This window comes from Streptomyces sp. NBC_00620 (assembly GCF_026341825.1).
Classification (GTDB): Bacteria; Actinomycetota; Actinomycetes; order Streptomycetales; family Streptomycetaceae; genus Streptomyces.
Map to the genome: position 1 here is coordinate 2,070,037 of NZ_JAPENY010000002.1, position 112,609 is coordinate 2,182,645.

Sequence of the window (112,609 nt, forward strand, 5' to 3'; positions counted from 1 at the left end):
GTTGTTCAACGTCGACGGTGTGGGCGTACCGCTGAAGACCGTGCTGGAACAGCTCGACATGCTCGGCGAAGAGGTGGTCCCGGTCCTGCGCAAGGAGTTTGCCAGGAACCGGCCCGCGAACGTTCCCGACGGCCCCACCCATGTCGCACTGCGGGATGCGCGCGACGACCGGGCCGAGTCCGCGGGTTCGGCGGCCTGAAACGGCAGCGCGCCGATACGAGTGAAAGGCTTAGCGGCGGTTGTCGTCCTGAGGTTCCGGAACCGCTGCCCCTTCCTCAGCGGCGGCTTTCTCTTCGTGGGACAGGCGGTACGCCACGGCGAGTCCCCAGGGGACACCCAAGAGGATGACGAGGGTGAGGCCGAGGACGAGGGGAGCCGGGCGGGCGGCTCCGACTCCCACACACACGACGGCCACGGCGACGCAGGTGCGGGCCAGCGGCCGGTAGAGGCCGCGGTCCAGGTGCCAGACCCGCAGGGAGCTCGCGAGCACCATCGTCGTGCAGAGCACGACGGCCGCGCCCCCGCAGAGCACCCAAGCCGTGGCGGCGGGGGTACGGCCGTCGTGGGCGTGTTCGACGAGGCCGACCATCGCGGCGCCCATGGCGGCCACCGTGGCAGTGAGCGGCAGGTGAACCAGCATCCACTGCACGGTGCTCACGCGTGTGGGCCTCGGTAGCCGGTGGCCGGCGAAGTCGAAGTACGTCCACCAGGCACCGAAGCCGACGACGACGGCGACGAGCCCGACGGCGAGGGTGAGCGCGTTGGTCGGTTCATGGGCCAGCCCGTCGACCACCGCGGTCACTGTCTCGCCGAGCACGATGATGATGAACAGGCCGAACCGTTCGGTGAGCGCGTGGGTCACGCTGAGCGCGACCGACTGCACCGGGGTGGCCGTACCGATCACGACCGCGAACCCCGCCAGATAGACGACGGCCAACAGACCCCACGTCAGCACGCGGACACCGGCGGGCAGGGCGGCACTCGCGGCCAGGACGATCGCGCAGACCGCCGTCCCGCTCACGAACAGCCTGCTGGGACGGCGGAATTCGGGACTGTCACCACGCGCGGCGAGCAGCCACAGCACCGCTAGGACCGCGAACAGCACCCCCGCGTCCACGGCGAACGCGACTCCGCGTGCGCCGCCCGCCTCGGGGATGAACGCACCCAGCGGCACGAGCACCAGGATCTGCAGCAGGAACAGGCTCCGGCCGCGGGCATCGTCGTGTCCGTGCAGTTCGTGGTGGAGGCTGCCGTTGAGCCAGGCGATCCACACCAGCGCGAACACCGCGGCGAACTCGCCGAGCCCGCGCCAGGTCAGGTGTGCGGCCAAGTGGTGAGCGGCCTGGGCGACCAGGACGACCACGACCAGGTCGTAGAAGAGTTCGAGCGGGCCGACCACCCGTTCGCGCGGCTGCTCACCATGGGCGCGCGGCGGCCGCCAGAGCTGGCTGCGCAGCCGGGCCCACTGCTCGTGTCGCGGAGTCATGTCCGGAGCCCGGATCGCTAGTTGACGAGAGCCTTGGACACGGCCCACAGGCGTGCCGCGTTCTCCCGGTCCAGGGCGTACGGCGCGACGCCGGCGACGGCACCGGCTCGCTCGGCGACGGGCTTGGCCTCGGCACAGTCCTCGAAATAGCGGCCGGTGACGCCCTCCACCGTCGGTGAGGCGGCCAGCAGCACCGAGGTCGCGGCGCCCTGCTCCACCGTCTTCCCCGGCGGCAGCGCCAGTTCGCCCGAGGCGAGGAAGGCGGCCACCTGCTCCATGTCCATGTGCCGGGCCAGGGAGGTGTCCGCGATGTTGCCCGGCATCAGAGCGTTGGCGGTGATGCCGTCGTCGGCCCAGCGTTCGGCGGCACCGACGGCGAACAGGGCGTTGGCCGTCTTCGACTGTCCGTAGGAGGTCCACGGGTCGTAGGGCCGGAAGCGGTAGTCCAGGTCGTCGAAGACGACCGGTGAGAAGAGGTGGCCGATCGAGCTCACCGAGACGACCCGTGCGCCGTCCGCCGCCGCGAGTGCCGGGTGCAGGCCGGTGGCGAGGGCGAAGTGGCCCAGGTGATTGACGCCGAACTGCCATTCCCGGCCGTCGGATGTGCGGGTGAGCTCCGGCGTGGCCATCACACCGGCGTTGTTGACCAGGATGTGCAGCGGGCCCTGCCAGGCCGCCACGAACTCCGCGACCGTCGACCGGTCGGCCAGGTCGAGCCGTCCCACGGTCAACTGTCCTGACTCAGGCGGCAGTTCCTTCTCCAGGCGCGCCACCACTCCGGCACCTGCGTCGGTGTCCCGTACGGCCAGGGTGACGTCGGCGCCCGCGGCGGCGAGCGCCCGGACGGTCTCCACTCCGATCCCGGAACTGGCTCCGGTCACCACGGCCCTGCGGCCGTGCAGGTCGACGCCGTCGGTTACCTCGGCGGCGGTTGTGCTCGCCCCGAAGGTGTGGGGAGTCTGAGGTGTGGACATGAGGTGAGTCTCCTGACGTGGATGTGGCCCCGCGAGGGGATCTTGTGAGGCGCCGGTCGGCTGTCAGCCGTTGAGCGTGCCCATGAACTCGGGTGCGTAGCGGTCGCCGGTGACCACGCCGTGCGGGGCGACCGCCTCGATGGCGGCGATGTCGTCGGCGGTCAGGGTGACCTCGGTCGCGGCGACGTTCTCCTCGAGGTAGCGGCGGCGCTTTGTACCGGGGATGGCGACCGCGCCCTGGTACTGGACCCAGGCGAGCGCCAGCTGGGAGGGCGTGACGTTCTTGTCGTCGGCGAGGCGGCGGACCTCGCGTACGACGTCGAGATTGCGGTCGAAGTTCTTGCCCTGGAACCGGGGGTCGGTCCGGCGCCAGTCGTCCTCGGTGAAGTCGTCTGGGCTGGTGATGGCGCCGGACAGGAAGCCGCGCCCCAGCGGGGAGTAGGCGACCAGTCCGATCCCCAGCTCCCGCAGAGTGTCGAGGACTCCGTCGTGCTCGATGCCGCGCTCGAAGAGCGAGTACTCCGTCTGGACGGCGGCGAGCGGGTGGACGGCGTGGGCCCGTCGGATCGTCTCCGCAGACGCCTCGCTCAGGCCGATGCCGCGGATCTTGCCCTGCGCGACCAGCTCGGCCAGGGTGCCGACGGTCTCCTCGATGGGCACCTTGGGGTCGATGCGGTGCAGGTAGTAGAGGTCGACGTGGTCGGTGCCCAGGTGCCGCAGCGAGCGTTCGAGGGCGTGCCGGACGTACTCGGGCCGGCCGTTGAGATCGCGCACCTGGCCGTCGTCGGTGATCTCGACACCGGTCTTGGTCGCGACCACGGCGGATTCCCGGCGCCCTGCCAGCGCCTTGCCGAGAAGCTGCTCATTGACGAAGGGGCCGTAGCTCTCGGCAGTGTCCAGCAGGGTGACGCCGAGTTCCAGCGCGCGATCGATGGTGGCCAGCGACTCCGTCTCGTCGGCGGCGCCGTAGAACGCGCTCATACCCATGCAGCCGAGTCCTTGGACGCCGACGGTCAGGCCCTGGCCGCCGAGTGTGCGCTGTTCCATGAGGGTTCCTCGTTCCGTAACTAACTGGATAGATACGTTACCGTAGACCTGTGCACCGCCTATGTCAATAACTAGATAGTTACTTGCTAAGGTGACCCGCATGCCACGGGACTCAAGCGCCACAAAGGCCCGGCTGCTCGACGCGGCCTTCAACGAATTCGCCGCCTACGGCATCGCCGGTGCCCGAGTGGACCGGATCGCGGAGGCCGCGGAGGCGAACAAGCGGCTGATCTACGCGTACTTCGGCAACAAGGAGCAGTTGTTCGACGAGGTACTGCAACGCGCGATGACGGCCGGCGCCGAGTCGGTGCCGTTCGATGTCGATGACCTGCCCGGATATGCCGCCGCGATCTTCGACCATCTCGTCGCCCGGCCGGCCCTGATGCGCCTACGCCTATGGAAACTGCTGGAGCGCCCTGCCGCAACCGGACTCGAACCGGACGCCTTCCGCCGCAAAGCCGCCGAAGTGGCCGCCGCACAGCAGCGTGGAGAGGTCGCCCGGGAGATGGTGCCTGCCGACCTCCTGACCATGGTTCTCGCCGCGGCTCAGGCGTGGTTCTGGGCCGCCGAGGGTGTCGACCCCGAAGAGGTCAGCCGGTCCTGGTCGTCGGAGCGGCTGGCCCAGCACCGTGCGGCGGTCGTCGAGGCCGCTCGCCGGATGAGCGAGCCGCAGGCCGCCGGCGAGTAGCAGTCTGATGGGCATGCACGGGGTACGGCGGGTCCGTCTCCTTCGTGGCCCTGACCTGCGAAAACACAGTGGCATCCACCTGGGTGACTGTGACGCCATGTGATGTCGAAAAGGGGACGACCTGCCCCCGCCGCAGGCTCCTCAAGCGCCGGTCACAGCCAAGTCGTGGCCAGCCAGACGGTCAGGGCCGCGGCGAGGGTGAGCGCGATGTTCAGGGCGATCCGGCGGTCTCCCCGGTTCAGGTGGACTCCGGTCGCGCCGAACTGCAGGAGCACGAAGCCGATGGCCGCGGCCAGGGCCAGGCCGGGTGCGATGCCGGTCAGCGGCGGCAGGATCAGCCCGATCGCGCCGAGCACTTCGAGCACCCCGATGGTCCTGACGGCCGGCATCGGTGTGCGGTCCACCCACGCCATCATCGGCTGGAGCTGCTCGCGGGTCCGGATCACCTTTATCCCGCCCCCGTAGAGGTAGAAGAGAGCGAGCATGGCGGCGACGATCCAGTACGCGACGTGCATGATTCCCATCCAGGGTTGGCAGTTGGGCGGGGTGCCCGGCCGAACAGCTCGTCGCTGTCCGAGCCGACCGCGGGTACGGCGGACTCGGCCGTCGCCCCGCTGGTCATCGGTTCGTCGGCCACGCTCCGATTCCACCGTCCGAGTACCGCGGCCGTCCAAGACCGGTTGGGTGGGGCCGATACCGCACGGGTATCGTCGCCGGTCATGGAGCTGCGCACACTGCGCTATTTCGTGGCCGTCGCCGAGGAACTGCACTTCGGCCGGGCCGCCACCCGGCTGCACATGAGCCAGCCGCCGCTGAGCCGCGCAATCAAGCAGTTGGAGACCGACGTCGGTGCCACTCTGCTGCACCGCTCTGCCGCGGGCGTCACGCTCACCCCGGCCGGGGCGGCGCTGCTGGACGAGGCGCGCACCCTGCTCGACCAGGCCGAACAGGCACGCGTACGGGTGGCCGCGGCGGCCGGCGCATCGGCCATCACCGTCGGCATCCTGGGCGACAGCACCGACCCGGGCGCGACGCGGCTGGCCGCCGCCTACCGTCGGCGGCATCCGGGCGTCGAGGTCCGCATCCGGGACACCGACCTGACCGATCCGACCTGCGGGCTGCGCGCCGGACTTGTCGATGTCGCCCTCACCCGGGGGCCGTTCGACGAAACCGGCCTGACGGTGCACGAGTTGCGCGCTGACCCGGTGGGCGCGGTGCTGCGCGCCGACGATCCGCTGGCCGGCCGTGACCGCCTGAAGCTGGCTGACCTGGCCGACCGCCGCTGGTTCCAGTTCCCGGAGGGCACCGACCCGGTCTGGCGGTCGTACTGGAACGGCGGCGAGCCGCGCGAGGGCCCGGTGGTGCGTGCCGTACAGGAGTGCCTGCAAGCCGTGCTCTGGAACGGCACGGTCGGGATGACCCCGCTCGGGCACGAGCCGTTCGAGCAGCTGGCGGTGGTCCCGCTGACCGACATGGCGCCGAGCCGCGTGGTGGTGGCGTGGAACGAGGGCGACGTGAACCCGCTGATCCGCTCGTTCGTGCAGATCGCCACGGCCGCTTACCGGGACTGAGCGCCGCGGCTGCGCACGCGCGGCCGCGGCGTCAGGGCCAGGACGGGGGAGTGCAGGATGGGCTCAGCGGCCGGTGCCCTTCCGGTTACTGACGACCGGCAGGGCGTCTCGACCGGGTCGAAGCGGCCCATCCACGATCACGGGCCGATCGCATTGAGCGCGTCGAGCAGACGAGGACTCGCGGGCGAGCCCTCGTCCGGGTCACCCGGAGTGCGGTGGAGTTCGCCGTCGATGATCTCGTAGTGGCCGATGGCCTGGATGGGCGGCGAGTAGACGTGGATGGTGATGGCGCCGGCGTCGTGATCCATGCGGTGGACGCCTGATCCGGGGAACGAGAAGGACTCGCCGGGCCCGTACCGGTGGGCGCGGCGCGGCCCGCCCACCGGCAACCCCTCCTGCCAGGCGACGCCTTCGATCACGTGTACGCCGACACAGGAACCCTGGTGGTCGTGGTAGCCGGTGTCGCGCGACTCCCACCAAGTGTTCAGCCATGCCTCGGAGTTGTCGTTCCGCCACAGCAGCAGGTACGAACCGGGCCCGGAGCGGTCGAGCGCGGCGGTGTCGACGAACGCCGCCGCGCGGCGGGCGCGGTCCGCGCACTCCTCGGGCCTGAACGGGCGGTCGGACACGCCGAGTTCGGTGAGGGCGGTGGTGTCGATCGGGGTCGGGTTCATGGTCATCCCCTTGTGCCGGGTGCGTGTGTACGGAAGTGGTGGGCTTGCTAGGGGAGTTCGTCGCCGGCGAGCCAGTCCTCCAGCGCGTCGATGTCGCCGTCCGGGGCCTCGCCCGCGCCGACGAAGGGGACGGACCGGCGAATTGCCGCGTAGGCGCGTCGCGTTCCTTCGCCGAGGTCACCGGCGTGCCCGCGCAGGTCGACCGCCTGGGCGCCGCACATGAGCTCGACGGTGGCCAACCGCAGTGCCAGGCCGGCCATTTCATGGAGTCGGCGGGCCGCGGTGGGCGCCATCGTGATCCGGTCCTCGATGCCGGCCGCGATTCCGCTCGTGGGCTGTTCCAGCGTGACGGGTTGCGCGAGCAGGCGGGCCTCTCCGGCCAGGCTCGCCGCGCCGTTGGCGAGGATCGCCAGGCCGTCGTCGGGCGCGGCGGGATCGGCCCGGAGACCGTTCGGCAGACCGGTGAAGGCCGAGTCCAGCAGCTTCTGCACCCGCTCGCCCGCGATCGTGACCGCCTGGGCGAGCCCGAGCCGCGCGTAGTCGAGCGCGATGGCGACGGGGGCGATGTCGTGGTTGCCGGTCGAGATGGCGCGGTCCTCGTCGACGAGCATGATCGGGCTGTCGCCGGAGGAGGAGAGCTCGATCCCGACGGCGTGGTCGCAGTGCGCCAGCGCCTGACGGGCCGCCCCGTGGGTCTGCGGCACCACCTTGAACGCCAGCGGATCCTGGATGGCGCGGGCCGGCCGGGCGCCGGTCAGCAGGGCGCCGCCCGACAGCAGTGCACGCAGTCGGCCGATCGTCTCGTGGGCGCCCGTGTACGGGCGTACTCCGGCGACGGCCGGGTGGATGGCGTCGACGTTCCCTGTCAGTCCCTCCAGCGACAGTGCCGCCGACACGTCGAGCGCCCGGATGGCGCGGGTCGCCCGTTCCAGGGCCAGGCAGGCGATACCGACCGAGAACGCGTTGCTGTTGACGACGGCCCCTGCCTCGCGCGGGCCGAGTTCGATCGGGGTGTAGCCGTGGGCGATCAGGGCGGCGCCGTCGGCACCGTGGCCGATGAGGGCCAGGCCGATTTCGGCGAGTTGGCTCAGATCGGCCTGCCCGATCGAGCCGAGCAGGTGGACGCGCGGCGTCACGCCGGTGTCGAGGGCCCGGCAGTACGCGTCGGCGACCTCGGCCCGGACACCTGCGACACCGACGGCGAGGCCCGCAGCCCGTATGACCATGGCCGCCCTGACGAACTCCCGGGGAGCCGACTGCCCGTGCCCCACGCGGTGCGCGCGCAGCAGCAGGGTCTGGAAGGCGGCCTGCCGGTCGGCCGTGATCGCCTGGGTCTTGATCGCGCCGACGCCGGTGTTGAGTCCGTACACGGTGTCGCCACGGGCCAGTACGCCCTCAAGTGCGAGGCGTGAGGCGCCCATCCGCGTCCGGGCGGCATGTCCGAGGAGCACGCGCCTGCCACGTGCCACCGCCACCACGTCGGCCGGGCGCAGCGGCTGGTCGCCCAGGACGACCGCGCCGTCGAACGATTCCTCCCCGGCGGCCACAGGTTCCGCGATGGACGTCATAGCTCGGCCTCCCGCCGGTCTTCTGCCAGCAGGGCGAGCACTGTGTCGCGTCGCGCGGCGATCTCGCGCCCGGAGCCGGGCGGGTAGTCGCCCAGCAGGCCCCGGCCGCCCTTCATGCCGGTGGCGCCGCTGCGGCGCGCCTCGCGCAGCAGGGCCGGTACCTCGGTCGAGCGGGAGAGCTGCGGGAACAACTGCTCGGCGACCGCTTCGTGGACATCGAGTCCCGCCGCGTCCATCGACGCGAACGGGCCGATCGCCGCCCAGCGCGCACCGAGGCCGGCGACGACGGCGCGATCCACGTCAGCCACCGCGCAGACGCCCTCCTCGACCAGCGCGTAGGCCTCCCGCAACAACGCGTACTGCAGCCGGTTGGCCACGAAACCCGCATGGTCGCGCAGCAGAGTGATCGGCTCCTTGCCGACGGCCCGCGAGAGCGCGGCGAGCCGCTCCAAGGTCTCCGGCGCCGTGCGGGGGCCGCCCGTCACCTCCACGAGCGGGACGAGCTCGGCCGGGTTGAACCAGTGCCAGCCGGCGAAGAGTTCGGGACGCTTCAGGCCGTTGGCGAGATCCGCAAGCCGGAGCGAGGAGGTGTTGGTGGCCACGATTCCGTCGTCCAGGACGAGCGACTCGGCCAATGCCAGGGCGACACGCTTCGCGGCCATGTCCTCGGCGATCGATTCGACGGCCAGCGCGAACGGCCCGGGCGCCTCACCGACCAGGACCGTCGCCGCCCGGACGGATTCGGGCGGCGCCGTGCCGAGTTCGACGAGGTGCTCGACCCGCCGGGAGATCTCGTCCCGGGTGGTCGCGGCGGCCTCGGGGCGGCGGACGAGCACGACCGTCTCGATGCCCGCGGCGGAGAGGCGGGCGGCGATACCGGTGCCCATGGCGCCGCCGCCGATGACCAGCACCCGGCCGGAGTGCGCGCTCATCCCCAGAATCTCTGGTCGTCGAGGTGGGCGAGCAGGATCTCACCGGCGGCGTGCACATGGTCGCGCATCACCTTGCGAGCGGTCTCCGGTGTCCGGGCGCGGAGCGCGGCGGAGATCGCCTGGTGCTCGATCACGTTCATGGTCGTCATCGCCGTCTCGTCATGGGCGATGACCCGCCAGACCGAGTCGCGGGGAAAGACGCTCTGCAGCGCCTGGATGGACTCGGTCAGGCGCCGGTTGGCGGCGGCCCGGTGGATCAGATCGTGGAAGGCGGTGTTCGCCTCCGTCACGGCCGCGTCGAGTTCCGCGTCGTCGACGCGCCCGGCCGAGGTGACGGCCGCGGTGAGGCGTTCCTGAGTCCGCTCCAGATGGTCCAAGTCCTTGGTGGAGGCACGGTCGCAGGCCAGCGCGCACGCGAAACCCTCCATCTCCGCACGGAGTTCGTAGACCTCGACGAGTTCCGCCCGGGACGGCGTGCGCACCGTCGCGCCGCGATTGGGCGCCAGTTCCACGAGATTGAGCGCCTGCAACTGGCGCAGGGCCTCACGGATCGGCGTACGGCTGACGCCGAAACGCGCTGCCAGTTCCTCGTGTTGGAGTCGGGCACCGAACGGCAGCCGCCCGTCGAGGATGTCGGCGCGCAGCCGGTAGGCGATCTCGTCGGCGAGGCTCGCGACGGCGAGCGTCTCACCTTGAGCGGAGGGTGGTGGCGGGCACATGCCCGGATACTAGATTGGATCCATGGATCCAATCAATGCCCAACTCGACGGAAGACTCGGCGTTCCGGCGCCGACAGGTGCCCAACTCCGCTGCCGGGGCTGGGAGCAGGAGGGCGTACTGCGCTGCCTCCTCAACACGCTCGATCCTGCCGTCGCCGAGGACTCGGCCCGGCTCGTCGTCTACGGCGGCCGCGGCCGGGCCGCCCGCTCCTGGGAGGCGTACGACGCGATCGTCGCCGCCCTCGAACGGCTGGGCCCCGACGAGACGTTGATGGTGCAGTCGGGCAAACCCGTGGCGGTGCTGCCGAGCCACCCCGACGCGCCGCGCGTGCTGATCTCGACGGCGATGGTCGTGCCCGCCTGGTCGGGCGAGGCGGAGTTCCGTCGCTTGGAGGACGCCGGACTCACCATGTACGGGCAGATGACGGCAGCGTCCTGGTTCTACATCGGCACCCAGGGGGTCCTGGGCTTCACCCACGAGACCCTCTCCGCCATCGCCCACCGCCACTTCGGCGGCACGCTCGACGGAAGGCGGGTGGTCACGGCCGGGCTCGGCGGCATGGGCGGCGCGCAGGGTCTCGCCATCGCGAACCTGGGCGGCCGCGGCCTGATCGTCGAGGTGGACCCCGAGCGCGCGCGGCGCAGGCTCGAAGCGGGCTGGGTCGACCGCATCGCGCCGGACTACGAAACGGCGGTCGCCGACCTCACCGGTTCGTCCGACCCCGCGGCCATCGCGCTCGTCGGCAACGTCGCCGAGATCCTGCCCCGCCTGGTGGCCGACGGCGTCGCCATCGACATAGCGACCGACCAGACGGCCGCGCACGACCTCGACCACGGGTACGTGCCCGTCGGATACACGCCGGACCAGGCACGCGTGGCCGATCCCGCCTACCGTGCCGCCGTACAGGCCTCGTTGCGTGCGCACGCGGGCGCCCTGCTGGCACTTCGCGAGCGCGGGACGGTCGTCTTCGAGTACGGCAACAACCTGCGCGCCCAGGCGGTGGCGGCCGGAGCTCCCCGTGCGGGCGAACTCCCGGGATTCGTGGCCGAGTACGTACGCCCGATCTTCGCGCGCGGAGTGGGGCCGTACCGCTGGATCTGCCTCAGCGGTGACCCCGAGGACCTGCGCCGCAGTGAGGAAGCCGTACTGGAGGTGGTCAACTCCCCTTCTCTGGAGCGGTGGTTCACACTGGCCCGGGCCCGCGTCGCACCGCAGGGGCTGCCGGCTCGCATCTGCTGGCTCGGCCTCGGCGAACGGCACGAGGTCGGCCTGCGCCTCAACGACCTTGTCAGGCGCGGCGAGATCGGCCCGCTGGCCCTGGGCCGGGACCACATGGACCCCGCCGCCGTCGCCTCGCCGTCCCGGGAGACCGAGGGGATGCTCGACGGCAGCGACGCGATCGCCGACTGGCCCGTCCTTGCCGCGCTGCTCAACGCCGCACAGGGCGCGACCTGGGTGTCCGTCGGCAACGGCGGCGGCGTCGGGGTCGGCCGGAGCATCCACACCGGCCTCACCGTGGTCGCGGACGGCAGCGAACTCGCGGAACGCAAGATCCGCCGGGTGTTCTGGACCGATCCGGCGCTGGGCGTGGCCCGTTACGCGGACGCCGGATACGAAGAGGCCATCCGGAAGGCCCGGGAGAGCGGCCTCGATCTGGGCACGGTCAGTTCCTTCCGGTGAGCAGCCGCCGAGGATTGGCGACCCGGAAGGCGTGTTCCGAGCCTTCGCCCAGTCCGAACCCGGGACGCCGCGGCGGCTCCGCGTAGGGCCGGTCCGTGCCCTGGACGACGACATCGGCACCGAGGGCACGGACGACCGCGTCGACGGCGCGTGGCCCGTACGAGGACGTCTCCACGAAGACGTCCCGGTCCACCTCGTCCAGGCCGCCGCCCCGGGCGGCGAAGCGCTCCCCGTGCAGCGGAGCGAGCCCGGCCAGCAGCGCGAAGCACACGCGAAGCCGCGGATGGCGGGGCCTGCCGAAGGCCCGGAAGGCGAACCAGGCGGCGTGCATCTGTTGGACGTACGGGACCAGCGCGGGCCACCAGCCGGGTGTCAGGGACTCGCCGGCCGCCGGCCCCGGGTGGACGAACAGCGGGAGGCCGCGCGCCTCGAGCAGGTCGAGCAACGGGGCGCACCGCGCGTAACCGGCCGCGTCGGCAAGGGCGTTCGCCGGCAGCTGGAGTCCGGCGAATCCCCGGTCGAGTACGGCGGCCGTCGCACCGGCGTCGACATCCCGGACGCAGGCGGCGGCCCAGGCCCCGAACGGCTCGGGCAGCCCGGCCGCGTCCTCGTGGTAGCCGTCGAGCAGAGGCCGTGCCTCCTCGGTGGGCAGCCACTCCACGCCGAGCGGTGCGGACAGGGAGACGAGCGCCAGACCGAGGCCGTCGGCGGCGGCGATTTCCGTACGCCGGGCCAAGTCGTGGTCGGCGGGAGGGACTTCGTAGGGCGGCTCGCCGTCGACGTACAGGGTCCATCCGTCGAGGAACGGTGGTTTGTCGCGGGCCCGCAGTGCCGCCACGAACGCGGCACCCCACAGGTGCTGGTGCACGTCGATGTTGGTCACGACGCTCCTTCCACGATGGCGCGCAGGGCGTTTTGTACGTCGTCGGACTCCAGCACGTCGCAGCGCACCCGTTCCACGTCCGCTCCGCAGGGCCGGTCGTCGTCCAGCGGGGGTACGAGCTCGCGGATCGCGCGGTGCAGGAGAGCGGGGCCCCGTCCCAGGGCGGACGGTGCGGCCAGGTCCACAGCCTGGGCGGCCACCAGGGCCTCCACGGCGAGCAGTTGGCGCAGCCGGACGAGCATCGTCGTCAACCGCCGTGCGCCGAGCGCCGCGTTGGTCGAGTCGTCCTCGACGGCGTCCGCGCCGTGCCGGGGGTCGGTGCACACCGGTGCGGACAGCATGCGGATCTCGGCGACGAGCGCCTGCGCCGTCTTCGCCAGCGGTGCGAAACCCGAGCGCTCCGGACCGTACGGCGAGAGGTTCGCGGACAGTCCGCTGACGGCCGGGTTGAGCAGCCGCCGCATGCGTTCGGCGGAGATGGCAGCGGTCTGCGTCAGAGCCAGCGCGAGGGTGTCGAAGGCGAGGGCCAGGGCCGGGGTGTGGAAATTGCCGGACGAGAGGATCTCGCCGGTGTCGGCCAGCACCACCGGGTTGTCGCCGCAGCCGTTGAGCTCCGGTTCCAGTGCGGCGGTGGCGAAGTCCAGCGCGGCGTGCAGCGCGCCGTGCACCTGGGCCGCGCAGCGCAGGCTGACCGGGTCCTGGACCCGCCGCGCGTGCCGGGGATCGTCCAACTCGCCGCCGTCGAGCAGTGCGAGCAGCTCGCGCGCCGCCCGGGACTGTCCCGGCGCCGGACGCAGATCCAGCACGCGGGCGTCCAACGGGCTGGTGTTCGCCCGGAATCCCTCGAAGGTCAGCGCCGTGACCGTCTGGGCCAGCATGAGGACGGCGCCCGCCTCGTGCAGGGCGAGGGCGCCCTGGCCTGCCGCCAACGGGCTCGCGCTGCACAGCACATGGCCGTCCTTCGGACCCAGCTCGGCCGGGGTGAGACCGGCCCGCCGCAGCGCCGTGGCGCCGTCGAGCACCTCACCGCCGAATTCGGCGCGGCCTTCGCCGATGACGACCAGGCCGACATGGGCCATCTGGCACAGATCGGAGGCGCCGATCGACCCGATCTCGGGTACCACCGGGTGCACACGGGAGTTGAGCAGGGCGACGAGCCGGCTCAGGATCTCCGGCCGCACTCCACTGCCGCCGCTCGCAATGCCGTTCACCCGGGCGAGGACGGCGGCGCGTACGACGGGGACCGGCAGCGGATCGCCGACCGCGTTGGCCCGGCCCCGGACCGTACGGACGCTGAACTCCGCGAGCTCGTCGCGCGGCAGTGCGTACGACGACCGGCTGCCCAGCCCCGTGGTCAGGCCGTACGTCGGCACCTGGCGGTCGACGACATCGTCGACGACGGCACGGTCGCGGGCCAGCCGGGGCAACACGTCGGGGGCCAGGGTGACTTGGGCGCCGTGGTGGGCCACGGCGACGACGTCGTCGCAGGAGAGCGACCGCCCGTCGACGACGACGGGGTGACGGGAGGGCGTACGTCCGTCGGTGATGGCGGAGTCACTGGAGGCTGTCTGGCCGTCGACGCCCGAGTCGCCGAAGGGCGTCTGCCTGTCGACGACCGGGTCACGGGAGGGCGTACGTCCGTCGGCGACGCCCGAGTCACCGGAGGCTGTCTGCCTGTCGACGGCCGAGTCGCCGAAGGGCGTCTGCCCGTCAACGGCCGGGTCACCGGAAGGCGTCCGCCCGTCGACGACGGCCGGGCTGCCGTGGGCCGTTCGCGCGCCGGCGGCCGAGTCACCGTGGGGCGATCGCGCATCGGCAACCGAGTCGCCGGGAGGCATCCGCCCGTCGATGCCTGAGCCACCTGAGGTCGTCCCCCCGTCGACGCCCGAGTCACCGGAGAGTCCGCTCGTCATGAGAACCGCAGCTTCTGGCCGAGGCCGCGCTCCTCGGCCTTCGCCAGCATGGCGGCGCCCAGTGCGATGTCGGAGAGTGAGAGTCCGCGATGCCAGAAGAGCGTCGTCTCGTCGGCGCGTTCACGGCCGGGCTTGTCGCCGACGACGATCTCGCACAGTTCGGCGTGCAGGGTCGCCTCGCTGAGCCTGCCGGACTCGACGTGGGCGCGCAGCGCACCGAAGGGCCCGGACCGGCACTGGCCCCAGTCGTCAACGACGATCTTGTCCATGACGTCCGTGAGGGAGAGTTCGACCGCGCTCATCGTTCCGTACGGTACGACAAGGGCTCCCGGGGTGATCCACTCGGTCTTCAGCAGCGGCTCCGGGCGCTCGAGCCGGGACGCCTCCACCACGATGTCCGCGCCTTCGACACAGGACCGCCAGTCCTCGGTCACGATGACGGGCTTGCCGAGGTCGCGCTCCAGTCGCTCGGCGAAGGCCTTGCGGCTCTCGGGACGGCGCGAATGGACTCGTATCTCGGTGAGGTCGAAGATCCGGTCCAGCAGGCGGACGTTCCAGTACGAGGTGGCGCGGGCCCCGATGTGACCGAGCACCTTGGCGTCCGGGCGGGCCAGATGGCGTGCTCCCAGCGCGGTGACGGCGCCGGTGCGCATCTCGGTGATGGCGGTGGCGTCAAGTATGGCCACCGGCATGCCGGTGCGCGGGTCGAAGAGGTTGAGCAGCGCCATCTCGGAGGGCAGCCCAGCCTTGTAGTTGTCGACGTAGTCGCCCACGATCTTGACTCCGGCCAGCCCGAGCGGGGCGACATAGCCGCGCAGGACGTTGAAGTGGCCGTTGAACGCCGGATCGGGCATGAGGTGGACGCGCGGTTCGATGACCGTCTCGCCGCGGCCCTGGGCGCGAAGCCCCTGCTCGACGGCGTCGAGCACCTCGGCGTCGGACAGCTCGAGCTGTTCGATGTCCGAGCCGTTCAGGAAAGTGAACCGGACCGGTTCCATGGCGGTGGCTCCCTGCGTGTGGGGTGGCGGGTGGTGCGACGCCGGCGGCGTGGCCGAAACGTGACCATCGAGGACAACTGTCAGGCGTCTGGGGTTTACATGGAAAGGCGCATTGCGTAGCAAATGCGCAGATAACCGGCGCATCGGCCTCGCCTTCGCAGGAACGTAACGCGCCGTTTACGAAAGGGCATTGACTGCCATTCAGTCACCGGCAACTCTGCATGACCATATGCAGTCGGGGTAAGGGGCAGCCTTGATCAGGTTCGACGCGGTAAGCAAAAACTATCCAAACGGCACGACAGCCGTGGACGAGCTGTCCCTGGAACTGGCCGAGGGCGGCATCACGGTCCTGGTGGGTCCCTCCGGCTGCGGCAAGACCACGACCCTGCGCATGGTCAACCGCATGGTGGAGCCGACGGCCGGGACGGTGCGGCTGCGGGGCCAGGACATCCGGGAGATCCACGCCCCCGAACTGCGCCGCGGCATCGGCTATGTGATCCAGCATGCCGGGCTGTTCCCGCACCGCACCATCCTCGACAACATAGCCACGGTGCCGCTGCTGCTCGGCTGGAGCCGGAAGAAGGCGCGGGCACGGGCATCCGAGCTGCTGGAACTCGTCGGGCTGCCGGGCGAGATGGGCAAGCGCTACCCGTACCAGCTCTCCGGCGGGCAGCAGCAGCGTGTCGGGGTGGCCAGAGCGCTGGGCGCCGACCCGCCGGTGCTGCTGATGGACGAGCCGTTCAGCGCGGTCGACCCGATCGTCCGCGGTGAGCTGCAGGCGGAGTTCATCCGGCTGCAGAAGGAACTGCACAAGACGATCGTCTTCGTCACCCATGACATCGACGAGGCGATCAAACTCGGCGACAACATCGCGGTGTTCCGAACCGGCGGCAAGCTCGCCCAGTTCGACACCCCCGAGCGGCTGCTTGCCCACCCCGCCGACGATTTCGTGGCCGACTTCGTGGGCCAGGACCGCGGTATCCGCCGACTGTCCTTCGTCAAGGCGGCCGACCTGCCGCTGCGCGACGGGCCGGTGCTGCCGGCGACCTCTTCCGTGGCGCTGGCCAGGGCGGCGAAGGATCCGTGGGTGCTAGTCGTCGACGGTGACCGCCGACCGCTCGGCTGGACCGAGGTCGCCGAGCTGCCCACGGGCGGCACACTCGCGGACGCGGCGCTGACACCGCTCGGCCACACGTTCAGCCTCGTCGGCGACTCCGCGCGGGCCGCCCTCGACGCGGCGCTTCTGTCACCCTCCCGGCTCGCGGTGGGCGTGGACGGGGAAGGCGCGGTCATCGGTGTCGCGGACGCGTACGAGCTGTCCGCCGCGATGGCCCGTGACGAGGCGCCCGAAGACGAGGTGTCCGACGGCGAGGCGTCCGACGGCGAAGCGCTCGTGGCCGAGACCGCCAAGCCCGAGACCGCCAAGGACGAAGCCACGGCCGAGAAGGGCGCCGACGGCGCGGTCGGGGGTGGACGATGAACGACGGAGAGCCACTCGTCCGCTGGGACTGGGTCGGAGACCATCTCGGCGAGCTGGGCCACTACACCGGCGTCCATCTGCAACTGGGCCTGCTGCCAGTGCTGTTCGGCCTGATCATCTCGGTGCCGCTCGGCATCCTCTGCCATCGTTGGCGATGGCTGTACCCACCGGTTCTGACCGTGACCAACGTGCTGTACGCCATCCCGTCACTGGCCATGTTCATGATCTTCGTCCGCTATACCGGGCTCACCCAGCAGACCGTGATGATCCCGCTCACGCTCTACACCCTGTCGGTCCTGGTGCCCAATGTCGTGGACGGCCTGGCTTCGGTCCCGGAACCGGTCCGGCAGGCGGCCACCGCGATGGGCTTCGGCACGGTGCGCCGTGTCGTCCAGGTCGAACTGCCGATCGCCGTACCCGTCGTCGTGGCCGGCGTACGCGTCGCCGCCGTCTCCTCCATCAGCCTCGTCGCCGTGGGACAGCTGATCGGGCAGGGCGGTCTCGGCTTCTACATCACCCGGGGCCTCCAGCTCGACTTCCCGACCCCGATCATCACCGCGATCGTGCTGATCATGCTGCTCGCGCTCGCCACCGACGCGGTGCTGGTCCTCGCGCAGCGACTCCTCACACCGTGGGCCCGGGGCAAGGGGGCGAGGACATGAACGACCTGCTGAACCAACTCGAGCTGGTAGGGGACTGGTTGACGTCCTCGCAGCAGTGGCACGGCGACGAGGGGATCCCCCAGCGGCTCCTGGAGCACCTCACCTACAGCGGCATCTCGCTGCTGTTCGCCACCCTGATCGGGCTCACCTTCGGGCTGCTGGTCGGACACACCGGCCGCGGGGCCTTCGCCGTCGCCAGCGTGGCCAACCTTGCGCGGGCGATCCCCACCTTCGGCCTGGTGGTGCTCGTCGTCACGCTCGCCGGGCTCAGCACCACGCCCGTCCTGGTCGCCCTGGTCGCGCTCGCGGTCCCGCCGATCCTCATCAACACCTTCGAAGGCGTCCGAGGTGTGGACGCCGACACCCGGGATGCCGCACGCGGGGTCGGCATGACGGAGTGGGAGGTGCTGGTGCGGGTGGAGGTGCCGATGGCGCTGCCGCTGATCCTTCTCGGGCTGCGGGTCGCTGCGATCCAGGTCGTGGCCACCGCGACCATCGCCGCCTATCCCGGTCTCGGGGGCCTCGGCCGCTTCATCGTCGACGGGCTCGCCCGCAACGACTACGAACTGGTCATCGGCGGCTCCACCGTCGTCGTCGTGCTGGCCCTCGCAGTCCAGGTTCTCTTCACCGCGCTGCGGCGCGTCATCGTCTCGCCGGGACTTCAGGGCCCGGCAGCAAAGTCATGAGTTTCTGAGCTCCAGGGCTCTTGAGAGAGGAAAGACCCATGAGAAGCATGATCCGTGGCGCCGCTTTCGGCCTGATCGCCGCACTGTCGCTGAGCGCCTGCGGCGGCAGCGACAGCAGCGACGACAATCCGCTGACGGGGAGCAGCGGCGACAGCGACGGCAAGGCCCTCGTCGTCGGCTCGGCGAACTTCCCGGAGAACCAGCTGCTCGCCGAGATCTACGCGCAGGCCCTGGAGGCCAAGGACCTGAAGGTGACCCGCAAGTTCGACATCGGGGCCCGTGAGGTCTACTACGACCAGATCGTCAAGGGCGGCATCAGCGTCTTCCCGGAGTACAACGGCGCCCTGTTGGCGGTCGCGGTCGACGAGAAGAGCACCGCGACCAGCAGCGAGGACATCAACGCCGAGCTGAAGGCGAAGCTCCCGTCGTCGGTGGAGATACTCGACTCCGCCGCAGCCGAGGACAAGGACTCGGTCACGGTCACCGCCGAGACCGCCGCCAAGTACAACCTCAAGACCCTCGCCGACCTCAAGCCGGTCGCGGGCGACATGTCGATCGGCGCCGGCTCGGAGTTCAAGACCCGTACGCAGGGCCTGGTCGGTCTGAAGACCATCTACGGCGTGGAGTTCGGGAAGTTCCAGCCGCTCGACGCGGGCGCCCAGAGCACCCTGCTCGAACTGCTGAAGAAGAACACGGTCCAGGCCGCGAACCTCTACACCACCGACCCCGCCATTGTCGAGGACAAGCTGGTGGTCCTCGAGGACCCGAAGAACCTCTTCTCCTCGCAGAACGTGACGCCCCTGGTCTACAAGTCCGCGGTCAACGACACGGCCAAGGCGGCGCTCAACGGCGTCTCGGCCAAGCTCACCACCGAGGACCTGCTGGACATGATGAAGAGGCTTGTCAACGACAAGGAGGACGCCAGCACCGTGGCCAAGGACTGGCTGACGGAGGCCGGCCTCGTCAGCTGACCGGGTGTCACCGGATCATTCCCGGGTCGTCCGATCCGGGGCGGGCGGTGCCGGCGGTGGGTTCGGCCACGCCGTCACCGCCCGCCGGGCCGTGAGTCTCACCAGGCAGGAGCGAGGGGATGAGTGCGACCGGCTGGGGGATCGAGATGAGCGAGAGCGACGAAGCCGATGCCGGCACCCGGGACGCCGGTACGCGCGACGGAGGCGCGCCTGAGACGGGCGCACGCGGGACCGGCGTACCGGGCGCAAGCGCCCCCGACGCCGGCACCCCCGGCGCGTCCGCACGGCTGCACCAGCTCTTCGAGGGGCGCCGGCTGACCCCGACGCAGCGCCGCATCGCGCACTGCCTGGTCCGGCAATCCGCGGCTGTGCCGTTCCTGTCGAGCGTGGAGCTGGCCCAGCTGGCCGGGGTGAGCCAGCCGTCGGTGACCCGCTTCGCGGTCGCCCTCGGCTTCGACGGATACCCGGCGCTGCGCAGACATCTGCGGGATGTCGCACCCGCCGCCGGCGCCGAGGACGGGCGGCCCAACAACCAGTACCAGCAAGCGGTACAGGCCGAGATCGACAACCTGCGGCACCTGGCGTCGCTGCTCGCCGACGCCGGGCCCGTGGAACGCGCGGGCCGGCTGCTCGCCGCCTCCCGACCGCTGCCGGTGCTCGGCCTGCGCGCCTCCGCCGCCCAGGCACGCGGCTTCGCCTACTTCGCCGCGAAGGTACATCCCGACGTACGCCTGCTCGACGAGGGCGGCTCGCTGCTCGCCGACCGCATCGACGCCGCCCGGCACGCCGGGGCGAGCGCACTCCTGTGCTTCGCGCTGCCGCGTCACCCGCGCGAGCTCCTCGACGCGCTCGGCCACGCCCGTGACACGGGGCTGACCGTGGTGACGATCGCCGACGGCACGTTCGCCCCGGTGGCCGCCCACAGCGATCTGCTCCTCCCGGCCGCCGTGGGCACCGGCCTGGTCTTCGACACGGTGAGCGCCCCCATGCTGCTGGGACAGGTTCTCCTGGAGGTGATGTGCGACGGCCTGCCGGACGCGCAGGTCCGCTTGGAGGAGTTCGACGCGCGGGCGGCGGCGCGAGGGCTGTTCGTCGACTGAGCGGCCCACCTGCCGATGAGACCGTCCCCTGACAGCCGAATGCCGCCGAGGGATGGACAGCCGGGTCATGTGGGCGGAAGGTGCAGGTCAGCGCCGTATCGGCGAAGCGTGGGGCCGTAGAGCGGGCGCGTGATCGGTTGCGGCGAGGGGCGGTGGTTCTCACGGTGGCCCCAAGAACTGCAATTCTCGAAAGGACTGTGCATGCGTGCCCTTGTTTCCCGCGGACTCCTCCTGTCACCCCTGGTCTGCGCCGCTCTGGTCTTCGGTCCGCTCGGCACCGCCGCTGCCGCCGTCGACGTACCCCGGGTGGCCTCGGGCAGTGCCGCCGCGGCATGGTCCTCCGCCGATACCGACGCGGTACTGGAACAACTCGGCGTACTGGAGAGGGCGGACCACGACGACCTCGCGCTCGACCCCCTGCTGGACGAGCTGTCCACCCTCGCCGAGCGCGAGTCCGGCACCCTCGACGCGGTCGAGGCGGCAGAACTCACGAGGGCGGTGGAGACGGCGAACGCCTCTCTCCAGCAGCAGCTGAAGGAGCGGGCCGGCGTCACGGCGGACCGCGCCGGTGTCGCCGCCGCCGACCCGGTCTCCGATCTGGTGGCCCAGCTCCAGTCGGCGGTCGACGGACTGCTCAAGGCGCTGACCTCGCTCGACCTCGGCGCGGTCATCGGTGCGGTCACGGGCCTGCTGTCGCCGGTGCTCGGTCTGATCACGGGGGTCCTCGGCGGCGTGACCTCGGCGCTTCCGCCGATTCCGGTGCTTCCGGCACTGCCCGCCGCGGGCAGCCCGGTGGCCGTTTCGTAGCCGCGACCGGAAGTACGTGGTGGGGTGCGGAAGTTGCTCTTCCGCACCCCACCGTTTTCGTCCGACGTCGAGAACCAGTCCGGTCCTTCGCCGGGTCAACGTCCGCGTCTCTCCCGCCGGTTCACGTTCCCCTCTTCTGGCACAGCCGAGAGTTAATGGGGCATTGGGGAATCCGAGGTGTAAAGACCTCGCGGTGATGGCGATCCTCTTGTCATGAACCTGCTGTCCGATGGACGGGCCGCAGCCTCATGGAGGTGTGGGATGCACCGCAGACTCGCCGCCGGCCTTGCCGCCTCAACTCTGGCCCTGATCGCCGTCGTCGGTACCGCCACAGCGGCCGACGCGGCTCCCGCCGACAAGCCCCAGGTCCTCTCGAACTGGACCCAGACCAGCGCGTCGAGCTACAACACCTGGAACGCCGCCCGCGCGAACCAGGCCGCGTGGTCCGCGTACGCGTTCGACTGGTCCACCGACTACTGCTCCTCCTCGCCGGACAACCCGTTCGGCTTCCCCTTCGCCACTTCCTGCGCCCGCCACGACTTCGGCTACCGCAACTACAAGGCCGCGGGCACCTTCAGCACCAACAAGTCGCGCCTCGACAGCGCCTTCTACGAGGACCTCAAGCGCGTCTGCCTCAACTACAGTGGCGCGACGAAGACGTCCTGCGACGGTACGGCGTGGACCTACTACCAGGCGGTCAAGGTGTTCGGCTGAGACCGTCCGCCGAGGAGAACGGGGGCGCCGCCCACGCGGCGTCCCGCACCCGGCGAAGAGACCTGCTCAGCCGGCCACAGGCTCACCAGGGCTGTCCTGGAAGGCCGTTCGTGGTACCGGGCGGATGACGCCGGACAGGTCGTGGGCGGTGACACTGTTGCGGTCGGCGACCGAGCGGCCGAGTGCATGGTGCGGCCACAGTCCCGCCGCCACCCGGCGACTGCGCTCGCCCCATTCACGGGCCGGGGCACTGCTGGACTTGTAATGGTTGAGAGCGAATCCGCCGGAGTGGATCCGGAGCAGACAGAAACCGCCGGGATAGTCCTTGACGGCGCTGACCTCCTGCAAGGTGACGTGCGGGGCCTGCGGCAGGACGGTCCGCTTGTTGCGGTGGGTGTGGCCCGCGTGGTGGAGGAAGACGCCCGGGGCGTCGGCGTAGGCGTCGAGAATGGCGCGTGCCTGGCGGCGGCCGAGCTGCTGCCCCCTGGACACGGGGAAGACCGAATCCCGTACGGTCAGCGGATGGTGGCCGAACACCACGGTGGGCTGGTCCCTGTTCTCGTTCAACCGCGCCCGGAACCAGGCCAGTTGCTCCGCGCCGAGCCCGCCCGCGTCGGCGCCGTGGCCATGCTTCTCGTACGTGTCGAGCCCGACGATCCGCAGCCCGCCGAGGTCGCGCGCGAAGTACGAGGGACCCCCGCCGCCGAGGAACCCGTCGCGGAAGGCGTCTCCGTCCGCATGGCCGTGCCGGGGCCTGTCGTGGTTCCCCCGTACGACGAAGTAGTCCCGCCCGTGGTCACCGAACCCGTCCAGGATCCGCTTGGCCTCGGCCAGATCGCGCGGCCCGCCGCCGGCCGAGATGTCCCCCGCGGCCAGCAGCACGTCCGCCCCGCGCCGCCGGGCCTCCTCCACCACCGCCCGGCTCATGATCTCCGGGTACGGCGACAGCCCCGCCTCCTGCGACACCCCGCGGAACAGCGGCACGCCTCCGACCAGGCCGGCGGTGGTCTCCCCGACATGCAGGTCGTTGCAGAGGGCGATGGACAGCAGATGGCGCCCCGGGGGCGGCTGCGGGGTGGTGAAGGAGTACGGGCCTCCGCGCGTCCCGAATCCGTAGCGGTTGGTGCCGACGGCGTTGCCGCGGACGAGGTGCAGCGAGGTGGGAGCGGCGGTCACACCCCGTGAGCGGGCCTGGTAGTAGTACGTCTGGCCCGGTTCCAGGCCCGTGAGCTCCACGTGGTGGTGCGCCGTGGGCCGGGTTTCCCCCGCGCTGCGGTTCAGGCGCGTGGGGTGGGTGCCGTAGACCACCTCGCCCTCCGTGACCGCGGGGAGCATGTGGCCCGTGCCGTCATCGGTGCCGGGTATTCCGGTGTGCCAGGTGATGACGGCGCTGTCCTCGGTCAGGGTGACCAGTTCCAGGTGGACGGCCTTGATGGTGTCGGGGTGGAGGAGACGGCTGGTGCGTGCGGTGTCGTGCACGGCACCGGCCAAGGCCCTCAGCAGTGCGGGGGCGAGGAGGGCGCCGGATCGCAGGACTTCGGAGGGAGCGGGCAGGGCCGCCAGGGCGGACAGGGCCGCGAGGGGAGCGGAGAGGCAGCAGCGCATGCCGGATGCGTGCCCGCGCGCAGTGAACGGCGGCAGTGTTGCCGACGGCGGCACCAGGTATGGCACGCGACATCTCCGTCCGGGCGCGGCTCGACGTGTGTGGATCCGGCCGGTTGGGTGACCGGCGGTCAGCTCGTCGACAACGTTTTGCTGAACGGAGTGACGGGGCGCTCCACGCGCTCTCCGTCCACGGTAATGTCCACCGCCTCGTTGTAGAAAGCGATGAGTCCTGTGACAGTGGCCACCGCGGGCAGCGGGTCCGGGTAGCTCCAGACGAGGTTCGCCGGGACATCGGCCTCGCCTCGCCACGACCAGTACTCGGCGGTTCCCTTGTAGGGGCACCCGGTGCTGTGGTCGGTAGGAACGAGGAGATCGAGGCGGACGTCCTCGCGTGGCACGTAGTACCGCACCGGAAGGCCGGTCTCGAAGAGCAGCACGGGACGCCGGGTGTCCGCGACGACCGTGCCGTCGATCTCGACCTGGACATGTCGACTGCTCGGCAGGGCGTCCACCCGCTTGTGCGGGTCCCGGGGGTGGATGAAGATCTCTTCCTCCTCCTCGTACCAGTGGTCGAGCCCCCGGCCGCTGCGCAGGAACCACTCGAAGGCGATGTGGCCGGCCAGGTCGTCGGCGAGGAATGTCCAGGCCGCGTTCTCCACCACCTCGCCGTCGACCTCGAGGTCGTAGAAGATCCGCGATCCCGTGTGGGTGCCCGTCCGGGGGTTCCGCGCCGGACGGAGTAGGTCCTCGCGGACCTCCTCGCGGGGGAAGGCGTACGTCGGGACGGGCAGCGCGGGCTCCCACACGAGGAGGGGGTGCCGACTGTCGACGACGGTGACGTCGCCTTTCCGTCCCCGCACCCAGCGGTCGCTGGGCTCCCACAGGAGGCCCTCCGGGGTGGTCCGTACCGATCGCGCGTGGGGGAGTGCACTCATGGTCCGGTCTCCTTCGGTTAGTCGGACACCCTGACATTGGACACCGGCGGCCGTGGCCCTGCCCGTGTCAGACGACGACGACTCCGACCCCCGCCTCCTCGAACTCCCGCACGGTCTCCTCGCTCACCGCCGCGTCCGTCACCAGAGTGTCCACCGACTCGGCAGCGCAGATCCGGGCGAAGGCGCGCCGGCCGAGCTTGCTGGAGTCGGCGGCGACGATCACGCGCTCGGCGCGCTCGCAGAGCAGCCGGTTGATCGCGGCCTCCGCCTCGTCGTGGGCGGCCGCGCCGTGGGTGGCGTCGAAGGCGACCACGCCGAGCACGGCCACGTCGACGGTGATCTGGCCGAGGACGCCGTCGGCGAGCGGTCCGACGAGTTCGTACGACTGCGGGCGGGCGACCCCGCCGGTCACCACGATCTTGAACTGGGGGCGCACGGCCAGCTCGTTGGCGATGTTGAGCGCGTTGGTGACCACGGTCAGCGCGGGCGAACCGGACGCGAGGTCGGGGCGCACGGCCAGGGCGCGCGCCACCTCCGTGGTGGTCGTGCCACCGGTCAGACCGACCGCCTCGCCGGGCGTGACGAGAGCGGCCACCGCCTTCGCGATGCGCTGCTTCTCGGTGACATGGCGGGCGGTCTTGTAGCGCAGCGGCAGTTCATAGGAGACGCCGTGCACGACCGCGCCGCCCCGGGTGCGCACGAGCATCTGCTGCTCGGCGAGCTGGTCGAAGTCACGCCGGATCGTCGCGGCCGACACCTCCAGCTCGGTCGCGACCTCCTCGACGTCCAGCCGGCCACGCTCCACGAGCAGTTCCAGCAGCGCCTTCCAGCGGGCGTCGCGCGACATCCGCACTCTCCAATCCTCGATCTTCCGCGACCTTAGCGCACCTTTCTGGCACCTGAATGCTTGAATTTGCTCGAAACCTCGCTATATCTTGCACGAACAATCATCTGTGGGAGGGGTACGGCATGACCCATGTCGAGAACGAGCTCAACAGCCAGCCCGAGTGCTGGATACGCGCCGCCGAGCAGGCCGCGGCGCACGGTGCCGCACTGCCGACGGCGGGGGAGCGGGTGGCGATCGTGGGGTGCGGAACCTCGTACTTCATGGCGCAGGCCGTCGCCGTGCTGCGCGAACGGTCGGGCCAGGGCGAGACGGACGCCTTCGCCGCGTCGGAGTTCCCGGACACCCGCTCGTACGACCGCGTGATCGCCCTCACCCGGTCCGGCACCACCACCGAGGTGCTCGAACTCCTGGGCAACCTCAAGGGCCGTACGCGCACCACGGCCATCACCGCCGACCCGCACACGCCCGTCATGGACTCGGCGGACGACGTCGTGGTCCTGGACTTCGCGGACGAACAGTCCGTCGTGCAGACCCGGTTCGCGACCACCGCGCTCACACTGCTGCGTGCCCACCTCGGTCTGCACGCCGACGCCGTCGTCGCCGACGCGCGTACCGCACTCGAAACACCCCTGCCCGAAGGGCTCGTCGACTGCGCGCAGTTCACCTTCCTCGGCCGCGGCTGGACCGTCGGACTCGCCAACGAGGCCGGCCTCAAGATGCGCGAGGCCGCGCTGGCCTGGACTGAGGCCTACCCGGCGATGGAGTACCGGCACGGCCCCATCAGCGTCACCACGCACGGGACCGCCACCTGGATGCTCGGCGAGGCGCCCGAAGGCCTGGCCGAACAGGTGCGGGCCACCGGCGGGTTGTGGGTGGCCGGCGGTCTCGACCCGCTTGCCGAACTCGTCCGCGCCCAGCGCCTCGCCGTCGCGGTCGCCGCGTCCCGCGGACTGGACCCGGACCAGCCGCGTCACCTCACCCGCTCCGTGATCCTCGCCCGGACATCCCGCTGAGTCGGCTCAACCACCCACTGAGAAGGAGGAGTTGTGCCACTCGCAGCAACCGGTGAACTGGTTCACGCGGCCGTCGGGGCCCGGACCGCGGTCGCCGCGTTCAACGTCATCACCCTGGAACACGTCGAAGCGGTCATCGCGGGCGCCGAGTCCATGGACGCGCCGGTCGTCCTCCAAGTCAGCGAGAACGCGGTCAGGTTCCGCTACGGACGGCTGCTCCCGCTGGCCCGCGCCGCGACCGCCGCGGCCGAACGCGCCTCCGTACCCGTCGCGTTGCACCTCGACCACGTCCAGAACGACGGTCTGCTGCGGCAGGCGGCCGACGCCGGCTTCAGCTCCGTGATGTACGACGCCGCCCGGCTGTCGTACGAGGAGAACCTCGCCGCCACCCGGGCCGCCGCCGACTGGGCGCATGCCCAAGGGCTGTGGATCGAGGCCGAGTTGGGGCAGGTCGGCGGCAAGAACGGCGCGCCCCCGCTCGACGCGCACGCGCCCGGCGCCCGTACCGACCCCGCCGAGGCCCGCGCCTTCGTGGCCGACTCGGGCGTGGACGCCCTGGCCGTCGCGATCGGCAGCTCGCACGCGATGACCACCCGCACTGCCGCCCTCGATCACGGCCTGCTCAAGCGCCTGGCCGCGGCGCTCGACGTACCGATCGTCCTGCACGGCTCCTCCGGAGTCCCGGACGACGAACTGGCGGCGGCCGTCGCGGGCGGCATCGCCAAGGTCAACATCGGTACGGCGCTGAACCTCGCGATGACGGGCGCCATAAGGGAGTTCCTCACCGCCCATCCCGAGGCCGTGGACTCGCGCAAGTACCTCGGCGAAGGACGGGAGGCGATGGCGCGGACGGTGGCGCGGCTCATCGGCGTACTGCGCGGGTGACCTGAGCGCGAGCTCAGGAAGCGTCGATCTGCACCAACTTCTCGAAGAAGAACTCGTGCTTGAGGAACGACACGTCGTACTCGCGCCCTGGATACGGCGGGATCAGCTGCGCCGCCTGGAACAGCCGCCAGCCGTCCTCCAGGGCGTGCACGCCCGACGTGTACGGCGGTTCGTCACTGTCCCCGGTCGTCGGGGACGTACGGCCGGTACCGTCGTAGACCGACCAGCCCACCACGTCCGCGTCCAGCGCGGAGGTCGCCAGGTAGAGCACCAGAACCTGCTGACGGATGGTCATGCGGCGGCTCCCTGGGGGCGGTTGGAGACCCTGGTCACCCAGTGGTCCAGGTCGAAGGAGTCGTCCCCGGTGAGCGCACGCCACCACAGGACCCGGTTGTAGACCTCGAGGCGGCCGGTGGCGGGCTCGTACCACGGGAACGTCATGGCGAGTTCCTCGGAGACCCGCGGATCCCCGAGGTCCGAGGTGTCCCACAGCCGCCGCTGCCGCACGGCCGGATTGAAGCGGATCTTGAACATGTAGCGCACCGCGTCGCTGTCGTTGCGCCGCCCGCCGTGCCACAGGCCATGGTGCAGAAACACCACGGTGCCGGCCGGACAGACAAGGCGGTTCTGCCCGCGCAGGTTCTGGTAGCGCCCGGTGTCCGACTCGTTCGTGCGCCGCAGATGACTGCCCGGCACGCTGAGGGTGCCGCCCATGTCGAGCGTGACGTCCTGCGGGTAGTACATCAACTGGACGTCGAAGGCATCGGTCCGCACATCGATGATCGCGTCACCGTGCAACGGCTGCGCCTGCCCCTGGTGGGGCTCGCGGACATGCACGGCGTGATGGTCCACGGTCGGCCCGGGCCCCACAAGGCTGCGCAACGCACCTGCCACAACAGGGAGTTCCACGAGTCGGCGGACGAAGGAACCCTCCGGATAGGCGTCCGCGACAGTACTGCCGTAGGGCACGCCGGGCACGCCCTCGCGCAGGACCCCGATCCCCTCGGCGTTCATCTCCGGCGGCACCACCGCGTCGAGGCGCAGTGAGCCGTGGGCGACGAAGTGCGCCATCCGCACCGAACTCAGGAGCTTGGTGTTGGTCATGCCCTCCAACGTAGGAGGGGTGTCCTCGCGGGCGCGTGGGTCCCACTCACCACTACTGGTACTTTTTCACCATGCGGGAGACGGTGATCCACCTCGGCGAGCCGCCCGCCGTCGTCAACATCGGCGTCGGCGTGCACGGTGTCGCGAGCCCCACGGACGTCTTCCGGCTGCCCGAGCTGTGGCAGCTGCACCTCTACCAGTACGACGCCGAACTCATCGTCGACGGCACCGCCCACGTCATCCGCCCCGGCCGCGTGAGCCTCGTACCCCCCGGCACCACGGTCCGCTACCGCTACCAGGGCCGCTCCGAGCACCTCTACGCCCACCTGCGCATCACCCCGGCCGGCCCGCCGCACACCGTCCCCGTCATGCAGGACGCGGGCCCCGAACTCCCCACACTCTCCGGGCTGTTGCTCCACGCGATGACAGCGGCACCCGGCGCACCCGCGCACACCCGGGCCGAGATCTGGACCGCGCTCTGGCGCATCGCCCACCTGACCCCGGCCACCACCACGAGCCCCGGACCCCACCCCGCGGTGAGCACGGCGATCGCCCACATCGAAGCGCACCTGGCGGCCCCGCTGACCATCCCGGAGATCGCCCGCGCCGCAGGGATCTCCCACAACCACCTCACCCGGCTCTTCCGTACCGAGACGGGCACCACAGTGGTCGCCTACATCCGCCGCCGCAGACTGGAGCGCGCCCACCACCTGCTGCGCGCCTCGACCCTCTCCATCCCGGCGGTAGCGGCGTCCGTCGGCATCCCGGACCTGCAGGCCTTCAACAAGGCATGCCGCAGAGAGCTCGGGGCATCGCCCCGCACCCTGCGGGGAGCTACTTCCTGACCGCCCTGAGCACCACGAACTTCGCGTCACTGGCCATGAGTTCACTGTTGCCGAAGAGTCGGCGCAGCTTCAGGTGATACCCGAGGTGCCGGTTGCCGATCACCCACAGCTCGCCGCCCGGCCGCAGCGCACGGCGCGCTTCCGTGAACATCCGCCAGGCCGTGGCGTCCGTCGTCGCCTGGTGCGAGTGGAACGGCGGATTGTTGAGTACGAGGTCGACGCTGCCGTCGTCGATGCCCGCCAGTCCGTCACCGACGCGGAACTCCGCCTTCGTGCCCTCGACGTTCGCCGCGTACGTCGCCCGTGCCGAGGCCACCGCCTGGTACGACTCGTCGACGAACAGCACCTCGGCCTCGGGATTGGCCAGCGCGGCCGCCGTACCGACGACCCCGTTGCCGCAGCCCAGATCCGCGATGCGCTCGGGACCGCGGCTGCGCGGCAGGTGCTGGAGGAGGAACCGGGTGCCGATGTCGAGACGGTCGGCGCAGAAGACGCCCGCGTGATTGACGACGGTCCGGCCGGAGACCGTACCGACGCCGTCCGGGAGTTCGTAGCTGTACGGCCACGGGTTGGAGTTCCGGGCGATCCCCGGGAACGGTGTGCAGAAGATCAGCCGGGCCTTCTTGTCGGCCAGCGAGGTGCGGGTCGGGCCGAGGATCCGCTCGAAGAGGTGCAGCGTCGAGGTGTGGATCTCCTTGACCATGCCCGTGCCGATGACGACCGTCCCCTCGTGCACGCCGGGCGCCAGCCGGTGCAGCTGGTCCTCAAGGAGCCCGAGGCTCCTCGGCACCCTTACGAGCAGCACGTCGATACGGTCCGGAGGCGCGTCCTGCGTGGTGAGCAGACCTATCGCGGCCTCCTCCACACCGGCCCGCGCCAGATTCGCCCGCGTCGCCTCACGGGCGAGGAACGAATCGGTGATCTGCGTCGGCCGGTGCGCGGACAGCGCCGTGGCCAGGGCGCCCCACCGGTCACCGACCACCACCACCGACCCCGACAGCGGGGTCCCGCTCTCCGCGAGATGCCGCAGCAGATACGTGTCGGCGGCGTCCCATGCACGCAGCTGGTCGCGGGCGGCCTCGGGGAAACGGGCGAGTGCGTACTCGCCGAAGGGTGTAGCCATAGAGTCGGTCATCGTGGGTCAAGGCTAACGGAGCCGCAGCTCAGCGAGGTGCGCGAGGACAGGGCGATGTCGATGTTGTTCCCCCGGGACCGGACGGAGATCGCGCCGGACGCGGTCCATGTGCCCGACTGGCTGGACGCCGACCAGCAACGGCGCCTCCTTGAGGCGTGCCGCACATGGGCCCTCCCGCCGTCCGGCCTGCGCACGGTCCACACACCCGGCGGCGGCACGATGACCGCCCGGCAGGTCTGCCTCGGCTGGCACTGGTATCCGTACGGGTACGCCCGCACGGTCGTCGACGGCGACGGCACCCCCGTGAAGCCGTTCCCCGGGTGGCTGGACGACCTGGGCCGTGACGCGGTCACGGAGGCCCTCGGCGCCGGGGCCGCGACAGCCCCGTACGACATCGCACTGATCAACTTCTACGACGCCGACGCCCGCATGGGCATGCACCGCGACAGCGACGAGAAGTCGGACGCACCGGTGGTGTCGCTGAGCCTCGGCGACACCTGCGTCTTCCGGTTCGGGAACACCGGGACGCGGACACGGCCGTACACGGATGTCGAACTGCGCAGCGGCGACCTGTTCGTGTTCGGCGGGGCGTCCCGGCTCGCGTACCACGGGGTGCCGCGGGTGTACGCGGGCACGGCGCCGCCCGAGTTGGGGCTCACCGGGCGGCTGAACATCACGCTGCGGGTGAGCGGCCTCCAGGACCTGTCCGGCGGATAGGCCCTGGACGACAGGTGGGGCCACCGCACGAGCGGATCATGGGAGACTCGGCCTCATGAACGGCAAGGCGGGCCCCCGGGCGGCGGGGGAAGGGAACACGCGTGCGCGGCTGGACCGGGGGCGCGGGGCGCTCGGTCCCGCGCTGGAACTCGTGCACACCGGACGTGCGCCGACGCGTGCCGTGCTCACCGCCGAGCTGGGGGTCACCAGGGCGACCGCGGGCGCCGTGGCCGCGGAGCTGGAGGCGCTGGGGCTGATCCGGGTCGACGCACGGCCCGGCGCGGCAGCAGGTTCGCAGGGGCGGCCCTCGCACCGCCTGGAGGTCGCCGAGGACGGGCCCGTCGCGCTCGCCGCGCAGGTGCACGCCGACGGGTTCCGCGCCGCGCTGGTAGGCCTCGGCGGGCGTCTGGTCGCGACCGCGCCCGGCTGCGAGACGGTCGACGCCGATCCCGCGAAGGTGCTCGGCTCCGTCGTCGAGGCCGGCGCCGCACTGCTCCGCGAGACCGGGCTGCGCTGCGTGGGCGCCGGACTCGCCGTCCCGTCCGCCGTCGCCGAACCCGAAGGGCTCGCCCTCAATCCACTGCACCTGGCCTGGCCCGCGGGCTCCCCGGTACGCCAGATCTTCGCCGAGAAGGTGCGCGCGGCCGGAATCCAGGGTCCCGCGTTCGCCGCCAACGACGTCAACCTCGCCGCCCTCGCCGAACACCGCCACGGCGCGGGCCGCGGCGCCCGCGACCTGCTGTGCGTGGCCACCGGACACCGGGGCGTCGGCGGCGCCCTCGTCCTCGACGGCCGCCTCCACACGGGCAGTTCGGGGCTCGCCCTCGAAGTCGGCCACCTCACCGTCAACCCCGAGGGCCGCCCCTGCTACTGCGGCAGCCGCGGCTGCCTCGACGTGGAAGCGGACCCGCTGGCCTTCCTCACCGCGGCCGGCCTCGACCCCGGCCCCGAGGTCTCGCTGCTCCAGCAGGCCAACGACCTGATCCGCGACCAGTACGCCGACCCGGCCGTCCGCATGGCCACCGAAGCGCTGATCGACCGCCTCGGCCTCGGCCTCGCCGGCCTGGTCAACATCCTCAACCCGGACCGCATCATCCTCGGCGGCCTGCACCGCACCCTGCTCGACGCCGACCCGGACCGCCTCCGCGCCGTCGTCGCCGACCGCAGCCTGTGGGGCCAGAGCGGCGGCGTACCGATCCTCCCCTGCACGCTGGACCACAACAGCCTGGTGGGCGCCGCCGAATTGGCTTGGCAGCCGGTGCTGGACGATCCGCTGGGGGCGCTGGCCGCCTAGACGGCGGTGAGCGCACTCCGTGACCTAACGCCAGTCCGCGGCGAAGGCGCGCCCGGGGTTGGCCGTGAGCATCTGCTCCACCAAGCCCTCACCCAGGGCGAGTTCGAGCCTTGGTCGCACCCGGCGCAGCAGATACGGCATTCCCGGACCGCCGTTGGCCGAGCGTGCCGCGGCGGTCGTCGTGTCGCCGCCGACGAGCAGGAGGTCGCCGTGACCGGCGTCGGCGAGGGCGTGTACGGCGTCGGGCATGCGCCAGTCGGTGACGTGGTTGGCGCGGGAGGGGCCGTCGAAGGCCAGGTAGGCGCCCGACTCGGCGGCCTGACGCTGGGTCACGAAGTCCGGTGAGCGGTTGAGGTGACCCAGGATCACCCGGTGCGGTGGCACGTCCAACTCCCCGCACAGCAGGTCGAGTACGTCGAGCGCGCCGGTGCCCAGCTCCAGATGCACGCCGATGGGCGCACCCGTGGCGTGGTGGGCCTCGGCCGCGGCGGCCATCGTCCAGCGGGCGTGTGCGTCGAGGGCGTGAAAGCCGCCCGCGACCTTGATCAGTCCGGCCCGGACACCCGACGCGCCGATGCCTGACGTCAGCTCGGAGACGAAGACCTCGGCCAGTCTGCCGCGCAGCTCGGTGAGCAACTCCGGTGCGTAGTGCGCCGCTTGGTGCAGTCCGGTCGCGGCGATCACGTGGACGCCGGTGTCGCGGGAGAGCAGCGGCAGATCGGCGGCGCGTCGGCCCATGCCGTACGGCGTCCACTGCGCGACGCTCCCGCCGCCCGCCTCGCGGAACGCGGTCAGCTCGGCCCGCACCGCGGAGGTGTCGTCGAGTTCCTGGCCTGAGAGTAGGGGGCTGCTCAGGAAGAGGTGGTCGTGCGCGTCGCACACCCCCAAGTCCTCGGGGAGCGTGTCCCCGAGAACCGTACGGACCGTGCTCACCACTGCCGGCCACGCGGAATCTGGTCGCGCTCCGGCGTGTTGACGTACAGCACTTGGAACACCTCACCCGGGACCCTCGGCGCGTCGTGGTCCCAGAGCGAGAAGTGCACGAGCTCCCAGTGACGCGGATCGACGACGGCGGCCGCGCAGACCGCACCGTCGAGCGAGGCCAGCCGCTCGGCCTCCCGCACGGCCCCCGCCATCACCTCGGAGAGCCGCACCCCCTCGGGCACGCTCTGCCGCCCACGCACGGCGACCCTGGCCGGGGAACCGGCTGCGACCCCCTCCTCGTACGAGAGGCAGGTCCAGTGCCGCACCTCCGGCCGCCCGAAGTCGTCGACGAGCCCTTGGAAACCCGGCCCCCAGAGAAAGGAGTTCATGCCTTCGGGGGTGTTCCACAGATAGAACGGGCCGTACTGGTTGACCGGCGACCCGTCGACCCCGCGCTCGCGCATCAGATACGCCTTGAGGCCGAGGCCGGGGAAGTCGTCGAGCAGCGGCCCCTTGCCCGTCGCCCGGGCGCGGATGATGTCCATGTCGTAGTCGGCGGGCAGGGTGAGTTCGTACTGCATGGCGTGCATCGGGTGTCTCCTGAGGGCTCAGCGGGGCGTCGAATCGGCGGTGCCTGCCGACCCGAGCAGGGAGAGCAGACCGCGAACTCCCGTGTCGAACGCGGCCGGTGAACCGGAGGCACGCGCCAGCACATAACCGCCCTGCACGGTCGCGACGATCGTGGCGGCGATCTCCTCCGCATCGAGCGAGGGCGCGAACTGGCCCTGCTCCTGGCCCTCTTCGACGATTCCCGCCAGCCGCTCACGCAGCCAGTCGATCGTCTCGTCGACCGGGGCACGCAGCTCGTCGCTGGCGATCACGTCCGGGTCCATCGTCAGCCGCCCGACCGGGCAGCCGCGCAGGACGTCACGTTCGCGGCGCAGATACGCCTCGATGCGCTCGTACGGCGATCCGGGCGCGCTCAGTACGCCCTCGGCAGTAGCGCGCAGCACCTCGGCTGTGCGGCGGATCGCCGCGAGTGCCAGATCGGGCTTGCCCTTGAAGTGGTGGTACATGCTGCCCTGCCCCGCGCCTGCGCGTTCCAGGATCGCCTTGGGGCTGGTCCCCACGTAACCGCGCTCCCACAACAGCTCGCGCGTGGACTCGATCAGCCGCTCCGGAGTGCTCATCACAGCACTGTACATACTAGTAGGTACAGAAGTCTAAGGGTTGAGGAAGCAGCCGAGGCGAGCGCTCGTACTCCCGCGGAGGTACGCACACAGCCGCTGGCCGTACGACGACTGGGACCCCTTCCCGGAGCGAGTCTCAAGGCATCGGAAAAAGATCCCGCAGCGGATCGGAAACGATCCCGCAGAGGAGATGACTTGAGATGCACACCCTGGCGAACTGGGACGGTGGCCCCGGCCCGTGGATCCTCTTCTTCCCGCTCATCTGGGCGGCCGTCGTGATCGGCGTCGTGACCGTCCTGCGCCGCACCGCCTGGCGCGGCCGTCGCGGCCCGTGGAACGCGATGGCCGACTCCCGCCCGACGGGTGACTCGCCGATCGCGGTGCTCGGCCGCCGCTTCGCCTCCGGCGAGATCGACGAGGACGAGTACTGGCGCCGGATCTCCGTCCTGGACGAGCAGTTCGGGCGTACGGGCAAGGGTGGTGCGGCATGACCACCGCGACGGTCACGAAGGCGGCGGCCGGTGTCACCGACGCCGTCAAGGTCTACGGCAGCGGAGACACCGCCGTGCGGGCCCTGGACGGGGTGAGCGTCGGCTTTCCCGCCGGACGCTTCACCGCGATCATGGGGCCCTCGGGCTCCGGCAAGTCCACCCTGATGCACTGCGCGGCCGGCCTGGACACCCTCACCTCCGGCGCGGCCTTCATCGGCGACACCGAGTTGAGCACGCTCGACGACCGCCGGCTCACCCTCCTGCGCCGCGACCGCGTCGGCTTCGTCTTCCAGGCGTTCAACCTGGTCCCGACGCTGACCGTCGCGGAGAACATCACCCTGCCCCTGGACCTCGCGGGGGCGAAGGGTTCCCGTGAGTGGATCGACGCCCTCGTCGACGTCGTCGGCCTGCGCGACCGGCTCCACCACCGCCCGAGCGAGCTATCCGGCGGGCAGCAGCAACGCGTTGCCGTGGCAAGGGCGTTCGCCGGTCGGCCCGACGTAGTCTTTGCCGACGAACCGACCGGCAACCTCGACTCCCGCTCCGGCGAGGAGGTGCTCGGCCTGCTCGGCCGCGCGGTGCGCCAGATGGACCGCACGGTCGTCATGGTCACGCACGACCCGGTCGCCGCCGCACACGCCGACGAGGTCGTCTTCCTCGCCGACGGCCGCCTCGTGGACCGGATGGAATCCCCGACGGCGGACAAGGTCCTCGACCGCCTGAAGGCCTTCGACAGCAAGGGGGCTCCGTCATGAACGCCTCAGCGCGCATCAGTGTCTCCTCCCTGCGCGCCCACAAGCGACGGTTCGCCGGTACCTTCCTCGCGGTGCTCCTCGGTGTCGCCTTCCTGGCCGGCACGCTCGTCATGGGCGACACCCTGCGCGCCAGCTTCGACACGATGTTCGGCAACGCGACCAGCGGCACCGACGCCGTCGTCCGCAGCGCCGACACCATCACGACCCCCGATGAGAGCGAGGGTGTGCGCCAGCCCGTCGACACCGACCTGGTGGAGACGATCGAGAAGATCCCGGGTGTCGCGGCAGCCGTGCCCGACATCCAGGGCGCGGGCCAGCTCGTCGGCGCGAACGGCAAGCCCATCGGCGGCCAGGGCCCGCCCACCCTCGCGGGCAACTGGATCGACGACCCCGAGCTCAATGCCTACCAACTCGCCGAAGGCCGCGCCCCGTCGAAGTCCGGCGAGGTCGTCGTCAACCGGGGCACCGCCGACAAGGGCGACCTGAAGATCGGTGACACGACCACGCTGCGCACGCCCGATCCCGTCGAGGTGACGATCGTGGGCCTCGCGACCTTCGGCGGCGAGGACGGCATGGCTCAGGTGACGTTCACCGGTATGACGCAGGCCGACGCCGAGAAGTACCTCACCGCCAGGCCCGGCGAGGCCGCGAGCATCCGCGTGCGGGCCGGCCCCGGTGTGAGCCAGGAGGAACTGGTCTCGGCCCTGACTCCCGTACTGCCGAAGGGAGTCGAGGCGATCACCGGCCAGGAGTCGGCCCAGGAGAACACCGACATGATCTCCAGCCAGTTCCTGAGCATCTTCACCACCCTCCTCCTGGTGTTCTCCGGCATCGCGCTGCTCGTGGCGACCTTCTCCATCCACAACACCTTCGCGATCGTCGTCGCCCAACGCACCCGCGAGAACGCCCTGTTGCGTGCCCTCGGCGCGTCCCGCCGCCAGGTGACCGTCTCGACGCTCATCGAGGCGAGCGTGGTCGCCGTGGCCGCGTCGGCCGCGGGTCTCGTCGCCGGTATCGGCATCGCGGCCGGACTGCAAGCGCTGTTCCCGGCCATCGGATTCCCGTTCCCCGAGGGCGACTTGGTGATCAGCGGGCTGTCCATGGCGCTGCCGCTCGCGGTCGGCATCGTCGTCTGCCTCGGCTCCGCGCTGCTGCCCGCCGTGCGTGCGGGACGCACCGCACCGCTGGCCGCGCTGCGCGAGACGGCCGTCGACCAGTCCGGGGCCTCCCGCACCCGCGCCGTGGCCGGCGGCGGTCTGGCCGCGCTCGCGATCGGCATCACCCTGCTCGGCGTACTGGCCAGTCCGTCCCTGTGGCTCGCGGGCCTGGGCGCCGTCCTGGCCCTCGCCGCCTTCGTGGTCCTCGGCCCCGTCGCCTCTTCGACGGCCGTACGTGTCCTCGGTATGCCCCTCGACAGGCTGCGCGGTGTCACGGGCGGACTTGCCCGGCGCAACGCCCTGCGCAGCCCGAAGCGGACCGCCGCAACCGCGAGCGCCCTGATGATCGGCGTCGCCGTCGTCTCGCTGTTCACGGTCTTCGGCGCCTCGCTCAAGGCCACCATGGACCAGACGGTCTCCCGGTCCTTCGCGGGCGATGTCGCCGTCAGCACCCCGTCATTCGGCGCGGGCGGCAGCGGCCTGAGCCCCAAGCTGGCTCCCGCGATCGCCGAGCAGCCCACGGTCGAGAACGCCGTCGGCCTGGGGCGCGGAGTGGCCGAAGTCAACGGCAAGGGACGCGCGTTGACCGTCACCGACCCGGTCACCCTCGGCAAGGTCTTCGACCTCGGCGACGTGCGCGGTTCACTCGACGGCCTGGGCACCGACGGCATCGCCATCACCGAGGGCGAGGCCGACAAGCAGCACCTCGAGGTCGGCGACACCACCCAACTCGCCTTCACCGACGGCGAGAAGGAGACGTTCACCGTCCGCGCGGTCTACGGCCGGTCGGAACTCGCGGGCGAGTACGTCATCACCCGCGCCGCCTGGAACCCGCACCGCACCCAGGACTCCGACACGCTCGTCGCCGTCTCTTTCAAGGACGGCGTGAGCACGGCCGACGGCAAGGCCGCGGTGCAGAAGGTGGCGGACCAGTACGGCAATCCCGAGGTGCAGACCCGTGACGAGTACGCGCAGTCCTCGGCCGGCGGCATCGACATGATGCTGACCCTGGTCTACGCGCTGCTCGCCCTGGCGGTGCTCATCGCACTGCTCGGCATCGCCAACACGCTGACGCTCGCGATCCACGAGCGCACCCGCGAACTCGGCCTGCTGCGTGCCGTCGGACAGACCCGGGCGCAACTGCGCGCCATGGTCCGCTGGGAGTCAATCCTGGTCGCCGCCTTCGGCACGGCGGGCGGACTCGCCCTCGGCGCCTTCCTCGGCTGGGTGCTCGTCAAGGCCTCCGACGGCGCGAGCGACAGTGCCTTCGCCTTCGCGATGCCACCCGTACAACTCGTCGTGGTGGCCCTGGTCGGCATCGCCGCAGGAGCGCTCGCGGGCCTGCGTCCTGCACGTCGGGCGGCACGCCTGGACGTGTTGCGCGCCATCGCCACCGAATGACGTACGAGGAGGGTGTCACCGCCCGGTCAGCCGGCAACGGCGGACCGGGCGGGAGCGTGTTCGGGCCTGCGACCGTCGACACTGTGCCAGCGCGTGGTCTCGCGGGCCGTGTCGTACGGAGGCCGGACGGGCACCGCCACGGCGGGCGCGGGTGCCGGCAGCGTGAACCACACGACCTTGCCCGACTCGCCGTCGGGACGCACTCCCCAGCTCTCGCTGACCGCGGCGACCATGGCGAGGCCGCGTCCGCAGGTGGCGGTGAGGTCCGCTTCCCGCACCTCGGGAAGGCGGGGGTCGTGGTCGTGCACCGAGACCGTGAGCCGGTCGAGCAGCAGCTCGATCTCCACGGTGCACAGCTTGTCGGGCTGGGCATGCCGGTGCACGTTGGTCAGCAGCTCGGTCACACCGAGCGCGGCCGGGTCTATCAAGGGATCCAGATGCCAGTAGCGCAACTGCGCAGATACGATTCTGCGGACCTGGCCGATCCGCGACGGCAGGGCTTGGAGCTCCACCGTGCAATGCCTGCTTGGCTGGCTGATCACGGCTGCGACTCCCCGAATTGAGGTCCGGAAGAAGACGGAGTTCGGGCCGGCAGAGTGGCTTAGTGGAACGGCCGCCTGCTGACGTGGCCGGCGGGCTGGTTCGCAGCGTTATCGCCGGTAAACCCAGAGTAGTGATGTGAGAACAGAGTGACTCAGGGGGTGCGGTCGTGCAACTCGCGGCGCTTTCGCCCCTACGGACGCCGTCGCCGTCGGGTCAGCGGTTGCGCCCCGCGGCCTTGCGTACGGCCTCGATGAACCGGCGTGCCGACGGCGGCCCCGGCTTGCCCGGCGCGGGGTCGTGCTCGCCCAGCTTGAGGGAGTACCGCGTGCCGTTGACGTCCGCCAACGCCCGGTCCTCGTGCGCGAACCACGGCTTCGACGCGCGCACCGCCTGCACGGGCGCGCTGTCGATCTCGCTCCCGTAACTGGTGAGCAACTCCAGCCTGCCGTCGCTGATCCGGACCTGTCCGGCCCGGGTGAGCGAACGAAGCCTCTTCCCGATCCGCACGCCCGTGGCCGTGAACTCCGGCTCCGCCATGATGCCCCGCCCCCTTGTGCGCTTCGGCTGTGCCTGTGCCGCGATCCAGTGTGCATCCCGCAGGGAGAGTCCGGGTCGTCCTCGAGGAGCGCCGTCCTGCCGGACCCCGGTCCCGCGGTGCAGTCTGCCCGCACCCGGCGTCGAGCACCAGTGCGCACGACGAGGTCACGGCGGGGGCGGGAGCACTCGCGGGGATGCGCCCCCACCGTTGTGCGCACTCTTGCTCCAGGGGTGTCTTTGAGGTGCTCAAAGGTATGTTTATGCAGGTGAGAAGCGTGCGGAAGGTGCCTATGATCGAGGTGTCCGACCTCGCGATCCGGCGTCGGCACGATCCGAAGGAGCCCCGCCGTGAGCACCCCGCAGCAGACCAGGACCGGCGAAACCCTCGACGTGGACCACAGCGACGCGGAGTACCGGAGCTGGCTCAAAGAAGCCGTACGCAAGGTCCAGGCCGACGCCAACCGCTCGGCCGACACACACCTGCTGCGCTTTCCGCTCCCCGAGCACTGGGGCATCGATCTGTATCTGAAGGACGAGTCGACGCACCCCACCGGCAGCCTCAAGCACCGCCTCGCCCGCTCACTGTTCCTCTACGGCCTGTGCAATGGCTGGATCCGGCCCGGCCGCCCGGTCATCGAGGCGTCCAGCGGCTCGACAGCCGTCTCCGAGGCCTACTTCGCCAAGCTCATCGGAGTGCCCTTCATCGCGGTCATGCCCCGCACGACGAGCCCGGAGAAGTGCCGCCTCATCGAGTTCCACGGCGGCCAGTGCCACTTCGTGGACGACTCCCGCAAGCTGTACGAGGAGTCCGCCGCCCTCGCGGTAGAGAGCGGCGGCCACTACATGGACCAGTTCACCTACGCGGAACGGGCCACGGACTGGCGAGGCAACAACAACATCGCCGAATCCATCTTCCGCCAGCTGGAGTTGGAGCGGTTCCCGGAACCCGCGTGGATCGTCGCCACGGCCGGCACCGGCGGCACCTCGGCGACCCTCGCGCGCTACGTCCACTACATGCAGCACGACACCCGCATCTGTGTCGCCGATCCGGAGAACTCGTGCTTCTTCGAGGGCTGGACCACCGGCGATCCGGACGTCACCTGCGACTGCGGCTCGCGCATCGAGGGCATCGGCAGACCGCGCATGGAGCCGAGCTTCGTGCCCGGGGCCATCGACCGGATGATGAAGGTTCCGGACGCCGCGAGCGTCGCCGCAGTACGAGCCCTGGAACAGGCCATCGGCCGCAAGGCGGGCGGCTCGACGGGCACCGGACTGTGGAGCGCGCTGAAGATCATTGCCGAGATGGTGGCGGAGGGGCGTACGGGGAGTGTGGTGACGCTCCTGTGCGACCCGGGGGACCGCTATCTGGACAAGTACTACTCGGACGCGTGGCTGGCCGAACAGGGGCTGGACATCGCGCCGTACACGGCGGCGATCGCCTCGCTGCTGGAGACGGGCATCTGGCCCGACTGAACGCGTTGAGAACTCCGTTGAGAACTCGGTGAGGTGGCGGTCAGACTTTTGTCGACGTCAGCCGCCGGTCCAGCGCCGTGACCGCGTCGCGGAACGTTCGCCCCAGGCCCGCCCGGGCCAGCTTCAGGGCCAGCCGGAAGGGGGCCGGGCCGTCCGTGGCGAAGGTCCACTGCACCCGCGTGCCCGTTCCGGAGGGCGTGAGCCGCCACTCCTCGACCAGGGCGCGGGCCCCGGGGGCGTTCGTGACGTCCACCCGATACGCGTACACCTCAGGGGCCGTGGCCACGAGGACCGTCTCCTGGAAGCGAATGCCGCCCCTGAGCCGGATCTCGCGCCCGCCGCCGTCCTCGGTCGGCCGGGCCCGCGTCACCGCCGAGAACCACTCGGTCCAGCCCGGGACGTCCTCGGCGAGCGCGCGGAAGACAGCCTCTGGGGAAGCCGTCACGTCTCTGGCGAACACCAGGCGCACCGGAGCGGTCTCGATGAAGTCGGGTCCTACCGGGCGCAGTCGGCGTGCCATGTGCGAAACCCCCTGTGGGGACACGGTCGATGACAGAGAGCGCCCGCACCGCAGGGCGCGGCCCGGGGGCAGCGTCACCCTAACTGGCGGACCGTCAGATGTCTGTACCGTCTCCGGGTTCACCGGCCACCACCAGGCGCCTGAGGTGTTCCGAGATCTCCGCGCGGGCCTCGGCAGGCAGCCCCGCGTCGGTGACCAGCGTGTCGACCTGCTCCAGCGCGGCGAACGAACTCAGGCCCACGGTGCCCCACTTGGTGTGGTCGGCGACCACGACGACACGCCGAGCGGACTGCACCAGCCGCCTGTTCGTCTCGGCCTCCGCCAGGTTCGGCGTCGACAGGCCCGCTTCGACCGATATCCCGTGCACCCCGAGGAACAGCACGTCGAAGTGGAGCGCCGCGATGGCCTGGTCGGCCACCGGTCCCACGAGGGAGTCGGACGGTGTGCGCACCCCGCCGGTCAGGACGACAGTGGCGGCGCCCTGCCGCTGACCGGAGACGCGCTGCGCCGAGTGGAACACGTCCGCCACACGCACCGAGTTGGTGACCACGGTCAGGTCCGGGACGTCCAGGAGATGCTGGGCCAGCGCGTACGTCGTCGTACCGCCCGAGAGTGCGATCGCCGTGCCCGGCGCGACGAACTCGGCCGCGGCGCGCGCGATGTCCTCCTTGGCGGTCAGCTCCAGACCCGACTTGGCCTCGAAGCCCGGCTCGTGCGTGCTCGCCTCGGCCACCGGCACCGCGCCGCCGTGCACCTTCTCCAGCACACCCTGGCGGGCGAGGGCGTCCAGGTCGCGGCGGACCGTCATGTCGGAGACGCCGAGCCTGCGGGTCAGTTCGTTCACACGGACGCCACCGCGCCGTCGTACTTCGTCGATGATCAGGGCGCGACGCTGCTCTGCGAGGAGGTTCTGATTCTCACTCACGTCCGCTCCGGTCCTTTCGCCTCAGCCTGCCCGACACTGCGTCCGAACCCACTCCCACGTGGACATTCTCCCTGTCCTAGGTCTGGAGGACGCCTCATCCTCGCACGGGTCACAGACAGGCGCGCCACTGCCCGTACGGACTCCCGTCGAGGAGCTGTCACACGAATCGGGGAGATTCCGTGACTACAGGTGTGCGTACGGCCCTTGGGCGAGATCCTTGTGCCTGCACATGACACAGGGGAAAGACGTGGCACGGGGGAAGTGCGGAACAGTGGAACGTGCACGGGAAAACGGTTCGACGGGGGAGCTCGGCAGCCCCGCACAGCGGCCCGAAGCGGCTGCGACAGCCCTTGAACTCCTGGTTCACGGAGTCGGCGGCGCCTCACCGGAGGAGATGCTCGACGACCCCCGGACAGTCCGTGTCACCGGCGACGACACGGCGGCCGTCTACCGGCGCATCGCGGACGCCGACGCGGAGCAGCGTCCAGACGCCGACCGCGGCCAACCGGTGCCCGAGGCCTACGTGTGGTGCAACCTCACGTCCGGCAACGGCTCCCGCGCCCTGTGGCTGTTGCTGCTGCCCTTCATGGTGGTCAACCTCGCGCACTGGATGCGCCCCACCACCCGCGGCCGCAAGCGCACGGTCCGCCTGTACGGCCTGCTCGTCCGCCTGGCCGGACTCACCCTCACGGTGCTCCTGGTCGCCGCCGCCTGCGAGGTCGCCCTAGACCTGGCCGCCTGGCAGTGCGCGGGCACGCGCGCGTGCGCCGAGGAGCACTCCTGGCTGGCGTTCCTCTCACCGGACGCGTCCGCCGACGGCTGGTGGAGCCAACCGGGCCGCCGCCTCGCCCTGGCCTGCCTGGTGCCCACCGCGCTGACCGGCCTCCTCTGGTACCTGTCCCACCGCACCTGGAGCGCGTACGAGTCGCAGCAGCCGATGTCCCGCAAGGCCGAGCCCGACGAGGAGACCGGCCGGACGGGGCTCGGCCGGCCCGGGTTCTGGTACGGGCGCCGCCTGGTGGCCCGGCTGCGCGCCGCACACACCGCCGCGGGGCTGCTGACGGTCGCGGCGGCGGTCGGCACCTCCGCGGCGCGCTACGACCAGGCGTCGGGCGGCCCCGCTGTGCTGGAGGCCCTGGGCCGGCTCCTGGAAGTGACCCTCGTCGTGGGCTTCGCCGTCGTGCTGTGGGTGGTGTGCCGCAGGGGCCGCAGCGAGAACCGTCTCGACAAGGAACTCGACCGGTCACTGGTGCGCCTGCTGCCCATGGGCTCCGTCATCCTGCTGGTCCTGACCCTGCTGTACGCCGGTTGGTCGCGGCCCGGCTGGAACTCGGAGGGGCGGCTGCCCGGCGACATGACCTTCGGCGGCATCGCGCTCTTTGAGGGCGTACTCGTCATCGCGCTCGGCGTGGTGGCCCACATCCTGTTCCGCGCCCGACCCGACACGCGCACCGCGATGCGTGGTCTGGCCGGCCCCGCCGTCGCGATGCTGGCCTGCGCGCTGGGCGGTGTGATGTCCGGCGGGGTGGCCCAGCGCGTCGCCGACTGGCTGGACGGCACCCGGAGCTCGATCCCGGGCCCACCCGTCCTGCTGACCTGGCAGGCCTCCACGATCCCCGCGGTGCTCGTCGTGCTCGCGTTTCTCATCGGCTGGCTGGCCTGGCGCACCTGGCAGCTGCGAAACCGGGAGATGGGCGGCGTGGAGCTCGACTACGAAGGGGCGGCCAAGGACCCCGCCCGTACGCGCCGCATCGCGAACACACGCGCGATGGCCTCCCTCACCGACAGGGCACCCCTCATGGTCGCCGTCATCGCGTCCGTGACGTGGCTGCTCGGCGCCGGTGCTCTCGCGGGAGCGCTGGCGACCGAGGACCCGCCGAGCGAGGCCGCGCGAGGGACGTACGCCTTCGTCCAGGGCGCCGCGGAGACCGCGCAGGCGCTCGGCTCCTGGCTGATCGGCCTCGGCTTCATACTGTTCGTCACCTGGGGCCGCCGCGCCTACAAGGACCCGGCGGCCCGCCGCACCATCGGCATCCTCTGGGACGTCGGCACCTTCTGGCCGCGCGCCGCCCACCCCTTCGCGCCGCCCTGCTACGCCGAGCGCGCCGTGCCCGACCTGACCTGGCGCATGGCGACCTGGACCCGCGCCACCGGCGGGCGGCTCGTGATCTCCGGGCACTCCCAGGGCAGCGTGCTGGCCGCCGCGGCGGCCTGGCAGCTGAAGCCGTCCGTACGCAAACGGGTCGCGCTCCTCACCTACGGCTCACCGCTGGAACGCCTGTACGGGCGCTGGTTCCCGGCCCACTTCGGCCCGGCCGCCCTCAGTTCCCTGCACCGCGAGGTCGCCTGCTGGCGCAATCTCTACCGGCCGACGGACCCCATCGGCGGCGGCGTCCAGCTGCCCGGCGACTGCGGCCCCCAGGTCGACCGCGAGCCCCTCAAGGACCCGCTCGCCTATGGACGCACCGCTCAGCACCCGCTGCCCGCGCCGATCCTGGGCCACTCCGACTACCAGGCGGACCCGGCGTTCGCCGAGGAGCGGGGACAACTGCTGGCGCGGCTGACGCCGGACGTGCCGGTCCCGCGCGCGCGGGACGACGGCGCGCCTCAGGGCAGGTCCGGCAGATCCTCCGAATAAAGCAGGGTGAGGTCGTCCTTGCTCGGCTCCTCCAGCTGGGCGACCCGCCCCGCGTGCCGCTCGACCATCGACTCGAACGTCTGCCGCGCGGTGCGGCCGTTGCCGAAAGCCGGCCCCTTGGGGATCGCCGTGAAGTACTTCAGCAGCGCCTCGGGTGCCCCCGGGGCCAGTTGGTACTCGTGCTCCTCGGCCTGCTGCTCCACGATCCGCAGCAGCTCGTCGGGGTCGTAGTCGCTGAAGGTGATGGTCCGTGAGAAGCGGGACGCCACACCGGGGTTGACGGTGAGGAACCGCTCCATCTCGGCGGTGTAGCCCGCCACGATCACGACCACCGCCTCCCGGTGGTCCTCCATCAGCTTGACCAGCGTGTCGATGGCCTCACGCCCGAAGTCGCGGCCCGAGTCCTCCGGCGACAGCGCGTACGCCTCGTCGATGAACAGGACCCCGCCGCGCGCCTTGTCGAACGCTTCCTGCGTACGGATCGCAGTGGAACCGATGTGCTCGCCGACCAGGTCCACGCGGGACACCTCGACGAGATGCCCCTTCTCCAGGACACCGAGCGAGGCGAGGATCTCGCCGTACAGCCGCCCGACCGTGGTCTTGCCGGTGCCGGGGGAGCCGGTGAAGACCAGATGCCGCCGGGCGGAGGCCGCCTTGAGGCCCGCAAGCTGGCGGCGGCGGCCCACCTCGATCATGTCGGTCAGGGCCCGCACCTCGCGCTTGACGCTCTCCAGGCCCACCAGCGCGTCGAGTTCACCGAGGACGGCCTTCGGTGAACGCGTCGGCTGCTCGGGCTCCTGCGCGGCGACGAGGGGCTCCTGCTCGGTGGTGCGCTGGCCCGGGATCGCGCCCAGCAGTCCCGCGGAGGCGCTCGACGTCTGTACGGCGGTCTCGTGCGCCGGGGACCGCAGTCCCGCGCTCTCGTCGCTCGTGCAGTCCTCCACGACCGGTCCGTCGCCCGCGCCCGGTGCGGTGCCGGCGTCGGCGAAGTCGAAACCCCCGCGCGCGCACCGCTCCGTACGGCACTTCTTCAGGGTCGCGCGGCAGCCGTCGATCACATGGAAGCCGTAGCCCCCGCTGTCCGTCACCCGGCAGTTGAGGAAGCTGCCCCGGCCACCCGCGGACACATAGAAGCCCGCCTCGGCGGGTGAGGTGACCGTGCAGCGCTCGATGGTCGGATCGGCGCCCTTGGTGACGATCACGCCGGTCTGGGTGCCGTCCACGGTGCAGCCGGACAGGGTGCCGCCGCTGCCGTGGTCGCGGAACCAGGCGCCCGTCGCGGCGTCCCGGATACGGCAGTCGTCGAGCTGCGCCGTCGCGCCGTCACTCACCGACACGGCCGTGTTCCGCACCTGCGACAGGTCGCAGTCGACGACGTCCGCGCGTGAACCGCGGTCGAGGACGAACAGAGCGTCCGGCACGTCGTGCACCCGGCACGAGTCGAGCACGGCCGTGGCGCCGTCGCTGATCCACACCGCGGGGTAGTCGCCCGTGCTGTCGAAGATCTCGCACTGGTTGGCGTCCACGCGCGTGCCCGGGTCCCAGACCGACAGGCCGTTGCGCCCGAACTGCCGCACGGTGGTGCGCGTCAGCGTGAGGACCGAGCGTGAGCGCAGGTCGACCGCGTTCTCCGGGATGTCGTGGATGCGGCAGTCGGCGAGCGTGAGGACCGCGTCCGTGTCGAGGGTGATGCCGTCCCCGGTCGTACGGTGCACATCGCAGTCGGTGAGATGTGCCGTGGCACGCCCGGTGATCTGCACTCCGGAGCCCTTGACCTCGTACACCTCGCAGCCGACGGCTTCCAGCGACGAGCCCTCGCCGGTCGCCGACAGGCCCGCTCCGGAGGCGTGGTGCACCCGGCAGCGCTCCAGACGCGGACGGCCGCCTCCGCGGACCGCCACGCCCGACTGGCCTGCCGCGACGACCTCGCACTCCTCGAACACCCCACCGCCGCCGTCCAGTACGGCGATGCCGATACCGGCCGGATTGTCGACCGTGCAGCGGCGCACGGTCGGGCGGGCGCCGCCGCGCACCTCGATCCCGGCGGCGGAGCGCGTGACGATCCGCACGTCGAGCAGTTCGGGGGTGCCCTCCTCGACGAGCAGCGCGGGCGAGGCCGAGTCCTGGCCCTCCACATGCAGGTCCTGGACCACGGCGGAGGCGCGCACGGTCAGCGGCACTCCGTCGACCGGCGCGATGCGCACGGAACCGGGGGAGCCTTCGGGGCCGCGCAACGTCACCGCGCGCTCGACCACCAGATTCTCGCGGTAGGTGCCCGGAGCGACAGTGAGAACGTCACCGTCGCCCGCCGCCTCCAGAGCGGCGGCCAGCGATGCGTACTCACCCGTGCGGCGCCGCCACCGCGAGGTGCCGGTGTGCGTCACCTGGACCGTGCCCTGTGCCATGGCGCTGTTCTGTCCCCACCTCGTCATACGCGGGTCCTGCGAGGCCGACCGGAAAGCCCGTCGGCATGACGGAAAGCCTCTCACGACGGTGCCGAAGACCTCCGCCGGTCCACCGTAGCGTGCGCGGGGACACCGGGTTGACCGGAGTGGGAAGGCTGTCAGCTGCCCGCGCCGGTCCTGCCCCAGTCGGGCCCCGCCTTGTCCCAGGCACGGTCCCAACGGGCGTACCGGCGAAGGACCATGCGCCAGACGATCAGCCGCCTGCCGCCCTCGACGAGTCCCACGGCCAGCACGGCCGCGCCGAACCCGGCCAGCACGGCGTGTGTCGTCGCGGTGGCACCGTCCAGCGGGCGGCCCACTATTCGGCCGTGCGGGTCGGTCCAGATCGTGAAGTGGTCCCCGGGTGCTGGGGACTTGATGGCGGCCGTCACCGTGCCATGCTGTCCGGTGCCGTCCGGTGCCGTCCAGTTGGCCACTACACGGCTGTGGGAGTCCCGTCCCGAGGCTGTCTCGGGGTCCGGGTCGAGCAGCGGGTTGCGGGCCGCCTTCTTGACGACTGTGGCCACCACTTCGTGGCGGGCCTCGCGCTGGTCCTGTACGGACTGCTGCAGGGCGCTCTGGGCGGAGGCTCCGACAGCGGCTCCGACGAGAGGGGCGACAGCGAGGATCAGCACGATGGCGGCCAGGGCCAGCCAGGCCTCGACCAGATCGGTCCTGCGGCGCAGTGGGTTGTGCCGCCAACGCCAGAGTCCGCCGATTGCTCGCACCGTTCCGCACCCCCTTCCGCTTCCGTGATAACCCACCGCGGAGTCGTTCGCTCGTCGAGTCCGGGGAAGAGAGAGCGAAATCACCCCGCCCTGGGCCTTTTATGAACTTCTCACGAAGTCTCAACGACCGTGCCTGGGAGCCGGGTTCCCGATGTGCGTGGCCTATTCACGGAACTTGGCCGGGCGGGTTATTCGAGGACGGTGACCGCGTCGCCGATCCGCACCGTGCCCACAGACTCAGGCACCAGGTTCTGCCCGAAGACCAGCCGGTCCCCGAAGCGGCGGTGGCGCCCGAGGGTCCGCAGCGGCTCCTTGCCGCGCTGGGCGGTGCCCTGGTCGGTAGTGGTGACGACGCACCTTCCGCACATCTTGGCGACCCGGAAGTTGACCGCGCCTATAGCGATCCGCGACCAGTCGTCCTCGGCCCAGGCCGCCGTGCCCGCCACAACCACGTTCGGCCGGAAACGGTTCATGGGCAGCGGACCCTCGTCCGCGTGATCGCCCTGGGCGATGAGGGAGTTGAGGGCGTCGAGCGAGGCCAGCGTGGTGAGCAGCAGCGGATAGCCGTCGGCGAGACTGACGGTCTCGCCCGGCAAGGCGTGCGGAGGGTCGTCGATGGGGCGGCGGGTGGCGGGGGCGTCCATGTGCAGGAGGCGCACGTCCGCGCCCAGATAGTCGCTGCACCAGTCGTGCGCGGTGTCGTCGGCGAGGACCGCTTCCACCTTGGTCCCGAAAATGTTCAGCGTCGTCGTGCCCATCGGCTCCGGCACGGGGACGGTCACCGGCTCACGGCCCGATGCGGACAGACGAACGCCGCCGCCGGGCAGAAGCTCGGCGGCGGCCAGCGCCAGACGAGGCTGCTGGCGTTGCGTGACGACCTTTCCCCCGTCGTCGATCAGCACCCAGCGTCGGTCTCCGGCCAGCCCCCAGGGCTCCACCAGGGCTTCCCGGGGCTCCTGGCCCCTGAACGCCTTGACCGGATGGACATGAATCGAGTGCAGCTCCGCGTTCCCCATGGCGCAATCTTGCCAGCAGGCACCGACAATCCGGTGCGAATGCCTCAGTACCCGCGGTACTGCTGGCCGTTGTACGGATCCTGGTAAGGAGCCGGAGTGGGACGGGGGGCTGCGGGGCGCATCGCCTCGTAGCCCGTGCCGGGCGCCATCGGGCGCTGCTGCTGGGGCTGGGCGCCCGGGTAGCCGCGCGGGGCACCGGCCTGTTGCGGAATGTAGGGCGCGGGGGCCTGCTGCAGCGGTGCGGGCTGCTGGGCCTGCGGGTAGCCGTACATCGGGGCCTGGGCCTGATACGAGGGTCCGGCCGGCAGGGCGGGAAGTGCCGAAGGAAGCGCGGGCAGGTGGTTGCCCGTGTCGTAGGCGGCGGGGACCCGGATCGGGGCGATCTGGGGAGTCCCCCGCTCGGCGACGAGCGAGTCGTAGATCGGGGTGTCCGGGAAGGACGGCGCGGAGTAGTAACCGCCGCCATAGGTGGAGCGGGGGGAGGTCATGGCACATAAGTTAAGCCCACGATGTGCTGGTTGGGGAGACCGATAAGAGGGTTGTTTTCCGTGTCGGCAGTGACGCGGGATCCCCAATGCGAGCGAACTCGGCAAAAAAGGGCACCAAAGCGCGTTCAGATCGTGTAAAGGCCGAGTACCTGGGAGGTTACCGGCGGTTGACCACCGATCTTCCGGTGCGGATCATGGGAGTTCGGTACGCGGGGGATTAGGTTTGGCGGGAGTGGAGTCGGCGGACTGCCCGAGGCGCGGCCCGGCGCGGAGAGCATGTGATGGGGGCGTACATGTCAATGCCTAAGGGATCGAATGTTCCCGTGCCGACGACCGCCTTGCGCGTCGAATTGGGATGGCGTTCAGGACCAGGGGTGCCCGACGCGGATGCCTCCGCGCTGCTGCTGGTCTCCGGAAGGGTCCGGTCGGACGGCGATTTCGTCTTCTACAACCAGCCGGAGCATTCCTCCGGCGCCGTGCGGCACGAGGGCAAGCGGGACGCGGGCGGCCAGGTGACCGACACCCTGCTCATCGACCTCGCGCGCGTGGAGCCCGCGATCGAGACCGTGGTGCTGGCCGCCTCCACGGACGGCGGCCCCTTCGGGCAGGTGCCCGGACTGTACGTCCGAGTGCTCGACGCACAGCGCGGCACCGAGGTCGCCCGCTTCGACAGCGCAGACGCCACCGTCGAGACCGCGTTCGTGCTCGGCGAGTTCTACCGGCGCCAGGGCGCCTGGAAGTTCCGCGCCGTCGGACAGGGGTACAGCAGCGGTCTGGAAGGGCTGGCCACGGATTACGGGATCACGGTGGACGAACCGCAGCACGCGGCACAGCCCGCGGCTCCGCCGGTGACCATGGCGCGGCCCGCTGCCCAGCCCGTCCCCACGCCGCCGCCCGTCCCGCCGACGGCACCTCCGACCCCGGTACGCCTGACCAAGGTCACGCTCACCAAGGAGGCCCCGTCGGTCTCGCTGAGCAAGCAGGGCGGCACGTCCGGCGCCATGCGCGTGAACCTCAACTGGGAGGTGCGCAAGCAGTTCTCGGGGTGGGGCAGCAAGCTGGGCCGGGCTGTCGCGATGCACGCGGATCTCGACCTCGACCTCTGCGCGCTGTACGAGCTGTCCGACGGCCGCAAGGGAGTCGTCCAGGCGCTCGGCAACGCCTACGGAGCGCTGCACCAGCCGCCGTACATCCATCTCGACGGCGACGACCGCACCGGTGCGTCGGCGAGCGGCGAGAACCTGTCCATCAACCTCGACCACAAGCAGAGCTTCCGGCGCATCCTCATCTTCGTGACCATCTACGAAGGAGCACGTTCCTTCGCCGACCTGAACGCCACGGTCACCCTCCAGCCGCTGAACGGTGCCCCGATCGACTTCTCGCTCGGTGAGTGCACAGTGCCCTCGACCGTCTGCGCCCTCGCCCTCATCACGAGCAATGGCGGCGATCTGATCGTCCAGCGTGAGGCCCGGTTCCTGGTCCCCGAGCGCGGAGTGAGCCCCCAGCGCACCGTCGACTACGCCTACGGGTGGGGCATGAACTGGACCCCCGGCCGGAAGTGAGCGGTCAGCTCTCGTCCAGGGCGGTGTCGGGACGGGCGTAGGTGCGGCCCTTCCAGGCGGCGCCCCGCCCCCTGTAGTGCTGCACCGCGGAATCGACCGTCATGAGGAGATACAGGAACGCCGTGACGGGCAGCAGCGGAGCCAACCACAGGGGCTGCCGGTAGTAGCGCAGCATCGGCAGATACGTCGCCGTCATCAGCAGCCAGGCGAGCCCCCCGGCCGTCGCCGCCCACGCACTCCCCGTGGCGAGGCCCACGAAGAGCGCGATCGGCGGCACCAGGTAGACGACGGCGAGGCCGGCGACCGTCCCGGTGAGCAGCAGCGGATTGTGCCGCAGCTGGGCGTACGCGCTGCGCGAGACCATCCGCCACAGGTCGTGCAGGCGCGGATACGGGCGGACGCTGTCCACTCGCTCCGCCAGCCCCAGCCAGATGTGGCCGCCACCCCCCTTGACCGCCCTCGCGAGCGCGACGTCGTCGATGACGGCATGGCGGATGGCGTCCGGAATCCGCGCCCGCTCGGCCGCGTCCTCACGCAGCAGGACGCAGCCGCCCGCCGCGGCAGCCGTGCGCGAGCCCCGCACGGCGATCCGGCGGAACGGGTAGAGCTGGGCGAAGAAGTAGACGAAAGCGGGTACGACGAGCCGCTCCCACACGCTTTCCACCCGCAGCCGGGCCATCTGCGAGACCAGGTCGAATCCGCCGGTGCGCGCCGCCGCCACCAACTCCCGCAGGCTGTCCGGCGCATGGGCGATGTCGGCGTCCGTCAGCAGCAGATATTCGGGTGCACGCGCGCGTGCCAGACCGATGCCGTGGCGCACCGCCCAGAGCTTGCCCGTCCAGCCCGCGGGCGGTTCCCCGGGCGAGCCGACGGTGAGCGGCAGCCCGCCGTGCAGCCGCGCCAGCTCACGGGCCAGCTCCCCGGTGCCGTCCGAGCTGCCGTCGTCCACGAGGAAGATTTCGGCCCGCCCCGGATAGTCCTGTGCGAGGAGCGAGGGCAGGCTGTCCGGCAGCACGGCGGCCTCGTCACGCGCCGGTACGACGACACAGACGGACGGCCAGTCGTCGGGCTCCCCGCGCGGCGGCAGTCTCACATCCGTACGCCAGAAGAAGCCCTGGCCGAGCAGCAGCCACAGCCAGGCGGCCAGTGATCCGACAGCGGTCCACACAACGGCGCTCACCCGCCGCAGTCTGCCCCACCCCAGCGGCCCGTTGAGGCGGATCGTCTATGGTGACCGGGTGAAGATCGCGCTCATGGACTCCGGTACGGGACTACTCGCCGCCGCTGCCGCGGTACGCCGCCTGCGGCCCGACGCCGATCTCATCCTCTCCTCGGACCCCGGCAGCATGCCCTGGGGACCTCGCACAGCGGAAGACGTGACCGCACGGGCCCTCGCCGTCGCCGAGGCCGCCGCGCAGCACCACCCGGACGCGCTGATCGTCGCCTGCAACACCGCCTCCGTGCGCGCCCTGCCCGCCCTGCGCGCCCGTCTGGAGCCGGGGGTGCCCGTCATCGGCACCGTCCCGGCGATCAAACCGGCCGCGGCCGGCGGCGGACCCGTCGCGATCTGGGCCACGCCCCTCACCACCGGCAGCCCCTACCAGCGGGGTCTCATCCGCGAGTTCGCGGACGGAGTGGACGTCACCGAGGTGGCCTGCCCCGGTCTCGCCGAAGCCGTGGAGCACGCGGACCAGGAGGCCGTCGACGCCGCGATCGCCGCGGCCGCCGCTCGCACCCCCGACGATGTAAGGGCCGTTGTCCTGGGCTGCACCCATTACGAGCTGGTCGCCGACCGCATCCGCGACGCCGTACAGCAGCCGGGCCTGCCGCCGCTCGTCCTGCATGGCTCCGCCGGAGCGGTCGCCGCCCAGGCGCTGCGCAGGATCGGCGAGGTCCCGGCCCCGGAGGCCCCCGCCGTCGGCTCTCTCACAGTGCTCCTCAGCGGCCAGGAGGGCGCGCTTCCCGCTGCCGCGCTGGCCTACGAGGAAGGCCGCCTCCTGTCCGCGGTCACCCCCGCGCGTTGACCGTCGGTCACCGGTGAACACCCTCGGTTCGGACACCCTCGGTCACGAAACGGACGCCTTGCGTACGAAGAATGTCCACCCGGAGCAGTAACGCTCCGCAACCCGGTGCCCGCAGTGCGGAACCTGAGTAGTCTCATTGCCATGAGGGACCACCCCCACGGCAAAAAGACCTCGCACCCGGCCATCTGGACAGGGCGCGCGACCAACCGTGTCCAGTGGCTGCCCGCGCTCGGCGGGGCCGCGTGCATCGCGCTCGGCATCGAGCTGGCCGTCGACTCCGCGTGGACGTCGGGCAGTGCCCCGCTAGTCATGTCCGTCGTCGGCTGCATCGCGGCAGGACTGCTGATCCTTTTCGGCACGCTCGCATTCGTGCATGTCGCCGTGAAGGTCGACAAGGACTCCCTCGAAGTGCGCTGCGGCCACATAGGGCTGCCGCGTCGCCGCATCCCGCTCTCGAACGTCGTCGGCGCCGATTTCGCGCCCTCGGTCACCCCCCGCCAGTGGGGCGGCTGGGGCTACCGCTGGCGGCCCGAGATGGGGACCGCGGTCATCGTCCGGCGTGGCGAGGGCGTGGTGCTCCTCCTCGGGGACGGCCATACGTTCACGATCACGGTGGACAACGCGGAGGCGGCCGTACGGATCATCCGCGACCACCTGCGCGCGACCACGCCAGGCACGGCGCTCTGACCCAGCCCCCTGTCCTACGGCTGATCAGTCCCCTGCGTCGCGGCTGAAGGCGGTTGCCGGGGGCACTCCACCCGTGTCGACGATGAGCTCCGGCACCTCCTCGGACAGCGGTCGTGACGTGGCGAACCCGGCCAGCAGCCCCGCGCCGGCCGTCACCGTGGTGAAGCTGAGGGCGTTGCCGACCGACGCGACGACGGCCAGAGCGGTCAGGGCCGCGCCCGCCGTGAGTGCGATCGGTGTGGGACGCCGCGTGCGCCACAGGGCGTACAGGACCCAGCAGAACACCGCCGCGAGGAGTGCCACGCCGATCACGCCCTGCTCGGCCGCCTGCTGCAGAGGCGCGGAGTGGGGCTTGCCGTCGGGCAACAGCGACTGCGTGACCGTCGGGCCGAGTTCCCCGTAGCGCCCGGGGCCGGCGCCAAGAGCCGGATACTCGCGGGCCAGGTGCAGCGCGTCGCGCCAGAGCAGGACCCGGTGCTGGGTGAGTGGCCCTTCCAAAGCGGCGGTCAGGCCGTCCGGCAGCACGTTCTCGGCTATCGCCCAGGTCGTTCCCGTCACCAGGGCGGTGGTGAGCGCGAGGCCGGCCAGTCCCAGGGCACGGCGGCGCATGCGGGCGGCGGCGAGGGAGCACAACAGCACCCCCGTGCACAAGACGACTCCCGTGGTCGACCCCAGCACCGCCGCGGTCACCACGATCCCGGCGGCCAGCAGCCGCAGTGCGAAGCGCAGCACCAGCGGGCGGGCGGCCCAGGCCGCGCAGCAGGCGGCTCCGGCGGAGAGGATCAGCAGCGCGGCCGTGGCGCCGCTGTGTCCGAGCGGCGAGGTGATCTGCGGGCCGGGAGTGGTGTGCGGGGCGGTGACCGCGAGGCCGAGTCCGGCGAGCGCGCCCGCGCAGGGCGCTGCGACCGGCAGCAGAGCCCCGAGGATCCGTCCCGAGGCGTAACCGGCTGCCACGGCGAGTATCGCCAGGAGTACGCCCTCGGGTCGGCCGTCGTGCGCGCCCGCCGTGACCAAGGACCAGATCGCGCACGCCGCGAGCACGATCACGCCCGCGACGTCGGATGCGTTGCGTCTGTCGCCCGCGGCCGCGGGATCGGCCGCAGAAGTCATCCTCGTGGACCCCACCCCGTCGCCCCCCGACTGTGACGGGCCCCGGCCGTCGAGGCCGCTTCCGGCCGCACGTCAGAGGCTCGGGCACACCGTAACGGGTGATGCGCCAGTTTGTGGACAAGTTGCGCAGGAACGTTGCGGCAGATGCGAGGGGGGAGCGCTCCGCCGGGCCGCGGTTTTCCGCCGGGCCGTCGGCTCCCACGGGATGGACCGCACTGTCGGTGCCCAGGTCACGCGCCGTACACTCCCGGAGTGACCGCCACCGCGACATCCGTAGACGAGCCGGAGCAGCTCGAACCCCAGGCCGCGCCCGAATCGCGTGGGGCCAGACTCGCCCGCCGTCTCGTTCCGGCCGCCTCCGCGGTGCTCTCCGGCGTGCTGCTGTACGTCAGTTTCCCGCCGCGCACTCTGTGGTGGCTTGCCCTTCCGGCCTTCGCGATCTTCGCCTGGACGCTGCGCGGACGCACCTGGAAGGCGGGTCTCGGGCTCGGCTATCTGTTCGGCCTCGGATTCCTGCTGCCGCTGCTCGTGTGGACCGGTGTCGAGGTCGGCCCCGGGCCGTGGATCGCTCTCGTCATCGCGGAGTCGGTGTTCGTCGCACTCGTCGGCGCGGGTATCACGGCCGTCTCCCGGCTGCCGGGCTGGCCCCTGTGGGCGGCGACGCTGTGGATCGCGGGCGAGGCGGCACGCGCGCGCGTGCCGTTCGGCGGGTTCCCCTGGGGGAAGATCGCCTTCGGGCAGGCGGACGGTGTCTTCCTTCCGCTCGCCGCGGTGGGCGGCACTCCGGTGCTCGGCTTCGCGGTCGTGCTCTGTGGCTTCGGGCTGTACGACGTCGTGCGCCTGGTTCTCGAAGGCCGCCGCACCCGGGTAGTGCGGCGCGGTGCCGCCGCGGTGGCACTGCTCAGCGTCGTCGTCCCCGTGGCGGGAGCGCTCGCAGCGCGGTCGCTGGTGAGTGACAAGGCCGAGGACGGCACGGCGACCGTCGCGGTCATCCAGGGCAATGTGCCGCGTGCGGGGCTGGAGTTCAACGCCCAGCGGCGTGCCGTGCTCGACTACCACGCGCGGGAGACCGAGCGGCTTGCCGCCGAGGTCAAGGCGGGCAAGGTCGCCCAGCCCGACTTCGTGCTGTGGCCGGAGAACTCCTCGGACATCGACCCGTTCACCAACCCCGACGCGCGCGCCGTGATCGACGCAGCGGCCAAGGCGATCGACGCCCCCATCTCGGTCGGCGGTGTCGTCGAGCGGGACGGCAAGCTCTACAACGAGCAGATCCTCTGGGACCCGGACAAGGGCGCGGTCGACACCTACGACAAGCGGCAGGTCCAGCCCTTCGGCGAGTACCTCCCGCTGCGTTCGCTCATCGGGGCCATCAACAGCAACTGGACGTCCATGGTCAGCCAGGACTTCAGCCGCGGCACCAAGGCGGGCGTGTTCACCATGGACGGCACCAAGGTCGGCCTCGCCACCTGCTACGAGGCCGCCTTCGACTGGGCCGTGCGGGACACCGTCACGGACGGCGCCCAGATGATCTCGGTGCCCAGCAACAACGCGACCTTCGACCGCAGCGAGATGACCTACCAGCAGCTCGCCATGTCCCGCGTCCGCGCAGTGGAGCACAGCCGCACCGTCACGGTGCCGGTGACCAGCGGCGTCAGCGCCGTCATCATGCCGGACGGGAAGATCACCCAGAAGACCGGGATGTTCGTGGCGGACTCGCTCGTCCAGAAGGTGCCGCTGCGCTCCTCGGAGACCCCTGCCACGCGGCTCGGGATCCTTCCCGAGATGCTCCTGGTGCTGATCGCGGCCGGCGGGCTCGGCTGGGCGGTGGCGACGACGGTGCGCGGACGACGCGACAACAGTGTTTAGCGTGGCGTTCCCGGACCGCAACGGAGCTGCCGAACAGGGCCGTTAGGGTCGATGCATGGCTACTCCTGACTTCATCCACACGATCCGGGCCACCGCCGGCCACCAGCTGCTCTGGCTGCCCGGAGTCACCGCCATCGTCTTCGACGACGCGGGCAGAGTGCTGCTGGGGCGCCGCTCCGACACACGCAAGTGGTCGGTGATCGGTGGCATCCCCGACCCGGGGGAGCAGCCCGCTGCCGCAGCGGTGCGGGAGGTCTTCGAGGAGACGGCGGTGCGATGCGTCGTCGAGCGGGTCGTGCTCGTGCAGGCCCTTGCGCCGGTGACCTACGGGAACGGCGACATCTGTCAGTACATGGACACCACGTTCCGGTGCCGGGCTGTCGGCGGTGAGGCGCGTGTCAACGACGACGAGTCACTGGACGTCGGCTGGTTCGACGTGGACGCCCTGCCGGAGCTGAACGAGTTCTGCCAGCTTCGGATCAAGCAGGCACTGTCCGACGCACCCACATGGTTTGACCCTACGACCTGAGTGTGAAGTGTGTGGGGTGACCACATCGGTTGGGGCCTGGGCGCTGCTTAGGGTCGAGACATGACCTCGCCCAGCCCCCACCCGGGAACCCCAGCCTCCGCACTCGACCACGGTGGCCGTACCGCGCTCGTCACCGGTGCCGCCGGCGGTATCGGCCGTGCCTGCGCGCTGCGGCTCGCCGCCGCCGGGGCCAAGGTGAAAGCGGTCGACCGGGACGCCGCGGGTCTGAACACGCTCGCCGACCTGGCCCAGGGCCTCGCAGGCACCGTCGAGCCGCACGTCCTCGACCTCACCGACCTCGACGCGGCGGAGCAGGCCGCCGAGGGCACCGACATCCTCGTGAACAACGCCGGGCTGCAACTGGTCCGCCCCATCGAGGAGTTCCCGCCCGACGTCTTCCACACCGTGCTCACCGTGATGCTGGAGGCACCGTTCCGGCTCATCCGCGGCGCGCTGCCTCATATGTACGGGCAGGGGTGGGGCCGCATCGTCAATGTGTCGTCCGTCCATGGACTGCGCGCATCGGCGTTCAAGTCGGCGTATGTAGCCGCAAAACATGGCCTGGAAGGGCTCTCCAAGACCGCCGCCCTGGAAGGCGCCCCCCATGGGGTCACCTCGAACTGTGTGAACCCCGCCTATGTGCGTACCCCCCTGGTCGAGAAGCAGCTCGCCGACCAGGCAGCCGCGCACGGGATCCCGGAGGAGCGGGTACTCGCCGAAGTACTGCTCCAGGACAGCGCGGTCAAGCGCCTCATCGAACCGGAGGAGGTCGCCGAGGCGGTCGCGTATCTGTGCGGTCCGCAGGCGTCGTTCATCACCGGCACCTCGTTGGCGCTGGACGGCGGCTGGACCGCTCACTGAGCGGGTGCGACGGGTGCCTATCGTGAGTTATCCACAGGCCGGCGGCGCCGATCCGCCGATGGGTGATCCTGGGAGCATGTCCCGCGATCACACGCAGTCCGCCGAGCCCGCCGCCGACAGCGCCGAGGCGCCGTTTCTGGAGCTGCTGGCCAGAGGCGCGTCCGCCGACGCGTACGAGCAGCCCGTACTGCTCGCCCGCGCCGAGGGCCGCCCGCCCGAGCGCGTCGCCGCCCTCGAACAGGCAAAACTGCTCGCGCTGCGCGTGCGCTCGGAGATAGAGGGACGGCGCCGCCGCGAGGCGGAGCTCTCCGCGCTCTTCGAGACCGCCCACGATCTGGCGGGCCTGCGCGATCTCGACGCCGTGCTGCAGGCGATCGTGCAGCGGGCCCGGTCACTGCTCGGCACCGACGTCGCGTATCTCAGCCTGAACGACGAGGGCAGGGGCGACACCTATATGAGAGTCACCGAGGGCTCCGTCGCCGCGCGCTTCCAGCAGTTGCGGCTCGGCATGGGCGAAGGGCTCGGCGGGCTCGTCGCGCAGACAGCCCGCCCCTATGTCACCGACGACTACTTCAAGGACGAGCGGTTCCAGCACACCCGGACCATCGACGCGGGCGTACGGGACGAAGGCCTGGTCGCGATCCTCGGTGTGCCTCTCATGATCGGGCCCCAGGTCATCGGCGTGCTGTTCGCCGCGGACCGCCGCGCACGGGTCTTCGAGCGGGAGCAGATCGCCCTCCTCGGTTCGTTCGCGGCCCTCGCCGCCGCGGCCATCGACACGGCGAACTGGCTCACGGAGACCCGCTCGGCCCTCGACCGGCTGGGCCGCGCCAACGAGATCATCCGCGACCGCAGCGGAGTGATCGAGCGCGCGTCCGACGTCCACGACCGGCTCGCCGAACTCGTGCTGCGCGGCGGCGGAGTCCATGACGTGGCCGCCGCGGTGTCCGAAGTCCTCGACGGCACCGTCGAGTTCACCGAGTCCGGTGCCGCACCCGCCGCCGCCCTGGAGACATCCCGGGCCGAGGGTCACGCGGTGCGACACGGGTACGACTGGGTCGCCGCCGTGGCGGCCGGAGGCGAGCTGCTCGGCGCCCTGGTGCTGCGCGGCCATCCGGGACTCGACCCCGTCGACCAACGCACCCTGGAACGCGCCGCGATGGTCACTTCACTCCTGCTGCTCGCAAGACGCTCGGCCTCGGAGGCCGAACAGCGCGTCCGCGGCGAGCTGTTGGACGACCTCCTGGACGCCCGCGACCGCGACCCGCGCCTGTTGCGCGAGCGTGCCGCCCGACTGCGCGCCGATCTCGACGGCACCCATGTGGTGCTGGCCGCCCGGCTCGAGGCACCGGCCGCCGACGCCGACCAGGAGGCGGCCGCCCGCAGACGCCTGTGGTCCGCCGCCTCCCATCTGGCCACCACCCGGCACGGACTCGCCGCGGCCCGCGACGGCGGCACCGTCCTGCTGCTGCCCCTCCGCCCCGGCGACACCGCGACGGACCTGGCCCGTCGCACGGCCAAGCACCTGGGCACCGCCGTGCACGAGAAGGTCACCGTCGGCGCCTCCGCGCCCGTCGAGCAGCTCGTCCAGCAACTCGCCGCCCGCCCGGGTGCCGTGGCCGCGGCCTATGCAGAGGGACAGCGCTGCCTGGACGCTCTGCGCCTGCTCGGCCGTGCCGGAGACGGCGCCGCCGCCGAGGACTTCGGGTTCCTGGGGCTGCTGCTCGCCGGCGACCGCGACATCTCCGGCTTCGTCGACCGCACCGTCGGCCAGGTCGTCGCGTACGACGAACGACGCGGTACCGACCTGCTGCGCACCCTCGACGCGTACTTCGCGTGCGGCATGAGTCCGGCACGGACCAAGGACGACCTGCATGTGCACGTGAACACGGTCGCGCAGCGGCTGGAGCGCGTGGGCCGGCTGCTCGGGGACGACTGGCAGAGCCCGGCCCGCGCCCTGGAGATCCAACTCGCCCTGCGACTGCACCGGTTGTCGTCCACCGCACCACACTGAGCCGCACGGCCTCGACCCCCGCACGCACATGGGCGACGGGGGTCGGTTCGGACGGGGATCACGCCGTACGCGCGTCAACTGCCGGGGCCGTCGTCGGCAACTCCGCGGCGGAGGGCTCCACGTCCGTCAGATCGCGGTGCCGCGTCTCCTTGGCAACTCCCACCGCGATCAGTGTCACCACGACCGCCCCGATCACGTACAGGGAGATCGGGGTGGAGCTGCCGTAGTCGGACAGCAGCGCGGTCGCGATGAGGGGTGCGGGCGCGCCCGCCGCGACAGAGGCGAACTGGGCGCCGATGGAGGCGCCGGAGTAGCGCATCCGCGTCGCGAACATCTCGGAGAAGAAGGCGGCCTGGGGTGCGTACATGGCGCCGTGCAGCACCAGGCCCACGGTGACGGCGAGGACCATGTTCCCGAAACCGCCGGTGTCGATGAGGGAGAAGAACGGGAACATCCACAGGCCGATGCCCGCGGCGCCCAGCAGATAGACGGGCCTGCGGCCGACCCGGTCCGAGAGAGCGCCCCAGGCGGGGATGACCGCGAAGTGCACGGCGGACGCGATGAGTACGGCGTTGAGGGCCGTCTGCTTGGACACGCCGGCCGACGTGGTGGCGTACACGAGGATGAAGGCGGTGATCACGTAGTAGCTGATGTTCTCCGCCATGCGGGCGCCCATCGCGACCAGCACATCACGCCAGTGATGACGCAGCACGGAGACCAGCGGCAGTTTCTCCACGTCGGCCGGCTGCTCCGCCCTGCGAGCCTGGGCCTGTGCCAACGCCTGCTTGAAAACGGGGGATTCATCGACAGACAGACGTATCCACAAACCGACGATCACCAGGACGCCGGAGAGCAGGAACGGAATGCGCCAGCCCCAGGAGACGAAGGCGGCGTCCGACAGCGTGGCGGTCAGCAGCGAGAGCACGCCGGTCGCCAGAAGCTGTCCGGCGGGCGCCCCCGTCTGCGGCCATGAGGCCCAGAATCCGCGCCGTTTCGCGTCACCGTGCTCGGACACCAGCAGCACGGCGCCGCCCCACTCCCCGCCGAGCGCGAAGCCCTGCACCAGCCGCAGAACGGTGAGCAGCACCGGCGCCGCCGCGCCGATGGTCGCGTGCGTGGGCAGCAGGCCGATCGCGAAGGTGGCCCCGCCCATCAGCAACAGGCTCAGCACCAGCAGCTTCTTACGGCCGAGCCGGTCGCCGAAGTGCCCGAAGACAAGCGCGCCCAGCGGCCGGGCCGCGAACCCCACGGCGTACGTCAGGAAGGACAGCAATGTGCCGACGAGCGGATCGGAGCCGGGGAAGAACAGCTTGTTGAAGACGAGCGCGGCTGCCGAGCCGTAGAGGAAGAAGTCGTACCACTCGATGGTGGTGCCGATCAGGCTCGCGGCGACGATGCGCTTGAGACTGGCCGGTGGTGGGGGAGCGGTTGCTGTGGAGGCCATGTGCACCACTTCCAGGCGTTGGGCGGGGACGTGTACGTACCGGCACAACGTAGAAAGCAGCACGTCAACGGCACATGTGGTGGGACAACATAGTTCCGGGGCCGAGTGTGCGTGTTTCACCCACGTCCGCGTCGCGCAACGCGAACGTGAGCCGGTTGCTCAAGCGGAACGCCTTGCCCATGCGTAGGCGCGCAGGGTGTTGACCATGAGCATGGCGATCGTCATGGGGCCGACTCCGCCCGGTACGGGGGTGATGCGGGCGGCGATGTCGTGGAGTTCGCTCGCGCGTACGTCGCCGGTGAGTCCGGAGTCGGTCTTGTGGATGCCGACGTCGATGATCGTGGCCCCGGGTTTGACGTGCTCGGGGCCGATGAGCCCGGGGACGCCGGCGGCGACGACGAGGATGTCGGCGGCGCGGGTCACGGCGGCGAGGTCGGTCGTGTGCCGGTGGGCGACGACGACCGTGGCGTCACGCTGGAGAAGTAGTTGGGCCATCGGGCGGCCGACGAGTTCGGAGCGTCCGACCACAACCGCGTGAGCGCCCTTGATCGCGACCCCTTCCGCGTCGAGAAGCTCGATCACCCCGCTGGGGGTGCACGGGCGGAGACCGTACTCGCCGCGGGCCAGCAGGCCGGCGCTCAAGGTGGTCAGACCGTCGACGTCCTTGCCCACCGGAATGCGGTTGATCAACGCGGAGGCGTCGAGCCCCTGGGGCAGGGGGAGTTGAAGCAGGATGCCTGAGACGTCCGGGTCTGCTGCCAGCTCGTCGATCACCGCGGCGACCTCGTCCTGTGTGGAGTGCCGGGGCAACGACTTGTGGAAGTCCCGCATCCCCGCTTCCCGGATCGCGCGTCGCTTGTTGGCGACGTACACGGCGCTGGCGGGATCGTTGCCGACGAGGACGGTCGCCAGGCCCGGCACGCCGCCGTCGGTGACGACAGCGACCTCCTCGGCGACTCTCGACCGGATCTCCTGGGCGATCTTCTTGCCGTCGATCTTTGTTGTCATTGCGGTGCAGTCACCTTCTGTTCGGGCTCCGGCATGCCGGTCAGGCGAAGACGATGGTGTGGTTGCCGTGGCGGATGACCCGGTCCTGGCTGTGCCACTCCACCGCGCGCGAGAGCACGGCACGTTCCACGTCGGCGCCGCGGCGCTGGAGGTCGGCGGCGGTCTCGGCATGGGTGACGCGGACGACGTCCTGCTCGATGATCGGCCCCTCGTCGAGGTCCTCGGTGACGTAATGGGCCGTCGCGCCGATGAGTTTGACGCCGCGCTCCTTCGCCTTGGCGTAGGGCCCGGCACCGATGAAGGCGGGCAGGAACGAGTGGTGGATGTTGATGATCGGCACGCCGACCTGCTCGATGAAGTCTCCCGAGATGATCTGCATGTAGCGGGCGAGGACGATGAAGTCGACGTTGCCCCGCAGCAGTCGCAGGTGCTCGGCCTCGGCGGCGGACTTGTCAGGGCCCATCGACGGCACATGGAAGAAGGGGATGCCGAAACCCCGCACCTCTTCCGCCGTGTCGGGATGGTTGGAGATCACCATCGAGACGTTGACGGGGAGTTGGCCGCGCCGGTGGCGCCACAGCAGGTCGAGCAGACAGTGGTCGGACTTCGAGGCGAAGATGGCGACGCGTTTGGGCACCGACAGGTCCCGGAGCGTGAACTCCAGCTCGAAATCGCCGGGAAGCCGTTCCTGCAGGTCGTGCTCGATGGCGGGCAGTACCGCCTGCAGGTTGTCGAGACTGAAAACGGTGCGCTGGAAGAAGGCACCGCCCTGCGGGTTGTCGGAGTACTGGTCGAGGGAGACGATGTTCGCGCCGTGGCGGCTGAGCAACGCACCGACGGCGGCGACGATGCCCGTCCGGTCCCTGCCCTTGACGATCAGCGAAGCGTGGTGGGGAACGGGCTTGCGCGTGATGGCGCGCGCCGACGTCTCCTGCGTGAGTGTCACGTCAGTTCTCCTTGTTGCGGAAGTCGGCCTTGCGGAAGTCGGCGACCCACTCGGAGGTGGTCTTCAGACCGCCGAACGTGTAGAAGTGCAGCTTGAGTTCGCCATGCCGGCGGATGTCGTAGTTCTCGGCCAGGGCCCGGAGGAACCGGTCGGGGCCCGCTGTGCCCATCAAGTTGGTGATCGAGAACCCGTACTTCTTCGCGATCCCCGCGCTCGCCCCGACGCCGAAACGGGCGGCATAGGTCATCAGGCGTCTGACTCCGGCAGGTCCGGGCACGCCGATCCGGACGGGCAGGTCGATGCCCCGGGTGCGAAGGGACTCGACCCAGGTGAGGACGGGGTCCACGTCGAAGCCGAACTGCGTGATGACGTTGCCGGGCAGCCGCTGTTCCCTGAAGGCGGCGGCCTTGCCTTCGATGGCCGACCAGAGCGCCGGGCCCGTTATGGCGGGGTGGCCCTCGGGGTAGCCGCTGACGCCTACATGCTGGACGCCGTACTTCTGGAGCAGTCCGCCACGGATCACGGCGAGGGAGTCGTCGTACGGGCCTTGGGGCTTGGCGGGGTCGCCGCCGACGACGAAGACGTTGTCGGCGGTGCCGTCCGCCTGGAGTGCGGCCAGGAACTCTTCCAGTGCTGTCTGTGAGGGCAGACGGCGGGCCGAGATGTGCGGTACGGGGACGAACCCGAGCCGCTTGACGGCCCTCGCGGCGTCCAGCCGCATGCCCAGATCCTCGTTGCCGAGGAACGTCACGTTGATACGGGTGCCGGGCGGGATCGTGTCGCGGGCCTCTTCCAGCTTCGCGATGTCCTTGCCTGTCATCTCAAGGGAGAAGTCCTCCAGCAGAGAGGCAACGGCCGACACTGAGGCCGTGGAGACGGAATCCATGGTGCTCCTTGTTCACATCGTTCTCCGTGCTGCGTGTGTTCTCCGAGAGGCTCGGGTGAGGGCGCATGGGCCCGTCGCGCCGGCCCATGAGGGGCGCGGCCCGTAGCTCGCTCTCGGGTGTTCCGTTCAGGCGTTGCGGCCGTAGGGCGCCTTGATCCGACAGTCGACAGAATGCGACTAAATCGATCTAGCGAGAAGCTTAACAGTGCCGACTAAATCGTTCTAGTGGTCGTTGTGAGTAATTGCGTTCAGGTTCGCGCCGGAAGCGAGGCCCAGCAGCCTGGCGGCCTTGAGTTCGGTCTCGCGCCATTCTCTGTCGGGGTCGGAGCCCCAGGTGATGCCGGCGCCGGTGCCGAACCGCAGCATTCCTGCCTGCCGGTCGGTCCAGAAGGTGCGGATGCCGACGGCGAGTTCCGCGGTGTGGTGGTCGGCGTCGACCCAGCCGATGGCTCCGCAGTAGGGGCCGCGGGGTGCCGTCTCCAGGGCGTCGATGATGTGCAGGGCGCTGGTTTTGGGGGCGCCGGTGACGGAGCCGGGCGGGAAGGCGGCGGCGAGGAGTTCGGGCCAGCCCGCGTCCTGGCGGAGTTGGCCGTGGACGGTGGAGACGAGGTGGACGAGGCCGGGGTGTTTCTCGATTGCGCACAGGTCGGGGACGGTCACACTGCCGGTGGCGCAGACCTTGCCGAGGTCGTTGCGGACCAGGTCCACGATCATCACGTTCTCGGCGTAGTCCTTGTCGAGGAGGTCGGCCTCGGTGCGTCCGGTGCCCTTGATGGGGCCGGATTCGACGGTCCGGCCGTCGCGGCGGAGGAAGAGTTCGGGGGAGGCGGTGGCTGTTTCGACGCCGTGGGCGGGCAGGCGGATCGTTCCGGCGTACGGTGCCGGGTTGCCGCGGGCGAGGAGGGCGGTGAGGGCGTCGACATCGGCGTCGGGGGCGATGGGTGCGGACAGGATGCGGCAGAGGTTGGCCTGGTAGACCTCGCCGGCTGCTATGTGCGCGCGGATGCGGCGTACGCCTGCGGTGTACGCGGCGTGGTCGAGTGATGACGTCCAGTCGCCGGTCGCGGGTCCCTGCCACTGTCCGGGGACCGGTGCGGGTACGGGTTCCTTGCGTATGTCGCGGAAGCGGGCGCAGACGAGGCGTCCCTCGAAGTCGGCGGAGACCGCCCAGAAGCCGGTGGAGTCCAGGGCGGAGGGGTCGCAGGTCACATCGAGGAGACCGGTCGCGAGGAGTCCACCGAAGCGGGCGAGAGGAGCGAGTCCACTCAAGTCGTGTTCCTCCGCGTTCCGTTGGTGCCTTCGCGTCTGTCGCCGCGGTGACTTGACTGCGTTGTGGCGTGGGACGCGAATGGTTGCGCGTGGAGACACTCGACCTGCTTGGCGGGTACGTCACTGGCGCCCGGGCGAACCCGAACCGCCTGACCGCCCGCGCGCGGCGGCCAGGCGCATATCCGGATGCCCGTTGCCGTCCGGGCGCGGTCTCCGACCGTTTGACTCCCCCGCCGCCACGGCCGCTGGGCAAGTCCGGTCGAAGCGGCCGGACTCAGGCGTTACGGCGGTACAGCGTGCGCGCGTGCTGGTTGAACGGTGCGGGCTGGACGGTGGCACGGATGCGCGGGAAGCCGAGGTCCGCGTCGGGGGCCGTCCCGGGTCCGGGGTGCTCGCCCCACACGACCGACACCTCGGTGCCCGGCTCGGCGTACTCCTTGTCGATCAGGGTGAGCGACAGAATCGTGCCCACCGGGTCCAGGCTGGCGGTCTGGCACGTCATGCCGACGAGTGCGGAGCCCGACTCCACCCGGTTGCGCGAGTAGCTGAGCACGAATCCGGGGTCGTCCCCCAAGGCCTTGCGCGCGTCGTCGGTGTTGAACATGAGCGTGACCTTTTTGCGCGAGACGTTGTCCTTGGCCTTCTGGAGGGCGTCACGGCCGATGAAATCGTGGTTGAACGAGATCATTTTTCCGTAGCCGAGCTCGTACGGGGAGCAGTAGTAGTCCTCGATGTTCTCCGAGAAGAAGCTGCCGCCCAGGGGCCGTTGCCCCTCCACGCCATACAGGGCGATGTGCTTGCGGTAGTCGAGCAGGTCCGGGTCGGTGTAGATGCCGGGCACCGGTGAGGGGATCCAGCCGCTCTCCACGCTCGGCGTGGCGTACGCGAACGCGCCCACCTGGACGAGGCCGAGCGGTTCGCCGGCCCGCAGCAGGGCTTCCTTGACCGCTTCGGCGTGCTGCCAGGGGCCGATGAACTCGTAACCGGCCTGTCCGGCCATGCCGTGGCGCAGGGCGTGGAAGTCCATGCCGTCCAGCGTCACGGGGGAGGAGTGGAAGAACTTGGTGGGGGGCAGCGGTCCGCCGAAGGCGCGCTCGACGAGATCGCTCGCCAGGGGCCCCTGGATCTGGTACCGGAAGAGCTTCGGGTCGGCGCCCTTGCGGAAGGCCGATGACGGGTCGGTGACGTAGGTGACGTCGTACCCGCCCTTCTCCCCGTGGTACTGCACCCAGTGCTGCGCGGCGGGTACGCCGCTGAGGGTGTACTTGTTCTCGCCGTCGCGGGACAGGATTCCGTCCGTGACGATGTTCCCGTCCTTCGTGACGGGGATGTACTGCTTGGCCTGTCCGACGGCGAAGTTCTCGAAGTTGTTCGCGCCCACGTCCGCGAGCAGACGAGTGGCGTCGGGTCCCTCGATGAACATGTCGAACATGTGGTGGGAGAGGTTGAGGATCGCGACGCTCTCGTGCCACGCGGCCTGTTCCTGACGCCAGCCGGTGTACTCGCGCTCGACGACCTCCGGGAGCCAGGGTGCGGCATTCGGCTTCCACAGCAGTTTGACGGGCGATCCCGCCTTGTCGATGCCGTCCTGAAGACTGGGGGCTGCCATGCGGCTCCTCTCATCACCGCCTGCCTGAGGCGACTCGGTGGATCGGTCCAACTGGCGCCGTAGGAACCAGCTGAATCGATCTACCTCAGTGGCAGGCGCAGTTAGCTAAATCGATCTAGTTGGACGCTAGCAGAGGGGTACGGCGTTGGCGAGAGTCGTGCAATGATCTCTCTGCAGGAACTCGACGGGGCTGGATCGGGCTGCGCGTCGGCCCCGGCCCGGCAGTGGTGCGGCACAGTGATCCGGAGCGTGGTGATGGCTGGTTCAGGGCGCGTGACGCTCAACGACGTGGCCGCGGCGAGCGGTGTGTCGCGGGCCACCGTGAGCTTCGTACTCAACGACGACCCCAACCAGACGATTTCGCCGGCCACGCGTGAGCGCGTACGACAGGCCGCGAGCGAACTCGGCTACGTCCCGCACGGGATCGCGAGGGCGCTGCGCGAGGGATCGTCCCGGATCGTTGTGCTCAACGTGGACTGGGGTCTTGAGGGCAACTACTCGCGCAGCTACGTCCGGGGTCTGGACGAGGAACTCGCCGCGCACGGCCACGTTCTGTTCGTCAGGCACGGGCACTCCGCGCCTGAGGCCACCCAGCAGGTGCTCGATAGCATCACGCCTCGCGCCGTACTCTGGTTCGCCGAGCCCTACTTGGCCGGTCACGAGCCCAGCGCCGAGGACTGGAAGAGCGGCTTCGCCGGGCATGCGGCCCTGCAGATCCGCTATCTCGCCGACCGGGGCCATACGAGCATGGCCATGGCACTGCCGGACGACGAATCCCCACTGACCGGCCTGCGGCTGCGCTTCGCCAACGAGACCGCGAGCACGCTGGGGCTCCCTGCGCTCACGCCCTTCGTCGTCCCGCGCCCGAGGGCCGCCGGTACCAAGGCCGTTGAGGCGTTCAGGGCCGCGCACGGCGACGTGACGGCGGTCGCCGCCTTCGACGACGACGTCGCCCTGCGCACCCTGACGGCGCTGCACGACCTCGGGCTGACGGCGCCTGACGACTGGGCCGTCATCGGATACGACGACACGGAGTACGGCGCCCTTGTCACACCGGCGCTCACCACTGTCCACATCGACGCCGAAGCCCACGGACGGCGCGCCGCGCGCGCGGCCCTCGGCCTCGACGCCGGGGACATCACCCAGGTGCCCGGGCGAGTGCTCGCCCGGGACTCGGCTTGAGGAGTACGACTGCTCGCTGACGGTTCGTCAGTGAGAAGCCCCTTTCTTCCCGCGCCTGACGCGAAGGCGGGATCCGTCACAGCTTGTTGACGTCGGTCCGGCGGTTGTCCGGCTTGAAGGGAAGCGCGGTGACCGTCGCCCGGATCTCGCGCTGTGGTGTTCCCGGTCTGCCCCAGAGCACGAGGACCTCCGTGCCGGGTGTCGCGGACGCGGGGTCGATCACGCAGAGGGAGATCGTGGCGCGCAGGTTCGGGCTCAGTGTCCTGCCGGTGGACACCCCGACCGGGTGACCGGAGATCAGGACCTGGTCGAAGCTCGGACCGCGGCGACGCGGGATCTCCATTTGTTCGGGTACTTCGCCGTCGCCCACGAGTGACGTCAAGACGCCCGCGACGTCCTGACTGTTCCACAGCAGACCGACCAACTCCCGCGCGGGAGCGCCCTTCGCGGCGTCCGCGGCCAGCGCGTCGCGGCCGAGGAAGTCACGGTCGGGGACGCCGTGACGGAAACCCCAGCCGAGTTCGCCCGGCTTGCGGAAGTAGTCGGTCACGCCGTTGACGGGGACGAAGCTGCCGCCGGGCGTCCCTCTCCGGAACTGCCTCGGTGCGCCCGGCGTCAGGATCGACGCCGGCAGGTAGTCGAGCCCGTTCGTCGCGATACCGGCCTCGATGTGCTGCACGGGCTGTGCCCGGAAGCCGAGTTGCCGGATGCCGAACCCCTGCCCGGTCGCCACGACCGCCGACCAGATCTCGTTGGCGTGCTCGGTCGACCCGTGCAGTTCGTACCCGAGTTCACCGGAGATCCCGGTACGCAGCACCCGCACCGGGATCCCGCCGACCTGCGACATCCTGCTGCGGCAGAAGCCGATGTCGCGCAGGCTCTCTCCCGTGAGCTTCTCGAGCGTGAACAGCGACGCCGGGCCCTGGATGCCGAAGATGAACTGATCGGGGCTGATGTCGGTCGCCGCCACGTCCCAGCCACCCTGGCCGAGTTGCCACAGCAGCCAGTCGCAGCTCCCGGCGGTGTAGACGAACTCCTGTCCGCCGACCCGGCACAGGACACCCTCGGAGGCGACCCAGCCGTTCTCGTCGAGCTGGACGTGGTGCTTGATCTGCCCCGTCTCGAAGCGCGACAGATCCCGCATGCCCAGCCAGCCGAGGAAGTCGAGAGCCTTCGGGCCGATGAGGCGCACCTTGTGGAGCGAGGTCCAGTCGCCGATGTAGCAGGACTCGACGTGGGCGGTGCTCTCCTCGCCCCACCCCGTGTACTCCTCCGGGAGCAGGATCTGCGCGAAGCGGCCGAAGGTGCCCCGTGTGTTGGCCGCGTCCTGGGCGGCGGCGGCCGGGCTGAACAGGGCCGGCCTCTCCGTGATGAACGGTGCCTCGTTCAGCCGGAGGGCCGCTTCGTATGTACTGCGCTGCTGCGCAAGCCTGTTCATTCCCAACTCCCACTCGACGGCGCTGTCGACTCTCTGGGGTCATCCCGTTGCTCACCGACGGGGCGCAACTAGAACGATTTAGCGAGACGCTAGCAGATGGTGCCCACCGCGGCGAGAGTCGTGCGGGACCGGTGTTGCGGCGCACTGTGCAAGCTATGAAGAACACCGGTGCAGGAGGCCTCCGCTAGAGTCGGCACGTCCCCGGTCAGACACTCTGCCGCGGGTGGTTTCGCGCTGGGGGATGACGGCACGATGGGGTTCGAACGACTGGAACTGTCCGGCTACGAGATCCAGGAGGTCCTGGGTCAGGGCGGTTTCGCCACGGTGTACCGGGCGTCCCAACTTGCCGTGGGCCGCGAGGTGGCGCTCAAGGTCGACAGCAGAATGCTGGCCTCGCCCCGGGACCGGCAGCGCTTCATGCGGGAGGTCACCGCGGCCGGCCAGTTGTCCGGGCACCCGCATGTGGTGCCCGTGTACGACGCGGGGGTACTCGGCGACAACCGCCCGTACATGGTGCTGGAGTTGTGTCCCGGCGGCTCGCTGGGCGACCGGCTGCACCGCTACGGACCGCTGTCCGTCAAGGAGGCCTGCGACATCGGCGTGGGCATAGCCGACGCGGTGGCCGCGGCCCATGCCGCCGGGGTGCTCCACCGCGACATCAAACCGGGCAACATCATGATCAACCGGTACGGCGGGGTCGCCCTCACCGACTTCGGACTGGCCGCCATGCCCCGGCCCGACCGGGAACTCTCGGTCACCCGGGAGGCGTTGACGCCGGCGTACGCGCCACCCGAGGCCTTCCACATGGCCGAACCGGCCCAGGCCGGCGATGTGTACTCACTCGCCGCGACGGTCTACGCCCTCCTCCTCGGCCGCCCTCCGCACTTCCCCGAGGACGGCAGTCAGCTCAGCCTCGCCGAGCTGATCGTGCGTCACACCTGGCCCTACCCCGACCTGCCCGGAGTGCCGCCCGGGCTCAACGAGGTCCTCAGACACGCCCTGGCGGTGGACCCGGCGTACCGGATCTCCGACGCCGGCGTGCTGCGTGACGCCCTGGCCGCCGTGAACACGGGCACCGTCCATCGGAGCGGGTTCGCGCAGACGCCCCCCGCGACGGCCACAGTCCCCGCCGGCCGGGACGCCGTGCCGTCGCACTACGCCCTGCAGGACTCCGTGCCCCCAACGGTGGCTCCCGGACTGTCGGATCGACCGGACGGGGAGGGACCGACGGCCACGGTGACGGAGTCGGGCGGCCCGAAGCCGAACAGAAACCGCCCCCGGCTGATCGCCGTGCTGGCGGCGGTGGCGGTCTCGGTGAGCGTGTCGGTCACTGTGATCAACTACCAGGGCGGGTCCTCGGGCCCCCCTGCGACCTCCCCGACCGCGACTCCGTCCACGGGCGCGAGCACCGCAGGGAACGCGGGTTTCGGTGGGGTGTCGACCAGCACGCAGAACTGCCCGGCCGCAGCGGTCGAGGGCCTGGGCGGCCGGTGTGTCACGACCCCCGAGTGCTGGAGCGGCATCACGGACATCTCGGGGACCATCACTGTCAGCCGCGAGGACTGCCAGGTGAAACACGTCTGGGAGACCTTCGCCATCGCCCCGCTGCCCGAAGACGGAATGACCAACAACGCCCGGGACTTGATCAAGCACCCCGACGTCCAGTTGCTGTGCTCGCAGGACGTCATGCTCGAGTCCAGGTCGGGCGAGGGCCGGGAGGTGACCGCGGAGTGGCGGGCCGACATAATTCCGCCGAGCGCCGAGCAGTGGGCGGACGGTCTGAGGATCTTCCGGTGTGTCGCCGCGGCGAGCACGGAGGACGGAGAAATCACCGGCAGCCGCTTCGGTGCGGAAGGTTGAACACCCTGAGTTTCCGATCGGCAGCCTAGGCTTCCACCCGGCCCCCAGCCCAAGGGCCTCGCACCGACCCCAGGAGCGCACAGCGTGTTCGACCCCGCACCGGAGTACCCGTACCCCGACAGTCACCGACCGGACGAGGCACCCGCACCGCACGCACTGCTGGAGCCCGTGCTCGGCCTGCTGGGTTTCTGGCACGGCCGGGGCCAGGGCGGGTACCCGACGCTGACCGGGGACTTCTCGTACGCGCAGGAGGTCACCTTCAGTCACGACGGCCGCCCCTTCCTGCACTACGAGGCCCGGGCCTGGCTGCTGGACGCCGATGGCGCGCCGCTGCGTCCGTCGGCCCGGGAGAGCGGCTGGTGGCGGCTTCAGCCCGACGGCCGGGTGGAGGCATTGATCACCCAGCCCACCGGCATCGCGGAAATCATGGTCGGGCGCGCGACCGGCAACACGGTCGACCTCTCCACCCACGAGGTGGCCGTCGCCCCCACCGCCAAGAAGGTCGGCGCCACGCGCCGCCGCTACACGCTGACCGACGACGGCACGCTCACGTTCGACCACGACCTCGAGGCGGTCGGTCAGCCGTTGCAGCACCATCTGTCGGCGCGGCTGCGGCGCCGGGGCTGACAAGGTCCACCCATCAGCGGGCCTTGCACGAGCCGGTGTGGGCTTGCGGGAATCCCCTACGGTGTCGCCGTGAGTAGTTCGAGGACGCGTCTGGTCTTGGAGCCCTGCTCGCAGTCCGCCGGGTCGACGCCGCGTCGGCGCAGACTGCTCTCCAGGGCGAGTTGGGCTATCTCCGCGCCCCCACGTCCGACACGGCGGGAGAGCTCGACGACGTCCAGGCGGGCTCCCGATGCGGAAGTCGCCACCCAGCGCTCGACGGCGAGCGGCATATGGGACCAGATGACGGAGGGCCACCAGCGCGCCTCTACCGGGCCCAGGACTGTCAGGTGGCCGAGCGGCACCGGACCGTTCGCGCAGTCGGCGAGAAAGCTCCGCTGGGCGTCGGTGAACAGGGCCTCCGGAGGACCGCCTTGGGCCAGGGCGCGTGCCACCGTACCTGCCGGGTGGCGGGCGTTGACGGACACGGAGAGCATCCGTCCCTCGCCGGACCAGTCCGATGTGAAGTCCAGCCGGTCGATTCCGGTGTCCCTCGGCGCGGCCCAGTCAGCGGTCAGCAGGGAGGGACGGCACGGGCGCAGCCGCACGGTGGTGTCGTCGGGCCGCGCCCGTGTCTCACGCAGGCGCAGGATGACGCCGGAGTCCAGCAGCGGAAGCCGGGCGGGACAGGCGTCGGACTGCTCGCAGAACCAGATGCGCCGGTCCAGGCCCCGCCCCAGGACCGCATCCCAGATCCCCGCGCGACGCGCCTGCTCCGGGGACACGGTCACCTTGAGCTCGACGACGTCCAGCCGGCCTTGAGCAACCACCAAGACGCCTCCTCCGGAGAGCACGCACCTCCCGACAGCTGACCGCGTGCTCTGGCCACCGCGCATCGGGGAAGTCCCCAACTTCCGTGCGGGACAAGCGCATCCGCCGGATGGCGTAGAGCGGGATGAACGGCTGCCGGTGACTCCCGGTGACCGACGCGAGGGGAGCATTCTGGTCGGGCGCGCAGAGCCGCGGCGGTGGCGCGCATACGGGGGAATCATGAACGAGCCGACGCTGCGAGGTGGTCTCCGCGAAGAGTGGGTCGCGGACGGCTACGGGGTGCGGGTACCGGTCGGGCGCGAACGGGAGTGTGCGCTGCTGGACGGGTTGCTGGATTCGCTGCCCGACCGGGGGGCCGCGCTGCTGCTGCGGGGTGACCCCGGCATCGGGAAGACCAACATGCTCGACTATGTCGCCTGGCGGGCACACGGCAGGAACCTGCCTGAACGCGGGGGCGGGGCAGGGGCCGTACGGGCTCAGCCTGAGCGCTGGACCGAGTCGGAGCCGGCACGGGCCCGGCCTGAGCGCGGGATCGAGTCGGAGCCGGTACGGACCCAGCCCGCGTGCGGGGCCGTGTCGCAGGCGATACGGGTCCTGCGGACGCGCGGGGTCGAGTCGGAGGCGGTGCTGCCCTACACCGTGCTCGCCGACCTCCTGCTGCCGCTGCGGTCGCACTTCGCCGAACTGCCGTCGACCCAGCGCAGAGCGCTGGAGACGTGCTTCGCGCTGATGGAGGCCGATGAGCCGAATCCGTACGCCGTGTGCGTCGGGACGCTGGGTGTGCTCGCCGCCGCGGGGGAGGCCGAGCCGCTGGTGCTTCTCGTGGACGACCTGCACTGGTCGGACCCTTCGTCGAGACGGGCCCTGCAGTTCGTCGCACGCCGTCTCGCCACCGAGCGAGTGGCCCTGGTGATGGCCGCACGGCCGGCTTCCGATGACGACGTCACCTGGGAGGACGTGCCCAGGCTGACCATCGCGCCCCTGGAGGAGGACGACTGCCTGCGATTGCTGGAGCGTGGCGGAGTCGACCCCGAGGAGCCCGCGGTCACCCGCCTGGTCCGGCTCAGTTCGGGGAATCCGCTGGTCCTGGTGGAGTACGCGGCGGCCCTCGAGGACGCGAGGAAACGCGGCGACGAACTGGCGGACACGGCCTGGGAGATGCCGGGGCCGATGGTCGAACGGGCCTGGTGGGGGCGGATGCGGACCCTGTCACCTGAGACGCGCACCGCCCTCCTGTACGTCGCCGCCTGCCGTGTCCCCGAACTCGCCCTACTGGAAAGGGCGTTGGCGGTGAACGGGCTGTCACTCGGCACCCTCGACGAGGCCAAGGAGAGCGGGCTGATCCGTGTCCGGGAGCGCGGCTACGAACTGCGGCATCCGGTGCTCAGGCCTCTGGTGTTCAGGCACTGCTCGGTGGCCCAACGGCTGCGCGCGTACCGGACGTTGGCGGATCTCTCGGCCGGGGAGGTGAGGACGTGGTACCTCGCCTCTGCCGCGGCCGGTCCGGACGAGACGGTGGCCTCGGCGCTGGCGGACGCGGCCGAACGATCCCGTCGCCGCGGCGCGCTCGGTGCTGCGGCGCACGCCTGGCACCGCGCCGCGGAACTGTCGCCCTCGGCCGCCGACAGGGCGGAGCGTCTGCTCAACGCGGCGCGGGACGCCTTCTACGGAGGGGCCTCCCGCGATGCCGTCGACTGGTGCGAACAGGCCCTGCGCTGGAGCGAGGACGTACGGCTGACCGCCGACATCGAGCTGTTGCGCGGCCAGGCCTGCGGCTGGCTCGGCGATCCCGGCCGGGCCCACCGTTCCCTGGTGGCCGCGGCCGAGGCGGTGGAGCCGGTGGACCGCTTCCGGGCCTGCGCCCTGTACGGGGCGGCCACCCTGCCCGCGACGATGGACGGCCGGATCGGCCGGGCGGTGGACACCTCGGCGCGCGCCGCCGCCCTGGCCGACATCCTTGAGGAAGAGGCCGGTGCGGAGTCGAGTACGCGCTCGTCCCGGCACCTCTCCAACGTGATGCGGGGCTGTGCGCTGGCACTCGCCGGGAAGGTGCCCGAAGGCCGCGGCCTTTTGCTTGCCGGACGGGCGGCACTGCACGGCAACTGGCCTTTGGAGGAGCAGCAGTTGGCTGTGCAGATCGGCCAGGCGCTCTCCTGGGTGGACGAAAGGGAGGCGGCGACGGCGGTGCTCGACGCGGTCATCGACGGCGCCAGGCGCGACGGGGTTCCCGCCCTGCTGCCGTACGCCCTGGTCGGTCGGTGCGAGGCGATGTCGTGGAGTCGCTGGCCGATGGCCAGGGCCGCCGGGGCCGAAGCCCTGCGCTGGGCGCAGGAACTCGGGCACCGGGCGATGACCGGGTACGCGCTGCTCCTGCTGGCGCGGCTCGACGGGCTGCGTGGCGACCGGGCGGGCTGTGAGGACCGTATTACGGCCTACGAGCGGCACTGCGGCAAGGTGCGCGGCCTTGAACTCTTCGCCCAGGCGGCGCTGGGCTCGGCGGCGCTCACCGGAGGGGAGCCGCAGGCGGCTGCCGGGCACCTGGAACGAGCGCTGTCGCTCGCGGACGAGATGGGACTCGGCAACCCCAACCTGATGCCGTTCCTGACCGAGCTCGCCGAGGCGTACGTCCGCACCGGGGAGCGGGACAGCGCGGTCCGGCTCACGGGCTGGATCGAGGGGCTGGCCCGGTCCACGGGTCTCGCCTGGCCGGCGGCCGCCCACGCGCACTGCAGGATCATGCTCGCCTCGTCCGCGGACGAGGCGGAGGGATGGCTCAGGACCGCTGAACGCGTCCATGTGCGCGAGGAGATGACCTTCGAGCTGGCGCGGACCCAGCTGGTGTGCGGAGAGCTGCTGCGCCGTTTCCGGCGGCCCAAGGCGGCCAGGGGGCTGCTCCTCGCCTCCCAGCTGGCCTTCGCCGGCCTCGGCGCGAGCTCCTGGCGGTCCCGGGCGGCCGTGGAACTCGCCGCGGCCGGACACCGGGCCGCCGACACAAGGGCACCGGAACCGCGGATCGACAGGCTCACAGCCCAGGAACTGCAGGTGGCGCTGGCCGTCGGAGACGGGCTGAGCAACGGTGAGGCAGCCGCCGCCCTGTTCGTGTCGCGCAAGACCGTCGAGGCCCATCTGACGCGCGTCTACCGGAAACTCGGCGTGCGGTCGCGGTCCGAACTGGCCGGGTACCTGGTACACGCGGACGTGGTGCGCTGACCTGCGACGCGACTCCCGTGACCCTGGCCGGGGTCACGGGAGCGGTCCGGTCAACGGGAGTGGTCGACGGGGGAGTTCACGGGCGCAGTCCCCGCACCACCGCCCCGGCCACGTCCGGATGCGCCAGGTACTCGTCGATGTCGTGCGCCTGCTCGCGCGGGTTCGTGACGACGGACTCATGGATGTCGGTACCCCACCGGGGACGCAGCGGGCATCCGATCGTGACCGGGTCGGCCGGGCTCCAGACGTTGTCCCAGCGCCCCACCCGCTCCGGACGCCGCAGCTTCGGGGCGAGCAGCCGCTCGTACACGGTGTCCAGACCGAGCGGACTGCCGGCCGTGACGAGGAGCCGTACGTCGACCGCGGTGTCCAGCTGCGTCAGCAGATCCATGGCCACAACGGTTCCGAGGCTGTGCGCGACGATGGTCAGTCCGCCCGAGTCGGGCACGCTCTCGAGCACGGCGTCAAGGACCGCCTGCCGGGTCTCCCGGTTGTCGAGGTAGCGGGCTACATCGCCCAGGACGGCCGACACGAACAAGGCGTCCAGATCCGTGCGTGCGGCCAGCCAGGCCAACGAGCGTCGCAGCACGCCGGACGCGCCGCCCGGCAGGCTGAACCCCTCCTGTGCCGTGAGCAGTTCCTCCGGCATACCGGCCTTCACCGCGGCCTCCCGGACCAGTTGCTCGTAGAGCACCCGGGCCGTGGGGTCGACCGGCGGGGCGGCCGAGGCGTACCCGAGCGTCGACTCGTCACCGAGCAGCGCCTCGCGGCCCGACGTACCGGCGGTGCGATTGCCGTAGAACGGGAGCCATACGTCGACCGGATCCACCGTCGGCAGACCGGCGAGGGTGAGCCCCCGGTTGAGCCCTGCCGTCCAGGAGCGACGCATGCTCTCCGGATCCGCCTTCTCCTGGCCCCGCCCATGCAGGAACAGCAGGTTGTTGCGCCCCGCGAACGCTCCCGTTCGGCCCCTGAGCCCCCGGCGCAGCGGAGCGGCCGCGGCGGCTCCCGCCCGGAGTGCCTCGGTGGCGGGCACGGTTGTGGGGGCGGTGGCGGGGAGCAGGCTCAGGTCCCCGAGCACCTGCTCGCGTGCGGTCCCGGCCAGTGACGCACGCAGGCTCGCCACGATACGGCTGACCCGAGCGCCCTCGTTGGCGGCCCAGTCCACCAGGTCGTCCGGGTCGCCGGGCTGTACGAGGGTGCCGTCGCGCCGCAGTTCCCTGCCCTGGGCGTCCTTGCGGGGGACACCGGCATGGTGCAGCGCCACCACTTCCCACTGGTCGTTGAACACGGGCGAACCGGAGTTCCCGGGCTCGGTGTCCGTGTCGTACTGCAGGAAGTCGTCGAGCTGGACCCGCAGTTCGTTGCGGCGGATGGCGATCTCCTTGAGCCGGCCGCTCGGGTGCCCCACGATGTTGACGGACTCGCCGACCACCAGTTTCCCCTGCGCCTCGATGAGCCGGTTCCAGCCGAACTGCGAACCCGGCGGGCGCCCGTCGGCCCCCGCCGCGACGCGGACGAGGGAGAAGTCAAGACCTGCGTCGGTGATGGGACCGAAGTCCGCGACCAGCCGGTACAGGACCGGCTGCGCCGGGGCGTTGTCGATTCCGGTCTCGGCGGCGAACTCCACGACGACCTGTGCGGCCATGTCCGCGTCGGGCAGCACATGGTGATTGGTCATCAGCAGATCCGGGGAGACGAGGAACCCCGTTCCCAGCGGCAGAATGCGGCCGTTGTCGGACACCGAGATGCGGCCCACGGTCGCGGCGGCACGCGAGCCGCGCGAGAGGAAGTTGACCGCCTGGAGGTCCTTGGAGGCACCGATGATGCGTTCAAGGAGCCGCCGTCCCGGCCCTTCCTGCGAGACGAGGGACATCACCGTCTCCATGGGCAGCGCGCCCCCGCTGATCAGGTGTTCCGCGCGGGCCTGGAGCTGGGGTTCGGTATCCGGCAGGGACACCCCCTGCTCGGCCAGCCGCTCGGCTTCCTCACGTTGCGGGAGCGCGTCGGTGTATCGGTCGGCTGCCGCGTCGTCATGCTGCTGCCGGGCGGCCTGCACTCGCTCGTACATGTCCTCGTTGAAACCGTGGGTGTCCATGAGCACCATCCCGAAGGCGAGGCTGGGGAGAAAACGGGCTGCTCTCTGCTTAGCCCGGTCCTCCGCCGTACGGCATCGGGGAACTCCCCATGGAACGGCCGGTCGGCCCGCCGTTCGCCGGAGAAGCGCTCAGTTGTTCCAGCTCTCGTCGTACGGGTCGCGTGGGGCCGCGACCGGCTTGGCCTCGCCGACCTTGATGAAAGGGATGACACCGTCGTTCACCGGGTCCTTGGTCCGCTCGCTGGTGTAGGTACCGGTGACCTCGAGCCAGGAGTCGGGTTGCAGGACGGGGGGAATCCGTCCGGTCAGGCCGATCTTGACTGGTTGGGCGTCGGCGGCGCAGCAGTTGAGGGCCATGCGGACGAGGTAGGGGGTCCCGTCGTGGTCCAGGGCGACGAAGCCGGTGACCTTGACCTGGCGGTCGCCGAGGGTGCGCCCGTGGTCGTAGGCTGCGCGGCCGGCGTAGTCGACCAGACTGAGCGGAATCGGGTCGCCGGCGGGCAGGGCGGCGTAGCCGAAGGGGGCTTGCAAGGCCGTACCGGTGCGCATCGCGCTGTAGGAGCCCAGGGCGGGTGGCGCGACCAGGATGAGGGCGAGAAGGGGGAGAACCAGGAGCCAGGCGATGCGGGGTTCGCGGTGGGAGTGGCCGTGTTCCTCGTCGTCATGGTCCGGTTCGGGCGCGTGGCCGTGTTCCTCGTCGGCACGGTCCTTTTCGGGCGCGCGCCCCTGCCGCAGCTCGTACCACACGGTCGCGGCGGCGGTGACGATCAGAACGACGCCGGCTCCCAGCAGCAACGGGCGCAACCCGGCCTTGACGTACCGCAGATAGAGGTCGCTGGAGCCGGCCTTGAGAACCGCCGCGCCGACGAGAAACAGGACCGCGGCCTGCGCCTGCCGGTTCACAGCAGCACCGCCCCGACGAGGAGCGACATGAGGATCGCCAGGGTGAAGGTGGCGGGGGCGAACCGCAGCGCGAACCCGCGGCCGAAGGTGCCGACCTGCATGGCGAACAGCTTCAGGTCGATCATCGGCCCGACGACGAGGAACGCAAGGCGGGCGGTGAGCGAGAACTGGGTCAGCGAGGCGACCACGAACGCGTCGGCCTCGGAGCAGATCGAAAGGAGGACCGCGAGGACCGCCAGGGCGAGGACCGACACCAGGAAGTTGCCCGCCGCGGCTTGCAGCCAGCTCTCCGGTACGACGGCCTTGAGCGTGGCCGCGGCCATCGCGCCGACGACGAGGAAGCCGCCCGCGTGCATCACGTCGTGCCGTACGGACCCCCAGAACGCCGCACCCCTGCCGAGGCCGTCGTGCGCCGGGCGGGACGGTGGGCGCAGCCAGTCCGCGCGCCCCAGCCGCTGCCACAGCCAGCCCATCGCGCACGCCACGAGCAGGCTGGCCACGAACCGGGCGAGGACCATCTCCGGATTGCGCGGGAACGCGACGGCGGTGGCGGTCAGCACGATCGGGTTGATCGCCGGCGCGGACAGCAGGAACGCCAGCGCCGCCGCGGGTGTGACGCCCCGGCGCACCAGTGCCCCGGCCACCGGCACGGAGGCGCACTCACAGCCCGGCAGGACCGCCCCGGCCATCCCGGCGACCGGCACCGCGAGGGCGGGCCGGCTCGGCAGGGCGCGGGCGAAGAACGAGGGCGGGACGAACACCGCGATGACCGCCGACAGGAGCACACCGAGGACGAGGAACGGCAGGGCCTGGATGATCACCGCGACGAACACGGTCATCCAGCTCTGCATCACCGGCGCGGACAGCGCCTGCCGGATCGAACCCTGCAGCGTGACCAGCACAAGCAGCAGCATGGTCAGAACGAGGGGGGAGCTGAGGTGCCAGCCCCGCCGGCCCTGCCGATCGCCCGCGTCGCGGTGCTCGACCGGGGGCGGGACCGCCTTGGTGATGGTCACGGGTGAGGTACCTCCGGTAAGGAAGGGCTCGGTGGCTGAATGCCCCTCCACCTTCAGTACGCCGGTTCCGGCACAGCTTCTCACCGTGAGGTGCAACGTCCGCGGGCGGGTTTCCCATTCGCTCGCGCCCCTTGACGCCTCATGGCGGCCGACCTAACCTCCACTGAACACGTCTAGACAGGTAGGTCGACGATGACGGAATCCCACGACACCCGCGAATCCCCGGACAACAGATCCGCGGGCCGACAGCTCCAAGTGGAGACACACGGCCTCGACGTGATCGGCGACGCCGAACGGAAGGGCACTCCCCGGACACTGTTCTGGCCCTGGTTCGGAGCCAACGTCGGTGCTCTCGGCCTGAGTTACGGAGCGTTCGCGCTCGGCTTCGGCATCTCCTTCTGGCAGGCGCTGATCGCCGGATCGATCGGCATCGTGTTCTCCTTCCTGCTCTGCGGCTTCGTCGCCGTGGCGGGCAAGCGCGGATCCGCGCCGACCATGGTGCTCAGCCGCGCCGCCTACGGCGTCCGTGGGAACCGGCTGCCCTCGGTGATCTCCTGGGTGCTGACCGTGGGCTGGGAGACCGTGCTCTGCGCGCTCGCGACGATGGCCACCGCGACCGTCTTCGGGCGGCTCGGCTGGGGCGGCGGCACCGAGACCAAGGTGATCGCCCTGATCCTGGTCGGCGCGCTGATCGTGATCGGGGGCGTGATGGGCTTCGACGTCATCATGCGCCTGCAGACGGTGATCACCGTTGTCACAGGGGTGCTCACGGTCGTCTACATCGCGCTGGTCGCCGACCACATCCACTGGAGCACCGTCAGCGCCGTACCGGCGGGCTCCGGACAAGAGTTCATCGGCGCACTGGTCTTCATGATGACCGGCTTCGGACTCGGCTGGGTCAACGCCGCCGCCGACTACTCCCGCTATCTGCCGCGCGGTTCCTCCAGCCGGGGCGTCATCGGCTGGACCACCGTCGGCGGCTCGGTGGCGCCGCTGCTCCTGCTGCTCTTCGGCCTGCTCCTCGCGGGCTCCTCCGCGGACCTCAGCCAGGCCATCGCCATCGACCCGATCGGCGCGCTGACCACCATCCTGCCCACCTGGTTCCTGATCCCCTTCGCCGTCGTCGCCGTGCTCGGCATGGTCGGCGGAGCGGTCCTGGACATCTACTCGTCCGGCCTGGCGCTGCTCTCCGCCGGTCTGCGCGTGCCGCGCTATCTGGCGGCGCTCGTCGACGGCGTCCTGATGATCGCGGGTTCCGTCTACATCGTCTTCTTCAGCGACAACTTCCTCGGCCAGTTCATCGGCTTCCTCACCACGCTGGGCGTCCCCGTCGCAGCCTGGTGCGGGGTCATGCTGGCCGACCTGGTGATGCGCCGCCGTGACTACGACGAGCGTGACCTGTTCCGCACCGGCGGCCGGTACGGCGATGTCCCGCTCCAGCCGCTGCTGCTCACCGTCGCCGCCACCGCCCTCGGCTGGGGCCTGGTCACCAACTCGGCCGCGAGCTGGCTGGAGTGGCAGGGCTATCTGCTCGACCCGTTCGGACTCGGCGGCAAGTCGGGCGCCTGGGCCTACGCCAATCTGGGCGTCCTGCTGGCCCTCGCCGTCGGATTCCTCGGCACGCTGGCCCTCGGCCGCGGCCGGGTGCGCGCCCAGGAGCAGCAGAAGCCCAGCGAGGAGGTGCTCAGCGCGGCATGAGTGACGAACAGGTTCACGGTCAGCTCACCGTCATCGACATGCAGCGCGTCTTCGCCGAACCGGACAGCCCCTGGGCGACGCCCCGTTTCGACGAAGCCGCCCAAGGTGTACGCCGATTGCTGCCGGCCTTCGGCGACCGCGTCACCTTCACCCGCTTCCTCGCGCCCGAGAAACCCGTTGGCGCCTGGCGTGCGTACTACGACCAGTGGCCCTTCGCGCTGCAGCCACCCGACGCCCGGCTGTGGGAGCTGGCGGACGAATTCGCCGAACAGGCACGGCACTTCGTGAACGCCACCACCTTCGGCAAGTGGACCCCCGAGCTCGCCGCACGCGTCGGCACCGACGGGCGGATGGTCCTGGCCGGAGTCAGCACCGACTGCTGCGTCATGTCCACCGCCCTCGCCGCCGCCGACGCCGGAGTGGAGGTGCTGGTGGTGGCCGATGCCTGCGCGGGCGTCGACGACGACTCGCACGCCAAGGCCCTCCATGTGCTGGACCTGTACCGGCCGTTGATCCGCGTCGTCACCGTCGACGAGGTGCTCGCCGGGGGCGCGGCATGACCGGAGTCCGCCTCAAGCATCAGCAGATCACCGAAGTACTCGCCAAGGAGATCCGCAGCGGGGACCGGCCGACGGGGGAGCAGCTGCCGGGCGAGCACGCCCTGGCCCAGCGTTTCGGCGTCAGCCGCACCACGGTGCGCGCCGCACTCGCCGAACTGAACGACGCGGGCCTGATCGCCACCCGCACCGGCAAGGGTTCGTACGTGCTCTACGACGGCCGCCCGCTCGACGACCGGCTCGGCTGGGCGCACGCCCTGGCCGTCCAGGGCATCGACACGCGCGTGCGGACCCTCGCCGTACGGGAGGTTCACGACAAGGAGCTCGCCGGTCGACTCGCCCTGGACACACCGACGTTCATACGGGTGGAGCGGATCCGGGAACTCGTCGCGGACGGCTCGGTGATCTCGTACGAACGCAGCTGTCTGCCGCCCGTTCCCGGTGTCAGGGAACTGCCGGGGCAGGGCCTCGGCGAGCTCTCCCTCACCGAGGTGCTGCTGCGGGCCGGACTGCGGCCCGACCACGGTGAACAGCGGCTGGCCGGGCGGCGGATCGACGTCCGGGAGGCGGAGGTGCTGCGCCGTGAACCGGGCGACTGGTTCCTCGACACGCGGCGCACCAGCCGCGCGGTCGACGGCGCGTTCGTCGAACACGTCGAGAGCCTGCTCGACCCCGACCACTTCCAGCTGTCCCTCGAGTTCGGCTGACCCCTGGCTTCGGCCGACTCCCTACGGAAAGTACCCATGACCCTCCAGAACCGCGCCGCCGGAGCCCTGTACGGGCTCGCCCTCGGTGACGCCCTTGGCATGCCGACCCAGATGCTGTCGCGCCCGCAGATCGTCGCCCGGTACGGACCGATGCTGACCGGCTTCCACCCCGCCGCCCCGGACCATCCGCTGGCCGCTGGGATGCCGGCCGGGGCGATCACGGACGACACCGAACAGGCCCTCCTGCTCGCCCGGTTGCTGCTCGACGGCAAGGGAAGTGTCGACGCGGCGGAGCTGGCCCGGCGCCTGGTGGCCTGGGAGGAGGACATGCGGGCCCGTGGCTCCCTCGATCTGCTCGGCCCCTCCACCAAGCGCGCGGTGGAACAGGTCCTGGCGGGCACGCCCGTGGACGAGGTCGGGCGGTACGGCACCACCAACGGCGCGGCGATGCGGATCGCACCCGTGGGTATCGCCGTGGCCTCGACGGATCCGGTCGCGATGGTGGACCGGGTCGTGGAGGCCAGCAGGCTGACCCACAACACGGGGGTCGCGCTCGCGGGCGCCGCAGCCGTGGCCGCCGCGGTCAGCGCGGGACTTGACGGTGCGTCGGTTCCGGAGGCGGTCGAAGTCGCCGTGTCGGCGGCCCGGTTGGCGGGAGGCCGTGGCCACTGGGTGGCCGCCGCCGATGTGGCCGAGCGGATCGTCTGGGCCACCGAGCTGGTGCGAGACCTCGACGCGGCCCAAGTCTGCGACCGGGTCTACGCGTTGGTGGGCACCAGTCTCGCGACCCAGGAGTCCGTGCCCGCCGCGTTCGCCGTCCTGGCGGCCTGCCCGGACGACCCGTGGCGGGCGGTGCTGCTCGGCGCGTCCGTCGGCGGCGACTGCGACACCATCGCCGCGATCGCCGGCGCTGTCGGCGGCGCCTGCCACGGCGTGGACGCCTTCCCGGCCGAGGCGCGGGCGACCTTGGTACGAGTGAATCCGCAGTTGGACCTGGACGCGACAGCCGCCGCGCTCCTGACCCTGCGAGGGCGGCCGTGACCCGGCTCCTGCACCTCGGCAATGTGGTCATGGACCTGGTCCTGGAGGTTCCCGCCCTGCCCGAACGCGGCGGCGACGTCCTGGCCACCCGCACCGAGCGGACGCCTGGCGGCGGTTTCAACGTCTTGGCGGCGGCGGCCCGCCAGGGCCTGCCCGTCACCTACGCGGGAGCCCACGGCACGGGCCCCTTCGGAGACCGCGCCCGGAGCGCGCTCCGCCAAGAGGGCATCGACGTCCTGTCGGCACCCCGCCCGGACCTCGACACCGGCTTCGTCGTCTGCCTCGTCGACGCCGAGGGTGAGCGCACCTTTGTCACGAGCCCCGGTGCCGAGGCCACGCTGACCGTCGGCGATCTCGCCGAACTGCGGCCAGGACCGGATGACTTCGTCTACATCTCCGGATACAGCCTGCTGCACGAAGCCAACCGTGACGCCCTCACCCAATGGGTGCCTCGGCTCGACCAGAACGTCACCGTGATCGTCGACCCGGGGCCGCTGGTGGACGAAATCCCCACGGCCGCCATGGAGTTGTTCCTGGCGCGCGCCGACTGGTGGACCTGCAATGCCCGCGAGGCCCTGCTGCTCACCGGGATCGACGACCCGTCCGCCGCGGCCGTGGCCGTCCGGTCACGTCTGAAGCGCGGCTCGGCCCTGATCCGTACCGGACCGGACGGCTGCCTCCTGCACCACGAAGGCACGCTCTCCGCGATCCCCGGCTTCACCGTCCGGGCTGTCGACCTCAACGGCGCGGGCGACGCGCACACCGGCGTCTTCATGGCCGCGCTGGCCAAGGGGCTGCCCCCGTCCGACGCCGCGCTCCGCGCCAACGCGGCCGCCGCGGTGGCGGTCACCCGGCCCGGGCCCGCCACCGCGCCCGACGCGCAGGCGCTCGACGAGTTCCTCCGTCAGTCGCGCCCGGTACCCCGGTAGAGGTCCAGCTCACCGTCGAGTTCAACGGCCAGCACAGTGGCGTACTCGTCGAGGTCGGCCGCGGCGGGGGCGTCGATCCAGGTCACGCCGGGTACCGCGTCCAGGCCACCGGTGATGTGGTGACCCAGTTCGGCGCCCGTGCCGAGCACGGACACCCGGCGCACCGCGTTGCGCAGCCCGCGGATCGACACGGCCTCGCGCGGCACGTCGAAGCAGGTCAGGTACAGGGTGCGACGGTCGGCGGACAGGGTGCTGGGGCCGTAGTGGTGGCCGGGCGGCAGTCCGGCGACCGTCCCGTACACGGCGTCGGCGTGTCGCGAGATCCACGCGCCCATGCCTTCCAGGCGTTCGACCTGTTCCGCCGGGATCGTCCCGTCCTCCATGGGGCCGACGTCGAGCAGTAGGTTGCCGCCCATGCCGATCGTCTCGGTGAAGTAGCGCACCAGCTGGCGTACCGACTTGTAGTCGTGGTCGGTGGGCCGGTAGCTCCATGAGTCGTTGATCGTCAGGCACAGCTCCCAGGGGCCGTCCGGGGCCTGGAGCGGGACGCCCTGCTCGGGGGTCGCGTAGTCGCCGTGACTGAGCATGCGGGCGTTGAGAATCGCGTCCGGGCTGCCCGCGAGGATCAGCTCGGCCAGCTCGCGCATCCGCCACTGCTCCTCCGTGCGCTCCCACTCGCCGTCGAACCAGAGCAGGTCGGGGTGGAAGCGGTCGACGAGCTCGCCGACCTGACCGTCGCGGTAGGCGAGGTAGCGCTGCCAGGCTGCCGGGTCCTCCTTGCCCGGCTCGGCATGGGAGAAGGGGCTGGGGGACTCGCCCGGCCTGACGTGCCGGACGCTCGGGTAGTCGGGGTGGTTCCAGTCGGAGTGCGAGTAGTAGAGGCCGACCTTGAGGTCACGCTCGCGCAGGGCGTCGACGAAGCCGGTGACCAGGTCCCGGCCGGCCGGGGTGTCCCGGACCACGTCCAGGTTCCGGTGGCCGGTGTCCCACAGGGCGACGCCGTCGTGGTGCTTGGTGGTCAGCACCGCGTACTTGGCGCCGACACGGGCGAACAGCTCCGCCCAGGCCGTCGGGTCGTATTGCGAAGCGGTGAAGCGGTTGAGCTGTTTCATGTACTGCTCGTGCGTGACCTCGCCCGTGTAGAAGGACCAGGACTCGGCCCATCCGTCCACGGCGTAGATGCCGTAGTGGATGAAGATGCCCAGCTTGGCATCGGAGAACCAGGGTTGCATCGGCATGCGGCCACGCTAGGCGCGGGTGCGCGGCCCGCGCGTGGGCGCAGGTCACCACTACTGGTCGATTCTCACCGTGCGGCCCGAACCTTGTGAGATCCCTTTACGTGCCTGTCATGTCCCTGTAGCTTCCGCGCTGCAAGAGATTTCAGGAACTTTCCGGTTCTTCTTGCAGTGCAACTCCCCACCCGCTGGGCCGCATTGGAGTCGCTCATGAGACGTACATCCCCGTTCCCGCTCGTGGCGCTCGCGGCGGCGACCCTGCTGGTCGGAGGGATCCCGCCGGACGTGGGCTCCCCGCCCATGGGCAGGACGGCAGCCGAGGCGACGAACACCGCGACCGTCTTCTACTACACGAAGACCAAGAGCTGGCCGGCCACCTATCTCCACTACGCACCGGACGGCGGCTCCTGGACCACCGTGCCCGGCGTGCAGATGGAGGCGGCCTGCACGGACTGGGTGAAGGAGACCGTCGACCTCGGCTCGGCCGCCGGCCTGCAGGCCACCTTCAACAACGGCAACGGCACCTGGGACAACAACGGCGGCGCCAACTACGCGCTGGGCACCGGCGACATCACCGTCAAGGACGGCGTGATCGCCCACAGCGACCCGTGCGCCGGCACCGATCCGGTCGAGGGCAACGAGGCGACCGTCTACTACTCGACGGCCACCTCCGGCTGGACCACCGCCAATATCCACTACGCGCCCACCGGCGGCTCATGGACGACGGCCCCCGGCGTCGGCATGGAGACGGCCTGCACGGGCTGGTGGAAAAAGACCCTCGACATCGGCACCGCCACCTCGCTGAAAGCCGCCTTCAACAACGGCAACGGCGTCTGGGACAACAACAACAGCGCCGACTACACCCTCCCCACCGGCACCACGACCGTGCAGGACAGAACGGTCACCACGGCCGCCGAGGACCCGTGCGCCGCCGAGGAGCCGGACACCGAGGCACCGACCGCCCCGACCAAGGTCACCGCGAGCGCTACCAACACCTCGATCGTGATTTCCTGGGAGGCGTCCACCGACAACACTGCGGTGACGAAGTATCAGGTCACGCGCACGGGCGGCACCAAGGGCACGGTCGTCACCGACGTGGGCTCAACGGTGTACTCCGACACGGGACTTGAGGAGCTGACCGGCTACACGTACACGGTGAAGGCCGTCGACGCGGCCGGCAACACCTCGCCCGCCTCCGCCGCGGCCACCGCGACGACCGGCGAGGAGGCACCCGAACCGGCCTCCGGCACCCCGCTGGGCACCGACCCGCGCAAGGACCCGATCTACTTCGTCCTCACCGCCCGCTTCTACGACGGCGACAGCTCCAACAACCGCGGCGGCAGCCAGCACGTCAAGTCGGGGAACGCGGCCAACAACGACCCCATGTTCCGCGGCGACTTCAAGGGCCTGGTCGACAAGCTCGACTACATCAAGGCGCTCGGCTTCTCGGCGGTCTGGGTCACACCGGTCGTCCTCAACCGCTCGGACTACGACTACCACGGCTATCACGGCTACGACTTCTACAAGGTCGACCCGCGTCTGGAGTCCGCCGGCGCCTCCTACCAGGACCTGATCAACGCGGCGCATGCCAAGGGCATGAAGATCTACCAGGACGTGGTCTACAACCACAGCTCCCGCTGGGGAGCCAAGGGCCTGTTCACCCCGACCGTCTACGGCGTCCGCGACTCGGAGTGGAGCTGGTACTACGACGAGAAGAACGAGGGCTTCGAGTACGACGGCCTGACGGTCGATCCCAAGTCCGGGAAGTCGTACTACAACGGCGACCTGTGGTCGACCGCCGAGCCTTCTGGGAACACCTGCGTCAACTGGGGCAAGGCGACCGGCGGCAAGAGCTCCGAGGGCTACACGCTCTACAACTGCCAGTGGCCCAGCCCCACTTCCGGCATGTTCCCGAAGGCGTACTACCACCAGTGCTGGATCGGGAACTGGGAGGGCGAGGACGCGCGCTCCTGCTGGCTGCACGAGGACCTGGCCGACTTCAACACCGAGAACACCGCCGTCCAGAACTACTTGATCGGCGCCTACGACAAGTACATCGACATGGGCGTCGACGGCTTCCGCGTCGACACCGCCGTACACATCCCGCGCGTCACCTGGAACCGCCGTTTCCTGCCCGCCATCTACGACCGGGTGACCCAGAAGTTCGGTACGACCGCCGCGCAGAACTTCTTCGTCTTCGGCGAGGTCGCCGCCTTCGTCAACGACAAGTGGAACCGCGGCTCGGTCAACCACTCCGCGCAGTTCTACACCTGGAAGGAACGCAAGGAGTACAGCGCCGACGACGAGACCGCGGCCATCGAGCAGTTCACCTACGAGAACAACCTCGGCACCGGCAACCAGCCGACGTCCACCAACGCCTTCCTGAGCGGCAACAGCTACCACACGCCGGACCGCAGCCAGTTCTCCGGAATGAACATCATCGACATGCGTATGCACATGAACTTCGGTGACGCGCAGAACGCCTACAACAACGGCAAGGACTCCGACGACTCCGTCAACGACGCCACGTACAACGTCGTCTACGTCGACAGCCACGACTACGGCCCCAACAAGTCGAGCACCCGCTACAGCGGCGGCACCGAGGCGTGGGCCGAGAACATGGCGCTGATGTGGACCTTCCGCGGTATCCCGACCCTCTACTACGGCTCGGAGACCGAGTTCCAGGCCGGCAAGCAGATCGACTGCGGTCCGACCTGCCCACTGGCGTCCACCGGCCGTGCCTACTACGGCGACCAGCTCGCCGGAACCGTCACGGCCTCCGAGTTCGGCAAGGCCGACACGGCGAGCGGCCAGGTCGCCACGACGCTGGCCCAGCCACTGGTCAAGCACCTCCAGCGGCTCAACCAGATCCGCCGGGCGATCCCCGCCCTGCAGATGGGCCAGTACTCCACCGACGGCATCAGCGGCTCGATGGCCTTCAAGCGCCGCTACACCAGCGGCTCGACGGACAGCTTCGCGCTCGTCACGGTCACCGGCGCCGCGACGTACACCGGCATCCCGAACGGCACCTACACGGACGCCGTCACCGGTGATGTGAAGACCGTCTCGAACGGCACGCTGTCCGTGGCGGCTCCCGGCAAGGGCAACCTCCGGGTGTACGTACTGAACGGTCCCGGGAAGATCGGGAGCGACGGGCCGTACCTCAAGTAGCCCTGTGGGGCCCGGACTTGAAAGGTCCGGGCCCCACGCCCCGTCAGATCCGGTCCGCCGCGATCAGCAGATAGTGGAAGCTTCCTTCCTTGTACGCGGTCAGGAACGCCTCCTCGAACCCGTGGCCACCTCCGACTCGTACTCGCGCGGCCCCGGTTCGTAGTCCACGAACGTGCCAGGGAGGTCCGCCTCGCCCACATGCCCCGAGCTGAGCGCGATGTCGGCCTCGCCCGACCGGTTGCTCGGCCGGTGTCCGTCGGAGCCGATTCTCTCGACATGCGCCCGCAGCCCCTCGTACCGCTCCGCCACCGCCCGGTACGCCGCGTGCGGCAGCGCCAGGACCGTGGGGGCCGTCGCCGCGCGCGCCGTGAAGTCCCAGGTGCCGTCCGCGCCGGCGAGGACCTCACCGCCGAACGTGTCACCGTCGGCCAGTAGACCGGTGATCGTCTCGTCCCCGTAGGGTCCCGCGCCGACCTGCTCCACCTTGCCGTGCACGATGAGGAAGACATGGTCGGCCGGGCCGCCGGCCTCCACCACGAGCTGGCCGGGCTCGTACTCGCGCTGTACGAACTGCTCCGCCAGCACGCCCAGCGTGTCGCCGTCCGAGAACCCGCGCAGCAGCGGAAGTTCGGCGAGTTCCGCGGGGATGATCCTGACCCGCGCACCGGTCTTCACGAACGTCACCCGCCCGTCGCCGACCGCGTACGACACCCGACGGTTCACGCGATACGTGCCGCGCGGCACGTCCACCCACGGGAGCATGCGCGTCAGCCACCGGGAGCTGATGCCCTGCATCTGGGGCTCGGACTTGGTCGTCGTCGTCAGGTTCCGTGCCGCGGCGGCTCCGAGGCTCTGTTGCTCCCGCTCCTCGGCGCCCTCCGCGGGCGCCGTATCGGTCTCGACCGACATGGGTTCCTTCTCTCCTGTTGCGTGGGTGACAGAACGCATCCGGACTGTCACGCTCCGCGCCGACAGCTACCCGTGATCGGCCGCGACGAATGACGCCTTCGGACGGCGTGCGAAGCACGTCCCGCCACGAAGTGCCTCCGCACCACCGCCGATTCACTCGGATGCGCCTGGTTGGCGGTATCCGGTCGGTACCCGGGCGCCCCTCGCCGTGTTCAATCGCCAGTACCGCCGCGCGCTGACGGACTCGCCCACTAGGAGGCACCGTGATCGCAGTTCCCGAACCCGCGCTCACCGAACGCGAACTGATCGAGCGCGCCGTGGAGTTACGACCCGCACTGCTCGAACGCCAGCCGGAGACCGAGCGGTTGACGCACTACCCCAAGGACACCCACGACGACTTCCTGCGGGCCGGCTTCTACCGGGTGCTGCAACCGCGCCGGTACGGCGGCTACGAGTTCGGTCTGCCGACCTTCTACCGCGTGGTGACCGAGACCGCGCGCGGCTGCCCCTCCACCGGCTGGGCCCTGTCGCTCACCGCCGCCCACGTCCTCCAGGTCGCCGGCCTCTTCGACGAGAAGGCGCAGGACGAGATCTTCGGCGACCACGGCGAGTTCCGGGCCGCGTCCACGGTCGTGCCGATCGGCGTCGCCCGGCCCGACGGAGACGGCCACGTCGTACTCGACGGGACCTGGCCGTACTCGTCCGGCGCGCCCTACTCCACGCACTACCTCGGCCAGACACTGCGCGCACCGGAGAAACCCGGCGACCCGCCAGGACCCTTCGTCCTGTTCCTGGCACCGCGCGCGATCTGGACGGTGGTCGACGACTGGCACGGCGCCCTCGGCCTGCGCGGCAGCGGATCCAACAGCATCCGCATCGACGAGGGTCGCGTCCCCACGTACTTCACCCGGGAGATGAGCCTGCTCGACCTGCCCGTCGAGGGCGGCACCCCCGGCTCGAAACTGCACGGCAACGCCATGTACGCGGGGCGCTCGCCGAGCTTCTACCACGGTGAGCTGGCCGCCATCATGATCGGCACCGCGTACGCGGCCGCCGACGAGTACGCCCGGATCATCGCCGAACGCCCGCTGATCGCGGACCCCACCCGCACCCGCTCCGAACTCCACGACTACCAACGGCATTTGGGAGAAGCGCTGGGCGCGATCCACACGGCCGAGGCGGCGCTGCTGCGCAACGCGGAGGACTGGATGGAGGTCTGCCGCCGCAATGTCTCGGGCGAGGCCCCGTTCACCAGCGCCGAGGACAACCGGCTCGCGCTCGTCTTCCTCACCGCCGGGCGGATGGCGTGGGACGTACTGCAGGGCATCCTCTTCCGCACGGCCGGTTCCCGGTACGCCCGCGACGGTGAGCGGATGCAGCGGTACTTCCGGGACGCGGCCACGTGCTGGACGCATGTCGGTCCCACCATGGCCGAGCCGCTGTACCGGCGGGTCGGCCGCGACCGCCTCGGCCTGCCCTCGGACGACATCCCGCTGCTGCCCTGAGCGAAGACGTCGAGCGAAGCCGTCGAGCGAAGACGTCGAGCTAAGGCGCCGAGGGAAGCCGCTGAGCGAATTCCCTGATGGAAAGCGCGAGGGTTGCCTCCGCTCCGGATGGGTACGCGACGAGGGTGTGCCCGGGGCGGTCCCCGTCCCGGGCGGCCCGTCCGTACTACCCCGGGATTTGCCATGGACACCCCCTCGAACAACCACACCGCGCCCGCGACACCCGCCCAGGAAGCGTTGGACACGCTCGCTGTGAACACCGAGGACGCCGAGGCCCTGGCCACCCTCGCCGGCAGCGACGTGCTGGTCCCCGTGCCGGACGACGTCAGTGAGGAGGACGTGGCCGACCCCTCGGCCGTGGCGTTGCCCGTCCTGGAGGCGCCCGGCGGTGAGCAGGTCGTGCCGGTCTTCACCTCGGAGCTGGAGATGGCCGAGCTTCTCCCGTCCGTTTCCCGCTACCGCATGGTGCCGCTGGGCGCGCTGGCCTCCCAGTGGCCGGCCAGTGACCTGGCACTCTCGATCGACGCCAGTTCGGCACACGGTCTGACCCTCACCTCGGAGGGCGTACGCACCCTGCTGGCCAGGCCGCTGGGGTAGGGCGCCTAGAGACTCTTGCCGGGATTGAGGATCCCGCGCGGGTCGAAGGCGTCCTTCAGCCGCCGCTGCAGAGCATGGGCCGCAGGCCCGAGCTCGTCCGCCACCCACTGCCGCTTCAGGACCCCCACTCCGTGCTCGCCCGTCAGGGTGCCGCCCAGACGCAGGGCCAGCGCGAAGATCTCTCCTGCCGCCTCCCAGGCGGCGTCCGGGAGGACGGGCAGCGACGGGTCCACCACGATGATCGGGTGGAGGTTCCCGTCGGCGGCGTGCGCGATCGTGAAGACGGGCACGTCATGGCGTGCGGAGATGGCGCGGATCTCACGGGCCGCCTCCGCGAGGCGGGAGCGGGGTACCGCGATGTCCTCGATCAGCGGACGGCCCAGGCGCTCCAGCGCCGGCAGCGCGAGACGGCGGGCGGCGAGCAGCGCGTCGGCCTCGGCCGGGTCCGTCGTCGTCTCGACCGTCGTCGCCAGCGGTGACAGGAGCCGGGCGACGGTCGCCGCCTCGATCGCCGCTCCTGCGCCGTCGCACTGCACCAGCAACAGGGCGGCGCCGCGCTCCCGCAGCGCCGGGTCGATGGCGCCCAGCACCGGCCCGTCGACCAGTTCCGCAAGCGCGGGCTCGACTCCGGCCCGCCCGATCGCGTACGAGGCCTCGGCTGCCTCCTCGAAGGAGGCGAAGTACGCGGCGAGTGTGGCCGTCGCCACCGGGACGGGGCGCAGCCGCAGCGTCGCCGACGTGATCACCGCGAGGGTGCCCTCGGAGCCGGTGAGCAGCGCAGTGAGGTCGTAGCCGGTGACGCCCTTGACCGTACGGCGGCCGGTGCGCACGACGGTGCCGTCCGCGAGCACCGCCTCAAGACCGAGCACGCTGTCCCGCGTGACGCCGTACTTGGCGCAGCGCAGACCGCCCGCGTTGGTCGCGATGTTCCCGCCGATCGTGGAGATGGCGGCGCTCGCCGGATCGGGTGCGTAGCGCAGCCCGTGGGCGCCGGCCGCCCGGTCCAACTCGGCGGTGATCACGCCGGGTTCGACCACGGCGAGCTGGTCGTCCGGCGACAGTTCGAGGATGCGGTTCATCCCGGACAGATCTAGGACGAGCGCGCCCTCGCCTGCCGTCGCCCCGCCCGACAGACCGGTGCCCGCGCCGCGCGGAACCACCGGCACGCGCAGTGCGTGCGCGTGCCGGAGGGTGACCGTCACGTCCTCGGTCCGCCGGGCATGGACCACGGCGAGCGGGCTGCCGTCGGGCCGCGTGCCGGAGCGGTCGGTGGCGTGCGCGGTCAGCGTGGCCGGGTCGGTGGTCAGCCGGTCGGGGGCCAGATCACGGGCGAGCAGGCCAAGGAGCTGGGCCGACGTGGTGGTCGCTGGTGCTGTCACGGGTTCGGTGCCTTCGTTTCGTCGGGTTCCGTCGCTGCCTTGGATTCCGTCGCCCTGCTCAACGCCTTCGTTCCGATCGCGAGCAGGGAGATGTCCTCCTGAGGCGCGTGCACGGGCGCGCACTGGATGTCGCGGAAGTGCCGTTCCAGGGGGTTGCCACGGGCCAGGCCCGGATTGCCGAGCAGCCGCACGGCCAGCTCCACGGCCCGTACGCCGTGCCGGTCGGCCAGCACGCGCGCGCCGAGTGCCTGTTCCGGGGTGTACGAGGAGTCGCCCGCGTCGACCCGGGCGGCACCGCCGAACACCAGCTGCTCGGCGCCGGCGAGCAGCACCTCGATCTCCCCGGCCGTCCGCCGGAAGCGTTCCGTACGGGCCACCGGATGACCGAGATTGGCGGGCACCCGTGCGTGCGCGAAGGTGTGGAAGAAGGCCTGCGCCGCCCGGGCGACGCCCAAGTAGAGGGCGGCCAGCGGGAGATGGAGCGCCGCTCCCGCCCGGTTGTCCTGCTCGGAGTCGGGGCCGTGCGGGCCGAGGCCCACGACATGCTCGTACGGGATCTCCACCTCGTGGAAGGTCACGTCGTGGCTGCCGCTGGCACGCAGCCCCAACTGGTCCCAACGGCCGGTGATCTCGATGCTAGGGGAGCCGCCGGGGACCAGGAAGGTGCCCACGCGGGGCTCGGGTTCGTCCGTCGTGGCCCACACCAGGAACCAGTCGAGGCCGTCCGCCCCCGTCACGAACCGTTTGGTACCCCTGACCGACCAGCCGTCGTCGGTGCGACGCGCGAGGGTGGCGGGCAGTCCGCCCCGCGCGGGGGAGCCCAGATCGGGCTCCACGCGCGCGTGGTTGATGAGAACGGGCCGCTCCTCGGACTCCTTGAGTACGCGCGCGTACAGCTCGTCGGGCCAGTGCGGCTGGACGGCCTGGCGGGCGTGGGTGTTGAGGGTCATCGCCGTGATCAGGGCGACGGAGGGGTCGCCCTGGCCGAGGGTGTACAGGATGCGCGCGGTCTCGGCGACCTTGCCGCCCTGGCCGCCGTAGCGTTCGCCGACGGTGGCGGTGAGCAGTCCGGCTTCGTGGACGGCCTGGAGTGACTCGGCGGGGAAGGCGGCCGACTGGTCGTATTCCGGAGCCAGTTCGGCGAGCCTTGCCGTCACCCGCGAGGTCACAGGGCCTTCTTGAGGTCGGAGTTCAGCTCGGTGGACCAGAACGACTCGACGTCCAAGTGCGACTTCAGGGCGCCCAGTTCGGTGAAGACGTCCGCCACCTTCTGCTGGGAGGCGATCGTGTCGTCGCCGACCGTCCTGGCCTGCGTCTGGCGCTGCGCCTGCTGGGCGCGGAAGTCGCTCTCCGCCTGGGCCTCGGGCTGGTGGGTGGCGTCCGCGATCACCTTGGCGTATTCGGTCTCGCGCCCGTCACGGACGTACGCGTACGCCTGGGTGATCCGGGCGATGAGATCGGCCGCGGCGGCGCTCTGGGCGGAGTTGTCCAGGACGCTGTCGCGCGCCGACCAGAGGAAGTTGCCGGACAGGATGTCCTTGCCCGAGCCGACTGTGGTGGCGCCCTGCTGGTGGGCGGTGATGATCGAGGTGCCGTAGGAGGCGAAGGCGTCGATGCCGCCGCCGTTCAGAGCCGCGAGCCCGTCGTTGGGCAGGAGGGGCTTGGCGTCGATGTCGGACCACTTGAGGCCGGCCTGCTTCAGCAGCTCGTACAGGAAGTAGTGCGCGGTGGTGTTCTGGACGTAGCCGACCTTCTTGCCCTTCAGGCCCGCGATGTCGGTCACCTCGGAGCCCTTGGGGACGACGACCTCCTGATTGAGTGTCGAACCGCGCTGTACGGCGACCACCTTGAAGTTGGGTCTGCCGTCCGCCGCCGCGAAGACCGGCGGGATCTCGCTGGAGGAGGCGAGGTCGAGCGCTCCGGCCCGGATGGCCTGGAGCTGCTGGTCACCGCCCTGGAAGAGGCTCCACTTGACCTTGTACGGGGTGTCGTCGAGGTGGGCGAACTTGAGGATCGCCTCCTCGTTCTTCCAGCCGGTGGCGCCGACGCGCAGGGTGACCGTGGAAACGTCGGACGACGACTCGGCCTGCGCCTGGGTTCCGCAGGCGGCGGTCAGCGCGAGGAGCAGCGCGGCGGCGGTCGTGCGCAGGACGCGCTTGGGGGTGCGAGCGAACACGGAAGCTCCATGGGTTCAGGCGGCCTGGGAGGTGGCGGCGCGGTGGGCGAGTTCCTGCCGGACCAGCGGGAGGACGTAACGGGCGTAGTCGATCGCGTCGTTGAGCGGGTCGTAGCCCCGGATCGACAGCAGGTCGCAGCCGATGTCGACGTAGTCGAGCAGTGCCTGTGCGACGGTCTCGGGGGAGCCGACCAGTGCGGTCGAGGCGCCCGCGGCGTTCGTCGCCACGGCCGGGGCCGTCCACAGGCAGCGGTCGTGGACCTCGCCGCGCTCGGCGATGTCGAGGAGCCGCTGCGAGCCGACGTTGGCCGGGCGCCCGCTCGTCTTGTAGTGGCGCAGCAGCTCCGTGCCCGAGGCCTGCTCCTTGAGCACGCCGAGTGTGCGGTGCGCCTTCTCCCAGGCCAGCTCGTCGGTGGGCGCGATGATCGGGCGGAACGACACCCAGATACGAGGGTGGGGGCGCCCGGCGGTGTCCGCGACAGCGTTGACGGCGGCGATCTGCTCCGCCGTCTCCTTCAACGGCTCGCCCCACAGCCCGAAGATGTCGCCCTGCTGCCCGCCCACCCGGTAGGCGTCCTGCGAGGAGCCGCCCACCGAGATCGGGACGAGCCCGTTGACCGGCCGTACGTCGGAGTGGAATCCCTCGAACCTGTAGTGCTTGCCCTCGTGCGAGACCGGCCCGTCCGCCGTCCACACCTTCCGCAGGATCTGGATGTACTCGTCCGAACGCTCGTACCGCTCGGCCTTGTTGAGGTAGTCGCCCTCCCGGTGCTGCTCCTCGTCACTGCCGCCGGAGATGATGTGCACCGACAGCCGGCCGTTGCTGATCCGGTCCAGCGTGGCGAAGGCGCGGGCCGCGTGGGTGGGGAAGATGACGCCGGGCCGGTGCGCCAGGACCGGCCGGATGCGCTCGGTGTGCGTGGCGACGAACTGGGCGAGCTGGAGGGCGTCCGGCGAGGCCGAGTGGTAGGCGACCAGCGTGTGGTCGAAGCCGCCGTCGTCCAGGGCGCGGGCGTAACGGCGTACGTAGTCGGGGTCGAAGCCGGTACGCGCGCTGGCAGCGGGACCGTTCGCTCCCGAGTCGGTGTGGACGGCGCTGATGAACTCTACGGGCATGGTGAACTCCTGGCTTTCAAAGGCGGCTTGCAGTCACAGGCGACGGGCGGTCGAAGGCGACGTGCGGCCACAGGTGACTTGCTTTCCAAGGTCACTGGTCACTTGAGGACGGACGTGTCGGCGGACTTCGCCACGTCGACGTTCGGTTCCAGCACGCCGATGCCGTTCATCAGGTCGGCCACGCCCTGGACCGTCCCGTTCACCTCGGACGTGATCGGCAGAACCTTGCTGTACGCGGCCGAGGCGAGCGTCTTGGCGACGGAGGCGTCGGCGCCGTTGAGCTTCACGATGGCGTCCGCGTACGCGTCCTGGTGCGTGCTCGTCCACTCCAGGGCCGTGCCGAGCCGCTTGAGGAAGTCGCCGAGCGCGGCCTTCTTTGCCGGGCTCGCCAGGGCCTTCTCGGAGGCGCCGATGAAGCCGTACCCGCTGATGCGCCCGTCGGCGCCGTCGATGAGGACCCGGCCGCCCTGCTGCAGCCCGACGGCCTGGTAGACCCCGAAGGTCGCCCAGACCTGGATCTTCCCGGAGGCGAAGGCCGCCTGCGCGTCGGTCGGCAGCAGGTACTGCACCTTCACGTCGGAGTACTTGAGCCCGTTCTGCTGGAGCACGTTGGCCAGCAGGTACTCGGCGATGCTGCCCTTCGCCGAGGACACCACGACCGTCTTGCCCTTCAGGTCCTTGACGCTCTTCACGTCGGAGCCCTTGGGGACGATGAGCGCGGTGTGATGGCCGTCGTTCTTGAGCGCCGCCACGTTCTTGAACTTCACGCCGCCGCTGAGTGCCTGGAGGGCGGGCAGGTCGGCGGAGTACGTGGTGTCGGCGGCGTTCGCCTGGACGGCCTGGTAGAGCGGGGCCGCGCCCTCGAACTCGGCCCACTTCACCTTGTACTTGGTGCCCTTGAGCGCGTCGGAGGCGGCGAAGATGGTCTGGAGGGTCTTCGCCTGGTCGCCGATGGTCAGGGTGACCTCGTCCTGGCTGGTGGCCGTGTCCGCCGATGAGTCGGCGCCGCAGGCGGTCAGCGCCAGCAGGGCGGTCAGGCTCAGTGCGGCGGCTGCGAGTCTGCGTATCACGAGGGGGTCCCTTCGAGGGTGGGGGTGACGCCGAGCCAGCCGAGGAGGCGGGCGCGGAGGGTGACGAATTCGGGGGCGGTGAGATCCCGGGGGCGGGGCAGGTCGACGGTGAGGTCGTGGGCGATGCGGCCCTCGTCCATCACCAGCACCCGGTCGGCGAGCAGCAGCGCCTCCTCCACGTCATGCGTGACCAGGAGGATCGCGCAGCCGTGCCGCTTCCACAGCTCGCCGACCAGCTGCTGCACCTTGCCCCGGGTCAGCGCGTCGAGCGCGCCGAACGGCTCGTCCAGGAGCAGGAGTTCGGGCTCACGGACGAGGGCGCGGGCCAGCGAGACGCGCTGCGCCTGCCCTCCGGAGAGGGTCTTGGGCCAGACGGTGGCCCGTTCCGCGATGCCGACCTCGTCCAGCGCCCTGTTGGCCAGCGCGCGGTCGGGGCGGCCGGGCAGCCCGAGGACAACATTGCGCCACACCTTCAGCCAGGGCAGCAGACGGGGCGACTGGAACGCGGCGCTGCGCCGCGCGGGCACGGTCACCTCGCCGCCGATCTCGTCGTCGAGCCCGGCGAGGATGCGCAGCAGCGTCGACTTGCCGCAGCCGCTGTGTCCGAGGAGGGCCACGAACTCGCCCTCACGGATGTCGAGGTCGAGGTCGTGCAGGACGGTATTGCCGTCGAAGGCCCGCGAAAGCCCCCGTATCTCCACGCTGTTGGTCATGATCAGGCCTCGCCCTCGAAGTTGGCGCGCCAGGTCAGCAGACGGCGCGAGAGGACCCGTACGGCGAAGTCGCAGGCCAGACCGAGCAGCGCGTACACGGCGAGGCAGAGCACGATGATGTCCGTGCGGAAGTACTGCTGGGCGTTGCTCATCAGATAGCCGAGGCCCGCGTCGGCGTTGATCTGCTCGGCGAAGACGAGCGCGAGCCAGGCGGTGGAGAGCGCGTACCGCAGGCCCACGAGTGCCCCCGGGAGCGCGCTCGGGAGGATCACGTACTTGATCAGGCCCAGCCTGCCGAGCCCCATCATCCGCGCCGCCTCGACGAGTTGGGCGTCGGTGGAGCGGATGCCGCCATAGATGTTGAAGTACAGCGGGTAGGTGACACCGAGGGCGACGAGCGCGATCTTCGGGGTCTCCTCGATGCCGAACCAGACGATGAACAGCGGGATCAGACCCACCCACGGGATCGCCCGGAACATGCCCATCGACGAGTCGATGACGTCCTCGCCGAGCCGGAAAAGACCGGCCAGCAGGGAGAGGCTCAGCGCGATCGTCGCGCCGATCAGGAAGCCGATGGCGGCCCGGCGTCCCGACGCCGCGATGGCGCTGGGCAGTTCACCGTTCCTGGTCAGGTCGACGGCCTGGCGCAGTACGTCGACGGGAGAGGCGAGGACGGATTCGGGGAGGACGCCCGTGGCCGAGGTCAGGAACCACAGGAGCACGAGGCCGACGGGGCCGGAGGCGCGGCGTACGGAGCGGGGGACGGTGAAGCGGCGGGCGGTGCGGGCGGTGCCTCGGATGGTGACCCGGGGTGTGGTCTTCGGGGCCGGAGCGGAGGGTGCGTCGGGGGTCGGGCCGGCCGGTACGGGTGGTGCCGTGGCCAGGGGTTTCGTCGTCATGGCGGGGGTTCCTCTCGCGTCGCCTCAGGACGGCAACGGGCCGGTCGCGGCGGGGCGTGCGGGATCGGCGGACCAGGCGGACCAGGAGCCGGGGAAGAGCGTCGCCTCGTAACCGGCTATGGCGAGTGCGGCGATCTGATGGGCGGCGGTGACGCCGGAGCCGCAGTAGACACCGATGCGCGAGGTCGCGTCGGCGCCCTTGTCCGCGAACCTCTTGCGCAGCACCTCGGCGGGCAGGAAGGTGCCGTCCGCCGCGAGGTTCTCCCCGGTCGGCGCGGAGACCGCGCCCGGGATGTGGCCCGCGCGCGGGTCCACCGGTTCCACCTCCCCGCGGTAGCGTTCGGCCGCGCGGGCGTCCAACAGCAGTCCCGTCGCGGCGAGATCGGCGGCCCCGTCCACGTCGACGGTCTGGAGCCTGTCGGGACGCAGTACGACATCACCCGGCGACGGATCGGCGGGGGCGCCGGACTCCAGCGGCAGTCCGGCCGACCGCCACGCTCCCAACGCCCCGTCCAGGAGCGTCACTTCGGCCACTCCGGCGTAGCGCAGCAGCCACCACGCCCTGGCCGCGGCCGTGTTCCCCAAGTCGTCGTACACGACGACCGGTTGCCCGTCCCGCACACCCCACCGCCGTGCCGCCGTCTGCAGATCCGCGAGATCCGGCAGCGGATGGCGTCCGCCCTCCGGGCTCGGCGGCGCGGCCAACTCGGTGTCCAGGTCGACGTACACGGCACCCGGTATGTGCCCGGCCGCGAAGTGGTCGCGGCCGTGCGGGTCGCCGAGCGCCCAGCGGACGTCGAGTACCGCGGGCGGTTCGGCGGAGCGCAGCAGAGTGTCGAGCTCGGCGACCGTCGTCGTCACCCGGGCGGTCATGCGAGGCCCTCGGCGATCAGGGGCAGTTCGGGGGAGAGGCGCAGCCGCTCCAGGAAGAGGACGACCGCGGCGGCGGCCGTGCGGTGCAGCGCGTCGTTGAGTACGTCGTGACGGCCGCCGTTGAAGGTCACGGTCCGTACTCCGGGATGGCCGGCGTACGCGCTCAGCGCCTGGTCGAGGGGGCTGACCTTGTCGTCCGTGCCGTGCAGGGCCAGCACCGGGACGCCTACGAGATCGAGACGCAGCTCCGGCAGAGCGGCCGTCGCGTCGAGGGCTCCGCGCCGGAACTCCGGGTCGTTCGTGAGCCGGCCCTGGTGGGTGGGGCAGGCGGTGCGCGCCTCGACCTCGGTCTCCCAACTGCCCGACTCCCAGGGGCCGGTGGGCAGTCCGGCGAGGATCAGCGCGTCGATCCCCGGCGTCTGCTCGGCGGCCAGGTGGGCGGCGTACCGGGCACCGCTGTCCGAACCGACCAGCACCTTCGGGCCGGGCAGCGATTCGTCGGCGAGAAGCTTGGCGGCCTGGTCGGGCACCGAGGGGTCGGTGGTGGGATCACCGAGGGCGCGTACGCGGTAGGCGTCGAAGGCGAGCCGGCGGCCGAACCGCTCGTACACGCCGCCGTGCTCACCGCGCCCGGCCAGCACGATGAGCGTGCCGCGGGCGGCGAGGCCTTCGGGTTCGTTCCAGGAGGACGGGGGCGGGGATGCGGGCATGAGGGGGCGACTCCCTTGGACGGCTGGGCATGCGTGGGGGGCGAACATGCAGGGGTGCGAGCGCGCGTCTCAGGTCCCGCTGTCACGTGTCAGGTACGACAGGGCGCGACTCGGGAGAGAAACGGGAAGGAAGCTCGGTGGGCCGTACTCGTCAGTGACGGTCGGCGAAGTGCTTCAGCAGGTCAGCGACAACGCGCGCTGCTCGCCACGCCGAAGTCGATGACTCGGCGCTGCGTCAGAAAGGCAGCGGAAGCGGTGGCGTGAAGCATGGACTCATCATGACCGGACGTGGCCGGATACGTCCAACGACGATTCCGCATCGAAATCGATCAGCAATCGAGATCGGTGCCGGAATCGGGCTACCGTCACCGCATGCCCCAACCTGTCCTCGACATCGTGGCCCTGCGCAGCCTGACCGCGATAGCCGACTGCGGCGGCTTCCATCGCGCGGCCCACTCCCTCGCCCTCAGCCAGTCCGCGGTCAGCCAGCATGTGCGCAGGCTGGAGAAGGCGCTGGGCCGCCCGGTCGTCGAGCGCGAGGGCCGCGGGATGCGGTTCACCCCCGACGGACGCCTGCTGGTGGAGCAGGCCCGCCGTATCCTCGCCGTCCACGACGAAGCCGTGCGTGCCCTCCTCGACGTGGACGGCGACACCGTCACCATCGGCTCCACCGAGCATGCCGCCGACCAGTTCCTGCCCCGGCTCACCGCGGCCGTACAGGCGGTGCGGCCCGGCTGCCGGGTGCGCTTCCGTATCGACCGCTCGGCACGCCTCGTCGAGGCCGTGGAGCGGGGGAGCGTGGACGTCGCGGTGTACGTCACCGAGGCCGCCGCCACCGAGGGCACGCCGGTCGGCGGACTGCCGCTCACCTGGCACGCCACGCCCGGCTGGACGCCGCCCGGGACGCCCGATCCCGTCCCGCTGGTCGCGATCGAGGACCCCTGCGCGATCCGCCGCCGGGCCATCGCGACTCTCGCCGCGCACGGCGTCGCGGCCACGGTGGTCGGCGACGCCGGCTATCTCGCGGGCGTCCTCGACATCGCCCGCACCGGCCAGGGCGTGGCCCTGCTCGCCGCGGTCGGGCCCGCACCGGACGGCCTGACCCCGTACGACGGGCTGCCCCCGGTCACCCCGATCCCCATGAGCGCGCTGGCTCGCCCCGGCGCGGACCCGGCGACGGTCACGGCCGCGTTCGACGCGGTGCGGGATCTTCTGCGGTGAGGCGGGGATGTGGCGCGGGCCGGGGGACTCCCTGTGCTACGCGTTCAACATGCGGTCGAGGACGGCGCGTTGCAGGGGGCGCACCTCGGCGTGCAGGTCGTGTCCCTTCGCGGTGAGCGCGACCCATACTCCGCGCCGGTCCTCGACACAGACGGTGCGTTCCACCAGGCCGTCCTTCTCCAGCCGGCCGATGAGGCGGGACAGGGCGCTCTGGCTCAGATGGACCCGGTCGGCGATGTTCTGCACACGGCAGAGTGCGCCGGGCTGCACGGCCGTGCCGGAGGCGAGGATGTCGAGTACCTCGAAGTCGCTGGCGCCGAGACCGTACGGGTGCAGCGCGCGGTCGATCTCGCACATCGTGCGCGCGTGCACCGAGAGGATGTCCCGCCATTGGTCCTCGAGCCGGACGTCGGGCGTCTTCGCTGCCATAACACAACGGTAACAGAGATCCGGCCAGTCATTGATTGTGCAACTAGTGCAGGCGCATTCAGTTGCCCGCGCTGCTCGGCGGGTGCCCGCCCTGCTCAGCGGCTGCCCACCCCGCTCGGCCGGTGCCCGCCGCGCTACTCGGCGGACGAGTCCTGGAGGAGCCCGATGAGGTTCCCGTCGGCGTCCTTCACCGAGGCGATCAGCCGGCCGCCGCCCACGTCCTGGACGTCCTGGAGCGACTCGGCCCCGGCTTCGAGCAGGCCCGCCAGAGTTCCCTTGATGTCGGCGACGTGCCAGTAGGGAACGGGCCCTGTCATGCCCTTGGCGTGGCCGTTCGGGTCCAGGCCGACGTCCTGCCCGGCGTCCTTGAAACCGACGTAGTACGCCTCGTCCACGTACGGGTCCACCTGCAGCAGTGCGCTGAACAGGGCCTTTGCCTTGGCGATGTCCTTGACGGGGTAGATGATGGTCTTGAGGCCTGCGGTCATGACGACTCCTCGTGTCTGTCGCGTTGTCTGTCCCACCGACGCGGATTCCGTCGGTGGTTTCACGCTAAGGCGGGGGAGTGCCGGGTGGCTTCTCGAATCCTGACCGGTGCGGGCGCGCCTCGCGTGGGCGGAGCCGTTGGAGAGGCGCGCACTGGGTGAAGTCCTCGTGGTCGCAGCGGGCGCACTGGATCAGGGCGCGGGAAGCCTGCGCGGCGGCGACGCGGGAGCGGAGGGCTTCGGCCTCGCCGCGGAGGATGACCGCGACGCGGGTGACGTCAGACAGGCCCTAGCGGCGCCGGCCCGCGGAATCGCGTACGGGAGCCAAGAAGCCCCACCGTCTCCCGGTGCCGCGCCACATGCGTCGCCAGGCCGGAGTGGTTCGCGAGGGCGCGCACGGCGCCGGTGCACTGACGCGTGAGCGCGCGGACGCCTGGGGCGCGGAGCAGCGCAGCCGCGCCGCGACCGACCGCCTGTCTCCTGGCCCTGCCGGTGTTCGCGGCGCGGTCACCGCACCCCTCAGGTCGACTCCCGCCGTACCAACTCCGTGGGCAGGATCACCGCCGCAGGGTCCTCGCCCCCGATCTGGGCGAGCAGCACCCGTACCATCTCGGCGCTGATGCGGTCCCAGGGCTGGCGGATGGTGGTGAGGGCGGGAGTGGACGCGGTGGCCGCGGGGGAGTCGTCGAAGCCGCCGACCGACACGTCCTCGGGTACCCGGCGGCCGGCCTTGCGCAGCGCGGCGAGCACGCCCTGGGCCATCAGGTCGGAGGCGACGAACACGGCGTCCATGTCCGGTACTCGGGTGAGGAGTTGCTCGGCGCCCGCCTCGCCGCTGGCGCGGCTGTAGTCGCCGGAGACGACGAGACGGTCGTCGGCCTCGATGCCCGCCTCGGCGAGCACCTCCCGGTAGCCCGCGAGACGCTCGACACCGCCGGGGGTGTCGAGCGGGCCCGTGACCACGCCGATCCGGCGACGGCCGAGGGACCGCAGGTGTTTGACCATGTCACGGGCGCCGTCCCGGTCGTCCGCGGCGACGTAACTGACCTTGGACCCCATGCCGATGGGCTTGCCGCAGGCGACCAGCGGCACGCCCGCCTCGCGCAGCTGCTCGGCCACCGGGTCGCCGGAGTGGCTGGAGACCAGCAGCACCCCGTCGACATGGCCCGCGGTGATGTACCGAGTTATGCGCCGCCGTTCGTCCTGCGTGCCCGCGAGCATCAGCAGGAGGGGAACGTCGTGCGCGGCCAGCGCCTGCGTGCAACCACGTAGCAGGACGTTGAAGTTGGGGTCCTCGAAGAACCGCTCCTGAGGTTCGGTCAGCAGGAAGCCGATCGAGTCGGAACGCCCGGTGATCAGCGAGCGGGCGTGCCGGTTCACGACGTAACCCGTCCTGCGGATGGCGGCGTTGACCGCCTCCTGCGCCGCGGGGCTGACGTAGTGCCCGCCGTTGAGCACGCGCGACACCGTGCCCCTCGATACACCCGCCTCGCGCGCGACGTCATGAATCGTGGGCGGTCTGCGCCGGCCCCCCGCGTTGGTCATGGTCACGACTTTACGGCTCCCGACAGCAGATCGAGACTCCAGAAACGCTGGATGACCAGGAACAGCGCGACCAGCGGGATGATCGCGAGCAGCGCACCGGTGATCACCAGCGTGTACAACGCCGGGGTGTTTGAGCCCTGTTCGAGAAGCGTGAACAGGCCGAGCGTGATCGGGAACTTCTCGTCGTCGCTGAGCATGATGTACGGCAGCAGGAAGTTGTTCCACACCGCCACGAACTGGAACAGGAACACCGTCACCAGACCCGGCACCATCATCGGCAGCGCGATCCGCGTGAAGATCCGCCACTCGCTCGCGCCGTCCATCCGCCCGGCCTCGACCACGTCACCGGGCACGGCCGCGGCGGCGTAGATCCGGGCGAGATACACGCCGTACGGGGAGAGGACGAGCGGCAGGAGCACGGACGCGTACGAGTCCGTCAGGTCCGCCTTCGCCAGCAGCAGGTACTGCGGGATGGCCAGGATTACCGGCGGCATCAGCACACCGGCCATCAGGATGCTGAACACCGTCTCGCGGCCACGGAAGCGGTACATCGCGAGCGCGTAGCCGCTGACCGCCGAGACGGCCGTCGACAGGAGGGCGCCGAGACCGGCGTACAGGGCGGAGTTGCCCATCCACTTCCAGTAGATGCCGTCGCGGTAGGCGTTGAGATCCTTGACGTTCTCGGTGAAACCGGAGCCCGGAAGGAAGGTGAAGGTGGAGAACAGCTCGCTGCCCGACTTGGTGGCCGCGATCACCACCCAGGCGACCGGCAGCAGACAGTAGAGGGCGCCGAGCAGCAGCGTCAGCGTCGGGACGAGGGCGATCCGGCGGCGCAGCGGCGGCCCCTGGGCGGTCCCGGGGGTGGTACCCGCGGCCGGTGCGGCCTTACGCAGGGCAAGAGAACTCATCGTGCTTCCTCCTGCTTGTTACGGGAGTTCGCGGCACGCAGGAAGCCGAAGGACAGGACGAGGGTGACGACGGCGATGAGTGCGGCCTGCGCGGCGGCGGAGTAGATGTCGCCGTTCTTGAAGGCGTCCTGGTACACCTTCATCAGCGGACTCCAGGTCGTGGAGACGGAGTTGGTGAGCGGTTTGAGGGTGGTCGGCTCGCTGAACACCTGGAGCGTCGCGATGATCGAGAAGAAGAAGGTGAGCACCAGCGAGGGCGCCACCATCGGGATCTTGATCCGCAGCGCGATCTGCAGCGGTGTGGCGCCGTCCAGCTTCGCCGCCTCGTACACCTCGGCCGGAATGGCCTGCAGCGAGGTGTAGATGACGATCATGTTGAAGCCGGTGCCGCCCCAGACCGCGATGTTGGACAGTGCGATGTAGAGCGGACCGCCGTCCAGCAGGTCAGGCTGCGGCATCCCCAGCTTGTCGAGGATGAAGTAGAAGGGGCTGACGTCCGGGAGGTACAGGAAGCCCCAGAGCATCGCGGCGACGACGCCCGGAATGGCGTACGGCAGGAAGATCGCGAGCCGCGTGAAGGGGGCGAGGCGCACCTTGTCCGTGTCGAGCATCAGGGCGAAGAGCAGCGCGAGGCCGAGCATCACCGGGATCACGATGGCGCCGTAGCCCGCCACGCGCAGCGCCCCGTCGAGCAGTTCGGAGTCGGTGAGCGCGTCGGTGTAGTTCTCCAGGCCCGCCCAGACTTCCTTGCGGGCACCGGCGCCGAGCCCGAGGCCCGAGACCTGGACCTTGTGCAGGCTCAGCCAGAGCGCGTACCCGATGGGCAGCGCGAAGAAGAGGGCGAAGAGGACCGTCGCGGGGATGAGGAAAGCGTACGGGGCCCCCTTGACCCCGTACGACTTCCGGCGTGCCTTGGTCACTCCGCGACCCCGAAGCCCTGCTTCTTGAGGTCGGCGACGGTGTCGTCCTGCATGGTCTTCAGGGCGGCACCGAAGTCCGACTTGTTCTTGGCCGCGGCGCCGAAGGCGTCGTTGAAGGTCGTGTAGGCGACGTTCACGTTCGGGCCCCAGGCGGACGGCGCGGTGGTCTTCGCGATCTCGGAGGCCTTGGTGTAGAAGTCGGCCTGGTTCGAGAAGAAGGCCGGCGGCGTGGCGAACGCGCCACCGGTCTGTGCGCTCGTGGCGGCCGGGTAGATGCCACCCTCCTTCGCCATCGCGGCCACCGCCGTCGGGTCCGTGTTCAGCCAGGCGGCGAACTTCGCGGCGGCCGACTTGTTCTTGGAGTCAGTGGTGACCGCGGTGGACGAGCCACCCCAGCTGCCGGTGACGTTGTCGGAGGCCGACCACTGCGGCAGCGGGGCCATCGCCCACTTGCCCGCGGTGTCGGGGGCCGCGGTGGTGAGGGTGCCGGGCGCCCAGACCGCGCTGACCCAGGCGATCTGCTTGCCGGTGTTCAGCGCCTTGTTCCAGGACGGCGTGTACATCGGCTGGTTGTCGATCGCGCCCTCCTTGACGAGGCCGCCCCAGAAGTCGGCGACCTTCTGCGTCGCCGCGTCGTCGATGCCGACCTTCCACTTCTCGCCCTCGGTCGTCCACCACTTGGCGCCCGCCTGCTGCGCCAGCCCCGCGAAGAGGCCGGAGTCGTTGGCGGAGAACGTGGTCAGGTCCGTGTCGGGGGACTTCTTCTTGAGCGCGCGGGCGGTCTCCGCGAACTCCTCCCACGTCGTCGGGACCGTCAGGCCGTACTGCTTGAAGAGGTCCTCGCGGTAGTAGAACATCATCGGCCCGATGTCCTGCGGGATCGCGTACACCGCGTCCGTGCCCAGCGTCGTCTGCTGCCAGACGCCCTCGGCGAACTTGTCCTTCGCGCCGTTCACATCGCCCGATATGTCGGCAAGCGCGTCATTGCTGACCAGCGTCGGAAGCGCCTGGTACTCGGCCTGGACCAGGTCCGGGGCCTTGTTCGCCTTGTGCGCGGTGAGGATCTTGGTGACCAGCGTGTCGCCGGACGCCTGCTTCTTCACCGTGACGGTGATCTGCTGCTCTTTCCCCGGCCCCTTGTTCCACAGGTCCACGACCTTGTCCATGCCCGGGGCCCAGGTCCAGTACGTCAGAGACGCGGGACCGGACTGGGCTTCGCTCTTGTCGTCGTCGTCGGACGAGCCGCAGGCGGCGAGCGAGGTGGCACCGAGCGCGACGGCGATGGTGGTGGCCACGAGGCGGCTGTGCTTCGTGATGGGCATGGATAGTTCTCCCCTGACCTGGGTCTCCGCCTGCTGCGGACGACCTGCCATGCTTCTGTGAGCGTTCACAGTAGAGAAACATCCCGGACACTTGTCAATGGTTGTTGCTGTGCGGTTATGTTGGGCTCTCGCCGATGGCGATGTGTGTGCACGTTCCCAAATGATCGATTAAACGGGAGAGATCCATGCCGGAGACCACCCCCAGGGGCCTCACCAGGCTCGCCTTCGGTGGGGACTACAACCCTGAGCAGTGGCCGGAACACGTCTGGCAGGAAGACGTCCGGCTGATGCGCGAGGCGGGCGTCACGATGGTGAGCGTCGGGATCTTCTCCTGGGCGCTCCTCGAACCGACGCCGGGCACCTACGAATTCGGCTGGCTGGACCGCCTGCTCGACCTGCTGCACGAGAACGGCATACGCGCCGACCTCGGTACGCCGACCGTGGCGCCGCCCGCCTGGTTCTACCGCGAGCACCCTGACGCGCTGCCGGTCACCGCAGACGGCACCCGCTACGAGTTCGGCTCACGAGGCGCCATCTGCCACAGCAACACCCACTACCGCGCGGCCGCCGCGAACATCGCCACCCAGCTCGCCACCCGGTACGCCAGCCACCCCGCGCTCGCCATGTGGCACGTCCACAACGAGTACGGCGTGCCCGTCTCGGCCTGCTACTGCGAGAGCTGCGCCGCGCACTTCCGCCGCTGGTTGACGACGACGTACGAGAGCGTCGACGCGCTCAACGAGGCCTGGGGCACCGCCTTCTGGGGCCAGCGCTACGCCGACTTCGGCCAGGTCAACCCGCCGCGGGTGACCCCGACCGTCGGCAACCCGGCCCAGGCGCTCGACTACAAGCGGTTCGCCGACGCCACCCTGCGCGAGAACTTCGTCGCCGAGCGGGACATCCTGCACCGCCTCTCACCCGGCATCCCGGTCACCACCAACTTCATGACCGCCCTCAGCCAGTGCGACTCCATCGACTACTGGGCCTGGGGCCGCGAGGTCGACCTCGTCACCAACGACCACTACCTGATCACCGACGGCCGCCGCACCCACGTCAACCTCGCGATGGCCGCCGACCTCACCCGCTCGGTCGGCGCCGGCGCCCCCTGGCTGCTGCTCGAACACTCCACGTCCGGCGTCAACTGGCAGCCGCGCAACCCCGCGAAGGCCCCGGGCCAGATGGCCCGGAACTCCCTCGCGCACGTCGCCCGTGGCTCCGACGGCGCCATGTTCTTCCAGTGGCGGCAGTCCCGGCGCGGCGCCGAGAAGTTCCACTCCTCGATGCTGCCGCACGCCGGAACGGACTCACGGGTGTGGCGCGAGGTCGTCGAACTCGGCGCGTCCGTCGACTCGTTGGCCCCGCTCAAGGGGACCCGCACCGTCGCCGACGTCGCCGTGCTCTGGGACTGGCAGTCCTGGTGGGCGCAGAACCTCCAGTGGCGGCCCAGCGAGGACCACGACCCGCGCGAGCGCGCAGACGCGTTCTACGAGGCGCTCTACGACCGTCACCTCACGGTCGACTTCGCCCACCCCGAAGCCGACTTGTCGGCGTATCCCCTTGTCGTCGTACCCGCGCTGTATCTGATGACGGAGGCCGCCGGGAGCAACCTCAGGGAGTACGTCGAGAACGGCGGCACCCTCGTCGTCTCGTACTTCTCCGGCATCGTCGACGAGCACGACGCCGTGCACGAGGGCCCCTACCCGGGCGCCCTGCGTGACGTACTCGGCCTGACCGTCGAGGAGTTCTCGCCGCTCCTCCAGGGCGACCACGTCCGGATCACCGGCCCCGACGGCTCCGAACTCACCGGCGATGTATGGACCGAGTTCGTCGTCCCGCGCGGCGCCGAGACCGTGTGGACGTACGCCGACGGACTCACCGCCGGCCGGCCGGCCGTCACCCGGCACGGCCTCGGCGAGGGCTCGGCCTGGTACGTTTCCACCCGCCTCGGCGCCCAGGGCCTGGACGCCCTGATCGGCTGGGCGGCCGACGACGCGCGGATCGCGCCGCGCGCCGACCTGCCCCGCGACGTCGAAGTGGTGCGCCGCACCGGCGAGTCCGGCACCTATGTGTTCGCCATCAACCACACCGCCTCCGACGCCAAGGTGCCGCTGGAGGCACACGGCACCGAACTCCTCACGGGCGAACGTGCTGCGGGCCGACTCGGAGTACCGGCGGGCGCGGTCCGGGTCGTACGGCTCGACGGCTGAGCCGGTTTGTTGCCTTCGCCCCCGCCGCCCCTACCCGTCCCATCCTTTCGGGGGCCAGCCCCCGACCCCCCGCTCCTCAAACGCCGGAGGGGCTGAAATACCCAGCCTGTCCGGCGTTTGAGGACGAGGCCGTTCAGGCCGAACGGGGGTTTGGGGGCGGAGCCCCCAAAGACGGGACGGGTAGGGGCGGCGGGGGCGAAGAACCCCCTCCTCAAGCCCCAACCCCGGGGCGCCCATCCCCATCACGTCGAAGGGACGACGGACGATGATGTTCCATCCCAGACGCACACTCAGGGCCCTGCTGCTGCCGCTGGCCGCCGGGCTCGCCTTCACCGCGCTGCCCGCGCAGACCGCTCACGCGGCGAGCACTCTCACCAACGGCGGCTTCGAGTCGAACGGTGCCGCCACGGCGACGCCGACCGGCTGGTCGACGTACTCGGCGGCGGGGCAGAACGCCGCCTCGTACACCGAGTCCGGTGGCCACGGCGGGAGTTACCGCCTCACGCACTGGTCGGCCTCGGCCTACAAGGTGGAGACTTACCAGTACCTCTCCGGGCTGACCAACGGGAACTACACCCTCACCGCGTGGGTGCGTTCCGGCGGCGGCCAGAACTCGGCCTACCTCGCCCTGAAGAACTGCGGGAGTTCGGAGCAGCGCACCGATCTGCCGGTCTCCGCGAGCGGCTGGATCCGGATCGTCACGTCGATCGCCGTGACGAACAACCAGTGCACGATCAGCATCAACTCCGATGCGAACGCGGGCAATTGGATCAACGTCGACGACCTGACCTTCGCGTCCGGCTCGACAGCCCTCGCCATCAAGGGTTCTGACGTCTCGTCACTCGCCAAGAGCGAGGCCCTCGGCGGTGTCTACAAGACCAGCTCGGGCACGACCGGCGACGCGCTCGCCATCCTCAAGTCCGCGGGACAGAACTACGCCCGCCTCAAGGTGTGGGTGAACCCCGCCGACGGCTACAACAACAAGGCGCGCGTGCTGGCCATCGCCAAGCGCGTCAAGGCGCAGGGCATGAAACTCCTCGTCGACTTCCACTACTCGGACACCTGGGCCGACCCGGGCGCCCAGACCAAGCCGGCCGCCTGGTCCGGACACTCCTACAGCCAGCTCAAGACCGACGTCTACAACCACACGTACGACGTCCTCAACGCCCTGAAGGCGCAGGGCACGACGGCCGACATGGTGCAGGTCGGCAACGAGATCAACGGGGGCATGCTCTGGTCCGAGGGCTCGACGAGCAACTGGGCGCAGCTCGCGGGGCTGCTCAACTCCGGCTACGACGCGGTCAAGGCGGTCAACTCCTCCACCACCGTGGCGCTGCACCTCGCCAAGGGCGGTGACCTCGCGGGCACCCGCTGGTGGTTCGACAGCGCGGTCGCCAATGGCGTGAAGTTCGACGTCATCGGCCTGTCGTACTACGGCTACTGGCACGGAACGCTCGCCGACTTCCAGACCACGCTGGACGACGCGGCGGCCCGCTACGGCAAGCCGGTCTACCTCGCCGAGACGGCCTACCCGTTCCGCCTGGACAGCGAGGACTCGACCGAGAACATCATCGACCTCACCAGCGAGCTGGTCTCGGGCTACGCGGCCTCGACGGCCGGGCAGACGAAGTGGATGAAGGACGTCGCGAGCATCGTGGAGGCCGTCCCGAACGGACGCGGCCTCGGCATCTTCTACTGGGAATCCACCTGGACCGCTGTCACCGGCAACGGCTGGGACCCGACGGACTCCGCGTCCGGCAACGGCTGGGAGAACCAGGCCCTGTTCGGCTACGACGACAAGGCGCTGCCCGCCATGTCGTGGTTCAGCCACCGCTGAGCAGATGAGGGCCCGGCCGCCGCGGCGGCCGGGCCCTCGGCGTTCCCCCGGCCGTTCGGCCCCTGCGAGCGTCGCCGAAGCCCGTGCGTGTCGCCCCGGGCTGCGGCACAGTAGCGGGAGACCGCCTTGACGGAGGGGGACGAGATGCTGAGGGTTCCCGTCAGTGGACAACGTATGGACATCCTGGAGTGGCTCCGGGACCCCGTCGCGCACTTTCCGCCGCAGCGGGGCGGCGACCTCGTCGAGGACGGCATCAGCTCGGCGACCCTCGCCGCCAAGCTCGGCGTGAGCCGGAACGCCGCGCGCACCCACCTCGACCTCCTCACCGGG

Annotated in this window: 102 protein-coding genes (2 of these 102 running past the window's edge); 44 read left to right on the forward strand and 58 right to left on the reverse strand. The window is 70.7% G+C overall.

The window, feature by feature from the left end; all coding sequences use genetic code 11:
* Nucleotides 1-199, forward strand: the 3' end of a protein-coding gene (locus OG246_RS28625) for an LLM class flavin-dependent oxidoreductase (protein WP_266469657.1). It extends 905 nt beyond the left edge of the window; 199 of the gene's 1,104 nt are visible here — the last part of the coding sequence; its start codon lies beyond the left edge, outside the window; it ends in the stop codon at nucleotides 197-199.
* 30 nt (nucleotides 200-229) lie between these two features.
* Here the strand turns inward: OG246_RS28625 and OG246_RS28630 are convergent, their stop codons facing one another.
* The 3 genes from OG246_RS28630 to OG246_RS28640 all read right to left on the reverse strand — a co-directional run bounded on the left by OG246_RS28630 (nucleotide 230) and on the right by OG246_RS28640 (nucleotide 3,507).
* Nucleotides 230-1,486 (reverse strand): low temperature requirement protein A, encoded by a 1,257-nt coding sequence (locus OG246_RS28630; protein WP_266469658.1) that lies wholly within the window; start codon nucleotides 1,484-1,486, stop codon nucleotides 230-232.
* Between the two features lie 17 nt (nucleotides 1,487-1,503).
* A complete protein-coding gene (locus tag OG246_RS28635; protein ID WP_266469660.1) occupies nucleotides 1,504-2,460 on the reverse strand; it encodes an SDR family NAD(P)-dependent oxidoreductase in 957 nt (318 codons plus the stop codon).
* Between the two features lie 63 nt (nucleotides 2,461-2,523).
* Entirely contained in the window at nucleotides 2,524-3,507 is a 984-nt protein-coding gene (locus OG246_RS28640) for an aldo/keto reductase (protein WP_266469662.1), read from the reverse strand.
* Between the two features lie 100 nt (nucleotides 3,508-3,607).
* On the opposite strand from OG246_RS28640, the gene OG246_RS28645 reads away from it, so the two are divergent.
* Entirely contained in the window at nucleotides 3,608-4,195 is a 588-nt protein-coding gene (locus OG246_RS28645; RefSeq protein ID WP_266469664.1) for a TetR family transcriptional regulator, read from the forward strand.
* 152 nt (nucleotides 4,196-4,347) lie between these two features.
* Here the strand turns inward: OG246_RS28645 and OG246_RS28650 are convergent, their stop codons facing one another.
* On the reverse strand, nucleotides 4,348-4,710 hold the full coding sequence (locus OG246_RS28650; protein WP_266470980.1) for a DoxX family protein: 363 nt from the start codon (nucleotides 4,708-4,710) through the stop codon (nucleotides 4,348-4,350).
* Between the two features lie 204 nt (nucleotides 4,711-4,914).
* Here OG246_RS28650 and OG246_RS28655 point away from each other — a divergent pair, with 204 nt between their 5' ends.
* Nucleotides 4,915-5,766, forward strand: a complete 852-nt coding sequence (locus OG246_RS28655) for a LysR family transcriptional regulator (protein WP_266469666.1) — start codon at nucleotides 4,915-4,917, stop codon at nucleotides 5,764-5,766.
* A gap of 137 nt (nucleotides 5,767-5,903) precedes the next feature.
* Here OG246_RS28655 and OG246_RS28660 read toward each other — a convergent pair whose 3' ends face one another.
* From OG246_RS28660 to OG246_RS28675, 4 genes are read right to left on the reverse strand one after another with little or no spacing between them, the layout of a single operon-like run.
* Nucleotides 5,904-6,440 (reverse strand): hypothetical protein, encoded by a 537-nt coding sequence (locus OG246_RS28660; protein ID WP_266469667.1) that lies wholly within the window; start codon nucleotides 6,438-6,440, stop codon nucleotides 5,904-5,906.
* Between the two features lie 47 nt (nucleotides 6,441-6,487).
* Complete coding sequence (gene hutH / locus OG246_RS28665; protein WP_266469669.1) at nucleotides 6,488-8,008, reverse strand: histidine ammonia-lyase; 1,521 nt, start codon at nucleotides 8,006-8,008, stop codon at nucleotides 6,488-6,490.
* On the reverse strand, nucleotides 8,005-8,940 hold the full coding sequence (locus tag OG246_RS28670) for a 3-hydroxyacyl-CoA dehydrogenase family protein (RefSeq protein ID WP_266469671.1): 936 nt from the start codon (nucleotides 8,938-8,940) through the stop codon (nucleotides 8,005-8,007). Before OG246_RS28670 ends, hutH (OG246_RS28665) begins: the two co-directional genes overlap by 4 nt.
* Nucleotides 8,937-9,659, reverse strand: a complete 723-nt coding sequence (locus tag OG246_RS28675) for a GntR family transcriptional regulator (RefSeq protein ID WP_266469672.1) — start codon at nucleotides 9,657-9,659, stop codon at nucleotides 8,937-8,939. Before OG246_RS28675 ends, OG246_RS28670 begins: the two co-directional genes overlap by 4 nt.
* 22 nt (nucleotides 9,660-9,681) lie before the next feature.
* On the opposite strand from OG246_RS28675, the gene hutU reads away from it, so the two are divergent.
* Nucleotides 9,682-11,340, forward strand: a complete 1,659-nt coding sequence (gene hutU / locus OG246_RS28680; RefSeq protein ID WP_266469673.1) for a urocanate hydratase — start codon at nucleotides 9,682-9,684, stop codon at nucleotides 11,338-11,340.
* Here hutU and OG246_RS28685 read toward each other — a convergent pair.
* The 3 genes from OG246_RS28685 to OG246_RS28695 are packed head-to-tail and all read right to left on the reverse strand — an operon-like array spanning nucleotide 11,324 to nucleotide 15,134.
* A complete protein-coding gene (locus OG246_RS28685) occupies nucleotides 11,324-12,223 on the reverse strand; it encodes an amidohydrolase family protein (protein ID WP_266469675.1) in 900 nt (299 codons plus the stop codon). The two genes, hutU and OG246_RS28685, sit on opposite strands and share 17 nt — an antisense overlap.
* Nucleotides 12,220-14,136 carry a histidine ammonia-lyase gene (gene hutH / locus OG246_RS28690; protein ID WP_266469677.1) on the reverse strand — a complete coding sequence of 639 codons (1,917 nt, stop codon included), beginning with the start codon at nucleotides 14,134-14,136 and terminating at the stop codon, nucleotides 12,220-12,222. Before hutH (OG246_RS28690) ends, OG246_RS28685 begins: the two co-directional genes overlap by 4 nt.
* Complete coding sequence (locus OG246_RS28695; protein ID WP_266469679.1) at nucleotides 14,133-15,134, reverse strand: ornithine cyclodeaminase family protein; 1,002 nt, start codon at nucleotides 15,132-15,134, stop codon at nucleotides 14,133-14,135. The genes hutH (OG246_RS28690) and OG246_RS28695 overlap by 4 nt, the downstream gene beginning before the upstream one ends.
* A 253-nt stretch (nucleotides 15,135-15,387) precedes the next feature.
* Between OG246_RS28695 and OG246_RS28700 the strand changes: the two genes are divergently transcribed.
* The 7 genes from OG246_RS28700 (at nucleotide 15,388) to OG246_RS28730 (ending at nucleotide 21,554) form a co-directional block, all read left to right on the forward strand.
* Complete coding sequence (locus OG246_RS28700; protein WP_266469681.1) at nucleotides 15,388-16,614, forward strand: ABC transporter ATP-binding protein; 1,227 nt, start codon at nucleotides 15,388-15,390, stop codon at nucleotides 16,612-16,614.
* Entirely contained in the window at nucleotides 16,611-17,276 is a 666-nt protein-coding gene (locus tag OG246_RS28705) for an ABC transporter permease (protein ID WP_266469683.1), read from the forward strand. Before OG246_RS28700 ends, OG246_RS28705 begins: the two co-directional genes overlap by 4 nt.
* Nucleotides 17,273-17,962: an ABC transporter permease gene (locus OG246_RS28710; protein WP_266469685.1), complete on the forward strand. Its 690-nt coding sequence runs from the start codon at nucleotides 17,273-17,275 to the stop codon at nucleotides 17,960-17,962. The genes OG246_RS28705 and OG246_RS28710 overlap by 4 nt, the downstream gene beginning before the upstream one ends.
* A gap of 47 nt (nucleotides 17,963-18,009) precedes the next feature.
* Nucleotides 18,010-18,933, forward strand: a complete 924-nt coding sequence (locus OG246_RS28715; RefSeq protein WP_266470982.1) for an ABC transporter substrate-binding protein — start codon at nucleotides 18,010-18,012, stop codon at nucleotides 18,931-18,933.
* Nucleotides 18,934-19,052: 119 nt separating this feature from the next.
* Nucleotides 19,053-20,033, forward strand: a complete 981-nt coding sequence (locus OG246_RS28720; protein WP_266469687.1) for a MurR/RpiR family transcriptional regulator — start codon at nucleotides 19,053-19,055, stop codon at nucleotides 20,031-20,033.
* Between the two features lie 201 nt (nucleotides 20,034-20,234).
* Entirely contained in the window at nucleotides 20,235-20,840 is a 606-nt protein-coding gene (locus tag OG246_RS28725; RefSeq protein WP_266469690.1) for a hypothetical protein, read from the forward strand.
* Nucleotides 20,841-21,101: 261 nt separating this feature from the next.
* The gene (locus OG246_RS28730) at nucleotides 21,102-21,554 is read left to right on the forward strand and encodes a phospholipase (RefSeq protein WP_266469692.1); all 453 of its coding nucleotides are present in this window, start codon (nucleotides 21,102-21,104) and stop codon (nucleotides 21,552-21,554) included.
* A 66-nt stretch (nucleotides 21,555-21,620) separates the two neighbouring features.
* Here the strand turns inward: OG246_RS28730 and OG246_RS28735 are convergent, their stop codons facing one another.
* The 3 genes from OG246_RS28735 to OG246_RS28745 all read right to left on the reverse strand — a co-directional run bounded on the left by OG246_RS28735 (nucleotide 21,621) and on the right by OG246_RS28745 (nucleotide 24,941).
* Entirely contained in the window at nucleotides 21,621-23,159 is a 1,539-nt protein-coding gene (locus tag OG246_RS28735) for a metallophosphoesterase family protein (RefSeq protein ID WP_266470985.1), read from the reverse strand.
* A 128-nt stretch (nucleotides 23,160-23,287) separates the two neighbouring features.
* Complete coding sequence (locus OG246_RS28740; protein ID WP_266469694.1) at nucleotides 23,288-24,094, reverse strand: DUF427 domain-containing protein; 807 nt, start codon at nucleotides 24,092-24,094, stop codon at nucleotides 23,288-23,290.
* A 67-nt stretch (nucleotides 24,095-24,161) separates the two neighbouring features.
* Complete coding sequence (locus tag OG246_RS28745; RefSeq protein WP_266469696.1) at nucleotides 24,162-24,941, reverse strand: DeoR/GlpR family DNA-binding transcription regulator; 780 nt, start codon at nucleotides 24,939-24,941, stop codon at nucleotides 24,162-24,164.
* A 122-nt stretch (nucleotides 24,942-25,063) separates the two neighbouring features.
* Between OG246_RS28745 and OG246_RS28750 the strand changes: the two genes are divergently transcribed.
* Entirely contained in the window at nucleotides 25,064-25,954 is an 891-nt protein-coding gene (locus tag OG246_RS28750) for an SIS domain-containing protein (protein ID WP_266469698.1), read from the forward strand.
* Between the two features lie 33 nt (nucleotides 25,955-25,987).
* A complete protein-coding gene (locus OG246_RS28755; protein ID WP_266469701.1) occupies nucleotides 25,988-26,839 on the forward strand; it encodes a class II fructose-bisphosphate aldolase in 852 nt (283 codons plus the stop codon).
* Between the two features lie 13 nt (nucleotides 26,840-26,852).
* Here the strand turns inward: OG246_RS28755 and OG246_RS28760 are convergent, their stop codons facing one another.
* On the reverse strand, nucleotides 26,853-27,134 hold the full coding sequence (locus OG246_RS28760; RefSeq protein WP_266469703.1) for a hypothetical protein: 282 nt from the start codon (nucleotides 27,132-27,134) through the stop codon (nucleotides 26,853-26,855).
* On the reverse strand, nucleotides 27,131-27,943 hold the full coding sequence (locus OG246_RS28765) for a phytanoyl-CoA dioxygenase family protein (RefSeq protein WP_266469706.1): 813 nt from the start codon (nucleotides 27,941-27,943) through the stop codon (nucleotides 27,131-27,133). The genes OG246_RS28760 and OG246_RS28765 overlap by 4 nt, the downstream gene beginning before the upstream one ends.
* A 71-nt stretch (nucleotides 27,944-28,014) precedes the next feature.
* Between OG246_RS28765 and OG246_RS28770 the strand changes: the two genes are divergently transcribed.
* Nucleotides 28,015-28,788: an AraC family transcriptional regulator gene (locus OG246_RS28770; protein ID WP_266469707.1), complete on the forward strand. Its 774-nt coding sequence runs from the start codon at nucleotides 28,015-28,017 to the stop codon at nucleotides 28,786-28,788.
* Here OG246_RS28770 and OG246_RS28775 read toward each other — a convergent pair.
* Nucleotides 28,778-29,911, reverse strand: a complete 1,134-nt coding sequence (locus tag OG246_RS28775; protein ID WP_266469708.1) for a methyltransferase — start codon at nucleotides 29,909-29,911, stop codon at nucleotides 28,778-28,780. The genes OG246_RS28770 and OG246_RS28775 overlap by 11 nt on opposite strands.
* Before the next feature lie 66 nt (nucleotides 29,912-29,977).
* Between OG246_RS28775 and OG246_RS28780 the strand changes: the two genes are divergently transcribed.
* Together OG246_RS28780 and OG246_RS28785 are read left to right on the forward strand one after the other, a co-directional pair.
* Complete coding sequence (locus tag OG246_RS28780; protein WP_266469710.1) at nucleotides 29,978-30,640, forward strand: alpha-ketoglutarate-dependent dioxygenase AlkB; 663 nt, start codon at nucleotides 29,978-29,980, stop codon at nucleotides 30,638-30,640.
* A gap of 55 nt (nucleotides 30,641-30,695) precedes the next feature.
* Entirely contained in the window at nucleotides 30,696-31,934 is a 1,239-nt protein-coding gene (locus OG246_RS28785; protein WP_266469712.1) for an ROK family protein, read from the forward strand.
* 24 nt (nucleotides 31,935-31,958) lie between these two features.
* On the opposite strand, the gene OG246_RS28790 is transcribed toward OG246_RS28785, so the two are convergent.
* Genes OG246_RS28790 through OG246_RS28800 form a run of 3 tightly spaced genes read right to left on the reverse strand, consistent with a single transcriptional unit; the run spans nucleotide 31,959 to nucleotide 34,048 of the window.
* Nucleotides 31,959-32,870 carry a phosphotriesterase gene (locus tag OG246_RS28790; protein WP_266469714.1) on the reverse strand — a complete coding sequence of 304 codons (912 nt, stop codon included), beginning with the start codon at nucleotides 32,868-32,870 and terminating at the stop codon, nucleotides 31,959-31,961.
* A complete protein-coding gene (locus OG246_RS28795; protein WP_266469717.1) occupies nucleotides 32,864-33,448 on the reverse strand; it encodes a DUF4865 family protein in 585 nt (194 codons plus the stop codon). Before OG246_RS28795 ends, OG246_RS28790 begins: the two co-directional genes overlap by 7 nt.
* 18 nt (nucleotides 33,449-33,466) lie before the next feature.
* On the reverse strand, nucleotides 33,467-34,048 hold the full coding sequence (locus tag OG246_RS28800; protein ID WP_266469719.1) for a TetR/AcrR family transcriptional regulator: 582 nt from the start codon (nucleotides 34,046-34,048) through the stop codon (nucleotides 33,467-33,469).
* 200 nt (nucleotides 34,049-34,248) lie between these two features.
* Here OG246_RS28800 and OG246_RS28805 point away from each other — a divergent pair, with 200 nt between their 5' ends.
* The 3 genes from OG246_RS28805 to OG246_RS28815 are packed head-to-tail and all read left to right on the forward strand — an operon-like array spanning nucleotide 34,249 to nucleotide 37,852.
* Nucleotides 34,249-34,539, forward strand: coding sequence for an SHOCT domain-containing protein (locus tag OG246_RS28805; protein WP_266469721.1), 291 nt, complete (start codon nucleotides 34,249-34,251; stop codon nucleotides 34,537-34,539).
* Nucleotides 34,536-35,294 (forward strand): ABC transporter ATP-binding protein, encoded by a 759-nt coding sequence (locus OG246_RS28810; protein ID WP_266469723.1) that lies wholly within the window; start codon nucleotides 34,536-34,538, stop codon nucleotides 35,292-35,294. The genes OG246_RS28805 and OG246_RS28810 overlap by 4 nt, the downstream gene beginning before the upstream one ends.
* Entirely contained in the window at nucleotides 35,291-37,852 is a 2,562-nt protein-coding gene (locus OG246_RS28815; protein WP_266469724.1) for an ABC transporter permease, read from the forward strand. The genes OG246_RS28810 and OG246_RS28815 overlap by 4 nt, the downstream gene beginning before the upstream one ends.
* A 26-nt stretch (nucleotides 37,853-37,878) precedes the next feature.
* Here OG246_RS28815 and OG246_RS28820 read toward each other — a convergent pair whose 3' ends face one another.
* Nucleotides 37,879-38,394, reverse strand: coding sequence for an ATP-binding protein (locus OG246_RS28820; protein WP_266469725.1), 516 nt, complete (start codon nucleotides 38,392-38,394; stop codon nucleotides 37,879-37,881).
* Nucleotides 38,395-38,608: 214 nt separating this feature from the next.
* Nucleotides 38,609-38,932 carry a hypothetical protein gene (locus tag OG246_RS28825; protein ID WP_266469727.1) on the reverse strand — a complete coding sequence of 108 codons (324 nt, stop codon included), beginning with the start codon at nucleotides 38,930-38,932 and terminating at the stop codon, nucleotides 38,609-38,611.
* Between the two features lie 348 nt (nucleotides 38,933-39,280).
* Between OG246_RS28825 and OG246_RS28830 the strand changes: the two genes are divergently transcribed.
* Complete coding sequence (locus OG246_RS28830; protein ID WP_323178338.1) at nucleotides 39,281-40,405, forward strand: PLP-dependent cysteine synthase family protein; 1,125 nt, start codon at nucleotides 39,281-39,283, stop codon at nucleotides 40,403-40,405.
* A 40-nt stretch (nucleotides 40,406-40,445) separates the two neighbouring features.
* On the opposite strand, the gene OG246_RS28835 is transcribed toward OG246_RS28830, so the two are convergent.
* Both OG246_RS28835 and OG246_RS28840 read right to left on the reverse strand, forming a co-directional pair.
* Entirely contained in the window at nucleotides 40,446-40,925 is a 480-nt protein-coding gene (locus tag OG246_RS28835; protein ID WP_266469729.1) for an SRPBCC family protein, read from the reverse strand.
* Nucleotides 40,926-41,019: 94 nt separating this feature from the next.
* Nucleotides 41,020-41,850, reverse strand: coding sequence for a DeoR/GlpR family DNA-binding transcription regulator (locus tag OG246_RS28840; protein WP_266469731.1), 831 nt, complete (start codon nucleotides 41,848-41,850; stop codon nucleotides 41,020-41,022).
* Between the two features lie 271 nt (nucleotides 41,851-42,121).
* Between OG246_RS28840 and OG246_RS28845 the strand changes: the two genes are divergently transcribed.
* Nucleotides 42,122-44,488, forward strand: coding sequence for a hypothetical protein (locus OG246_RS28845; protein ID WP_266469733.1), 2,367 nt, complete (start codon nucleotides 42,122-42,124; stop codon nucleotides 44,486-44,488).
* On the opposite strand, the gene OG246_RS28850 is transcribed toward OG246_RS28845, so the two are convergent.
* From OG246_RS28850 to OG246_RS28865, 4 genes are all read right to left on the reverse strand, one after another.
* Nucleotides 44,458-46,893: a right-handed parallel beta-helix repeat-containing protein gene (locus OG246_RS28850; protein ID WP_266470989.1), complete on the reverse strand. Its 2,436-nt coding sequence runs from the start codon at nucleotides 46,891-46,893 to the stop codon at nucleotides 44,458-44,460. The two genes, OG246_RS28845 and OG246_RS28850, sit on opposite strands and share 31 nt — an antisense overlap.
* A 158-nt stretch (nucleotides 46,894-47,051) precedes the next feature.
* Nucleotides 47,052-47,660, reverse strand: coding sequence for a hypothetical protein (locus OG246_RS28855; RefSeq protein WP_266469736.1), 609 nt, complete (start codon nucleotides 47,658-47,660; stop codon nucleotides 47,052-47,054).
* A 188-nt stretch (nucleotides 47,661-47,848) separates the two neighbouring features.
* Nucleotides 47,849-48,676, reverse strand: a complete 828-nt coding sequence (locus OG246_RS28860; protein ID WP_266469739.1) for an MOSC domain-containing protein — start codon at nucleotides 48,674-48,676, stop codon at nucleotides 47,849-47,851.
* A gap of 44 nt (nucleotides 48,677-48,720) precedes the next feature.
* Nucleotides 48,721-49,164: a DUF6643 family protein gene (locus OG246_RS28865; RefSeq protein WP_266469742.1), complete on the reverse strand. Its 444-nt coding sequence runs from the start codon at nucleotides 49,162-49,164 to the stop codon at nucleotides 48,721-48,723.
* Between the two features lie 299 nt (nucleotides 49,165-49,463).
* On the opposite strand from OG246_RS28865, the gene OG246_RS28870 reads away from it, so the two are divergent.
* Entirely contained in the window at nucleotides 49,464-50,726 is a 1,263-nt protein-coding gene (locus OG246_RS28870; RefSeq protein ID WP_266470991.1) for a TerD family protein, read from the forward strand.
* Between the two features lie 4 nt (nucleotides 50,727-50,730).
* On the opposite strand, the gene OG246_RS28875 is transcribed toward OG246_RS28870, so the two are convergent.
* Nucleotides 50,731-51,906, reverse strand: coding sequence for a glycosyltransferase (locus OG246_RS28875; protein WP_266469744.1), 1,176 nt, complete (start codon nucleotides 51,904-51,906; stop codon nucleotides 50,731-50,733).
* A gap of 58 nt (nucleotides 51,907-51,964) precedes the next feature.
* Here OG246_RS28875 and OG246_RS28880 point away from each other — a divergent pair, with 58 nt between their 5' ends.
* Together OG246_RS28880 and OG246_RS28885 are read left to right on the forward strand one after the other, a co-directional pair.
* The gene (locus OG246_RS28880; RefSeq protein ID WP_266469746.1) at nucleotides 51,965-52,750 is read left to right on the forward strand and encodes a glutamate racemase; all 786 of its coding nucleotides are present in this window, start codon (nucleotides 51,965-51,967) and stop codon (nucleotides 52,748-52,750) included.
* Nucleotides 52,751-52,891: 141 nt separating this feature from the next.
* On the forward strand, nucleotides 52,892-53,437 hold the full coding sequence (locus OG246_RS28885) for a hypothetical protein (protein WP_266469748.1): 546 nt from the start codon (nucleotides 52,892-52,894) through the stop codon (nucleotides 53,435-53,437).
* Between the two features lie 24 nt (nucleotides 53,438-53,461).
* Here OG246_RS28885 and OG246_RS28890 read toward each other — a convergent pair whose 3' ends face one another.
* Complete coding sequence (locus OG246_RS28890) at nucleotides 53,462-54,547, reverse strand: O-antigen ligase (protein ID WP_266469750.1); 1,086 nt, start codon at nucleotides 54,545-54,547, stop codon at nucleotides 53,462-53,464.
* Nucleotides 54,548-54,799: 252 nt separating this feature from the next.
* Between OG246_RS28890 and lnt the strand changes: the two genes are divergently transcribed.
* From lnt to OG246_RS28910, 4 genes are all read left to right on the forward strand, one after another.
* A complete protein-coding gene (gene lnt, locus OG246_RS28895; protein WP_266469752.1) occupies nucleotides 54,800-56,413 on the forward strand; it encodes an apolipoprotein N-acyltransferase in 1,614 nt (537 codons plus the stop codon).
* A 55-nt stretch (nucleotides 56,414-56,468) separates the two neighbouring features.
* Nucleotides 56,469-56,942 carry an NUDIX domain-containing protein gene (locus tag OG246_RS28900; RefSeq protein WP_266469754.1) on the forward strand — a complete coding sequence of 158 codons (474 nt, stop codon included), beginning with the start codon at nucleotides 56,469-56,471 and terminating at the stop codon, nucleotides 56,940-56,942.
* 60 nt (nucleotides 56,943-57,002) lie between these two features.
* On the forward strand, nucleotides 57,003-57,803 hold the full coding sequence (locus OG246_RS28905; protein ID WP_266469756.1) for a 3-hydroxybutyrate dehydrogenase: 801 nt from the start codon (nucleotides 57,003-57,005) through the stop codon (nucleotides 57,801-57,803).
* 76 nt (nucleotides 57,804-57,879) lie between these two features.
* Nucleotides 57,880-59,817, forward strand: a complete 1,938-nt coding sequence (locus tag OG246_RS28910; protein WP_266469759.1) for a GAF domain-containing protein — start codon at nucleotides 57,880-57,882, stop codon at nucleotides 59,815-59,817.
* A 58-nt stretch (nucleotides 59,818-59,875) separates the two neighbouring features.
* Here OG246_RS28910 and OG246_RS28915 read toward each other — a convergent pair whose 3' ends face one another.
* From OG246_RS28915 to OG246_RS28940, 6 genes are all read right to left on the reverse strand, one after another.
* Nucleotides 59,876-61,261, reverse strand: a complete 1,386-nt coding sequence (locus tag OG246_RS28915; RefSeq protein WP_266469761.1) for an MFS transporter — start codon at nucleotides 61,259-61,261, stop codon at nucleotides 59,876-59,878.
* 159 nt (nucleotides 61,262-61,420) lie between these two features.
* Nucleotides 61,421-62,269: a bifunctional methylenetetrahydrofolate dehydrogenase/methenyltetrahydrofolate cyclohydrolase FolD gene (folD, locus tag OG246_RS28920; RefSeq protein ID WP_266469763.1), complete on the reverse strand. Its 849-nt coding sequence runs from the start codon at nucleotides 62,267-62,269 to the stop codon at nucleotides 61,421-61,423.
* 40 nt (nucleotides 62,270-62,309) lie between these two features.
* A complete protein-coding gene (gene purU / locus OG246_RS28925; RefSeq protein WP_266469765.1) occupies nucleotides 62,310-63,215 on the reverse strand; it encodes a formyltetrahydrofolate deformylase in 906 nt (301 codons plus the stop codon).
* Between the two features lies 1 nt (nucleotide 63,216).
* Complete coding sequence (locus tag OG246_RS28930; protein ID WP_266469767.1) at nucleotides 63,217-64,101, reverse strand: methylenetetrahydrofolate reductase; 885 nt, start codon at nucleotides 64,099-64,101, stop codon at nucleotides 63,217-63,219.
* Nucleotides 64,102-64,323: 222 nt separating this feature from the next.
* Nucleotides 64,324-65,370 carry a chorismate-binding protein gene (locus OG246_RS28935; RefSeq protein WP_266469769.1) on the reverse strand — a complete coding sequence of 349 codons (1,047 nt, stop codon included), beginning with the start codon at nucleotides 65,368-65,370 and terminating at the stop codon, nucleotides 64,324-64,326.
* Between the two features lie 274 nt (nucleotides 65,371-65,644).
* A complete protein-coding gene (locus OG246_RS28940) occupies nucleotides 65,645-66,979 on the reverse strand; it encodes an aminomethyl transferase family protein (protein WP_266469771.1) in 1,335 nt (444 codons plus the stop codon).
* 162 nt (nucleotides 66,980-67,141) lie between these two features.
* Here OG246_RS28940 and OG246_RS28945 point away from each other — a divergent pair, with 162 nt between their 5' ends.
* Entirely contained in the window at nucleotides 67,142-68,161 is a 1,020-nt protein-coding gene (locus OG246_RS28945; RefSeq protein WP_266469773.1) for a LacI family DNA-binding transcriptional regulator, read from the forward strand.
* A gap of 76 nt (nucleotides 68,162-68,237) precedes the next feature.
* On the opposite strand, the gene OG246_RS28950 is transcribed toward OG246_RS28945, so the two are convergent.
* Nucleotides 68,238-69,599 carry an aminomethyl transferase family protein gene (locus OG246_RS28950; protein ID WP_266469775.1) on the reverse strand — a complete coding sequence of 454 codons (1,362 nt, stop codon included), beginning with the start codon at nucleotides 69,597-69,599 and terminating at the stop codon, nucleotides 68,238-68,240.
* A 252-nt stretch (nucleotides 69,600-69,851) separates the two neighbouring features.
* Between OG246_RS28950 and OG246_RS28955 the strand changes: the two genes are divergently transcribed.
* A complete protein-coding gene (locus OG246_RS28955; protein ID WP_266469777.1) occupies nucleotides 69,852-71,459 on the forward strand; it encodes a serine/threonine-protein kinase in 1,608 nt (535 codons plus the stop codon).
* Between the two features lie 84 nt (nucleotides 71,460-71,543).
* Nucleotides 71,544-72,086 carry an FABP family protein gene (locus OG246_RS28960; RefSeq protein ID WP_266469779.1) on the forward strand — a complete coding sequence of 181 codons (543 nt, stop codon included), beginning with the start codon at nucleotides 71,544-71,546 and terminating at the stop codon, nucleotides 72,084-72,086.
* Between the two features lie 56 nt (nucleotides 72,087-72,142).
* Here OG246_RS28960 and OG246_RS28965 read toward each other — a convergent pair whose 3' ends face one another.
* Nucleotides 72,143-72,895 carry a hypothetical protein gene (locus tag OG246_RS28965; protein ID WP_266469781.1) on the reverse strand — a complete coding sequence of 251 codons (753 nt, stop codon included), beginning with the start codon at nucleotides 72,893-72,895 and terminating at the stop codon, nucleotides 72,143-72,145.
* Nucleotides 72,896-73,112: 217 nt separating this feature from the next.
* Between OG246_RS28965 and OG246_RS28970 the strand changes: the two genes are divergently transcribed.
* A complete protein-coding gene (locus OG246_RS28970; RefSeq protein ID WP_266469783.1) occupies nucleotides 73,113-76,103 on the forward strand; it encodes a LuxR C-terminal-related transcriptional regulator in 2,991 nt (996 codons plus the stop codon).
* Between the two features lie 76 nt (nucleotides 76,104-76,179).
* Here OG246_RS28970 and OG246_RS28975 read toward each other — a convergent pair whose 3' ends face one another.
* The 3 genes from OG246_RS28975 to OG246_RS28985 all read right to left on the reverse strand — a co-directional run bounded on the left by OG246_RS28975 (nucleotide 76,180) and on the right by OG246_RS28985 (nucleotide 80,120).
* Nucleotides 76,180-78,201: a serine protease gene (locus OG246_RS28975; RefSeq protein ID WP_266469785.1), complete on the reverse strand. Its 2,022-nt coding sequence runs from the start codon at nucleotides 78,199-78,201 to the stop codon at nucleotides 76,180-76,182.
* A 129-nt stretch (nucleotides 78,202-78,330) separates the two neighbouring features.
* Entirely contained in the window at nucleotides 78,331-79,104 is a 774-nt protein-coding gene (locus OG246_RS28980) for a TIGR03943 family protein (protein WP_266469787.1), read from the reverse strand.
* On the reverse strand, nucleotides 79,101-80,120 hold the full coding sequence (locus tag OG246_RS28985; protein ID WP_266469789.1) for a permease: 1,020 nt from the start codon (nucleotides 80,118-80,120) through the stop codon (nucleotides 79,101-79,103). The genes OG246_RS28980 and OG246_RS28985 overlap by 4 nt, the downstream gene beginning before the upstream one ends.
* A 192-nt stretch (nucleotides 80,121-80,312) precedes the next feature.
* Here OG246_RS28985 and OG246_RS28990 point away from each other — a divergent pair, with 192 nt between their 5' ends.
* From OG246_RS28990 to OG246_RS29010, 5 genes are read left to right on the forward strand one after another with little or no spacing between them, the layout of a single operon-like run.
* Entirely contained in the window at nucleotides 80,313-81,818 is a 1,506-nt protein-coding gene (locus tag OG246_RS28990) for a cytosine permease (protein ID WP_266469791.1), read from the forward strand.
* A complete protein-coding gene (locus OG246_RS28995) occupies nucleotides 81,815-82,378 on the forward strand; it encodes a cysteine hydrolase family protein (protein WP_266469793.1) in 564 nt (187 codons plus the stop codon). Before OG246_RS28990 ends, OG246_RS28995 begins: the two co-directional genes overlap by 4 nt.
* Nucleotides 82,375-83,082: a GntR family transcriptional regulator gene (locus tag OG246_RS29000; RefSeq protein ID WP_266469795.1), complete on the forward strand. Its 708-nt coding sequence runs from the start codon at nucleotides 82,375-82,377 to the stop codon at nucleotides 83,080-83,082. The genes OG246_RS28995 and OG246_RS29000 overlap by 4 nt, the downstream gene beginning before the upstream one ends.
* A gap of 36 nt (nucleotides 83,083-83,118) precedes the next feature.
* Complete coding sequence (locus tag OG246_RS29005) at nucleotides 83,119-84,123, forward strand: ADP-ribosylglycohydrolase family protein (RefSeq protein ID WP_266469797.1); 1,005 nt, start codon at nucleotides 83,119-83,121, stop codon at nucleotides 84,121-84,123.
* A complete protein-coding gene (locus tag OG246_RS29010) occupies nucleotides 84,120-85,052 on the forward strand; it encodes a PfkB family carbohydrate kinase (protein ID WP_266469799.1) in 933 nt (310 codons plus the stop codon). The genes OG246_RS29005 and OG246_RS29010 overlap by 4 nt, the downstream gene beginning before the upstream one ends.
* Here the strand turns inward: OG246_RS29010 and OG246_RS29015 are convergent.
* Complete coding sequence (locus tag OG246_RS29015; protein WP_266469801.1) at nucleotides 85,028-86,290, reverse strand: alpha-L-fucosidase; 1,263 nt, start codon at nucleotides 86,288-86,290, stop codon at nucleotides 85,028-85,030. The two genes, OG246_RS29010 and OG246_RS29015, sit on opposite strands and share 25 nt — an antisense overlap.
* A gap of 297 nt (nucleotides 86,291-86,587) precedes the next feature.
* On the opposite strand from OG246_RS29015, the gene OG246_RS29020 reads away from it, so the two are divergent.
* A complete protein-coding gene (locus OG246_RS29020; RefSeq protein WP_266470993.1) occupies nucleotides 86,588-89,458 on the forward strand; it encodes a carbohydrate binding domain-containing protein in 2,871 nt (956 codons plus the stop codon).
* Between the two features lie 99 nt (nucleotides 89,459-89,557).
* Here the strand turns inward: OG246_RS29020 and OG246_RS29025 are convergent, their stop codons facing one another.
* A complete protein-coding gene (locus OG246_RS29025) occupies nucleotides 89,558-90,406 on the reverse strand; it encodes a cyclic nucleotide-binding domain-containing protein (protein WP_323178339.1) in 849 nt (282 codons plus the stop codon).
* A gap of 224 nt (nucleotides 90,407-90,630) precedes the next feature.
* Between OG246_RS29025 and OG246_RS29030 the strand changes: the two genes are divergently transcribed.
* Nucleotides 90,631-91,872: an acyl-CoA dehydrogenase family protein gene (locus OG246_RS29030; RefSeq protein ID WP_266469803.1), complete on the forward strand. Its 1,242-nt coding sequence runs from the start codon at nucleotides 90,631-90,633 to the stop codon at nucleotides 91,870-91,872.
* A 183-nt stretch (nucleotides 91,873-92,055) separates the two neighbouring features.
* A complete protein-coding gene (locus OG246_RS29035) occupies nucleotides 92,056-92,469 on the forward strand; it encodes an SseB family protein (protein WP_266469805.1) in 414 nt (137 codons plus the stop codon).
* A 5-nt stretch (nucleotides 92,470-92,474) separates the two neighbouring features.
* On the opposite strand, the gene OG246_RS29040 is transcribed toward OG246_RS29035, so the two are convergent.
* The 9 genes from OG246_RS29040 to OG246_RS29080 form a co-directional block, all read right to left on the reverse strand.
* On the reverse strand, nucleotides 92,475-93,848 hold the full coding sequence (locus OG246_RS29040; RefSeq protein WP_266469807.1) for an FAD-binding oxidoreductase: 1,374 nt from the start codon (nucleotides 93,846-93,848) through the stop codon (nucleotides 92,475-92,477).
* On the reverse strand, nucleotides 93,845-95,017 hold the full coding sequence (locus OG246_RS29045) for an acyl-CoA dehydrogenase family protein (protein WP_266469809.1): 1,173 nt from the start codon (nucleotides 95,015-95,017) through the stop codon (nucleotides 93,845-93,847). The genes OG246_RS29040 and OG246_RS29045 overlap by 4 nt, the downstream gene beginning before the upstream one ends.
* A complete protein-coding gene (locus tag OG246_RS29050) occupies nucleotides 95,014-96,024 on the reverse strand; it encodes an ABC transporter substrate-binding protein (RefSeq protein ID WP_266469811.1) in 1,011 nt (336 codons plus the stop codon). The genes OG246_RS29045 and OG246_RS29050 overlap by 4 nt, the downstream gene beginning before the upstream one ends.
* Before the next feature lie 15 nt (nucleotides 96,025-96,039).
* Nucleotides 96,040-97,140 (reverse strand): LLM class flavin-dependent oxidoreductase, encoded by a 1,101-nt coding sequence (locus OG246_RS29055; protein WP_266469812.1) that lies wholly within the window; start codon nucleotides 97,138-97,140, stop codon nucleotides 96,040-96,042.
* A gap of 98 nt (nucleotides 97,141-97,238) precedes the next feature.
* Nucleotides 97,239-98,210, reverse strand: a complete 972-nt coding sequence (locus OG246_RS29060) for an ABC transporter substrate-binding protein (protein WP_266469814.1) — start codon at nucleotides 98,208-98,210, stop codon at nucleotides 97,239-97,241.
* Nucleotides 98,207-98,923, reverse strand: a complete 717-nt coding sequence (locus tag OG246_RS29065) for an ABC transporter ATP-binding protein (RefSeq protein WP_266469816.1) — start codon at nucleotides 98,921-98,923, stop codon at nucleotides 98,207-98,209. Before OG246_RS29065 ends, OG246_RS29060 begins: the two co-directional genes overlap by 4 nt.
* Nucleotides 98,924-98,925: 2 nt before the next feature.
* Complete coding sequence (locus tag OG246_RS29070; protein WP_266469818.1) at nucleotides 98,926-99,822, reverse strand: ABC transporter permease; 897 nt, start codon at nucleotides 99,820-99,822, stop codon at nucleotides 98,926-98,928.
* Nucleotides 99,823-99,846: 24 nt separating this feature from the next.
* On the reverse strand, nucleotides 99,847-100,695 hold the full coding sequence (locus tag OG246_RS29075) for a sulfurtransferase (RefSeq protein ID WP_266469820.1): 849 nt from the start codon (nucleotides 100,693-100,695) through the stop codon (nucleotides 99,847-99,849).
* Nucleotides 100,692-101,405: an alpha/beta hydrolase gene (locus OG246_RS29080; RefSeq protein ID WP_266469822.1), complete on the reverse strand. Its 714-nt coding sequence runs from the start codon at nucleotides 101,403-101,405 to the stop codon at nucleotides 100,692-100,694. Before OG246_RS29080 ends, OG246_RS29075 begins: the two co-directional genes overlap by 4 nt.
* Before the next feature lie 372 nt (nucleotides 101,406-101,777).
* Here OG246_RS29080 and OG246_RS29085 point away from each other — a divergent pair, with 372 nt between their 5' ends.
* Nucleotides 101,778-102,626, forward strand: a complete 849-nt coding sequence (locus tag OG246_RS29085) for a LysR family transcriptional regulator (protein WP_266469824.1) — start codon at nucleotides 101,778-101,780, stop codon at nucleotides 102,624-102,626.
* 36 nt (nucleotides 102,627-102,662) lie between these two features.
* Here the strand turns inward: OG246_RS29085 and OG246_RS29090 are convergent, their stop codons facing one another.
* From OG246_RS29090 to OG246_RS29115, 6 genes are all read right to left on the reverse strand, one after another.
* Nucleotides 102,663-103,055 (reverse strand): MarR family winged helix-turn-helix transcriptional regulator, encoded by a 393-nt coding sequence (locus tag OG246_RS29090; RefSeq protein ID WP_266469826.1) that lies wholly within the window; start codon nucleotides 103,053-103,055, stop codon nucleotides 102,663-102,665.
* 134 nt (nucleotides 103,056-103,189) lie between these two features.
* Entirely contained in the window at nucleotides 103,190-103,543 is a 354-nt protein-coding gene (locus tag OG246_RS29095) for a VOC family protein (RefSeq protein WP_266469828.1), read from the reverse strand.
* Nucleotides 103,544-104,059: 516 nt separating this feature from the next.
* Nucleotides 104,060-105,091, reverse strand: a complete 1,032-nt coding sequence (locus tag OG246_RS29100) for a LacI family DNA-binding transcriptional regulator (RefSeq protein WP_266469829.1) — start codon at nucleotides 105,089-105,091, stop codon at nucleotides 104,060-104,062.
* Nucleotides 105,088-105,993 (reverse strand): carbohydrate ABC transporter permease, encoded by a 906-nt coding sequence (locus OG246_RS29105; protein WP_266469830.1) that lies wholly within the window; start codon nucleotides 105,991-105,993, stop codon nucleotides 105,088-105,090. The genes OG246_RS29100 and OG246_RS29105 overlap by 4 nt, the downstream gene beginning before the upstream one ends.
* Nucleotides 105,990-106,913, reverse strand: a complete 924-nt coding sequence (locus tag OG246_RS29110) for a carbohydrate ABC transporter permease (protein ID WP_266469831.1) — start codon at nucleotides 106,911-106,913, stop codon at nucleotides 105,990-105,992. Before OG246_RS29110 ends, OG246_RS29105 begins: the two co-directional genes overlap by 4 nt.
* Nucleotides 106,910-108,235, reverse strand: a complete 1,326-nt coding sequence (locus OG246_RS29115) for an ABC transporter substrate-binding protein (RefSeq protein ID WP_266469833.1) — start codon at nucleotides 108,233-108,235, stop codon at nucleotides 106,910-106,912. The genes OG246_RS29110 and OG246_RS29115 overlap by 4 nt, the downstream gene beginning before the upstream one ends.
* A gap of 185 nt (nucleotides 108,236-108,420) precedes the next feature.
* Between OG246_RS29115 and OG246_RS29120 the strand changes: the two genes are divergently transcribed.
* The 3 genes from OG246_RS29120 to OG246_RS29130 form a co-directional block, all read left to right on the forward strand.
* Entirely contained in the window at nucleotides 108,421-110,442 is a 2,022-nt protein-coding gene (locus OG246_RS29120) for a beta-galactosidase (RefSeq protein ID WP_266469835.1), read from the forward strand.
* A 268-nt stretch (nucleotides 110,443-110,710) separates the two neighbouring features.
* Nucleotides 110,711-112,279: an arabinogalactan endo-1,4-beta-galactosidase gene (locus tag OG246_RS29125; RefSeq protein ID WP_266470999.1), complete on the forward strand. Its 1,569-nt coding sequence runs from the start codon at nucleotides 110,711-110,713 to the stop codon at nucleotides 112,277-112,279.
* Nucleotides 112,280-112,423: 144 nt separating this feature from the next.
* Nucleotides 112,424-112,609 carry the 5' portion of a winged helix-turn-helix domain-containing protein gene (locus OG246_RS29130; protein ID WP_266471001.1) on the forward strand. It continues 102 nt past the right edge of the window, so 186 of the gene's 288 nt are visible here — the first part of the coding sequence; the start codon lies at nucleotides 112,424-112,426; the stop codon falls past the right edge of the window.

Excerpts from the sequence above, each read along its gene's own strand:
- OG246_RS28650 (WP_266470980.1), bottom strand. The coding sequence starts at position 4,710 with ATGCACGTCGCGTACTGGATCGTCGCCGCCATGCTCGCTCTCTTCTAC.
- OG246_RS29055 (WP_266469812.1), bottom strand. The coding sequence starts at position 97,140 with ATGCCCGTAGAGTTCATCAGCGCCGTCCACACCGACTCGGGAGCGAAC.
- OG246_RS28740 (WP_266469694.1), bottom strand. The coding sequence starts at position 24,094 with ATGAGTGCACTCCCCCACGCGCGATCGGTACGGACCACCCCGGAGGGC.
- OG246_RS29080 (WP_266469822.1), bottom strand. The coding sequence starts at position 101,405 with ATGCCCGCATCCCCGCCCCCGTCCTCCTGGAACGAACCCGAAGGCCTC.
- OG246_RS28630 (WP_266469658.1), bottom strand. The coding sequence starts at position 1,486 with ATGACTCCGCGACACGAGCAGTGGGCCCGGCTGCGCAGCCAGCTCTGG.
- OG246_RS29085 (WP_266469824.1), top strand. The coding sequence starts at position 101,778 with ATGCCCCAACCTGTCCTCGACATCGTGGCCCTGCGCAGCCTGACCGCG.
- OG246_RS28710 (WP_266469685.1), top strand. The coding sequence starts at position 17,273 with ATGAACGACCTGCTGAACCAACTCGAGCTGGTAGGGGACTGGTTGACG.
- OG246_RS28860 (WP_266469739.1), bottom strand. The coding sequence starts at position 48,676 with ATGGGGAACGCGGAGCTGCACTCGATTCATGTCCATCCGGTCAAGGCG.
- OG246_RS29020 (WP_266470993.1), top strand. The coding sequence starts at position 86,588 with ATGGGCAGGACGGCAGCCGAGGCGACGAACACCGCGACCGTCTTCTAC.
- OG246_RS29005 (WP_266469797.1), top strand. The coding sequence starts at position 83,119 with ATGACCCTCCAGAACCGCGCCGCCGGAGCCCTGTACGGGCTCGCCCTC.
- OG246_RS29065 (WP_266469816.1), bottom strand. The coding sequence starts at position 98,923 with ATGACCAACAGCGTGGAGATACGGGGGCTTTCGCGGGCCTTCGACGGC.
- OG246_RS28725 (WP_266469690.1), top strand. The coding sequence starts at position 20,235 with ATGCGTGCCCTTGTTTCCCGCGGACTCCTCCTGTCACCCCTGGTCTGC.
- OG246_RS29015 (WP_266469801.1), bottom strand. The coding sequence starts at position 86,290 with ATGCCGATGCAACCCTGGTTCTCCGATGCCAAGCTGGGCATCTTCATC.
- OG246_RS29025 (WP_323178339.1), bottom strand. The coding sequence starts at position 90,406 with ATGCGTTCTGTCACCCACGCAACAGGAGAGAAGGAACCCATGTCGGTC.
- OG246_RS29115 (WP_266469833.1), bottom strand. The coding sequence starts at position 108,235 with ATGCCCATCACGAAGCACAGCCGCCTCGTGGCCACCACCATCGCCGTC.
- OG246_RS28995 (WP_266469793.1), top strand. The coding sequence starts at position 81,815 with ATGAGTGACGAACAGGTTCACGGTCAGCTCACCGTCATCGACATGCAG.
- OG246_RS29070 (WP_266469818.1), bottom strand. The coding sequence starts at position 99,822 with ATGACGACGAAACCCCTGGCCACGGCACCACCCGTACCGGCCGGCCCG.
- OG246_RS28750 (WP_266469698.1), top strand. The coding sequence starts at position 25,064 with ATGACCCATGTCGAGAACGAGCTCAACAGCCAGCCCGAGTGCTGGATA.
- OG246_RS28780 (WP_266469710.1), top strand. The coding sequence starts at position 29,978 with ATGTCGATGTTGTTCCCCCGGGACCGGACGGAGATCGCGCCGGACGCG.
- OG246_RS28635 (WP_266469660.1), bottom strand. The coding sequence starts at position 2,460 with ATGTCCACACCTCAGACTCCCCACACCTTCGGGGCGAGCACAACCGCC.
- OG246_RS29095 (WP_266469828.1), bottom strand. The coding sequence starts at position 103,543 with ATGACCGCAGGCCTCAAGACCATCATCTACCCCGTCAAGGACATCGCC.
- OG246_RS29105 (WP_266469830.1), bottom strand. The coding sequence starts at position 105,993 with ATGAGTTCTCTTGCCCTGCGTAAGGCCGCACCGGCCGCGGGTACCACC.
- OG246_RS29125 (WP_266470999.1), top strand. The coding sequence starts at position 110,711 with ATGTTCCATCCCAGACGCACACTCAGGGCCCTGCTGCTGCCGCTGGCC.
- OG246_RS28640 (WP_266469662.1), bottom strand. The coding sequence starts at position 3,507 with ATGGAACAGCGCACACTCGGCGGCCAGGGCCTGACCGTCGGCGTCCAA.
- hutH (WP_266469677.1), bottom strand. The coding sequence starts at position 14,136 with ATGACGAGCGGACTCTCCGGTGACTCGGGCGTCGACGGGGGGACGACC.
- OG246_RS28775 (WP_266469708.1), bottom strand. The coding sequence starts at position 29,911 with ATGGCTACACCCTTCGGCGAGTACGCACTCGCCCGTTTCCCCGAGGCC.
- OG246_RS28970 (WP_266469783.1), top strand. The coding sequence starts at position 73,113 with ATGAACGAGCCGACGCTGCGAGGTGGTCTCCGCGAAGAGTGGGTCGCG.
- OG246_RS28770 (WP_266469707.1), top strand. The coding sequence starts at position 28,015 with ATGCGGGAGACGGTGATCCACCTCGGCGAGCCGCCCGCCGTCGTCAAC.
- OG246_RS28865 (WP_266469742.1), bottom strand. The coding sequence starts at position 49,164 with ATGACCTCCCCCCGCTCCACCTATGGCGGCGGTTACTACTCCGCGCCG.
- OG246_RS28850 (WP_266470989.1), bottom strand. The coding sequence starts at position 46,893 with ATGGCACAGGGCACGGTCCAGGTGACGCACACCGGCACCTCGCGGTGG.
- OG246_RS28760 (WP_266469703.1), bottom strand. The coding sequence starts at position 27,134 with ATGACCATCCGTCAGCAGGTTCTGGTGCTCTACCTGGCGACCTCCGCG.
- OG246_RS29000 (WP_266469795.1), top strand. The coding sequence starts at position 82,375 with ATGACCGGAGTCCGCCTCAAGCATCAGCAGATCACCGAAGTACTCGCC.
- OG246_RS28810 (WP_266469723.1), top strand. The coding sequence starts at position 34,536 with ATGACCACCGCGACGGTCACGAAGGCGGCGGCCGGTGTCACCGACGCC.
- OG246_RS28655 (WP_266469666.1), top strand. The coding sequence starts at position 4,915 with ATGGAGCTGCGCACACTGCGCTATTTCGTGGCCGTCGCCGAGGAACTG.
- OG246_RS28905 (WP_266469756.1), top strand. The coding sequence starts at position 57,003 with ATGACCTCGCCCAGCCCCCACCCGGGAACCCCAGCCTCCGCACTCGAC.
- OG246_RS28835 (WP_266469729.1), bottom strand. The coding sequence starts at position 40,925 with ATGGCACGCCGACTGCGCCCGGTAGGACCCGACTTCATCGAGACCGCT.
- OG246_RS28940 (WP_266469771.1), bottom strand. The coding sequence starts at position 66,979 with ATGGCAGCCCCCAGTCTTCAGGACGGCATCGACAAGGCGGGATCGCCC.
- OG246_RS29035 (WP_266469805.1), top strand. The coding sequence starts at position 92,056 with ATGGACACCCCCTCGAACAACCACACCGCGCCCGCGACACCCGCCCAG.
- OG246_RS28950 (WP_266469775.1), bottom strand. The coding sequence starts at position 69,599 with ATGAACAGGCTTGCGCAGCAGCGCAGTACATACGAAGCGGCCCTCCGG.
- OG246_RS28945 (WP_266469773.1), top strand. The coding sequence starts at position 67,142 with ATGATCTCTCTGCAGGAACTCGACGGGGCTGGATCGGGCTGCGCGTCG.
- OG246_RS29090 (WP_266469826.1), bottom strand. The coding sequence starts at position 103,055 with ATGGCAGCGAAGACGCCCGACGTCCGGCTCGAGGACCAATGGCGGGAC.
- OG246_RS28795 (WP_266469717.1), bottom strand. The coding sequence starts at position 33,448 with ATGCACGCCATGCAGTACGAACTCACCCTGCCCGCCGACTACGACATG.
- OG246_RS28955 (WP_266469777.1), top strand. The coding sequence starts at position 69,852 with ATGGGGTTCGAACGACTGGAACTGTCCGGCTACGAGATCCAGGAGGTC.
- OG246_RS28900 (WP_266469754.1), top strand. The coding sequence starts at position 56,469 with ATGGCTACTCCTGACTTCATCCACACGATCCGGGCCACCGCCGGCCAC.
- hutH (WP_266469669.1), bottom strand. The coding sequence starts at position 8,008 with ATGACGTCCATCGCGGAACCTGTGGCCGCCGGGGAGGAATCGTTCGAC.
- OG246_RS28675 (WP_266469672.1), bottom strand. The coding sequence starts at position 9,659 with ATGTGCCCGCCACCACCCTCCGCTCAAGGTGAGACGCTCGCCGTCGCG.
- OG246_RS29075 (WP_266469820.1), bottom strand. The coding sequence starts at position 100,695 with ATGACCGCCCGGGTGACGACGACGGTCGCCGAGCTCGACACTCTGCTG.
- OG246_RS28660 (WP_266469667.1), bottom strand. The coding sequence starts at position 6,440 with ATGAACCCGACCCCGATCGACACCACCGCCCTCACCGAACTCGGCGTG.
- OG246_RS28785 (WP_266469712.1), top strand. The coding sequence starts at position 30,696 with ATGAACGGCAAGGCGGGCCCCCGGGCGGCGGGGGAAGGGAACACGCGT.
- OG246_RS28870 (WP_266470991.1), top strand. The coding sequence starts at position 49,464 with ATGCCTAAGGGATCGAATGTTCCCGTGCCGACGACCGCCTTGCGCGTC.
- OG246_RS28825 (WP_266469727.1), bottom strand. The coding sequence starts at position 38,932 with ATGGCGGAGCCGGAGTTCACGGCCACGGGCGTGCGGATCGGGAAGAGG.
- OG246_RS28800 (WP_266469719.1), bottom strand. The coding sequence starts at position 34,048 with ATGAGCACTCCGGAGCGGCTGATCGAGTCCACGCGCGAGCTGTTGTGG.
- OG246_RS28705 (WP_266469683.1), top strand. The coding sequence starts at position 16,611 with ATGAACGACGGAGAGCCACTCGTCCGCTGGGACTGGGTCGGAGACCAT.
- OG246_RS29120 (WP_266469835.1), top strand. The coding sequence starts at position 108,421 with ATGCCGGAGACCACCCCCAGGGGCCTCACCAGGCTCGCCTTCGGTGGG.
- hutU (WP_266469673.1), top strand. The coding sequence starts at position 9,682 with ATGGATCCAATCAATGCCCAACTCGACGGAAGACTCGGCGTTCCGGCG.
- OG246_RS28815 (WP_266469724.1), top strand. The coding sequence starts at position 35,291 with ATGAACGCCTCAGCGCGCATCAGTGTCTCCTCCCTGCGCGCCCACAAG.
- OG246_RS28735 (WP_266470985.1), bottom strand. The coding sequence starts at position 23,159 with ATGCGCTGCTGCCTCTCCGCTCCCCTCGCGGCCCTGTCCGCCCTGGCG.
- OG246_RS28695 (WP_266469679.1), bottom strand. The coding sequence starts at position 15,134 with ATGGAACCGGTCCGGTTCACTTTCCTGAACGGCTCGGACATCGAACAG.
- OG246_RS28805 (WP_266469721.1), top strand. The coding sequence starts at position 34,249 with ATGCACACCCTGGCGAACTGGGACGGTGGCCCCGGCCCGTGGATCCTC.
- OG246_RS28885 (WP_266469748.1), top strand. The coding sequence starts at position 52,892 with ATGAGGGACCACCCCCACGGCAAAAAGACCTCGCACCCGGCCATCTGG.
- OG246_RS28890 (WP_266469750.1), bottom strand. The coding sequence starts at position 54,547 with ATGACTTCTGCGGCCGATCCCGCGGCCGCGGGCGACAGACGCAACGCA.
- OG246_RS28645 (WP_266469664.1), top strand. The coding sequence starts at position 3,608 with ATGCCACGGGACTCAAGCGCCACAAAGGCCCGGCTGCTCGACGCGGCC.
- OG246_RS28990 (WP_266469791.1), top strand. The coding sequence starts at position 80,313 with ATGACGGAATCCCACGACACCCGCGAATCCCCGGACAACAGATCCGCG.
- OG246_RS28670 (WP_266469671.1), bottom strand. The coding sequence starts at position 8,940 with ATGAGCGCGCACTCCGGCCGGGTGCTGGTCATCGGCGGCGGCGCCATG.
- OG246_RS28715 (WP_266470982.1), top strand. The coding sequence starts at position 18,010 with ATGATCCGTGGCGCCGCTTTCGGCCTGATCGCCGCACTGTCGCTGAGC.
- OG246_RS28745 (WP_266469696.1), bottom strand. The coding sequence starts at position 24,941 with ATGTCGCGCGACGCCCGCTGGAAGGCGCTGCTGGAACTGCTCGTGGAG.
- folD (WP_266469763.1), bottom strand. The coding sequence starts at position 62,269 with ATGACAACAAAGATCGACGGCAAGAAGATCGCCCAGGAGATCCGGTCG.
- OG246_RS28930 (WP_266469767.1), bottom strand. The coding sequence starts at position 64,101 with ATGGATTCCGTCTCCACGGCCTCAGTGTCGGCCGTTGCCTCTCTGCTG.
- OG246_RS28730 (WP_266469692.1), top strand. The coding sequence starts at position 21,102 with ATGCACCGCAGACTCGCCGCCGGCCTTGCCGCCTCAACTCTGGCCCTG.
- OG246_RS28765 (WP_266469706.1), bottom strand. The coding sequence starts at position 27,943 with ATGACCAACACCAAGCTCCTGAGTTCGGTGCGGATGGCGCACTTCGTC.
- OG246_RS28720 (WP_266469687.1), top strand. The coding sequence starts at position 19,053 with ATGAGTGCGACCGGCTGGGGGATCGAGATGAGCGAGAGCGACGAAGCC.
- OG246_RS28910 (WP_266469759.1), top strand. The coding sequence starts at position 57,880 with ATGTCCCGCGATCACACGCAGTCCGCCGAGCCCGCCGCCGACAGCGCC.
- OG246_RS28975 (WP_266469785.1), bottom strand. The coding sequence starts at position 78,201 with ATGGACACCCACGGTTTCAACGAGGACATGTACGAGCGAGTGCAGGCC.
- OG246_RS28915 (WP_266469761.1), bottom strand. The coding sequence starts at position 61,261 with ATGGCCTCCACAGCAACCGCTCCCCCACCACCGGCCAGTCTCAAGCGC.